At 38.8% G+C, this 115343-nt stretch carries 105 protein-coding genes and 1 pseudogene (1 of these 106 running past the window's edge); 72 read left to right on the top strand and 34 right to left on the bottom strand.

Features of this window, described 5'->3' with window-relative positions; genetic code table 11:
- From D5281_RS08230 to D5281_RS08215, 4 genes are all read left to right on the top strand, one after another.
- Nucleotides 1-1307, top strand: partial view of a hypothetical protein gene (locus D5281_RS08230; protein ID WP_160559684.1) — the 3' portion only. The gene continues 643 nt to the left of window position 1, outside the view; 1307 of the gene's 1950 nt are visible here — the last part of the coding sequence; the start codon falls outside the window, past its left edge; the stop codon is at nucleotides 1305-1307.
- 97 nt (nucleotides 1308-1404) lie between these two features.
- Nucleotides 1405-2322 (top strand): basic amino acid ABC transporter substrate-binding protein, encoded by a 918-nt coding sequence (locus D5281_RS08225; RefSeq protein WP_160559683.1) that lies wholly within the window; start codon nucleotides 1405-1407, stop codon nucleotides 2320-2322.
- 156 nt (nucleotides 2323-2478) lie between these two features.
- Nucleotides 2479-3180, top strand: a complete 702-nt coding sequence (locus D5281_RS08220) for an amino acid ABC transporter permease (protein WP_160559682.1) — start codon at nucleotides 2479-2481, stop codon at nucleotides 3178-3180.
- Nucleotides 3167-3889: an amino acid ABC transporter ATP-binding protein gene (locus D5281_RS08215; RefSeq protein ID WP_330584889.1), complete on the top strand. Its 723-nt coding sequence runs from the start codon at nucleotides 3167-3169 to the stop codon at nucleotides 3887-3889. Before D5281_RS08220 ends, D5281_RS08215 begins: the two co-directional genes overlap by 14 nt.
- A gap of 26 nt (nucleotides 3890-3915) precedes the next feature.
- Here the strand turns inward: D5281_RS08215 and D5281_RS08210 are convergent, their stop codons facing one another.
- The gene (locus D5281_RS08210) at nucleotides 3916-5763 is read right to left on the bottom strand and encodes a DUF6020 family protein (RefSeq protein ID WP_160559681.1); all 1848 of its coding nucleotides are present in this window, start codon (nucleotides 5761-5763) and stop codon (nucleotides 3916-3918) included.
- 179 nt (nucleotides 5764-5942) lie between these two features.
- Between D5281_RS08210 and D5281_RS08205 the strand changes: the two genes are divergently transcribed.
- The 6 genes from D5281_RS08205 (at nucleotide 5943) to D5281_RS08180 (ending at nucleotide 12955) form a co-directional block, all read left to right on the top strand.
- Nucleotides 5943-6956, top strand: coding sequence for a glycosyltransferase (locus D5281_RS08205; protein WP_330584888.1), 1014 nt, complete (start codon nucleotides 5943-5945; stop codon nucleotides 6954-6956).
- Nucleotides 6957-7125: 169 nt separating this feature from the next.
- Nucleotides 7126-8178, top strand: a complete 1053-nt coding sequence (hisC, locus tag D5281_RS08200; RefSeq protein ID WP_160559679.1) for a histidinol-phosphate transaminase — start codon at nucleotides 7126-7128, stop codon at nucleotides 8176-8178.
- Nucleotides 8179-8315: 137 nt separating this feature from the next.
- On the top strand, nucleotides 8316-9161 hold the full coding sequence (locus D5281_RS08195) for a DUF368 domain-containing protein (protein WP_160559678.1): 846 nt from the start codon (nucleotides 8316-8318) through the stop codon (nucleotides 9159-9161).
- Between the two features lie 82 nt (nucleotides 9162-9243).
- The gene (locus D5281_RS08190; RefSeq protein WP_330584887.1) at nucleotides 9244-10125 is read left to right on the top strand and encodes a class I SAM-dependent DNA methyltransferase; all 882 of its coding nucleotides are present in this window, start codon (nucleotides 9244-9246) and stop codon (nucleotides 10123-10125) included.
- Between the two features lie 14 nt (nucleotides 10126-10139).
- A complete protein-coding gene (hslO, locus tag D5281_RS08185) occupies nucleotides 10140-11018 on the top strand; it encodes an Hsp33 family molecular chaperone HslO (RefSeq protein ID WP_160559677.1) in 879 nt (292 codons plus the stop codon).
- Between the two features lie 26 nt (nucleotides 11019-11044).
- Nucleotides 11045-12955, top strand: coding sequence for an NAD(+) synthase (locus D5281_RS08180; RefSeq protein WP_160559676.1), 1911 nt, complete (start codon nucleotides 11045-11047; stop codon nucleotides 12953-12955).
- A gap of 172 nt (nucleotides 12956-13127) precedes the next feature.
- Here the strand turns inward: D5281_RS08180 and D5281_RS08175 are convergent, their stop codons facing one another.
- Nucleotides 13128-13610 (bottom strand): hypothetical protein, encoded by a 483-nt coding sequence (locus D5281_RS08175; RefSeq protein WP_160559675.1) that lies wholly within the window; start codon nucleotides 13608-13610, stop codon nucleotides 13128-13130.
- 213 nt (nucleotides 13611-13823) lie between these two features.
- On the opposite strand from D5281_RS08175, the gene D5281_RS08170 reads away from it, so the two are divergent.
- From D5281_RS08170 to D5281_RS08090, 18 genes and pseudogenes are all read left to right on the top strand, one after another.
- Entirely contained in the window at nucleotides 13824-15320 is a 1497-nt protein-coding gene (locus D5281_RS08170) for a hypothetical protein (RefSeq protein ID WP_160559674.1), read from the top strand.
- A 5-nt stretch (nucleotides 15321-15325) separates the two neighbouring features.
- The gene (locus tag D5281_RS08165) at nucleotides 15326-16216 is read left to right on the top strand and encodes a hypothetical protein (RefSeq protein WP_160559673.1); all 891 of its coding nucleotides are present in this window, start codon (nucleotides 15326-15328) and stop codon (nucleotides 16214-16216) included.
- Nucleotides 16188-16889: a hypothetical protein gene (locus D5281_RS08160; protein ID WP_160559672.1), complete on the top strand. Its 702-nt coding sequence runs from the start codon at nucleotides 16188-16190 to the stop codon at nucleotides 16887-16889. Before D5281_RS08165 ends, D5281_RS08160 begins: the two co-directional genes overlap by 29 nt.
- 88 nt (nucleotides 16890-16977) lie before the next feature.
- A complete protein-coding gene (locus D5281_RS08155) occupies nucleotides 16978-17241 on the top strand; it encodes a helix-turn-helix domain-containing protein (RefSeq protein ID WP_160559671.1) in 264 nt (87 codons plus the stop codon).
- Nucleotides 17242-17534: 293 nt separating this feature from the next.
- Nucleotides 17535-18869, top strand: a complete 1335-nt coding sequence (glnA, locus tag D5281_RS08150) for a type I glutamate--ammonia ligase (protein WP_160559670.1) — start codon at nucleotides 17535-17537, stop codon at nucleotides 18867-18869.
- A 37-nt stretch (nucleotides 18870-18906) separates the two neighbouring features.
- On the top strand, nucleotides 18907-19455 hold the full coding sequence (locus tag D5281_RS08145; RefSeq protein WP_160559669.1) for an ANTAR domain-containing response regulator: 549 nt from the start codon (nucleotides 18907-18909) through the stop codon (nucleotides 19453-19455).
- Nucleotides 19456-19624: 169 nt separating this feature from the next.
- Nucleotides 19625-20656, top strand: coding sequence for a zinc-dependent alcohol dehydrogenase family protein (locus D5281_RS08140; protein ID WP_160559668.1), 1032 nt, complete (start codon nucleotides 19625-19627; stop codon nucleotides 20654-20656).
- A 47-nt stretch (nucleotides 20657-20703) separates the two neighbouring features.
- Complete coding sequence (locus D5281_RS08135; RefSeq protein WP_160559667.1) at nucleotides 20704-23115, top strand: glycoside hydrolase family 3 protein; 2412 nt, start codon at nucleotides 20704-20706, stop codon at nucleotides 23113-23115.
- A 235-nt stretch (nucleotides 23116-23350) separates the two neighbouring features.
- Nucleotides 23351-23596 (top strand): DUF3791 domain-containing protein, encoded by a 246-nt coding sequence (locus tag D5281_RS08130; protein ID WP_160559666.1) that lies wholly within the window; start codon nucleotides 23351-23353, stop codon nucleotides 23594-23596.
- Nucleotides 23597-23665: 69 nt separating this feature from the next.
- Nucleotides 23666-24038 (top strand): annotated as a pseudogene (locus D5281_RS08125) (DUF3990 domain-containing protein).
- The gene (locus D5281_RS08120) at nucleotides 24035-24271 is read left to right on the top strand and encodes a DUF3791 domain-containing protein (protein ID WP_160559665.1); all 237 of its coding nucleotides are present in this window, start codon (nucleotides 24035-24037) and stop codon (nucleotides 24269-24271) included. The pseudogene D5281_RS08125 and the gene D5281_RS08120 overlap by 4 nt, the downstream one beginning before the upstream one ends.
- A gap of 95 nt (nucleotides 24272-24366) precedes the next feature.
- Nucleotides 24367-25035 (top strand): response regulator transcription factor, encoded by a 669-nt coding sequence (locus D5281_RS08115; protein WP_160559664.1) that lies wholly within the window; start codon nucleotides 24367-24369, stop codon nucleotides 25033-25035.
- Nucleotides 25032-26003 (top strand): sensor histidine kinase, encoded by a 972-nt coding sequence (locus tag D5281_RS08110; RefSeq protein WP_160559663.1) that lies wholly within the window; start codon nucleotides 25032-25034, stop codon nucleotides 26001-26003. The genes D5281_RS08115 and D5281_RS08110 overlap by 4 nt, the downstream gene beginning before the upstream one ends.
- Nucleotides 26004-26447: 444 nt before the next feature.
- Nucleotides 26448-26843 (top strand): hypothetical protein, encoded by a 396-nt coding sequence (locus tag D5281_RS25525; RefSeq protein WP_277935241.1) that lies wholly within the window; start codon nucleotides 26448-26450, stop codon nucleotides 26841-26843.
- A gap of 1 nt (nucleotide 26844) precedes the next feature.
- Nucleotides 26845-27114 (top strand): hypothetical protein, encoded by a 270-nt coding sequence (locus tag D5281_RS25520; RefSeq protein ID WP_277935240.1) that lies wholly within the window; start codon nucleotides 26845-26847, stop codon nucleotides 27112-27114.
- A 373-nt stretch (nucleotides 27115-27487) separates the two neighbouring features.
- Nucleotides 27488-28252 (top strand): ABC transporter ATP-binding protein, encoded by a 765-nt coding sequence (locus tag D5281_RS08100; protein WP_160559662.1) that lies wholly within the window; start codon nucleotides 27488-27490, stop codon nucleotides 28250-28252.
- Complete coding sequence (locus tag D5281_RS08095; protein ID WP_160559661.1) at nucleotides 28243-30183, top strand: FtsX-like permease family protein; 1941 nt, start codon at nucleotides 28243-28245, stop codon at nucleotides 30181-30183. The genes D5281_RS08100 and D5281_RS08095 overlap by 10 nt, the downstream gene beginning before the upstream one ends.
- 46 nt (nucleotides 30184-30229) lie before the next feature.
- Complete coding sequence (locus D5281_RS08090) at nucleotides 30230-31111, top strand: SPL family radical SAM protein (protein WP_330584886.1); 882 nt, start codon at nucleotides 30230-30232, stop codon at nucleotides 31109-31111.
- A gap of 102 nt (nucleotides 31112-31213) precedes the next feature.
- Here D5281_RS08090 and D5281_RS08085 read toward each other — a convergent pair whose 3' ends face one another.
- Nucleotides 31214-31387: a hypothetical protein gene (locus D5281_RS08085; protein WP_160559660.1), complete on the bottom strand. Its 174-nt coding sequence runs from the start codon at nucleotides 31385-31387 to the stop codon at nucleotides 31214-31216.
- A gap of 234 nt (nucleotides 31388-31621) precedes the next feature.
- On the opposite strand from D5281_RS08085, the gene D5281_RS08080 reads away from it, so the two are divergent.
- Nucleotides 31622-32455 (top strand): alpha/beta hydrolase, encoded by an 834-nt coding sequence (locus tag D5281_RS08080; protein WP_160559659.1) that lies wholly within the window; start codon nucleotides 31622-31624, stop codon nucleotides 32453-32455.
- A 195-nt stretch (nucleotides 32456-32650) separates the two neighbouring features.
- On the opposite strand, the gene upp is transcribed toward D5281_RS08080, so the two are convergent.
- Entirely contained in the window at nucleotides 32651-33280 is a 630-nt protein-coding gene (gene upp, locus D5281_RS08075) for a uracil phosphoribosyltransferase (protein WP_160559705.1), read from the bottom strand.
- A 387-nt stretch (nucleotides 33281-33667) separates the two neighbouring features.
- Between upp and D5281_RS08070 the strand changes: the two genes are divergently transcribed.
- From D5281_RS08070 to D5281_RS07970, 21 genes are all read left to right on the top strand, one after another.
- Nucleotides 33668-35050 carry a uracil-xanthine permease family protein gene (locus D5281_RS08070; RefSeq protein ID WP_160559658.1) on the top strand — a complete coding sequence of 461 codons (1383 nt, stop codon included), beginning with the start codon at nucleotides 33668-33670 and terminating at the stop codon, nucleotides 35048-35050.
- A 193-nt stretch (nucleotides 35051-35243) separates the two neighbouring features.
- Entirely contained in the window at nucleotides 35244-35522 is a 279-nt protein-coding gene (locus D5281_RS08065; protein ID WP_160559657.1) for a flagellar biosynthesis anti-sigma factor FlgM, read from the top strand.
- A 5-nt stretch (nucleotides 35523-35527) separates the two neighbouring features.
- Nucleotides 35528-36046 carry a flagellar protein FlgN gene (locus D5281_RS08060; protein WP_330584884.1) on the top strand — a complete coding sequence of 173 codons (519 nt, stop codon included), beginning with the start codon at nucleotides 35528-35530 and terminating at the stop codon, nucleotides 36044-36046.
- Between the two features lie 81 nt (nucleotides 36047-36127).
- Nucleotides 36128-37750 carry a flagellar hook-associated protein FlgK gene (gene flgK, locus D5281_RS08055; RefSeq protein ID WP_160559656.1) on the top strand — a complete coding sequence of 541 codons (1623 nt, stop codon included), beginning with the start codon at nucleotides 36128-36130 and terminating at the stop codon, nucleotides 37748-37750.
- A 17-nt stretch (nucleotides 37751-37767) separates the two neighbouring features.
- Nucleotides 37768-39594 (top strand): flagellar hook-associated protein FlgK, encoded by a 1827-nt coding sequence (flgK, locus tag D5281_RS08050; protein ID WP_160559655.1) that lies wholly within the window; start codon nucleotides 37768-37770, stop codon nucleotides 39592-39594.
- 81 nt (nucleotides 39595-39675) lie between these two features.
- Nucleotides 39676-41538, top strand: coding sequence for a flagellin N-terminal helical domain-containing protein (locus D5281_RS08045; protein ID WP_160559654.1), 1863 nt, complete (start codon nucleotides 39676-39678; stop codon nucleotides 41536-41538).
- Nucleotides 41539-41609: 71 nt separating this feature from the next.
- Complete coding sequence (fliW, locus tag D5281_RS08040; RefSeq protein WP_160559653.1) at nucleotides 41610-42065, top strand: flagellar assembly protein FliW; 456 nt, start codon at nucleotides 41610-41612, stop codon at nucleotides 42063-42065.
- Nucleotides 42066-42284, top strand: coding sequence for a carbon storage regulator CsrA (csrA, locus tag D5281_RS08035; protein WP_160559652.1), 219 nt, complete (start codon nucleotides 42066-42068; stop codon nucleotides 42282-42284). It begins immediately after the preceding gene.
- A gap of 181 nt (nucleotides 42285-42465) precedes the next feature.
- Nucleotides 42466-42921: a flagellar protein FlaG gene (locus tag D5281_RS08030; protein WP_160559651.1), complete on the top strand. Its 456-nt coding sequence runs from the start codon at nucleotides 42466-42468 to the stop codon at nucleotides 42919-42921.
- Between the two features lie 12 nt (nucleotides 42922-42933).
- Entirely contained in the window at nucleotides 42934-44439 is a 1506-nt protein-coding gene (gene fliD, locus D5281_RS08025; RefSeq protein ID WP_160559650.1) for a flagellar filament capping protein FliD, read from the top strand.
- A 4-nt stretch (nucleotides 44440-44443) separates the two neighbouring features.
- The gene (fliS, locus tag D5281_RS08020; RefSeq protein ID WP_160559649.1) at nucleotides 44444-44830 is read left to right on the top strand and encodes a flagellar export chaperone FliS; all 387 of its coding nucleotides are present in this window, start codon (nucleotides 44444-44446) and stop codon (nucleotides 44828-44830) included.
- Between the two features lie 71 nt (nucleotides 44831-44901).
- The gene (flgN, locus tag D5281_RS08015) at nucleotides 44902-45378 is read left to right on the top strand and encodes a flagellar export chaperone FlgN (RefSeq protein ID WP_160559648.1); all 477 of its coding nucleotides are present in this window, start codon (nucleotides 44902-44904) and stop codon (nucleotides 45376-45378) included.
- A 416-nt stretch (nucleotides 45379-45794) separates the two neighbouring features.
- Nucleotides 45795-46607, top strand: coding sequence for a flagellin N-terminal helical domain-containing protein (locus tag D5281_RS08010; protein WP_160559647.1), 813 nt, complete (start codon nucleotides 45795-45797; stop codon nucleotides 46605-46607).
- Nucleotides 46608-46753: 146 nt separating this feature from the next.
- Complete coding sequence (locus D5281_RS08005; protein ID WP_160559646.1) at nucleotides 46754-47758, top strand: LicD family protein; 1005 nt, start codon at nucleotides 46754-46756, stop codon at nucleotides 47756-47758.
- Complete coding sequence (locus D5281_RS08000; RefSeq protein WP_160559645.1) at nucleotides 47758-48711, top strand: LicD family protein; 954 nt, start codon at nucleotides 47758-47760, stop codon at nucleotides 48709-48711. The genes D5281_RS08005 and D5281_RS08000 overlap by 1 nt, the downstream gene beginning before the upstream one ends.
- 25 nt (nucleotides 48712-48736) lie before the next feature.
- Entirely contained in the window at nucleotides 48737-49693 is a 957-nt protein-coding gene (locus D5281_RS07995) for a LicD family protein (RefSeq protein ID WP_160559644.1), read from the top strand.
- Nucleotides 49693-50718 (top strand): LicD family protein, encoded by a 1026-nt coding sequence (locus D5281_RS07990; protein ID WP_160559643.1) that lies wholly within the window; start codon nucleotides 49693-49695, stop codon nucleotides 50716-50718. Before D5281_RS07995 ends, D5281_RS07990 begins: the two co-directional genes overlap by 1 nt.
- Before the next feature lie 132 nt (nucleotides 50719-50850).
- A complete protein-coding gene (locus D5281_RS07985; RefSeq protein WP_160559642.1) occupies nucleotides 50851-51537 on the top strand; it encodes a ribulose-phosphate 3-epimerase in 687 nt (228 codons plus the stop codon).
- A gap of 68 nt (nucleotides 51538-51605) precedes the next feature.
- Nucleotides 51606-52790, top strand: coding sequence for a glycosyltransferase family protein (locus D5281_RS07980; protein ID WP_160559641.1), 1185 nt, complete (start codon nucleotides 51606-51608; stop codon nucleotides 52788-52790).
- Nucleotides 52787-53482 (top strand): IspD/TarI family cytidylyltransferase, encoded by a 696-nt coding sequence (locus D5281_RS07975; RefSeq protein WP_160559640.1) that lies wholly within the window; start codon nucleotides 52787-52789, stop codon nucleotides 53480-53482. The genes D5281_RS07980 and D5281_RS07975 overlap by 4 nt, the downstream gene beginning before the upstream one ends.
- 32 nt (nucleotides 53483-53514) lie before the next feature.
- Entirely contained in the window at nucleotides 53515-54579 is a 1065-nt protein-coding gene (locus D5281_RS07970; RefSeq protein ID WP_160559639.1) for a galactitol-1-phosphate 5-dehydrogenase, read from the top strand.
- A 15-nt stretch (nucleotides 54580-54594) separates the two neighbouring features.
- Here the strand turns inward: D5281_RS07970 and D5281_RS07965 are convergent, their stop codons facing one another.
- The 27 genes from D5281_RS07965 to D5281_RS07835 form a co-directional block, all read right to left on the bottom strand.
- Nucleotides 54595-55767: a CgeB family protein gene (locus tag D5281_RS07965; RefSeq protein ID WP_160559638.1), complete on the bottom strand. Its 1173-nt coding sequence runs from the start codon at nucleotides 55765-55767 to the stop codon at nucleotides 54595-54597.
- 108 nt (nucleotides 55768-55875) lie between these two features.
- Nucleotides 55876-56487 (bottom strand): recombinase family protein, encoded by a 612-nt coding sequence (locus D5281_RS07960; protein WP_160559637.1) that lies wholly within the window; start codon nucleotides 56485-56487, stop codon nucleotides 55876-55878.
- A 379-nt stretch (nucleotides 56488-56866) separates the two neighbouring features.
- Nucleotides 56867-57976 (bottom strand): radical SAM protein, encoded by a 1110-nt coding sequence (locus D5281_RS07955; protein ID WP_160559636.1) that lies wholly within the window; start codon nucleotides 57974-57976, stop codon nucleotides 56867-56869.
- Nucleotides 57977-58000: 24 nt separating this feature from the next.
- Nucleotides 58001-58777: a glucose-1-phosphate cytidylyltransferase gene (gene rfbF / locus D5281_RS07950; RefSeq protein WP_160559635.1), complete on the bottom strand. Its 777-nt coding sequence runs from the start codon at nucleotides 58775-58777 to the stop codon at nucleotides 58001-58003.
- A 142-nt stretch (nucleotides 58778-58919) separates the two neighbouring features.
- On the bottom strand, nucleotides 58920-60665 hold the full coding sequence (locus D5281_RS07945) for a thiamine pyrophosphate-binding protein (protein WP_160559634.1): 1746 nt from the start codon (nucleotides 60663-60665) through the stop codon (nucleotides 58920-58922).
- Nucleotides 60640-61677 carry an NAD-dependent epimerase/dehydratase family protein gene (locus tag D5281_RS07940; protein WP_160559633.1) on the bottom strand — a complete coding sequence of 346 codons (1038 nt, stop codon included), beginning with the start codon at nucleotides 61675-61677 and terminating at the stop codon, nucleotides 60640-60642. Before D5281_RS07940 ends, D5281_RS07945 begins: the two co-directional genes overlap by 26 nt.
- 14 nt (nucleotides 61678-61691) lie before the next feature.
- Complete coding sequence (locus D5281_RS07935) at nucleotides 61692-62885, bottom strand: FkbM family methyltransferase (protein ID WP_160559632.1); 1194 nt, start codon at nucleotides 62883-62885, stop codon at nucleotides 61692-61694.
- Nucleotides 62878-63819 (bottom strand): NAD-dependent epimerase/dehydratase family protein, encoded by a 942-nt coding sequence (locus tag D5281_RS07930; protein ID WP_160559631.1) that lies wholly within the window; start codon nucleotides 63817-63819, stop codon nucleotides 62878-62880. Before D5281_RS07930 ends, D5281_RS07935 begins: the two co-directional genes overlap by 8 nt.
- The gene (locus tag D5281_RS07925; protein ID WP_160559630.1) at nucleotides 63816-64868 is read right to left on the bottom strand and encodes an alpha-ketoacid dehydrogenase subunit beta; all 1053 of its coding nucleotides are present in this window, start codon (nucleotides 64866-64868) and stop codon (nucleotides 63816-63818) included. Before D5281_RS07925 ends, D5281_RS07930 begins: the two co-directional genes overlap by 4 nt.
- A 4-nt stretch (nucleotides 64869-64872) precedes the next feature.
- Entirely contained in the window at nucleotides 64873-65829 is a 957-nt protein-coding gene (locus tag D5281_RS07920; protein ID WP_160559629.1) for a thiamine pyrophosphate-dependent dehydrogenase E1 component subunit alpha, read from the bottom strand.
- Between the two features lie 59 nt (nucleotides 65830-65888).
- On the bottom strand, nucleotides 65889-66971 hold the full coding sequence (rfbG, locus tag D5281_RS07915; protein WP_160559628.1) for a CDP-glucose 4,6-dehydratase: 1083 nt from the start codon (nucleotides 66969-66971) through the stop codon (nucleotides 65889-65891).
- 4 nt (nucleotides 66972-66975) lie between these two features.
- Nucleotides 66976-67947 carry a radical SAM/SPASM domain-containing protein gene (locus D5281_RS07910; RefSeq protein WP_160559627.1) on the bottom strand — a complete coding sequence of 324 codons (972 nt, stop codon included), beginning with the start codon at nucleotides 67945-67947 and terminating at the stop codon, nucleotides 66976-66978.
- Between the two features lie 2 nt (nucleotides 67948-67949).
- Complete coding sequence (gene rfbH, locus D5281_RS07905; RefSeq protein ID WP_160559626.1) at nucleotides 67950-69299, bottom strand: lipopolysaccharide biosynthesis protein RfbH; 1350 nt, start codon at nucleotides 69297-69299, stop codon at nucleotides 67950-67952.
- 67 nt (nucleotides 69300-69366) lie between these two features.
- On the bottom strand, nucleotides 69367-70410 hold the full coding sequence (locus tag D5281_RS07900) for a hypothetical protein (protein WP_160559625.1): 1044 nt from the start codon (nucleotides 70408-70410) through the stop codon (nucleotides 69367-69369).
- A 12-nt stretch (nucleotides 70411-70422) separates the two neighbouring features.
- Nucleotides 70423-71610 (bottom strand): radical SAM protein, encoded by a 1188-nt coding sequence (locus tag D5281_RS07895; RefSeq protein ID WP_160559624.1) that lies wholly within the window; start codon nucleotides 71608-71610, stop codon nucleotides 70423-70425.
- Nucleotides 71611-71644: 34 nt separating this feature from the next.
- Complete coding sequence (locus D5281_RS07890) at nucleotides 71645-73021, bottom strand: hypothetical protein (protein ID WP_160559623.1); 1377 nt, start codon at nucleotides 73019-73021, stop codon at nucleotides 71645-71647.
- Between the two features lie 15 nt (nucleotides 73022-73036).
- The gene (locus tag D5281_RS07885; protein WP_160559622.1) at nucleotides 73037-73801 is read right to left on the bottom strand and encodes an acylneuraminate cytidylyltransferase family protein; all 765 of its coding nucleotides are present in this window, start codon (nucleotides 73799-73801) and stop codon (nucleotides 73037-73039) included.
- Nucleotides 73798-74718, bottom strand: a complete 921-nt coding sequence (locus tag D5281_RS07880; RefSeq protein ID WP_160559621.1) for a Gfo/Idh/MocA family protein — start codon at nucleotides 74716-74718, stop codon at nucleotides 73798-73800. The genes D5281_RS07885 and D5281_RS07880 overlap by 4 nt, the downstream gene beginning before the upstream one ends.
- Nucleotides 74715-75695: a Gfo/Idh/MocA family protein gene (locus D5281_RS07875; RefSeq protein WP_160559620.1), complete on the bottom strand. Its 981-nt coding sequence runs from the start codon at nucleotides 75693-75695 to the stop codon at nucleotides 74715-74717. Before D5281_RS07875 ends, D5281_RS07880 begins: the two co-directional genes overlap by 4 nt.
- Entirely contained in the window at nucleotides 75692-76507 is an 816-nt protein-coding gene (locus D5281_RS07870) for a class I SAM-dependent methyltransferase (RefSeq protein ID WP_160559619.1), read from the bottom strand. The genes D5281_RS07875 and D5281_RS07870 overlap by 4 nt, the downstream gene beginning before the upstream one ends.
- Nucleotides 76507-77664 (bottom strand): UDP-N-acetylglucosamine 2-epimerase, encoded by a 1158-nt coding sequence (gene neuC / locus D5281_RS07865; RefSeq protein WP_160559618.1) that lies wholly within the window; start codon nucleotides 77662-77664, stop codon nucleotides 76507-76509. Before neuC ends, D5281_RS07870 begins: the two co-directional genes overlap by 1 nt.
- On the bottom strand, nucleotides 77661-78656 hold the full coding sequence (neuB, locus tag D5281_RS07860; protein WP_160559617.1) for an N-acetylneuraminate synthase: 996 nt from the start codon (nucleotides 78654-78656) through the stop codon (nucleotides 77661-77663). Before neuB ends, neuC begins: the two co-directional genes overlap by 4 nt.
- Before the next feature lie 3 nt (nucleotides 78657-78659).
- Nucleotides 78660-79283: an acetyltransferase gene (locus D5281_RS07855; protein ID WP_160559616.1), complete on the bottom strand. Its 624-nt coding sequence runs from the start codon at nucleotides 79281-79283 to the stop codon at nucleotides 78660-78662.
- Nucleotides 79284-79380: 97 nt separating this feature from the next.
- Nucleotides 79381-80724, bottom strand: coding sequence for a hypothetical protein (locus D5281_RS07850; RefSeq protein WP_160559615.1), 1344 nt, complete (start codon nucleotides 80722-80724; stop codon nucleotides 79381-79383).
- 13 nt (nucleotides 80725-80737) lie between these two features.
- Nucleotides 80738-81820, bottom strand: coding sequence for a nucleotidyltransferase family protein (locus tag D5281_RS07845; RefSeq protein ID WP_277935239.1), 1083 nt, complete (start codon nucleotides 81818-81820; stop codon nucleotides 80738-80740).
- A gap of 4 nt (nucleotides 81821-81824) precedes the next feature.
- Nucleotides 81825-83045, bottom strand: coding sequence for a polysaccharide biosynthesis protein (locus tag D5281_RS07840; RefSeq protein WP_160559614.1), 1221 nt, complete (start codon nucleotides 83043-83045; stop codon nucleotides 81825-81827).
- Between the two features lie 20 nt (nucleotides 83046-83065).
- On the bottom strand, nucleotides 83066-84217 hold the full coding sequence (locus D5281_RS07835) for a glycosyltransferase family 2 protein (protein WP_160559613.1): 1152 nt from the start codon (nucleotides 84215-84217) through the stop codon (nucleotides 83066-83068).
- Between the two features lie 775 nt (nucleotides 84218-84992).
- Between D5281_RS07835 and D5281_RS07830 the strand changes: the two genes are divergently transcribed.
- The 3 genes from D5281_RS07830 (at nucleotide 84993) to D5281_RS07820 (ending at nucleotide 89317) form a co-directional block, all read left to right on the top strand.
- Complete coding sequence (locus tag D5281_RS07830; RefSeq protein ID WP_160559612.1) at nucleotides 84993-86702, top strand: AAA family ATPase; 1710 nt, start codon at nucleotides 84993-84995, stop codon at nucleotides 86700-86702.
- 215 nt (nucleotides 86703-86917) lie between these two features.
- Nucleotides 86918-88066 carry a flagellin N-terminal helical domain-containing protein gene (locus D5281_RS07825; RefSeq protein ID WP_330584883.1) on the top strand — a complete coding sequence of 383 codons (1149 nt, stop codon included), beginning with the start codon at nucleotides 86918-86920 and terminating at the stop codon, nucleotides 88064-88066.
- A 669-nt stretch (nucleotides 88067-88735) separates the two neighbouring features.
- Nucleotides 88736-89317, top strand: a complete 582-nt coding sequence (locus tag D5281_RS07820; protein ID WP_160559611.1) for an O-fucosyltransferase family protein — start codon at nucleotides 88736-88738, stop codon at nucleotides 89315-89317.
- Nucleotides 89318-89873: 556 nt separating this feature from the next.
- Here the strand turns inward: D5281_RS07820 and D5281_RS07815 are convergent.
- Genes D5281_RS07815 through D5281_RS07805 form a run of 3 tightly spaced genes read right to left on the bottom strand, consistent with a single transcriptional unit; the run spans nucleotide 89874 to nucleotide 91404 of the window.
- Nucleotides 89874-90467: an LbetaH domain-containing protein gene (locus D5281_RS07815; protein WP_160559610.1), complete on the bottom strand. Its 594-nt coding sequence runs from the start codon at nucleotides 90465-90467 to the stop codon at nucleotides 89874-89876.
- Entirely contained in the window at nucleotides 90460-91047 is a 588-nt protein-coding gene (locus D5281_RS07810; protein WP_330584890.1) for a hypothetical protein, read from the bottom strand. The genes D5281_RS07815 and D5281_RS07810 overlap by 8 nt, the downstream gene beginning before the upstream one ends.
- Nucleotides 91048-91104: 57 nt before the next feature.
- A complete protein-coding gene (locus D5281_RS07805; RefSeq protein ID WP_160559608.1) occupies nucleotides 91105-91404 on the bottom strand; it encodes a hypothetical protein in 300 nt (99 codons plus the stop codon).
- 562 nt (nucleotides 91405-91966) lie between these two features.
- On the opposite strand from D5281_RS07805, the gene D5281_RS07800 reads away from it, so the two are divergent.
- The 19 genes from D5281_RS07800 (at nucleotide 91967) to D5281_RS07710 (ending at nucleotide 115260) form a co-directional block, all read left to right on the top strand.
- Complete coding sequence (locus D5281_RS07800) at nucleotides 91967-92941, top strand: methyltransferase domain-containing protein (protein WP_277935242.1); 975 nt, start codon at nucleotides 91967-91969, stop codon at nucleotides 92939-92941.
- A 132-nt stretch (nucleotides 92942-93073) separates the two neighbouring features.
- Nucleotides 93074-94612, top strand: coding sequence for a glycosyltransferase family 4 protein (locus tag D5281_RS07795; protein ID WP_160559606.1), 1539 nt, complete (start codon nucleotides 93074-93076; stop codon nucleotides 94610-94612).
- On the top strand, nucleotides 94602-95699 hold the full coding sequence (locus D5281_RS07790) for a DUF4422 domain-containing protein (RefSeq protein WP_160559605.1): 1098 nt from the start codon (nucleotides 94602-94604) through the stop codon (nucleotides 95697-95699). Before D5281_RS07795 ends, D5281_RS07790 begins: the two co-directional genes overlap by 11 nt.
- 74 nt (nucleotides 95700-95773) lie before the next feature.
- Nucleotides 95774-96883, top strand: coding sequence for a radical SAM protein (locus tag D5281_RS07785; protein ID WP_160559604.1), 1110 nt, complete (start codon nucleotides 95774-95776; stop codon nucleotides 96881-96883).
- Entirely contained in the window at nucleotides 96880-97674 is a 795-nt protein-coding gene (gene rfbF, locus D5281_RS07780) for a glucose-1-phosphate cytidylyltransferase (protein WP_160559603.1), read from the top strand. The genes D5281_RS07785 and rfbF (D5281_RS07780) overlap by 4 nt, the downstream gene beginning before the upstream one ends.
- Nucleotides 97671-98732 carry a CDP-glucose 4,6-dehydratase gene (gene rfbG / locus D5281_RS07775; protein ID WP_160559602.1) on the top strand — a complete coding sequence of 354 codons (1062 nt, stop codon included), beginning with the start codon at nucleotides 97671-97673 and terminating at the stop codon, nucleotides 98730-98732. The genes rfbF (D5281_RS07780) and rfbG (D5281_RS07775) overlap by 4 nt, the downstream gene beginning before the upstream one ends.
- On the top strand, nucleotides 98725-99549 hold the full coding sequence (locus tag D5281_RS07770; RefSeq protein WP_160559601.1) for a transketolase: 825 nt from the start codon (nucleotides 98725-98727) through the stop codon (nucleotides 99547-99549). The genes rfbG (D5281_RS07775) and D5281_RS07770 overlap by 8 nt, the downstream gene beginning before the upstream one ends.
- Nucleotides 99546-100472 (top strand): transketolase family protein, encoded by a 927-nt coding sequence (locus D5281_RS07765; RefSeq protein ID WP_160559600.1) that lies wholly within the window; start codon nucleotides 99546-99548, stop codon nucleotides 100470-100472. The genes D5281_RS07770 and D5281_RS07765 overlap by 4 nt, the downstream gene beginning before the upstream one ends.
- A 53-nt stretch (nucleotides 100473-100525) precedes the next feature.
- Nucleotides 100526-101719 (top strand): FkbM family methyltransferase, encoded by a 1194-nt coding sequence (locus D5281_RS07760; protein ID WP_160559599.1) that lies wholly within the window; start codon nucleotides 100526-100528, stop codon nucleotides 101717-101719.
- A 23-nt stretch (nucleotides 101720-101742) separates the two neighbouring features.
- A complete protein-coding gene (locus D5281_RS07755) occupies nucleotides 101743-102660 on the top strand; it encodes an NAD-dependent epimerase/dehydratase family protein (RefSeq protein ID WP_160559598.1) in 918 nt (305 codons plus the stop codon).
- A gap of 52 nt (nucleotides 102661-102712) precedes the next feature.
- Entirely contained in the window at nucleotides 102713-104248 is a 1536-nt protein-coding gene (locus tag D5281_RS07750; protein ID WP_160559597.1) for a glycosyltransferase family 2 protein, read from the top strand.
- A gap of 16 nt (nucleotides 104249-104264) precedes the next feature.
- Complete coding sequence (locus D5281_RS07745) at nucleotides 104265-106010, top strand: thiamine pyrophosphate-binding protein (protein WP_160559596.1); 1746 nt, start codon at nucleotides 104265-104267, stop codon at nucleotides 106008-106010.
- On the top strand, nucleotides 106000-107088 hold the full coding sequence (locus D5281_RS07740) for an FkbM family methyltransferase (RefSeq protein ID WP_160559595.1): 1089 nt from the start codon (nucleotides 106000-106002) through the stop codon (nucleotides 107086-107088). The genes D5281_RS07745 and D5281_RS07740 overlap by 11 nt, the downstream gene beginning before the upstream one ends.
- A 23-nt stretch (nucleotides 107089-107111) precedes the next feature.
- Nucleotides 107112-108239, top strand: coding sequence for a radical SAM protein (locus tag D5281_RS07735; RefSeq protein WP_160559594.1), 1128 nt, complete (start codon nucleotides 107112-107114; stop codon nucleotides 108237-108239).
- 14 nt (nucleotides 108240-108253) lie between these two features.
- A complete protein-coding gene (locus D5281_RS07730) occupies nucleotides 108254-110419 on the top strand; it encodes a hypothetical protein (protein WP_160559593.1) in 2166 nt (721 codons plus the stop codon).
- A 17-nt stretch (nucleotides 110420-110436) separates the two neighbouring features.
- The gene (locus D5281_RS07725) at nucleotides 110437-111399 is read left to right on the top strand and encodes an aldo/keto reductase (protein WP_160559592.1); all 963 of its coding nucleotides are present in this window, start codon (nucleotides 110437-110439) and stop codon (nucleotides 111397-111399) included.
- A 4-nt stretch (nucleotides 111400-111403) separates the two neighbouring features.
- Nucleotides 111404-112699 (top strand): protoporphyrinogen/coproporphyrinogen oxidase, encoded by a 1296-nt coding sequence (locus tag D5281_RS07720; protein ID WP_160559591.1) that lies wholly within the window; start codon nucleotides 111404-111406, stop codon nucleotides 112697-112699.
- Between the two features lie 58 nt (nucleotides 112700-112757).
- Nucleotides 112758-114200: a hypothetical protein gene (locus tag D5281_RS07715; RefSeq protein ID WP_160559590.1), complete on the top strand. Its 1443-nt coding sequence runs from the start codon at nucleotides 112758-112760 to the stop codon at nucleotides 114198-114200.
- Between the two features lie 16 nt (nucleotides 114201-114216).
- Nucleotides 114217-115260, top strand: a complete 1044-nt coding sequence (locus D5281_RS07710) for an FkbM family methyltransferase (protein ID WP_160559589.1) — start codon at nucleotides 114217-114219, stop codon at nucleotides 115258-115260.
- Nucleotides 115261-115343: the final 83 nt, after the last annotated feature.

Raw genomic sequence — 115343 nt, 5'->3', positions numbered from 1 at the left:
GCTGTGATGCGGGAACGGAAAATACAATTATCAGATATTGTCAGCAGTGCGGATTCATGGCACCTATGATGCATGATTATCAGGTGGTGATCTGCGGTAAGGATGAAGATACGGTAGAAAGCTATAAAATTGGCTGTGGAAAAGAAGATACGGATGTTGAACGCTACGAGCCGGATTGTGGTTACGGGAAGGATGAAATAGAGTTCTATGAGACAGAATGCGGAACAGATGTTGATGGCTATGGGCTTGACTGTGGCCTTAAGGAGGATGTGCCGTGCGGGCGCTTGATTGTAACCAACGAAACCCTGAGCACAGCAGAGGAGGTTACTTTGCATGTGAGACTGGAGGATTTGACAGGAGGGAAGCTAGAGCTTGACAGCGATCCTTATGTCTGGTGGGATGAAAACGGAAACCAGGCAGGCAGTGGTGATCAAATTCAGGTAAAACAAAATGGCGATTATTCGGTCCGGTTAAGACTGAAAAATAAGGACGTGGATGAGAGTGGACTGACCGGTAAAATTCAGGTAGATAATATATTGAAAGCGGCTACAAGGCCTGTGCCATCAGCCACCCCTTCGAAAAGCCCTGCGATATCTGAAAAACCTGCATCAGAGCCTAATCCTGCTCCCACAGATATACCGGATGAGGAACGGGATGGGAGGCCATCTGAAGATGGGGAAAATCCATCGGAGGAAAACAATGAAAATGTGCTGCCGGACCAGAGGGATGAAGTCAGGGAGCGTAAAGATGAGGATGCGTTGGCAGCCTCTGAGCAGGCACAAGAAACCGTAAAGAGGGGAGTAAAAAAAGTGATAGAGGAAAAAGCGCAGGATACCCCTGCTCCTTCCATGACACCCTCCCCTAAGATAGTAAAAGAAACAAAAAGTGCGTCCATACCGGAAAAACAGGCCATGGAAGAAATCCGGTATAAGGTAGGGTTAAGCGAAAGAAATAACAGTATTTTTGCAAATCCTGTGGTCAGAATGCTTACAGTGACAGCAGGCGTGCTGGCGCTGATTGCAGGAATCCTGTTATGGCTGTTTTATTTAAGAAACAGCGTGAAGGTTTATAATGATAATGGAGAAGGCAGGATGCTTTACCTGGGGCGCTGCATGGTCAGGCTGGAGGAGGATACATATACCATAAAGATTACGGAAACTATGGTAGAAAAAGCATATACCAACCGATATTGTATCAAGCCGGGACTTTTCCGTTTGGGGAGAGAAGATGAGGCCCTTGTTGTATACAAAGACTCCCAAAATGCAACTGTATATATAAGGAAGGAAATGATTGCAGTTTTGCATTAAAAAGTAATAAAGGTCTTGATTTTAGACTATGAAAGTGATAGACTCGTAGTGTTTACAAAATTAATGCATAATTATGCATAAAAATGGAGGAGTAGTTATGAAAAAATTTATTGCACTTTTACTGGCAGCAGTTATGACAATGAGTCTGCTCACAGCCTGTGGAGGCGGTAACGCTTCGGAGACAGCATCAGATGCTGCCGGGGAGGAGAACACGGAAAGCGAAGGCGCGCAGGATGAGGCAGAAGCCCCGGAAACAGATGCGCAGTCTGAACCGGAAGCAGAGGCAGAGGATAGTGAGACAGAAGCGGGAGCCGATACAGAGGCTGCGTCAGAAGCATTAGCAGACGGCATCCTTACAGTAGGCACGAACGCAGAGTTCCCGCCCTTTGAGTATGTAGGTGATGACGGTGAACCGGACGGTTTTGATATTGCTCTTATTAAAGCAATTGGCGAGAAGCTGGGCGTAGAGGTTCAGGTTGAAAACATGGAGTTCGATTCCCTTGTGGCTTCTATCGGAAGCAAGGTGGATGTTTCTATTGCAGGGATGACCGTTACGGAGGAGAGACAGCAGTCTGTTGATTTTTCAGATTCCTATTATGAGGCCGTTCAGTATGTAATCCTTCCTGAAGGTTCAGAGATTGCTACGGCAGCAGATCTTGAAGGAAAGGCAATTGGCGTACAGCTCGGTACCACAGGAGATTTCATTGCATCAGATGATATTGCAGATGCCCAGGTTTCCCAGTACAATAAAGGAATGGATGCAGTTAACGATTTAATAAACGGAAAAGTTGACTGTGTTATCATTGATAAGAATCCTGCACTGGTGTTTGCAAGCAAGTTTGAAGGACAGCTTACAGCGGTTGATGGAGCGGAATTTGGTTTTGAGCCTGAGGAGTATGCCATTGCAATCCCGAAAGGTGATGCAGCTTTGGTAGCGCAGATCAATGCGGCTTTGGCAGAAATAAAAACAGATGGAACCTTTGATGAATTAGTTGAGACTTATATCGAAAACTAAAAACGCAAACAGCAGTATACGAAAAATAACGGACGCCACATTTCACAAGACGCCCTCATGTTAACAAACGCAGTCGTGCTTTGCATGTCAGCGTTGATAAAAGAGGATAGCACAATGGTTGCTATCCTTTTTTGAAAAAGGAAAGGAACTTATGATATGCAAGCATGGTTTGAAAAAACAGCCGAAAAGTTTGAGATGGCATTTGTAGCATCTGACAGGTGGAAACTTTACATAGAAGGGCTTGGCGTTACGCTGGAGATCGCTTTCTTTGCAGCGATTCTGGGGCTTTTGATTGGTACGGTGTTAGCCCTTATGAAGCTCTCTACCGGCAGAAATGGGAAAAAGACCATTTGGACAGTAATTGCGAATGTTTATATAGATGTGATTAGAGGAACGCCTTCTGTTTTACAGCTTTTGATCATGTGGTTTATCATTATGAAAAGCTGTAAGAATGGTACTTTAGTTGCCGTGCTTTCATTTGGTATTAACAGCGGCGCTTATGTGGCGGAAATTGTGCGCGCAGGTATTTTGGCTGTGGATAAAGGGCAGACGGAGGCAGGTCGATCCCTTGGACTTTCCAAAGCGCAAACCATGATTTATATCATAATCCCACAGGCAATTAAAAATGTGCTGCCTCCGATTGGAAACGAGTTCATAGTTCTTCTCAAGGAGACGGCTATTGTAGGCTATGTGAGCCTTACAGACCTTACAAGAATGGCCAATCAGATTTCATCAAGGACCTATGAGCCGTTTATGCCGCTGATAGGAGCCGCTGTCATTTATTTTGTCATTATTAAGATACTGACAATTTTGCTGGATATACTGGAGAGGAGGCTGCGTAGAAGTGATAATCGTTAAGGAACTGCACAAAGAATTTGAGGGAAATCATGTATTGCGCGGAGTCAATTATCATGTGCATCAGGGAGAAAAGATTGTGATTGTGGGGCCTTCTGGCTCAGGAAAAAGTACCTTTTTGCGTTGCCTGAATCTTTTAGAGACGCCTACCCGTGGTGAAATTTGGTTTGACGGACAGCTCATTACAGACCCGAAAGTAAATATTGATAAAATCAGGGAGCACATGGGAATGGTGTTCCAGAATTTTAATCTGTTTCATAACCTTTCCATTATAGATAATATTACGCTGGCTCCCGTAAAGCTGAAGCTTATGGGAAAAGAAGAAGCAAAAGAAAATGCATTAAAGCTTCTTGCAAGAGTAGGACTTAAGGAAAAGGCGGATGCCTATCCCAGCCAGCTTTCCGGCGGTCAAAAGCAGAGGATTGCCATTGTGAGATCCCTGGCCATGAATCCAAGAGTGATGCTTTTTGATGAACCTACATCAGCCCTTGACCCGGAAATGGTAGGCGAGGTTTTGGATGTTATGAAAGAGCTTGCGGAATCAGGCATGACGATGGTGGTAGTGACACATGAGATGGGATTTGCGCGGGAAGTGGGAACAAAGGTGCTGTTTATGGATGAGGGAAATATTATGGAGGAAAATACCCCTGCTGAATTTTTCAATCATCCGAAATGTGAGAGACTGCAGGATTTCCTCTCTAAGGTTTTGTAAAAATTGGAGCTGGCCCAAGGGCCAGCTTATTTTTCTTCCGTATTATGACGCAGCATCAGCATAGAGGTAATGATATAAAATGGCAGAGAGAAAACCATAAAATAGACATAGCGGAACTCTGAGGCAACCGGGGTTGCAATCAAAACAGTGAACAGCACAGCCACACTTGGCAAATAGAAAATTAATTTTGAGGTTTCCGATCGTACAAAGGCATTGCCGATACAGAAAATCAGTATCCAGCAAATGACACCCATACTCCAAAGAGGGCCGTACAGGGGAAGCATACCGCCAAGCTTAATGGAAATTTCTTTTATTTTAATGACCAAAGGACCACCAATGAGAGGAGTGTGTGAGACACCTAAGTCGGTGGCGCTGACACCTTCAACATCAGCCACCGGATAAAAGGAATCCGGATACCAGTAACCGTAGGTCTGATGAATATAGGCTGTTATATAATCGCCAGGGTAACGTAATCCCAGTTTCGCCCACAGCTTAAAAAATTCCCATTTATGGTCTGACAGATAATCTTGATTTCCGGCTCTGACTAACTCTTTGATATTGTCAGCGTAAGAAGGATCATACAATTTTTTAATATAGGTTAAATCTACCACATTTTCAATGAAATCCCTTTCCGCATCTGTGAGAACACGATCCTTACAGATAACGGCGGTAATCTGCTGGGCTGGAATGGCAAGAGACTCAATTAAGTCTGGCTGTGTAACCTCAAATGCCTGCATAACCGGATATTTTATGATAGCCGCACACAGAAAAATCCCCAGAAGGACAGGAACCATCACCCAAGCTTTTTTTCTGAAATAAATCAGTAAAAAGGGAAGGCAAAGTATAAAGGCATACCAGCCATTAGAGCGCAGCAGACACATTGCAAGTCCTGAAATTGCAAAAATGCACAGGTGGGGGATGCTTGTCTTTCTAAGCAGACATAAGGAGGAACAGCCAAGGCTGAGCATAGCGGCAGCAAAAAGAACATCCTTCCATATGGTAACAGAGTGGACGGCATGGTAAGGAATTAGTGCATAAAACAGAGTTACCAAGAGACAGATGCGGGTTCTCACACAGTATTTTTTCATGGTGAGGATGAAATAACTTACACTTAAGGCAAGGACGCACATCTGAAAAAAGGTATAAAAGGAAAGTGCAACCACCATACTACCGGTGAGCTTGTAACCAATAGAGTAAAGCAGCTTAATGATAAGAGTGTGCACCCAGGGATGATGATTGCTGTACGGGATAACTTTTACCACCTGCTCAAACTGATTGATGCTGTCCGGGGTCATGATACCCGGATATTGATACAGAAAATAGGGAAACCAGAAAATAAAGCAAAGCAGGAAAGCACAAAGTGCCGTGTGCTTTATGTAAAAGGAGCGCAAAAAGGTTAAAGCTTTAGAAAGCCATGGAAAACGACACCGGACGGCGGAAATCGGCTGCACAGGGTCATAGGGGTCCGTGAAAAGTACGCTGCGAAGGCGCACTTTATCTCCGGTGCAGGAAAAGAGAAAAATAAGTATATGATAAAAAAGGAATCCAAAGCCTAGAAATGTGGAGCAAATGATACCCATTCGGAACAAAGGGTTGGTAAGCGTGTCTATATATCTGGGGTAATCCACAGCCATATAAAAAACCGTGAAAAGAATGGAAATGACCACGGAGGTTACCGTTGTCTTTCGGTTTTTTCCAAGATGAGACCGATATAGGTGCTCATCCACATAGCAATAAAAGAAAAAGCTAAAGAGAAAGAAGACAAGGGTTAAAATATTTCCTGGTTCCATGCGGCTTGCTTTCATAAGTGCCCATGTAGTAAAAAAGCTCTGGGTCGCTTTTATGGTAAGTCTGGTCCTTAACATGGTTTTCATGGTATTTGCTCCTGTTCCTTAAATATGTCTTATGTTATAATTAGCATATGTGCCAATGTAAGTTTTGTCTACGAAATGGGTTTACATGATTGCGTAAATTCCGGCATTTAGAAACACTATATCGTATAACACTATTGTTGTCAATGAATATACTTAATAAAAAGCAGGAGGATAGAAGCGTGGTCACGATTAGTTTGTGTATGATTGTAAAGAATGAAGAAAAGATTTTAGCAAGATGCCTTGACAGCATCGGGGATCTGGTAGATGAGATTATTATTGTGGACACAGGGTCTGAGGACGGGACAAAGGAGATAGCCGCCAGATATACGGATAAAGTTTATGATTTTAAATGGTCCCAGGATTTTGCAGAGGCAAGAAATTTTTCCTTTTCAAAGGCGAAATGCGATTATATTTATTCTGCTGATGCGGATGAGGTTTTAGATGAAAGCAATCGGGAAAAATTCAGGATTTTAAAGGAAAAGCTCATACCGGAGATCGAGATTGTACAGATGTATTACGCAAACCAGCTATCCTTTGGAACTGTGTACAATTATGATAAGGAGCTCCGCCCCAAGCTGTTTAAGAGACTGCGTACTTTTTGCTGGATTGAGCCGGTGCATGAGACAGTGCGTCTTTCCCCAACTGTGTTTGACAGTGACATAGAAATTACGCATTTACCGGCAGGCAGCCATGCAGGAAGGGATTTGGAGATTTTCCATAAAATAGTCGGGGAGGGCGGAGAGCTGTCAGACCGGCTTAAAAATATGTATGCCAGAGAACTTATGATTTGCGGAACGCCGGAAAATTTTAGAGAAGCGGAAGCGTATTTTACACAAATAGCAGACAGTGGAGAAACAGGACAAGACCAAATGAAAGAGGCAGTGTGCATTGTGGTGAAAGGTGCAAGAATGCGTGGGGATTACCTGAAAATGTATCGCTATGCCATGAAGGATATCGCCAGTGAGGGTGTAAGCGAAGTGTGCTTCGAATTGGGAGAATACTATTTTGAACGGGAAGAATATCAGGAAGCCACCATCTGGTATTATAATGCGGCATATGAGACACAAAGTATCCTAAATATCCATACCGGCGGTGATTTCCCTCTTGCGAGGCTTTCCGACTGCTATGATAAGATGGATCTGCCCAAACAAGCGGAAGAATACAGGCAACTGGCAAAAGAGTGGAGTGTATAAAAGATATTTAAAAGGTATTAAAGAAATGTAAAGATATCCATGAAAGGATGAATTGTGCTTGCGAAGAAGCCCTTATAATGTTACCATAGGGGCTGGCAGATATTGTAAATATATAAAAATGAGAAATGCCCAGATGGATAGCAAATAACCTGGCAGCGAGGAGGATGAAATGAGCTGGGAAAAAAATGTGAGAAGGGTAGAGCCCTATGTGGCCGGAGAGCAGCCTAAAAGGGAGGGAGTCATAAAACTAAATACCAATGAATGCCCCTATCCCCCTTCCCCTGAAGTCGGAAAAATACAGGAAGAAATGGATTACGGGAAGCTTCGTCTTTATCCGGATATGCATGCAGAAAAGCTGGTGCATGCATTGGCAGACTATTATCACGTAAAGCCGGAGCAGGTGTTTGTGGGTGTGGGATCGGATGATGTGCTTGCTATGGCTTTTATGACCTTTTTTTATGGAGACAAGCCAATTTTGTTTCCGGACATTACCTATTCCTTTTATAATGTGTGGGCGGAAGTATTCAGAATTCCTTATAAGGTCTGCGCCCTCGATTCGGATTTCCGCATTAGAAAAGAGGACTATCTGAGATCCAACGGGGGAATTGTAATTCCAAATCCCAACGCGCCTACAGGCGTGCTGGAGGATGTGAGCCTTTTTGAGGAGATAATTGCGGAGAACCCGGATTCCGTGGTGATTGTGGATGAAGCTTATGTGGATTTTGGCGGAACAAGCATGATTCCGCTGATAAATCAATATGACAATCTGATGGTGGTGCAAACCTTTTCAAAATCCCGTGCAATGGCAGGGGCGCGGATTGGCTTTGCCATTGGAAATGAAAAATTGATTCATTATTTAAAGGATGTAAAGTTTTCCTTTAATTCCTACACCATGAACATGCCGGCGATCGAGATGGGGACAGCGGCTGTTTTGGATGATGCCTATTTTAAGGAGATGATAGGAAAAATTGTAAAAACCAGGGAGTGGACAAAGGAGCAGTTAAAAAGGCTTGGATTTTCCTTTGCCGATTCGAAGGCGAATTTCTTATTTGTAAGCCATGAAAAGGTACCTGCAAAGGATATTTTTCTTGCCCTTAAAGCAAATAATATATATGTAAGGCATTGGGATAAGGAAAGGATAAGCAATTATCTGCGCATCACCATTGGAACAGATGAGCAGATGGAGAAGCTGGTTGCGTTTTTAGAAAATTATTTAAAGTAACGCAGGCAAAGCTTGCGATATAGGACAATAAGCTCTGCTTATTGTATGCAGGAGGTGTAAGTTTGGAAGTAAACTTCCAAACTCTTTATTAGTGGCAGTACCACAAGCAAAGCTTGCGGTATGCAGGAGGTGTAAAAATGATTAAGAACATTTTAAAAGGTATTGTAATGGGAACTGCTAATATTATTCCCGGCGTCAGCGGAGGAACTATGGCGGTTTCCATGGGTATTTATGACAAGATGATTCACAGCGTCACCCATTTATTCAAGGAACTGAAAGAGAGCCTAAAATTTTTGATTCCAATTGCGATAGGAATGGGCATTGCACTGGTAGGGCTGTCTTTTGTGATTGAGCCTGCTTTTGAACATTTTCCGCTGCAGACTAACTGCCTGTTTATCGGCTTGATTGTGGGAGGGCTTCCCGCTGTCTGTAAGAAGGTGAAGGGAAAGGGGATTAAAACCAGTTATATTCTTCCTTTTCTGATTTTTTTTGCAGTTGTGGTAGGAATGGCTGCCATAGGGGAAAAGGAAGGCGCTGCTGCCGACCTGTCATTTAGTCTTTGGTCTGTAATGAAACTTTTTGTGGTGGGTGTCATTGCTTCGGCGACTATGGTTATACCTGGGGTTAGCGGTTCGATGATGCTGCTGCTTATGGGATATTATAATCCGATTGTAGCGTCAATTAAAAATTTTGTTACGGCGCTGGCATCTTTCGATGTTGCGGGTATGATACAGGGATGCGGTGTTTTAGTGCCTATGGGAATCGGAATTGTGGCAGGTGTTTTTGCCATTGCAAAGCTGATTGAAGTTATTTTTGAAAAGTTTCCCATTCAGGCATATTGGGCTATCATTGGATTGATTGTGGCTTCTCCTTTTGCGATTTTCCTGTTGGGAGATGTGGGTACAATTACGGTGCCGGGTATTGTGGTCAGTGTGGTGACTTTTGGAATTGGTTTCGTAATTGCTATGAAGCTGGGAGAATAGATTGAAAAATCAGAGATTTTTCAATCAACAAACTTGTGCATGCGCCCAAATTTGAGGGCTGCTGGCAAGAATGGAGAATGCTGTGGAAGCGTATACGGATTTTGCCGGAGTGTATGATATTTTTATGGAAGATACGCCCTATGAGGAGTGGGCGGATTTTTTGGAAGATTTAATAAAAAAATATGGAATTTCAAAGCCCTTGGGCGAGAGGAAAGATTTTTCAAATGGAGAAGGGAATCTGACCTTGGCGGGAACCGCTGGGAGAGAGGATGAAAATCGTATGGTGCAGGAGGAAGCTTTGGAGACAGAGCGGAATCTGGTGCTGGATTTAGGGTGCGGAACAGGTACATTGACAGAGCTTATGTATGCAAAGGGCTACGATATGATTGGCGTAGACAATTCGGAGGCAATGCTGCATGAAGCTTTGGAAAAAAAGGAAAAATCCGGCAGTGAAATTCTCTATCTTTGTCAGGATATACGGGATTTGGATTTGTACAGTACTGTTGGGACAGTGCTGAGTGTGTGCGATTCATTCAATTACCTTTTGGAAGACGATGAGATAGAGGGTGTGTTTTCGCTGGTGAACAATTACCTGTATCCCGGCGGTCTTTTTATCTTTGACTTTAATACGGTTTATAAATATGAAAAGGTGATAGGGGATACAACGATCGCAGAGAACAGGGAAACCTGCAGCTTTATTTGGGAGAATTATTACCATGAGCAGGAGAGGATAAATGAGTATGACCTGACAATCTTTGTAAAAGAGGAAAAAAGCGGGCTGTTTCGGCGATTTACGGAAACCCACCTGCAAAGGGGATATAGGCTTGATGAAATGCTTGGGTTTGTGGAAAAGGCGGGGATGGAAGTGATACTTGTGCTGGATGCGGACACCCATGAAAAGCCGGGTGAGATGAGTGAGAGAATTTATGTGGCAGCCAGAGAGCGTGGAAAGCAAAAAGGCTAAGGAAGGAATAGATTATGTCAGATTATATTGTCAGGGTAACGGCCGCAGGCGCACAGATCAGAGCTTTTGCGGCAACCACCAGAGATCTGGTGGAGGCGGCGAGGAGGGCTCATGATACCAGCCCTGTTGTAAGCGCGGCTTTAGGGCGCCTGATGACAGGCGGTGTTATGATGGGCGCAATGCTAAAAGGAGAAAAGGATTTACTCACCCTGCAGATAAGCGCAGATGGACCGGTAAAGGGGATGACAGTCACCGCTGACGGACAGGGAAACGTAAAGGGTTACGCGATACAGCCCCAGGTAATGCTGCCCCCTAACGCATTAGGCAAGCTGGACGTGGGAGGCGCAGTCGGAAAGGGAATGCTCCGGGTCGTAAAGGATTTAGGGTTAAAAGAGCCTTATGTGGGGCAGACTGCATTGCAGACAGGAGAAATTGCGGAAGACCTCACTTACTATTTTGCCACTTCGGAACAGGTGCGTTCCAGCGTAGGGCTGGGTGTGTTGATGGAAAGAGATAATACAGTCAGGCAGGCCGGGGGATTTATCGTGCAGCTGATGCCCTTTACAGAGGATAAGGTAATTGCCGCCCTGGAAAAGAATCTGACCGAATTTTCCTCTGTGACAAAGGTACTGGATGAAGGAAAAGCCCCTGAGGATATGCTGGGGATTCTCTTAAAAGGACTGGATTTGGAGATCGTGGATACTTTGCCCGCGCAGTTTTACTGCGGATGTGATAAAAAGCGGGTTGAGCGGGCGATTATCAGTATCGGTAAAAAGGAAATCAAAGAAATGATTTCCGAAAATAAGGATATTGAGGTGAACTGCCATTTTTGCAATACCTCTTATCAGTTTTCGGTAAAGGAGCTGAAGGAACTGTTGGACAAAAGTAGATAAGGATGTTTATATGCGGGGGCATAAAGATGAAGCATGGATTTATTAAAGTGGCAGCTGTTACACCAAAGGTGAAGGTTGCGGACACAATTTTTAACAGAGAACAGATTTGCCAGGGAATTGAGAAAGCGATGGGAGAAGGGGCCAAGGTGCTTGTTTTTCCTGAGCTTTGCATAAGCGCTTATACCTGCGAAGATTTGTTTTTACAGGAAAGGCTTCTTTCCTCCTGCAAAGAACAGCTGATCAGGATAGCGGAATTTACGAAGGGGAAGGATGCGCTTGTATTTGTGGGGCTGCCCTTTGAGAGAGAGGGAAAGCTTTACAATGTGGCGGCGGCTGTCTGCGATGGAGAAGTGCTTTGTATGATTCCAAAGACCTTTATCCCGTCTTATGGAGAGTTTTATGAGACACGGCATTTCAGAGCAGGAAATAAAAAGGCTGTTTGGGTGAACTTTAACGGAAAAGAGATTCCTTTTGGCACCAATATTCTGCTAAAGGGCGAAGGGATGGAAGAACTTTTGATTGGCTGTGAAATCTGTGAGGATATTTGGGCGCCGGATGCGCCGGGGATTTCTCATGCCATGGCGGGAGCAACCTTATTGGTGAACCTTTCCGCCTCCAATGAGACAGTAAATAAGGATACTTATCGGGAGATGCTGGTCAGATCTGCAAGCGCCAAGCTGATTGCGGGGTATATATATTGCAGCAGCGGGGAGGGAGAATCCACCCAGGATTTGGTTTTTGGCGGCCATAATATGATTGTAGAAAACGGCAGTGTGCTTGCGAAGGGGGAGCGGTTCGAAAATCAGACGATTATCGGGGATATTGATATAAATAAGCTGCGGATGGAACGGAGGAGGATGAATACCTTTGCATGTGGTGATTGCCCGGATTATCAGATAGTTCCCTTTACTCTTAAAAAAGAGGAAACGAAGCTATCGCGAACCTTTTCCGGGATGCCCTTTGTGCCTGAAAACAAGGATGAGAAGGAAAAGCGCTGTGATGAAATTTTGTCGATCCAGTCCATGGGGCTTAAGAAACGACTGGAGCATACGGGATGTAAAAAAGTGGTAATTGGCGTATCAGGGGGACTTGATTCTACGTTGGCGCTGCTGGTAAGCGCAAGAACCCTTGATATGCTGGAAATCCACAGGGAAAATATCATTGCTGTCACGATGCCTTGCTTTGGAACCACGGACAGGACCTATGAGAATGCTTGCAAGCTCACAGAGATTTTGGGAGCCGCCTTAAAAGAGGTGGATATCAGGGAGGCAGTGAGCGTTCATTTCAGGGATATCGGCCAGAGTATGGATAACCATGACGTAACCTACGAAAACAGCCAGGCAAGGGAGAGAACCCAAATTTTAATGGATATAGCCAACCAGGAAAACGGCATGGTAATTGGTACCGGGGATATGTCGGAGCTGGCTTTAGGGTGGGCCACCTACAATGGAGACCATATGTCCATGTACGGGGTAAATGCAGGCGTTCCTAAAACCCTGGTGCGCCATCTGGTGCGCTACTATGCGGACACCTGTGGAAATGATAAGCTTAAGGGAATTTTACTGGATGTACTGGATACGCCGGTGAGCCCGGAGCTGCTTCCGCCGGTAGATGGTGTGATTTCCCAGAAAACGGAGGATTTGGTGGGACCTTATGAGCTCCATGACTACTTCCTTTATTATATGCTGCGTTGCGGCTTTGAGCCGGAAAAAATTTTTCGGATTGCAAGGCTTTCCTTTGCAGGGCAGTATGAGGATGGGGTTATTTTAAAATGGATGAAAACTTTTTATAAAAGATTTTTTTCCCAGCAGTTTAAACGCTCCTGTCTGCCGGACGGCCCTAAGGTGGGCAGTGTGGCGGTGTCCCCCAGGGGAGATTTGCGGATGCCTTCCGATGCATGCGTAAGGGTGTGGATGGAGCAGCTGGAAGGACTTTAGAATTACCCTGCAGCACACTGCATTGTAGGCTTGATATTTTGTATCCTGCAATACAGTGGACTGCGGGGTTTTTGATTACAATAAGCCAGCTTGAAAAGCGTGGCATCCGTAGCTTTAACAGCAATGCTTCGCGTTTTATGCCTAATTATGCCAGGTAAGCGCATCAGCACTCTTATGTAGGCGAGGGCGAAGCGGAGGGGTCTGCAGAGGGTGAAGGCGATGCGGCCTTGCTAAGTGAGGATTTAATGGCATTTAATAAAACCATAGAGGTATATTTGTTGTCGTCCGCATAGGTGATATTATCCAGCGACTGGTTTTTCAGGATCTGATTTGCCAGGTCGTCAAAGGAGGGCTCAAGGAGCGGAAACATGGTTGTTACGGCTTCATCCAGATTAACAATACGGATATCGTTGATGTTGGTTTCATCTACGGTGACCTCCACATCTACCGCGTTGTCGTTTAAAACCAGGGATGTAGTGTAAATGCCTGGGACATAGACAGCAGAAGGTGTTTCTATAGTGGTTTCCTGCTTTTTATCCTTTGGTACAAACATGATAATGAGGAGAATGATAAATAATATTCCCAGCAGTGCAAACAGGCCGGTATATATTAATTCTTTCAGATGAAGTACAACAATTTTGGTTTTGGAGCTCATAGGCTATCCCCGTTACATTCTTTTTATCATATTATTATTTATGGCGGGGATTTATGCCTTGTTGCTTTAGAAACTTTATAGCTAAGAAGTTTTTTCGGAATAAGAGGGCGGCCGCGTTCGGATTGTGAAAGATTCCATTGAGAACATGGTTGAAACATATTATCATATATGATAATATGTTTCATATATAAATAATATGGAGGTACCGGGATTGTGTATCAATTTCTAAAGAACCCACAAATAGAAAATATATATGATCTATTTGCATATTGTTGCATGTTCCTTTTAGAAGCAGCAGATAAAAGAAACTTTGCTCCATCTGAAAATGGCAGCGAAAAATATAATGATATTGCAAATGCGGTTGATACCTATATAGTAAATCGGGAGATAGAGGGAAAGAGAAATTCACTGCTTATGTTACTGGAACAGTTACATATGATTTGTGGATTTGAATGTACACCCGAGCAGGCATTTGACATAGCCAGAACAATTGATGATTACATAGACTTAGAAGAACCTGTACCGGACAGTACGAATTCTAATGCTTATTTTGTCAGATATTCAGCATTAAATATACATTTTACGAGTGATATTAGGATTTTGCCGGTTTTGGACAATACATTTATGACAAGAAGTCAAGCCAATTTTTCTAATGATGGCTATCCTATGCTGAGGAACACTAAGGCATCTAATAGCTCTATGCTGGGCAGCTATTTTAAAAATTATATTATTATGGAAAAGGGGACGATTGAGGAATTTCCGGTAAATGTTTCCAGGGTGCGTGGAGATAGTGGGTTAGGAAAATATTATGAAGGTAAAAATAATATAAAGCTGACGTTAATACCATTTACACAGGTTGATTTGGATGAGATTCAAAATATTAGATATGAAGGCAGGTATTTTTCTTGTGAAGGAATGAAATCAGGACAAGAAGAAAGACTACTCAGTAAGCAAAAACGATTATTCGAGCTCTTAGCGCAAGAAAATGCGACAGATTTTATCATATTTCCTGAAATGCTGTTTACAGAAAATATGACACAGTGTAGCATAGGGCGGAATGAAAGGCCTGAGATGGTGGTAAATGGCAGCGTATGGGAGGATGGATATAATTATAGTACAATATGTTTATGTGGCAATGAAGTGTATAAACATTATAAACGTTGTCCATATATAGCCAAAAGACATGAAGGTGGGGAAAGTGGGAAGGAGAGGGAATATCAGGAAAAATTAAATCCTCTTGGTAAGAGCAATAAGACCTATAATATTATAGAGGCCGGAAGCTTTGGACGAATAGCCATTGGAATATGTAAAGACATAGATGACCCAAGTATGTTATTACTGTGGCGGATGCTCCGAGTGAATTTACTTCTAGTGCCGGCCTTTTCATCATCTGCTGACCTGGAAAGTACCGCTGAATCGTTAGCGTCCCTCTATAATATCATTGTTGTACTTTGTAATGCTTGTTCGGCTGTTGGAGGTTTGAAGGAAGAACAGCAGGCAGCATTGCCATCTAAGGCAATTGGATTTATTGCATTGCCGGCGAGGAAAGGGAAAAAGAGGACATCCGTTCTGGAATATTATTATAAAAAGGATACCTGTAGTAGTTGTGTAGATGTGTGTATGGGACATAAAGCCATTATCAAATTTGATGGAAAGCGTATAGTGCCAGGAACTGATATCAAAACTTTTGACTTTGAATGGATTGGGTGATGGATATGAAAGATATGAAAACAAATGAGGGCTTTTTTGAATATTTTGCTTATGAAAAGGGAGAAAGAAATGCAAAACAGGAAAGGTGTCTGGAAGATGTATTTCAGGCAATTCGGGTGTATTTCCAAAGCGGAATCGAAAATTTTTGTCTCCAGGAGCTGGTGAAGAGTGAAATTAGTATCAATGAAAGCTATGCGGCCTTGTTGAAAGTTTTCTCAAAAGTTTGCGAAAATAGTGAAGAATCGTCAATTGTGATTATAGAAACACTTAATGACGTAGTATATTTGTCTCAGCTCAAACGGGTGTTGTCGGAATATTATAAAGAAAGAAAGCGGAGAGAGGAAAAAGAACAATTTAAAAGGGCACAGCAAAAATATCAGGAACTCTACAAAATTACGGATATAGCATCAAAGGGAAGTGTAGAATTAAAAGTTGTTGTTGAAACGGTACCGATAAAACAAAGAAGATTGAAAAATATAATCAATGCAAATGCAACTTTATTTACTATGAGAGAACAAAAGAAGGAAATGTTTCTTTCTCTGACTCCAACGGGAAAGCGATTTCATAATGTAGTAAAACTGCCAGATGCAATAGAAATGCAAGAGTGCCAGAAAATGATTTACAAAGAATGCAGCGATGTTCTAAAAAACATTACGTATTATATTGAAAGTGAAAAAATAGAGTCTAGAATTCCTCAATGGTCCGGATTAACAATGCAACAGAATAAGGCTCTTGAACAGAGATACAATATGGTACTAAAAAGCATTAATGCTTGTAAGAGTAAATCACGTACTACTTTTAACATTGGGTTAAAAGATAATTTTGATAGTTATAATAAAATTTTAGAAGCGAATTATGGAGATGGAAATGGAAAGAAACGGATTATTAGCAAATAATAAGATTAGCGAAAGAGAATTGGAAATAGTAAAAACTTTTGAAAAAAATTTTTGGGAAATTTTGCGAATGTCTGATTATAAGGCTAACCAGTATGTTAAGGATGAACAGCTCATTATTGATAATAATGAAATAGGCAACCTTGCGACAGATATGCTGGATAATATTGTCATAGTATCTCTAAACGCGGACTTAGAAGGTTTCCTGGAAAAATTAGAGGAAGAACCATATTTTAAAGATAATAATTTGTTCATCCAATGGATAAGAGTATGCAAGGAAGAAAGAGAGTATGCCTCTGAAGATATAAAGTTTTTTAAGAATATAGAATGGGATACATTAAGAACGACAATTAAGCATTGTTTTGAATATTATGTCCTGACTACGAATCCTTATGAAAAAGAATTTGAAGGTGTTTCGAAAGAGCAGTTAGAGATAATTGCGAAAGTTGCATTTACGTTAATCGAAATGATAGTTGTATATAATTATAGTTATGATGCATCAAAAAAAAGAAGCTGGCAAATGTTTGTATGGGAAGAAAAAGTTTTTGAAGTATATTGGGAATTAATTGAAAAGAATAGAGATAAGCTTTGGAAGAATGCAGTGATGCAGAGAATATTAAATTTGGATAAAAAAGTAAATGCAATTTCAAATAAAATCATAAAATTTGACGAATAGGAAAAGTTTGGAAGTAAACTTCCAAGCTCTTTATCGGTGGCAGTACCACAAGCTATGCCTGCTGTACTGCAGGGAGTATAAGAACGGAATGAATGATAAAAATGAAAGAGAGCAACACGTTGTAATTGAAGCTATCCAGAAGGATGTGCGAAAAAAAACTGTTGAAAGGTTACTATCAATACGAAAGAGTCTTAATATGACACAAACCGATGTTGCAGAGATAACGGGTTTGAGTTGTTCAAACATCTGCAGATTGGAAAAGGGGAAATGCAATTTTTCTCTGGATATGCTGGTTTTAATTGCAAATGCAATGGATTGTGATATTGATATTCAATTTATCAAAAGAAAATAAATAATGTCACTATGCATTCGTTTGCTGGCTGCCGTGTGAAAGTAACGTTTGCTGTGAAGGTTTAGTGGGTATTGACAAAAGTACAAAAGGCCTGCTATCATAATACGGAACAAAGGCGTTCTTATAGCAGTGGAGTGAGCCGCTGCTATACGGACGTCTTTTATCGTTAATAAGCTGACTTGCGAAGCATGACAGCGTTTGATACCTTACAGTGTGCGCTTAGCGGCGCTGCAAGATTGATGCCCCGCCTTGTGCAGTGGAGGCATTGACTGAAAGAAAGGAATGGATAAGTTATGAGGAAGAATTTTTCAAAGGAAGATATTATGGCGCTGGTAAGTGATGAGGACGTGGAGTTTATCAGACTGCAGTTTACGGATATGTTCGGTTGTCTTAAAAACGTGGCGATTACAGCCAGCCAGCTTGAAAAGGCGTTAGATAATAAGTGCATGTTTGACGGATCCTCCATAGAAGGCTTTGCCCGAATCGAGGAATCGGATATGTATTTATACCCGGATTTAAGCACATTAGAAATTTTCCCATGGAGACCCCAGCAGGGCAAGGTAGCCAGATTGATTTGTGATGTATACCGTCCGAATGGAGAGCCATTTGAGGGAGACCCAAGGTATATTTTAAAATGCGCCGTAAAAGAGGCGGAGCGTATGGGATATAAGTTTGAGGTGGGGCCGGAATGCGAGTTTTTCCTGTTCCATACGGATGAAAACGGTATGCCTACAACGCTGACCCATGAGAAGGCAGGATACTTTGATTTAGGGCCTTTGGATTTAGGAGAAAATGCAAGAAGGGATATGGTGCTGACCCTGGAAGATATGGGGTTTGTGGTTGAAGCCTCCCACCATGAGGTAGCCCCTGCCCAGCATGAGATTGATTTTAAATATGACGAAGCATTGGCAACCGCTGACAATATTATGACCTTTAAGCTGGCGGTCAAGACCATTGCCAAGCGGCACGGACTGCATGCCACCTTTATGCCCAAGCCTAAATATGGTGTAAACGGCTCCGGTATGCACATCAATATGTCCCTGTCAAAGGATGGGAAAAATATCTTTGACGATCCATCTGACGAACTTGGCTTAAGCAAAGAAGCTTACTATTTTATCGGCGGCATTATGAAGCACATGAAGGGAATGACGGCCATTACAAATCCCCTTGTAAATTCATACAAAAGACTGGTGCCCGGTTATGAAGCGCCGGTTTATATTGCATGGAGCGCCACAAATAGAAGCCCGCTGATCCGTATTCCGGCTGTAAGGGGCGAGGGTACAAGGATTGAGCTGCGCTGCCCGGATCCTGCCGCCAATCCTTATCTGGCATTGGCCGTGTGTCTGCGGGCCGGACTGGATGGCATTGCCAATAAAGTTACCCCGCCGGCAAGCGTAGACCGCAATATCTTTACAATGTCAAAGGAGGAAAAGAAAAAGCTTGGCATTGAGGCCATACCGGGCACATTGATAGAGGCAGTTTACGCTCTTGAGGAAGATGAATTTGTCCAGGAGACTTTAGGCAGGCATGTGTCGGAAAAATATATTGAGGCAAAGAAGGCGGAATGGGCGGACTACCGCGCACAGGTTACGGATTGGGAAATCAATCAATACCTGAACCAATTCTAAGACAACAGGCGGGTTTGAAAAGCAAGGAGGTGTACACATGACCAGTGTGATTGTAGCCCTCCCTAAGATAGAGGATGCTAAAAATATGAAAAATGTTCTGGTCAGAAACGGCATTTCGGTGGTCGGAGCATGTACAACAGGGGCACAGGTGCTTGCGCTTGCTGACAGTTTAAACGATGGTATCGTTATTTGCGGGTACAAAATGGCGGATATGATGTATACCCAGCTGCAGGAATATCTCCCGTCTAGCTTTGAAATACTTTTGCTGGCCTCAAAGCAGGTAATCGGCGCAGGCATGGTGGAAAGCGATGTTATGTGCCTGGCCATGCCGGTTAAAATACATGAACTGATTCATATGGCTGATAGGATGATACAGGCCATAGAATTAAAGCGGCGCAGACGGAAGGCAAAGCCCAGAGAGAGAAACGCAAAGGAGGCGGACCTGATCAAAGAGGCAAAGGAAGTTTTGATGAAGTGCAATCATATGACAGAGGAAGAAGCCCACAGATACATACAAAAGTGCAGTATGGACAGCGGCACCAATATGGTAGAGACAGCGCAGATGGTGCTACAGATGATGAAGTGATTCCCCCAGCCGCAGACGATTTGGAATGGGTAGATTTCGCAACAGCAAAGCCACGGGCTGAACGGTTAAATTTGATATTGAAAGAACCCTTATGTTGCTTGAAGATAGGACTTTGGTATGGTATGATTTTAAAAGATAATACAGCATACAAAGTCTGAAAGGAGACAATATGAAAGGTTCATTTTTTTTAGGGGCGGATGCAAGTCCTAAGTTTGAAGTTCGGGATATGAACATAGGCGAGCTGGGGGACGAGGACGTTTTGGTGCGCAGCAAAACGTGCGGCATTTGCGGAACGGATGTACATATTTACCGTGGGGAGCCGGGGTCGGCGGATGCGGTGCCGCCGGTGGTGTTAGGACACGAGTTCGCCGGCGTTGTGGAGAAGGTTGGCCCTAAGGTGACCAAAGTTAAAGTGGGCGACCATGTGACCTTAGACCCCAATATATATTGTGGCAAATGTATGCCCTGCCGTATGGGACATAAGCAGAACTGCGAGCATCTTTTTGCCCTGGGCGTTAACACCAACGGAGGATTTGCGGAGTATGCGGTGTGTCCGCAGTCCCAATGTTTTCAGGTAAATAAAGATATTGACTTTGATGTGGCGGCAATGGCAGAGCCTCTTGCCTGTGTGATTCACGGTATAGATTTGGCCCAAATTAAGCCGGGACAGAATGTATGTGTAATCGGCGGAGGCACTATCGGGCTTTTGATGGTTCAGATGGCCAGAATCTGTGGCGCAGGATGTGTTATTTTGAGCGAGCCTGTGGAGGGAAGGCGTAGAATTGGGTTGGAGGTAGGTGCTGATGCGGCAATCGATCCCATTCATGAAGATTTGCAGGGAAGAATAAAAGAAGTACTTGGGGAAGGCATTGTAGATGTAGTGATTGAATGTGCAGGTAATCCGATTACGGCAAAACAGGCCCTTGCAGTAGCAGGGCTAGGGGCAACTATTTTGTTTTTCAGTGTGCCCGGCGTGGATTCTACCGTGCAGCTGCCTTTATTTGACGTATTTAAAAAGGAGCTGAAAATAGTAGGTTCCATCATTAACCCGGATACGCACCAGAGAGCGGTGAATTTGATCAATGCCGGAAGGCTGGAAATCAAAAAACTGATTACCCACAGCTACGATTTGGAACATTTAGAGGATGGCATCAAAATGCAGATGAGCAGCGAGTCCATCAAGGTGGTAGTCCATCCCTGATTGTTGTAAACAATTTTAGAATTTTTATAAGAGAAGGGAGAATTCAAATGGAAAAATGGGTAAGGAGCCGTTTTCAGCCGGGAGTTGGACTGGGCGAAAACGGGGCAAGAGTAACGGCGTCAAAAGAGCACATTGACCTGTCCAAAAGAGCGGCTAAGGAAGGTATGGTTCTGTTAAAGAACGAACAGGGGGTTTTACCTTTAGCCAGAGGCAGCAGAGTGGCCCTTTTTGGCAAAGGCGCTTTTGATTATGTGAAAGGCGGGGGCGGCAGCGGAGACGTGACCGTTTCTTACATTCGGAATTTTTATGAGGGCCTTTCCCTGCAGAAGGATTTGGTGGAGATTTTTGATAAGACGGCGGATTTCTACAATAAAGAAGTGGAAAAGCAGTACGCTGAGGGGATGGAGCCCGGCCTTACGGTAGAGCCGCAGCTGAGCGATGAGCTTGTAGCACAGGCTGCCCGGTTTACGGACACGGCTATTATTTCTATCAGCCGTTTCTCAGGAGAGGGATGGGACAGAAAAGCATATAAGGGCCAGAAGCTGGACATTTCCGGGGAAGGCGAGGACATGGTTCAAAAATCCGAAAAGGTTTTTGAGGACGGAGACTTTTACCTGACAGGGGCTGAAAAAGCTATGGTGGAAAAGGTAAAAGGCGCATTTTCCAAGGTAATCGTAGTGATGAATGTGGGGGGCATGGTAGATACGGAATGGTTCCACGAAGAAGACAAGATTCAGTCTGTCCTGATGGCCTGGCAGGGCGGCATAGAAGGGGGCCTGGCAGCGGCCGAGCTGATTGTGGGTAAAGGAAACCCCTCCGGTAAGCTTTCGGACACCTTTGCCAAGGAGCTTTCAGACTACCCTTCAACGGAAACCTTTCACGAATCCCAGGATTATGTGGATTATATAGAAGATATTTATGTAGGATACCGCTATTTTGAAACAATACCGGGTAAAAAGGAAAGGGTAAATTATCCCTTTGGTTTTGGCTTATCCTACACGAGCTTTGCTCTTTCAAAGCCTGTGGTGAGGCTGGATGGAGGATGCATTACGGCCCAGACCACAGTCTGTAATACAGGCAAGAAAGAGGGCAGGGAAGTGGTACAGGTTTATTACAGTGCGCCGCAGGGCAAGCTGGGCAAACCGGCCAGAGTATTAGCAGGCTACCAGAAGACAAGACTGCTTAAACCAGGGGAGAGCCAGAGTATTTTCATTTCCTTTCAGGTAAATGACATGGCAAGCTATGATGACCTTGGAAAAGTGGCTAAGTCAGCCTGGGTGTTAGAAAAAGGCCAGTACCATTTTTATGTAGGAACTTCTGTGAGAGATACCGAGAAAGCAGATTATGTGTATGATTTGGACAAAGATACGGTTACAAGACAGCTTTCGGAAAAAATGGCGCCTACTTCTTTAAAGAAGCGTATGCTTGCGGACGGCAGTTTTGAGGAACTTCCTATTATAACGCCTAATGATCCGGATGACAGCATTTTTGAAAAGCATAAAGAGGGTTCCGCAACCTATATTGTGCCTGCAGAAAAGGCAAGAGAGCCTTATTTCAGGAGAGAAGAGGATGAAAAATTTCAGCTATTGGATGTCTTCAAAGGGAAGATGACCTTAGACGCCTTTGTAAAAGCCCTTCCGGATAAAGAGCTGGCGGAGCTTTTAGGAGGCCAGCCGAACTTAGGCGTGGCAAACACCTTTGGGTTTGGCAATCTGGGCGAATACGGCGTTCCCAATATTATGACGGCGGACGGCCCTGCAGGACTCCGTATTCTTGCCGATTGCGGCGTCTGCACAACTGCATGGCCCTGCGCCACCCTTCTCGCCTGCACTTGGGACAGCCAGGTGACAGAGCAGATTGGTATTGCGGCCGGGAAGGAAGTAAAGGAAAACAACATAGCCGTTTGGCTTGCGCCTGCTATTAACATTCACAGGAGTCCCCTGTGCGGCAGAAATTTTGAGTATTATTCAGAGGATCCCTTCCTTACGGCAAAACAGGCGGCAGCTTTAGTTAAGGGAGTTCAGTCCAACAGGATTGGTACCAGCGTGAAGCACTTTGCGCTGAACAATAAGGAGACCAACCGGAAGGATTCCGATTCAAGGGCTTCTGAGCGCGCAATCCGTGAAATATATATCAAAGCCTTTGAGATGATTGTGAAAGAGGCGCAGCCATGGACCATTATGTCCTCCTACAACATTATCAACGGCCACAGGGCAAGCGAAAACAAAGACCTGCTTACCGGAATCCTCCGGGATGAATGGGGCTTTGAGGGTATGGTTACTACAGACTGGTGGACCTATGGAGAACATTATAAGGAAGTGAAGGCCGGCAATGATGTGAAAATGGCCTGCGGATACCCTGATAAGCTGCTTGAAGCCAAAGAAAAGGGCGTTCTTTCAAGAGAGGAAATGGAAATCTGTGGAAAGAGGATTCTGGAATTGATTCTGAAAGTAGATTAAGGGAAATAGATGTGGTTTTTAAGTATGAGACCGGCAGAGTTTGATTCTGCCGGTTTTATTACGATAAGCTGTATCGCGATGTATGGCGGTGCTTGTCCATAAGTTATAGTTGGAATTTTATATATGGTTTGATACAATGAAGTTGCACAAAATGAACTTATGATTCCTAGGTTTCCATTTTTATGATATTGATATGAGGTGTTAACTATATTTTCTTACTTAGCAAGGAGGAGACATGGCTAATCTAGAACAACAGCCAATTTGTAATGTGGATGAACTTCCTTTTGCCATTTTCTGCATCGAAAATGTGGCAATTCATCTTGGGGTAAGTGCAGAAAAGGTATATGATGCATTAACTGAAAAAAGTGATATTTTGAACCATTATATTATACCTTGCTATGACGCGCTGCATTCGCAGAGCAAAGCATACATTGTGGATGATATTATTTCATATATGAAGGAAAAAGAGGTTAAAATTTAAAGCTTTTTTTAAACTATTTTATTGGTGCGGTATTGTAAGCACGGCTTGCAGCATGCAGGGGGTATAAATATGATTTTATATCATGGTTCTGACTTAGAGATTCTAAAGCCGGATGTAATTCATTCACGAAAAAATCTTGATTTTGGCTGCGGTTTTTATACAACGCCATTATATGAACAGGCTCAAAAATGGTGCGAGAAGTTTACTGGATTTTATTACAAAATGCAGGATGGGAGAAGACACCTTAGAATATGATGTGGTAATTGGCGGTATAGCAAATGATAAAGTTTTTAATACCTGTGAATTATATTTTAAAGGTTATATAGATAAAGATGCGGCTTTGGACAGACTGCGGTTTGAAAAACCTAATTGTCAGATTGGTTTCAAAAAGCAGGATATAATAAATCAATATTTACGTTTTGAGAGGAGCGAAAAACTATGAATGCCGACCCGCAAATTTTACAGATGAAGTATACAGATGTTGTGAAGAATTTTGCAGAGCGGATGCGTCTTACTTTGGATGAGGCTCTGAAATTTTTTTATCATTCGGAAGTTTACCAGCTTATGAAGGATGGCATTTCCGACATGCACTGTATGAGTGTGGCTTATTTGGTGGAGGATTTAAAAACGGAGTATCAGGAAAAGCTGCAAACGATTGGGAGCATGGAAGATTAGCGTCTGCGTGTTGATTCAACTGCCTATGTGTGAAAGCAGTGCAGATTTGTGCTTGCGCCCAAATTGCGGGTTGCTGGCAAGAATGGGGGACTAAAATGAAAATCATGCTTGTGGAGGATGATGAAGGGTTAGCGGGAGAAATCAGCTCCTTTTTGACAAAATGGGGATATGACACAGATATTGCAAAAAGGTATGATGATATCCTGCAAGATTTTGCGGAATGTAAGCCGCATTTGGTACTTATGGATATTAACCTTCCATACTATGACGGCTTTTACTGGTGCAGACAAATCAGGCAGATTTCTGCGGTGCCGATTCTCTATATCAGTAGCCGCAATGATGATAAAGATAAGATTATGGCAATGGCTCAGGGCGGAGACGATTATGTGGAAAAGCCTTTCCGGCTGGATTTGCTGCGGGCGAAAATAGAAGCAATGTTAAGAAGAACTTATGAGTATAAGGTAAAGGAGCAGCTTTTAATAAAACCAGGTCTTTGTTTTGAACCGGTTTCTCATATTTTAGTTTATGAAGGAAAGGAAGTAGAACTGACCAGATCGGAGAGAAGGATATTGGCCAGATTGACAGAGTGTAGACCGGATGTGGTAACCAGAGAAGATTTGATGATGGAACTTTGGAACACGGATGAGTATGTTTCAGATGGGACGCTCACAACCGTAATCAGCAGACTGCGGGCAAAGGTGAAAGCAGCCTGTGGTGAGGACATAGTAGGAACGAAGAAAGGGCAGGGATATTTTATAGTATGAGTCATCTTAGAAGATGCCGGAAATATTATTTCTTTTGCCTGGCGATATTTTCCTTTTCCAACTTGTATTTTCTGCTTCTGATGCAGGAGAAACAGACAGAGTATCTGCTGTATTTCGACCTTCTTTTCGTAGTTGCCTTTTTGATTTTTGCGGGGAGTGATTTTATGCATTACAGGAAAGAAAGGATGCGGAAAGAATGGCTTTTACAGCAGGATGATGTGATTTGTGATATACTTCCGACTTTAGAGGTCTTTGAAAACAGGGACATTGCAGAGCATGATGTGGGGATACTGCTGGAAAGAATACAGGAGCAATTTCAGGAAAGCTGCGAGCTGCAGGATTATGTGGCAAAGTGGTGCCACGAATTTAAAATTCCTCTTTCCACCTGCCTTTTGATGGAGGAGAAGATTGAGGACGGGAAGTTAAGAAGGGATATGAGGGAGCCGCTAGAGAGGATGAACCAGCAGATTAATTCTATGATGCTGGGCTGTAAGCTGCAAAGTCCTTTGTTTGATTTGCAGGTAAAGAAAACTCTCTTGCCGGAATGCGTGAAAACATCTGTGAGAAATAATCAGTTTTTCCTGATCCGAAAAAAATTTGCATTAACCGTGCAGGTGGAGGATTTATATGTTTACACAGACCCTGCATGGCTTGTCTATATTTTAGACCAGCTCATTAACAATGCCCTTAAATATTCCGGCAAGGAACCAGAACTTCACATTTGGGCCGAGAGACAGGGAGAAAAAACCGTACTTTTTGTGGAGGATAATGGAGAAGGCATCAAAGACAGCGATTTAAAAAGAATTTTTGAAAAAGGGTTTACGGGAAATAACTACCATAATGGAAAATACAAGTCAACAGGAATGGGACTTTATATGGTGTCTAAAATCGCGGAGAAACTGGAGCATGAAATAAGCGTGGAAAGTGAATACGGCGTTTATACCAGATTTACGATAGCGATTTCTTGAAATTGACTTAATAGGCTATCCGGAAAAGTGTAGTTCATGCGTAATCCTGACCCATGAAAAGGAATCCTATGTTATCGTGAATGAAATATTTATAAGTGAGTTGTATAAAAATAAATTTCATTATGCTATACTTTATTCAAAGCAAATGATTTCTTTAAGCGAAAGCTTATATAACAGCAATGCTGTGTCTTAGAATAATCTATTCTTAATCAATAATCTGATATGTGAAGTGGGGCAGTGTTTGCTCAACAAGCTGACCCGCGAAGCGTAGCAGTGTTTGATATTCTCGAAATCCTGCTTTTAAAAATCCAACAATTTAAATAGAGCAGGAAATATGTAAGAATGATGGAAGGGATGCAAGGGTATTTTTGAGCTGTATTTTAGCTATTGATATATCTTCTTGGTTTTACTAAATGACATTTTCCTGCGGAAGGAGGAAAATGTATGGTAAAAAATGTAGTTACAAAATTGGAGAAATTAAATCTGGTAGACAGGTTTTTATTTGATGAGACAATGGAGGATAAGGAGGCTTATCAGGCAGCAGTTAGTATTTTGTTAGAAAGTGAGATTTACTTAATCGATAATCCGGAAACAGAAAAAGAGATACAGGTATCGCCAGAGCTACGGCAAATCAGGCTGGATGTAGTAAGCATGGATAAAAAAAGAATACTCTACTACACTGAAATGCAGAAAGTAGATACTGGTAATTTGAAAAAAAGAAGCCGTTATTATCAGGCGCAGCTTGATGTGTCATTGCTGGAACCGGGGAGTAAGGATTTTAATATGATTAATGACAGTTGTTTTATTCTGATAGCGCCTTTTGACTTATTTAGGGGATGAAATGGCAGACAGAACAAAAAGCAGCAGGATAAGGCTTATTCACAATCGGGTAAAGAAAATAAGAAAGTCGGAAAAGATGGGAGTGAAATATATGCAGTTTTGGGAAGAAAAGGCGTATGCCAGGGATGAAGGACATGCAGCGGGGATGGAAGAAGGAATTATAAAAGGGGAGAATAAGAAGCTGATTCAGATTGTGTGCAGGATGCTGCGAAAAAATAATACCCCGGAGGAAATTGCCACTGACCTTGAGGAAAATATCGATATATATTAAAAAAACTATCAGGTTGCAGAAGAATGTGCTTATGATTTTGATAAAGTATACGCAGTTTTAGCCGAGGGATTAATTTTCAGGTGCGCTGCATGGAGATTGCTTTTAAACTTGCGGAAGATATCATGCTTTCTAACAAAAATTGTAAGCTTTAGGGCCGCTTTGTAATGGGTTTGTAAGGATTTTTTATACTGGTTATTTTATAATGGCAGCATCGGAACAAACGCTGTCACGCTCTGCGAGTCGGCATTATAATAAATACGGAAGGTATGGACAGGGTTTGCTCCGATGTAGAAGATTAAAAAAATGGGCGATAACCAATCATAAGTTTAGTGCTGTCTCATTTATGGGTTGTCGCAGCATGGAGGATGCCAATATGAATAACAAAGTAGTAGAAGTGAAAAATCTGGTAAAAAATTACGGTGCAAAGGATTTCCAGACGAAGGCGTTAAAGGGAATTGAGCTGACCATTTATCAAAATGATTTTATTGCAATTATGGGGCCGTCAGGCTCAGGAAAAACCACGCTTTTAAACATCCTTTCCACCATTGACAAGCCGTCCCTGGGGGCGGTCATTTTGGACAACATGGATATCACCAGAATATCCAACAGGGAATTGTCAAAGCTGCGGAGGGATAAGATAGGCTTTATTTTCCAGGACTATAATCTGCTTGACACTATGACGCTGCAGGATAATATTGCATTGCCCTTATCTCTTAGCGGTGTTTCGCCTAAAGCGTGTATCAAAAGGACGCAGGAGCTTAGCGGCATGTTTGGCCTTACGGAGCATTTGAAAAAATATCCTTATCAGCTTTCCGGGGGACAGAAGCAAAGAGGGGCGGCCTGCCGCGCGCTTATTACCAACCCGGAAATCATATTTGCAGACGAGCCCACCGGGGCGCTGGACTCTAAGTCCGGCAGAGAGCTTTTGGAATGCTTAAAAAAGATAAATGAGGAAGGGCGAGCTACCATTCTTATGGTGACCCATGACCCCTTTTGCGCTTCTTATGCGAAGGATGTTTATATATTAAGCGATGGTATGATCAAATGCAGGGTAAGTAAAGGAGGAGAGCGAAAAGAATTTTACGACAGAATTATGGATGTGCAGACTTCCATGGGAGGTGATTTTTTATGCGAATGACGAAATTGGCACTTCTGAATTTTAAAAACAGCTTTGGAAATTATCTGTCCCTGGTGGTTTCAATGGCCTTTACCATACTGATTTTCTTTCATTTTCAAAACATTGTTTATTCTGACAGCCTGGCGGTCCTGGGAGACAAAAATAAAAATTACACGGATATTGTCGTACATGTAACTTCCTTTGTGCTGGTGTGTTTCATGTTTTTCTTCATCTGGTACGCAACAAATGTATTTTTGACAAAACGGAAGAAGGAAATAGGAACCTATGTGTTTATGGGATTGTCCAATCAAAAAATCGGTAAGCTGTATGCCATTGAGACAGCCTTGATAGGCGCATCCGCACTGGTATTTGGAATACTTTCCGGAATGCTCACTGCAGGACTGTTCCAGATGATTTTACTGGCTCTTTCGGATATTGCGGTGGAAATCGATTTTCATTTTGGCTTGCGGCCGGTTTTGATCACAACAGGAATGTATCTGACGGTGTATCTGGTTTTTGTCCTGAAAGGCTATGTGAATATTGTAAGAAGCAGCGTGCTGAGCATGCTTTCGGGGGCAAAGCAAAACGAATACGTGAAACAAAAAACAAGGGTTCTTTTTTTGAAAGCAATCGCAGGAACGGGCGTTTTGGGAACAGGATTTTATCTGGCGGTCAGGGAAAGCGATGATGGCTTTAATGTGTTTGGAAATCTTTTTTTGGCGGTGGTTTTAGTAGTCATAGGAGTTTACCTGCTTTTTGGCGGCCTGATTCCTTTTATCTTCCAGGGGCTTGCAGGGAATAAGCGGTTCCTTTATGGAAAAGGACGGTGCCTTTGGATTAACAGTGTAGTGTTTCGGTTGAAAAAGAATTACCGTACCTATGCCATGGTGTGTATTTTGACCTTGTGCTCTGTCACTGCGCTTGCAACAGGCTTTTCCATGAAACAAAGATATGACAATATCAGAATTTTTGAGAGCGTGTATACTTTTCAGGTACTAAGCCACCAGCGGGGGTTAGATGAAAAGATAAGAGGAATCATTGAGGAAGATACGAAAATCGCATATAGCTCGGAAATACCGATTATAGCCCTTAGAGGGGATACGGTTGTGGCAAACGAAAACTATGGCACATATGCGCTGGCCGCATATTCGGATTTGAAAAAGCTGGCTGGGGATGTAGGGCTTGCATTTACCCTGAAGGAGCCCCAAAGTGGCCAGGTGGTCAGAGCTTCTCACCTGTCTCTATTTACATTGATTACGGACCGTTCCCACATCAGTGTGACAATAGGCGGCAAGGCTTATCAGCAGATTGAGGAGACAAACATTCCTTATATGGGGTACTTACAGGATAAGATTAGCTTCTATGTTGTAAAGGATGAGGAATTTGAAGAACTGGCGTCCATTGGGGAGAAAGTGTACACTTATAATTACAGGATTGAAGATCTGAGCGCTTTTGGGGCGGTGAAGGAATCCCTGCGGGAGCTTATGGCGGATAGCGGCGATGCTTTTATTGGCACAGTTTCCATGGATCCATCTAAGGATACGATGGAATGGATCAAAATATCGTATTCTCTTTGCATCTTTATGTTCATGGTCTTTATTCTTGCAAGCGGGAGCATTATGTTTATGAAGCTGTACAATGATTCCTTCGAGGAACAGGAGCGTTATCTGGTTTTAAGAAAAATGGGAATGAGCGATAAAGTGCTGCAAAAATCTATTGCAAATGAGCTGGGGGTGGCTTATGCTCTGCCCTTTGTGGTCATGGGAATTTCTTCTTACTTCTCTGTCCATGCTCTGGAGCTTATGATGCAGGCGGACTTGCGTATTATCAACGTAGTGAGTGTGCTTGCGGTACTTGCGATATTCCTGCTGTGCTATTTTTTGTCTGTTTCGGTTTATCGGAAAAATGTGGGAGTGTGGGAGGACCGCAGACTGAACTGTTATCATAAATAGACCTACAACTTTCAAATCCGCGCCAGGGAAGATGGAGGAATAAACGGTGCATTTTGTAGACGCAAAGGGAATTTTATCACCTCAAAATGGCATGAATCTGTACCGGGGCTGCACCCACGGCTGTATTTACTGTGACAGCCGCAGCAAGTGCTACCAGATGAAGCATGATTTTGAGGATATAGAAGTAAAGCGCAATGGGCCGCAGCTGCTTGAAAAGGCCCTGCGGGCGAAACAAAAAAGATCTGCAAAGGGCTGCATGATTAGTACAGGAGCCATGTGCGATCCTTATATGCATTGCGAGGAACAGCTGCAGCTTACAAGAAGCTGCCTGGAAATAATAGACCGGTACGGGTTCGGCCTAGCCATACTGACCAAGTCTGACAGGATTTTGCGGGATTTAGAGCTTTTAAAAAGTATCAACCAAAAGGCAAAATGTGTAGTGCAGATGACCCTTACCACTTATGACGAAAAGCTGTGCCGGATATTGGAACCAAATGTCTGTACCACAAAAAGACGTTTTGAGGTGTTACAGATTATGCGGGAAATCGGAATCCCTACCGTTGTATGGATGAGTCCTCTTTTACCCTTCATCAATGACACAAGGGAAAATGTGGAGGGGATTTTGGATTACTGCGTGAAGGCGGGCGTTTACGGTATTGTCTGCTTTGGCATTGGGGTGACGCTTCGGGAAGGGGACAGGGAGTATTTTTATGAGGCTTTGCACAAAAATTTTCCGGGGTTAAGAGAGAAATATCATCAAAAATACGGCTATGCCTATGAGGTTGTAAGCGACCGCAACAGAGAACTTATGAAACTGTTTTATGATGTATGCAAAAAGTATAATATGGTAAGTAATATGGAAGAAGTGTTTGCTTACCTAAAGCGGTTCCCTGAGGATGAGGCATATGAACAAATGAGTCTGTTTTAAGTGTGCGAAAGTGCTTATTGTAATAAAAATGGTCATGTATTTATAAAGAAACATGACCATTTTTTTATTTTCATTATTTTGTTGTCCGTACAATCCGGTTACTTACTCATGGAAGAGCTTGTAAAGAGAATAAGCATTGGTTGAACCATTCAGTAAGAGTAATCCGCAAATAATGTTTATCTGGTTTTCCTTGTATGCTTTCAGGAACTTTTCGGTGAATGATTCTTTCCTGCCTGTGGTAGGGTAGGTGTCTTTATGCAATGCAACTGTTGACATAATTCGGATCTCCTTTCTGTTTGAAATGTTTGCTTACCATTGGCATTATACAGGTATAAGAGGAATAAAACCAGTAATGTAATTGACTTCTTTTAAGGCAATATTAATATGGTCTCTACCATAAATCATCCATTTGTGATATGATAAACATAACGAAACAGTATAACAGGAAGGAAAACTTTCCTGTTATTCTGTCTGCAAAACTTAGTCCAAGCTTTAGAATGGAGGAAAAATATGGCACTGATACAAGTTAATTTTATGTCAAAATCATTGATGCGAACGGTTCCAATGCAGGTAATTTTGCCGGTGGATAAGCTCACTTTCCCAGGAATGCCAAAGAAGAAAGAGAGCAAGTTTAAGACCTTATATCTGCTGCACGGCGTATTTGGAAATTATACGGACTGGCTCTCAGGCACTTGCATCCAGCGCTGGGCGGAGAAAAAAGATCTGGCGGTGGTGATGCCCTCCGGCGACAATATGTTCTATGTAGACCAGAGCGGTGTAAATAATATGTATGGAGAATTTGTTGGAAAGGAATTGGTAGAAATAACCAGGAAGATGTTCCCGCTTTCCGACAAAAGAGAAGATACCTGCATCGGCGGCTTGTCTATGGGAGGTTACGGTGCAATCCGCAATGGATTAAAGTACCATGAAACATTTGGACATATAGCGGCGCTCTCCTCGGCGCTTATCATTGACGGAATTGAAAACAGAACCAATGACACCCCTGCTTTTATAGAAAGCAGGGCGTATGCGGAAGGTGTTTTTGGAGATCTGGCCAAGGCGAAGGACAGCGACAAAGACCCTAAGTGGCTTGCCGCAAAATTAGTAGAAAAGAAGGTGGAGATTCCACGTATCTTTATGGCCTGCGGGCTGGAAGATACCCTCCTTGGCCCAAACAGAGACTTTAAGGAATATCTGGAGGGCTTGGGGATCAAGGTGGATTATGAGGAAGGACCTGGCGCCCATGAATGGGATTTCTGGAACCGGTATATCAAGAAAGTGGTGGACTGGCTGCCTTTAGAAAATAATGCGGCGGGTATCAATAGTGGGAATGTGGGAATATGAATGTGCTCAGATTCATCTATAAGGGAATAACCCCTTCGCAGCAGCTGATTTCACTGGCAGCTTGATACAACGAATATTTTCTTTCGTGAGCAATTTGGAGATTGATACTGAATATGGAACAGGGACGGCAACGCCGTCCCTGTATTTTTAAACCTGATAAATTAACGCACACGCAAAGTCTGGCAGCGGATGATGTTATCTTGTCCCAAAAATCCTGTCGCCTGCATCGCCAAGGCCTGGACAAATGTAAGCGTGCTCATTTAAGCATCTGTCAAGGTGCCCCACATAAATCTGAATGTCAGGGTGGGCCTCCCGCAGCCTCTTAAGGCCCTCCGGAGCAGCGATGATACACATAAACTTAATATGCCTTCCGCCGTGCTGCTTGATAAAGTTTACTGCTTCGGCGCCCGAACCGCCGGTAGCCAGCATAGGGTCTACCACCACAATGGTTCTTAAGTCAATGGGTTCAGGAAGCTTGCAGTAATATTCATGAGGTTCATGGGTCTTGGGGTCCCTGTATAAACCAATGTGTCCCACCTTGGCGGAAGGAACAAGGGCAAGGATGCCGTTTACCATGCCAAGCCCGGCCCGGAGGATAGGAACAATGGCCATTTTCTTCCCGGAAATAAAAGGCGTCATGCAGGTTTCAATTGGAGTTTTAACCTCCACATCCTCTAAAGGAAGATCGCGCAGGGCTTCATAGCCCATCAACATGGCAATTTCTTCGATTAAGTTGCGAAATTCGTTTGTGCCGGTTTTCTCGTCGCGAAGACGGGATATTTTGTGCTGAATCAACGGGTGGTCCAGTATAAATACGTTATCCATGTTTTTCAAATGTTCCATAGCAATCCTCCTGTGAATTTGGCTTGTTAACTTGTGTATTATGTAAAATTTTAGTGCAACTTGAACGGTTCGTCAACTCATTGTGTGCATTTATCTTCTTTATTTTAATAACAATTCGGTTTTCGGCCAGCCGATTCCCTTTTTTACAAAGTTTTCCTTGTAATATGTAAGAATACCCCTTATACTTTACAGGATACCAAAATTTCATCAATTTGCTTAGAAAATGGGTGATACGTGGGCGGGGCAGTGTTTGACAGTATTGTTTCCCGTAGAGCATAAGACCTTTCGTGGAATATATGGTCAGATACTCAGCCTAATTATGGGTTTTGCGATTGCCTGTTGGGAATGAACAGTGAGGAGGGAATCATTATGCCTAAGCAGCAGGAAGCGATTCGCGATGCAAGGGCTCTTGGGATACCCAAGATGCTTATCCTTGGATTGCAGCACATGTTCGCCATGTTTGGCGCAACAATTTTAGTACCAATTTTGGTAAATGTTTATTTTGAGGGAGAAGGACTTTCAATTCAGGTAACCTTAATCTGTGCGGGACTGGGAACTTTGTTTTTCCATCTTTGTTCCAAGCGAAAGGTACCTGCATTTTTAGGTTCTTCTTTCGCATTTTTAGGAGGATTCCAGACAGTAGCACAGCTGAATACAGGCATTTTTGCAGGTATGAGTATGGGAGAAAAGCTGCCTTATGCCTGCGGCGGTATTGTGATAGCAGGCCTTTTGTATCTGGCGCTTGCGCTGGTCATCAAATTGATTGGTGTAAAAAAAGTAATGCGGTTTCTCCCGCCGGTGGTAACAGGCCCGATTATCATTTGTATCGGACTGAGCCTTGCACCTTCCGCAGTTTCCAATGCTTCTACCAACTGGCTGCTTGCCATAATTGCGCTCGGAACCATCATTATCTTTAATATTTGGGGAAAAGGCATGTTTAAGATTATTCCTATTCTTATGGGCGTGCTTATCTCCTATGCAGCGGCGCTTATCTTTCATGCAGTTGGGTTTACAAATCCTGATGGCAGCGCCGTTTTAAATTTTGCAGGGGTTAATTCCGCCGGCTGGATAGGACTGCCTCCTTTTCAGATTTGCAAATTTGATATAACGGCTATTTTGGTGATGGCGCCCATTGCGTTGGCAACCATGATGGAACATATCGGCGATATGTCGGCGATTTCCGCAACAGTCGGCGAGAATTTTATTGAGGAACCGGGGCTTCACAGGACTTTAGTGGGAGATGGCCTTGCAACCGCTTTATCCGCACTTTTAGGAGGTCCTGCCAACACTACCTATGGGGAAAATACGGGCGTGCTTGAGCTGAGTAAGGTTTATGACCCCAAGGTGATCCGCCTTGCCGCAATTTACGCGGTGGTATTGAGCTTCATCCCCAAGATGGCGGAAATTATCGGCTCTATTCCCTCTGCAATCATCGGAGGGGTAAGCTTTATGCTTTACGGTATGATTTCCGCAATCGGTGTCAGAAATATCGTAGAAAATAAAGTGGATTTCACAAAGTCAAGAAATTTGATTATAGCAGCGGTGATATTGGTAAGCGGCCTGGGCTTTAGCAGTGGCCTGACCTTTACCATAGGGGAAACTGCTATTACTCTGACCGGCCTTGCAATCGCAGCGCTGGCAGGAATTATCCTGAATGCAATCCTGCCTGGCAATGACTATGTATTTGGTGAAAATCCCCAGGGGGACAGAACCCGGGGTGTGGCAATCCGTCCTGACGTAAAAGAAAAATAAGCTTTTAAAGACACAAAAGGTAAACCGGGATAACAAAATTTTCCCAACCCTCTAAAGTCTTTTTAAAATTATCCGATACAAATAGTGTAAAACAAATTAAATTTTATGAGATTGATGTATGGAAAATCCGTGCAGCGCGTTGAACTGGCATATTTGTCCAGGGTGCTGCAAATCCATGGAAGGAGGAATACGGATGCGTATAGAAGCATATACACAGGTTCAGCAGTTGTATAATACGAAGAAGGTTTCAAAGGCTCAGTCCAAAAGCGGCGCAGGACGCTCTGCTGACGAACTGCAGATTTCCGACTTTGGCCGGGACATCCAGATTGCAAAGCAGGCCGTGGCAGCCAGTCAGGATGTGAGGGAAGATGTGACAGCCTCCATTAAGTCACAGATCCAGGTCGGCACATATGATGTGGGCATAGAGAGCTTTGCAGATAAATTAATGAAAAGATATGAAGAAATGAGGTAATCCAAGTGGCAAGTTTAATGGAAAACTTGATTGAAGCTTTAGAACTGGAAAGCCAGGAATACGAAAACTTGCTGGGATTATCAATGAAAAAAACGCCGGCTGTTATAGCCGGTGAACTTGAAGAATTAGCCAAAATCACGGATGAAGAACAAATCGTTGTCGGTAGGATTAACCGTCTGGAATCAAAAAGACAAGAGGTTTTTGCTGATATCGCCAATGTAATGAACAAGGATGTTGAAACATTGCTCCTTACGGATCTGATTGAAATGCTTAAGACAAGACCCGAGGAGCAGCAGAAACTGGCTAGGGTGCATGACAGATTACGCACTGCTGTTTATGAAGTAAAAAAAGTAAACGGCCAGAACGCAATTTTAATACAAAACGCGTTGGAAATGGTGGAATTTGACATGAACATGCTGCAGTCCATAAACACAGCGCCGGAAACGGCCAATTATAATAAGGGAGCTTACAACACGGGAACCCATATAGGAATGGACGGGAGCGGCTTCGATGCAAAACAATAATCCTTGCATGAATGAAGCGATGCAATGAAACAAATTTGCGCTAATCTCCTAAGGATGGAGATAGCATCAGGAGGAAATAATATGTCTTTAATGGGAGGCTTATATGTGGGCTTAAGCGGCTTGCAGATGGGACAGAATGCACTTAATACTACCGCGCACAATATGGCAAATGTCGATACGACTGGGTATACCCGGCAGCAGGTGCAGCAGGGTACCCGGATCTATAATACTATTTCTACTAGCGCGTCTGCTGTTGCTTATCAGCAGATCGGTCTGGGTGTCAATTATTCTCAAGTAAAACAAGTCAGAGATGTTTTCCTGGATAGAGCATATAGAAGAGAATCGGGAAGAAGCGGATTTTACGATACCTTTGCGGCGGCTGTTGAGGAAGTGGAAGATATTTTTCAGGAGCTTCAGGGGGCGTCTTTTGCCAAAACCATTGAAAATTTATGGGATTCCGTTGAGGAATTGGCAAAGGATCCGGCAAACTCTGTAAACCAGAGTGTTTTCGTACAGCGCTGTAATGAATTTTTAACGCGCTCCCAGGCGGTATATCAAGGACTTAGCGAGTATCAGGACAATTTAAATAACAAAATTATACGGCAAGTAGATACCATAAACGCTTATGGCAAGCGGATAGCGGAACTGAATTTGGAAATTCAGAAGATTGAATCCGGCCAGGTTGAAAAAGCAAACGATTTAAGGGATGAAAGAAACCAGTTGATAGATGAGCTGTCAACCATGGCATATATAGACTGTAAGACAGACGCCTCCGGAAATATTTTGATTCAACTGGAAGGAAAAGATTTTGTCAGATCAGAATCGGCCAATGAGATTGGACTTGATTATGATGAGAACGGTTTTGCAACGCCTTATTGGACACAGCTTGCTAAGACGAAGATGGTAAATGGCGTGAAGACTGTAACCTCTATTGAAGGGGCGGAAGTATTTAACATGAACAGGGTCATTTCCAGCAGCGCCAACACGGATATCGGTTCGCTAAAAGCCATGATGTATGCAAGAGGAGACCACCGGGCAACCTTCCGGGATATGGACAATGCCGGCACTTATAACAGAAGCATTTCCCAGTCTGTGATCATGAATGTGCAGGCGGAATTTGATAATCTTGTACATCTGATTACCACAGGCATTAATGATATTTTTAAAACGGCAGCTGAGAATGCCAGCAAAGATAATCCGGACAGCGATTATATGAGGGATCCCGATACGAAAGAACCCTACACCATATTTAATGTAAGATCTGAGGTATATGGCACAGACAAGGATTTTACAACACAAAATATTATTATAAACGGAGTGATCAAGCAGGCTCCTACATTACTTGGCTTTAAGAAAGATGATGGGAAGGTTGATCAGGAAACGGCCGATGCCCTTAAAGATCTTTTTATGAATGAGGAATACAATGTAAATCCCAATATAAAAACGAAAACCAATTTTATCCATTACTATGACGATATGGTTTCGCTGGTTGCCAATGATGGTTATGTTCTGCGGGGAATCAGTGAAAACCAACAGATAACGGTGGACAAAGTGGCCGCAGCCAGAGAACAGATTTTGGGAGTCAGCTCAGATGAGGAAATGAGCAATATGGTCATGTTCCAAAATGCATACAATGCAGCCAGCCGTTACATCAATACGGTTAGTGAAATGTTAGAGCACCTTATTAGCGCTTTAGGCAGATAGGAAAGGAAGTGGAATAGATGCCATCACAATTTTTAGGATTATATATCGCAGGCTCAGGACTTAGGGCATCCAATGCATCATTAAACACAACGGCTAATAACATTGCCAATGCACAGACGGTTGGTTACAGCAGACAGCAGGCTACGACCCAGGCAAGCGAGGCTCTGCGTGTTCACACTACATATGGGTGTGTGGGCACCGGCGTAAATACGATTGCAATTGAGCGTATTAGAGATAGCTTTTATGATGTGAAATATTGGGAGAATAACTGTAAATATGGAGAATATTCTGTTAAGCAGTATTATATGCAGATGATAGAGGATTATTTTGACGATGATAATACCAGCGGGTTCAGAAGCATTTTTAACAAATTCAGCGCCAGCCTGCAGTCTATCACTACAAATGCAAGCAGTGACGAATCCAAAGCCCAGTTTATAGCATCCGCCAAGGCTTTAACAGACTATTTCAATAACATGTACGGCAACCTGCAGGAGTTACAAAAGGATATTAATCTGGAAATCAAGCAGTGTGTGGATGAAATTAATGCTCTTGCTGAAAAGATTGCCAACTTAAACAGGCAGATTAATATGATAGAGTTGTCCGGTCCAAAGGCCAATGAACTCAGAGATCAAAGGGAATTGCTGGTGGACCAATTGTCAGAACTAGTGGATGTTGAAGTGCGTGAGACACCCCTCTATGATGCCAGCAAAGGCGAAACAGGGGCAAACAGATATATGGTTTGTATTGCAGGAGGACAGCCGCTTGTTGATGGTGTCAGCTTTAAAAACTTAAAATATGAAGCGAGAGATGAAAATGAAAAGGTTAACCAGACAGATGCGGATGGCCTATATGATATAAAGTGGGAAAATGGAAATGCTTTCAGGCTTACCAATTCAGCTATGGAAGGGAGGCTGAAAGGGCTTGTGGAGTTGCGGGATGGTAATAACAGCAGTAATTTCACAGGGACAATACCAACCGGAGGTATTAACGGAGGCGCAGGCAGCGGAAATCCGCTTACCGTGGATGTTGTGGTGAGCGCTGATTATCTGAAAAAAATGCAGGAATGCATGCTTTCCGACACAGGCGGTGTGATTCATATTGGTAATACTGCCTGCTATTACAGCAAATGGGAGTTCGACCCTGATACAAACACTTATACATTTACAATAGATGAAGATAAATCTCCTAAGATTGGTAAGGAGAAAGAGGGCAAAGAAGCAAAAACAGAAGTTCCGATTAAGTATCAGGGCATTCCATATTATATGGAGCAGATGAACGCATGGATACGCGGCTTTGCCGACAAGGTAAATGAAATATTTACCAAAGGATATGACGTAAACGGCAACCAGGGAGATATTCTCTTTACGGGAAGCATTGAGACCGGCGGAACCTATACGCAGGACGACTTTAGTGGAATAAAAGGATATTATGAGCTGACAGCAGGGAACTTTACCATCAATCCGGCTTTGATTTTAGATTCATCCCTTTTAGGAACAAGGAGCAGCAAAGAGGTTGGTGTGGAAGAATGCGGACAGATTGAAGAAGTGATAGCCCTTTTGGCCAGCAAAGAAAAATTTAATTTCCGTAATGGAACTGCCGGGCAGATGCTGGAAAGAATCTTGTCAGACGTGGCATTAAATGCCAGCGATGCAAATACATTCTGCGACACATATGCAGCGCTCAGAAACAGCATTGATAACCAGAGAAGCTCTATTTCCAGTGTGGATGAAGACGAAGAAGCTGTGAATTTGGTTAAGTTCCAAAATGCATATACCCTGGCATCCAAGATGGTTCAAACATTAACAGAGATTTATGATCAGCTGATTCTGCGCACAGGCGTTTAATGTGAAAAACATTCAGTAACGCTAAGACGTCAAAAATGACAATGAAAAATTGTATGACATAATAAAAAGGAGACGACAGGCATGAGAATGACAAATAAAATTATGCAGAATAACTCTCTGTATAATATTAATAATAATAAGCTACTAGAGGATAAATTGAGCACAATGATGTCAACCCATAAAAAGATCACAAGACCTTCCGATGATCCGGTTATTGCCATTCGTGCACTGCGCCTTCGCACCAGTGTGGCGGAGCTGACCCAATATTATGAGAAAAATGCGCCGGATGCGGAGAGCTGGCTTGAGGTCACCGAAGGAGCCCTTAAGACGGTTACAGACGTTCTCACTGAAATGAGCAAGCAGGCCAATAAAGCAGCAAATAAGGATCTTGAGCCTTCCGAACTGGAGATTATAATCGGACAGCTGAAAGCCCTTCGGGATGAGGTTTATTCCACAGGAAATACGGATTATGCGGGAAGATATATCTTCACTGGCTACAGAACGGATACGACTTTGAGTTTTGAAGATGATGTAAATGACCAGCCGAAAGGATACCCAAGGTATGAGATTACGGAACAGGTCAAAATAGAAGATTTTGATACGATTAATTATACGGACAGAGATGTTCTGAATGGAATTACAAAAGATAATTATAAGGATTCTGCGTATAACGGGGCCATAGAACAGGGAATCCTTAATGATGAAAACAGCAATATTCACAGGCTGCGTCTTTCCTATGACGGAATTTCCGCTGACGGTGTAATGGAAAAATCAAAAATAACGCTGCCGGCTGGTACACAGATTAAGCATGGAGACGGGAAGGTTGAAACATTAAGTGCGAATACGGATGTTACGCTCATTGCAGGCACTAAGGCGGAGCTAAATAATGGAACACTTACACTGTCAGAGGGCACATCTATCACATTGGATGACGGCAGTACTGTGACGCTGGAAGCGGCTGCAAACGTGACAATGCCTGCGGGAGCGGAAATAGTAAATGCCAACGGAGAACCTGAGATAGCAACCAATACGACAACTGGAACGGTGACTCTCACAGGTTTTACCCAGACCCAGCAATTTATGGGAGAAACGGTTAATACGGTAAGTGTAACGAATGATCCGGATCCTTATAAGCAAATATATGAGGCAAATAAAAAAGGTGATAACTTAGTGATAATGATACCGGAGACCGGGGAAATTCTTTTCAGCAACGAAGCGTACAAAGAAATAGAAAAGAAGGCACAGACCCAGCCGGAAATGGCTATAACCTATAGAAAAGACAGCTGGGAGAAGGGAGATTTGCGCCCGGAACATTATTTCGCCTGCACCGGAACAACAAAAAGTAAGGACGGCACTGATAAGACAATCAATTATAATCAGGAATATTTAAGGGGCGAAGGCAAAAAGCAAGTGATAGAATATGATGTGGGTTACAATCAGAAAATACAGATAAACACCACGGCGGATGAAGTGTTTGGCCATGCCATCGACAGAGATATTGATGATTTGGAAAATGCACTTGAAGAATTAAAAGAAATAGAAGCTATAAGAAATGAATTGGACGGCGTTTTAAAAGGCTTAGATGAAGAAAAGGATGCCGACTATGAGGTGGCGTTAAAGAGATACGAAGCGGCGGATAAAGCATATAGCTATATACGTGAAAATATACACAATATGTTTGGAAAAACTATAACCAAAATGCAGGAACACCTGGATGACACCAATGTGGCGTTAACGGACAATGGAACCAGAAACCAGCGGCTGGACTTAATCAGCAACCGGCTTATGGATCAGCGCACCACTTTCAAAACCCTTCAGTCAGAAAATGAAGATATAGACATTGCCGAGGTTGTTGTCAAGCTTACCAGTGCGGAACTCACTTATAATTCGGCGCTTATGGCAACAGGCAAGATCATGCAGACATCCCTTATGAATTACATCTAAGCGTGTGGCGCGCAGAAGGAGTATTAACGCAGTACCGCAAGCATAGCTTGCGATATGCAGGAGGTATCAATATGAGAATCGAAACGAAGGTTTTTGGGAAAATTGAAATAGCAGAAGACAAAATCATAAGCTTTCCTTCCGGGATTATCGGGTTTCCGGAACTGACAGAATTTATCTTGGTTCATGATGCGGATAAAGGGATTGGGGCTATCCATTGGCTGCAGTCCATTCAAGAACCGGCGTTTGCAATGCCGATGATGGATCCGCTCATTGTGGAACCGGCGTATAACCCGGCGGTGGAGGATGAGTTGCTCAAACCCTTAGGAGAGCTGAAACCGGAGGAAATGCTGGTGATGGTCACCGTGACAATCCCCAATGATCTTAAGAAAATGACAGTAAATCTGAAAGGCCCCATTATCATCAATGCGGCAAACCGGACAGCCTGTCAGGTGATTGTGGATGGAGAGGAATATCAGGTAAAATTCCCGATTTATGACAGATTGAATGCAAAGAAAGCAGGTGAATAAATGTTAGCTTTATCCAGAAAGAAAAATGAAGCCCTTATTATTAATAATAATATTGAAGTTTCCATACTGGAGATCAAAGGGGAGCAGGTAAAGCTGGGCATCAGCGCACCGAAGGAGGTTCCTATTTACCGTAAAGAAGTATATTTGCAGATACAGGAGGCAAATCAGGAATCGGTCAGCATGGATGGGCTTGAAGCTTTAAAAAATCTATTGGGATGAATAACAGAGCGTGATTAAAAACGGGGAATTTCCCCGTTTTTCTGTTAATTTTAAGTTTTTTGCTTTCGAGAGTTAATTTTTTTGTTCACAATCCGATATATACTTAGAAGACAGAAGAATTCTATAGTTTTGCGTTATTTTAGTACCATATTAAAATTCATATCACATGGAGGTGATTACAATGGCAATTGAACCATTAGGCAGTGCTATGACTTATCAGGCACAGACAACACAGCAGGCGAAACAACAGGCAAAGCCTGCACAAAAAGTGGTAGAGAACATGGATGTTGCTACACAGGAGCAGAATAATATATATGATTCCACTACTGTGCGTGTAGCTGAAACGGAGAAAAGCAATGCTCATGAGAACGATCAGAACGGCGAAGGGAACAACGCTGGTAAAGAACGGCAGCAGAGCAGCTCGGAGCAGCTTAAAAAAGCCGTTGAACAGCTAAACAAAAATATGTCCAGCTCGGAGGCAGTATTTGGAATTCATGAAGGAACCAATCGTCTGACAATTAAAATCATAGACAAAGACAGCAAAGAAGTGTTAAAAGAACTTCCGCCTGAAAAGATTCTGGACATGATAGCAAAGGCATGGGAACTTGCAGGCGTTATGGTAGATGAAAAAGGATAGGAGGAATTAAAAATGGCAATACGTATGACCGGCATGATGTCCGGGCTTGACACAGAGAGCATTATCCAGGAGATGGTTGCAGCAAAACGGACGAAAGTAGATAAGGAAAAAAAGGCACAGACGAAGCTGGAGTGGAAACAGGACGCATGGAAAGAATTGAATACCAAGCTTAAAAATTTCCAGCAGAAATATTTATCCAATATGCGTTTTTCCGATGCTTACACGAAGAAAACCACTAAGGTTTCAAACAGCAATGCAGTCAGTGTTATTACAGGTGCCAATGCGGTAAACGGCGTACAGAATCTGGAAGTTGTGCAGCTTGCAAGGAATGCCTATTTGACAGGAGAATCTATTAAAGACAGCAATGGAGAGAGCATGAACCTAACAGCTCTGTCTAAGCTCAGTGATATTGACAGTTCCATAACCGCAGGCGGAAAACTCAAATTTACGGCGAATGGAGAGACCAAGGAAATTGCCGTGGATGAGAATACAACAATTTCTGATGTTCTCAATAAATTAAAAGAGGCAGGTTTGAATGCCAGCTTTGATGAAAAATGGCAGAGACTCACCATTAGCTCCAAGGAATCCGGGGAGAAAAACGGTTTTACAGTAGAAGCGGAGGGCAGCAGCGGACTTGCTGCGCTTAAGGCGCTTGGCTTAGGTACCACCAATAAAATTGATGTTAAAGGCCAGGATGCTATCATTAAGTTAAACGGATCGGAATATCAAAACAGTAAGAACAGCTTTGAAATTAATGGATTGACAATTACGGCGCTGGCTGCAAATCCGGGAGAGGAAATAACCATTACCACGGAGCAGGATACGGACGGCATTTATGATATGGTCAAAAATTTCCTGAAGGAATATAATGAGCTGATCATTGAAATGTCAAAGCTGTATAATGCTGATTCCACCAAAGGATATGAACCGCTGACAGAGGATGAAAAAGCATCCATGACGGATAGCGAAATAGAAAAATGGGAGTCCAAAATCAAGGATTCTATTTTGCGCCGTGATGAAAATCTGTCTGATGTTACCTCCGGACTTGCGGGAATTATGTCTGCAGGTGTAACTGTAAATGGTAAGACAATGCATTTGTTTGATTTTGGTATTGATGTGCTGAGCTATTTTGAAGCATCAGAAAACGAAAGATATGCTTACCATATTGACGGGGATCCAGATGACGGATATACTATGAATAATGATGATAAGCTGAAATCCATGATTGCAAACGATCCGGAAACAGTTATTTCTTTCTTTACGGGACTGTCCAAAAATCTGTATGCAAAGATGACAGACATGTCCAAGTCAGTAAATGGATATCGTTCTTTTGGCAGTTTCTATGACGATAAAAAGATGAAATCTGATTATGACGATTATACGACTAAGATCAGAGAATTGGAAACGAAACTAAATGCTTATGAGGATAAGTGGTATAAGAAATTCAGTAAGATGGAAACTGCGCTTGCGAAACTACAGTCGAATGCCAGTGCGGTGACAGGTTTATTAGGAGGCTGATGATATGGCGTTGCCCAATGCTTTTGCACAATATAATAATAATAAGGTGATGACCGCTTCGCCGGCGGAGTTGACCTTAATGCTTTATGACGGAGCTATCAAATTTTGCAATATTGCAATTGATGCTGTCGAGAATAAAAATGCTCCCAAAGCGCATGCCAATATTGTTAAGGTTGAAAATATTGTAGCATACCTCAGGAATACCCTGAATATGGATTACCCGGTAGCCAAGGAATATGACAAAATGTATGATTATATCCAAAGGCGGTTAGTTGAGGCTAATTTGAAGAAGAATGTGGAAATGCTGAAGGAAGTAAACGGTCATTTGCACACGATTCGTGATACCTGGAAAGAAGTAATGCGTATTAATCGCGCAAAAGGGAATCTGTAAGCTTTAAAGTCCTTTCTGGGGTTTTGTGGTACGGTATTTTAGATAGCCGGTATAAGTAAAGAGGTATTATTATGATTGAAAACTACTTGGGAATATTAGAAAGCAGCCTTGAAAAAAAAATAATAGTGCTTAATGAAATTGAGAACTATAATAATGAGCAGGAACAGCTTTTAAAACAGGAAAAGGTGTCTATGGAGGAAGTAGATACGAATATGGAAAAAAAAGACGGACTGATTCAAAAGCTGACTGAGTTAGACGAAGGCTTTGAAACTTTGTATGAGAGAATCAGAGAACAGCTTCTTACAAACAAAGATGCTTATAAAGAGCAGATTAAGCGGATTCAGGGATTGATTTCGCAGGTGACGGACAAAAGCGTATCCATTCAGGCTCAGGAAAGCCGGAATAAGAAGTTGATTGAGGATTATTTCATAAAAGAAAGAAATCAAATCCGTCAGGGAAGGAAGGCATCGAAGTCTGTTTACAGTTATTACAAGAGCATGAGCAATGTGGATGATACATCACTTTCTATTTTAGACCAAAAGAAATAAAAAATGGCTGGTTTGGACTTTGAAGTCCGAACCAGCTTTTAAATTTTTTTATAAAAAATTTTATTCGGATATAAAGTATTTCAATTTTCGCCCGATATAAAATACAGTAATGAAACGATGTGTATGAATTAACTATGAATAGCAAGATATTTAGAAATAGTGCATTACACAGCGTTTTCGGAAATAATTTGTTTCTTTTATAAAAAAATGAAAAAAGGTATTAAGTATCTGAAAAAGTATCCGATATATAATACGAGTAAAACGAAGTGATATATGAAGTATAGAGCTTCGGGAGACAAAGAGTTTCCAGTTTTACATCAGTAATGAATCTTGGAAGCACGTACGACTTGCAGGAATCATTACACAAAACAAATTGGCCGCATGGAAGCGGCGTTAAATTCAAGGAGGAATATATTATGGTAGTACAACACAATCTTACAGCAATGAATTCTAACAGAATGTTAGGACTGACAACTAAGACACAGGCTAAGTCAACAGAGAAGTTATCTTCTGGTTACAAAGTAAACCGTGCAGCAGATGATGCAGCTGGTTTGGCAATGTCCGAGAAGATGAGACGTCAGGTAAGAGGTCTTACACAGGCTTCTTTGAATGCACAGGATGGTATCTCCATGGTGCAGACAGCAGAAGGTGCTTTGAACGAAGTACATGATATGTTACAGCGTCTGAATGAGTTGGCAGTTAAGGGTGCTAACGGTACTCTTCAGTCAGAAGACCGTTCCTACATTGATCTGGAAGTACAGCAGCTCATGAGTGAAATTAACCGTGTAGCTTCTACCACAACATTTAATGAGAGAAATCTCTTGAATGGTAGCTGCTCTAAGGGTATCAAACTTCAGGTAGGTGCTGAAGCATCACAGTTTATCACACTGAGCATCACAGCAATGAGCTGTAAGTCTCTTAGCCTTAGCGGTAACGCTAAAACTCAGAGTGCATCTGGCGCACTGAATAAGAGCGTAAAGAAAGCTATTAAGAACCTGAATAAGCAGAGAGCTAAATTGGGTGCTGTTCAGAACAGACTTGAGCACACAATTAACAACTTGGATAACGTTGTTGAGAATACCACAAGCGCTGAGTCCTCTATCCGTGATACAGATATGGCTACAGAAATGGTTAAGTACTCCAACAACCAGATCCTTGCTCAGGCAGGTCAGGCAATGTTGGCACAGGCTAACCAGACCAATCAGGGTGTATTGTCTCTTCTGGGTTAATCATTGCAAATTAATTAAAACTACCATAGGAGCTGACGAAAGTCAGCTCCTAATTTTTTAAGGAGATACTGTGAAAAATAAATTTTTCACAGACAAATTTGTGCTGGCGCCCAAATTTGCAGGCGTTGGCAGCATGGAGGGTTATTATGTTAGATTTTCCACAGGAATTTTTTTTAGAGGAGACGAGAGAAGGATTTACGATTGACACTACCATGAAAACATTTTGGGCGGCTGAGATGGAGGTACTGCGTGAAATTGCAGAGATATGTGAGCGTCATGGCCTACAGTGGTATGCGGCGTATGGAACATTACTGGGGGCTATTCGCCATGAAGGCTATGTTCCATGGGACGATGATGTTGATATTTGGATGAAACGGGAAGATTATAATAAATTTATGGAGATAGCGCCGAAAGAACTTCCTGCCGGTTATATTGTGGAGAGTCCATTAACCGATAGAGGGTATAAGGAATTTCACTCCTGTGTTTTCAACTCAAATTCTATTAGTGTGAATGAAGAACGGCTTCGGAATTTCCATGGCTGCCCATTCCTGGTAGGAGTGGATATTTTTCCACTGGACTATCTGCCGGATAATGAGGAAGACAGAGAAGGACAGAAGGCTATTTTTTTCGTTCTTGGTTTAACAGCATCACTGTTAAAGCAGGAAGAAAGAGATGAGGAAGAAGAAGCAGATCTTCAGGAAGCTTTGGATACCATAGAGGAGGTATGTGGGGTAGATCTTGACAGGGAAAACAAGAAGGGATTGGAGCTGGCTTCGGCCATTTATAAAGTGGCGAACCAGCTATGCCAAAGCTTTCACGAGGAAGACGGCGATCATCTTGTGATGTATATGGATTATGCCAACTGGCCTCACAAAATATATAAAAAAGAGTGGTTTGATGAAGTGATACAACAGCCCTTTGAAGGTTTTCTGATACCTGTACCGGCAGGTTACGATGAGATTTTAAAACGGATTTATGGGGATTACAGTATACGCATAAATTCCGGAGCAATGCATGAATATCCTCTCTACAATAAGCAGCTTAAGCATATGCGGGATGTTATAGGGGATTTAGAAGAAAAATATGCAAGGCTTGAGGAGTTGATTGCAGAGGCCAAAAGAAAACGCATGGAAGAACTAAAGGAGCAGTGATGTTAGATTTTCCAAAGGAATTTTTTGAATCACAGGAAATAGAAGGATTTCTGGTGGATGCTACCATGAAAACAGTATGGGCAGCGGAACTGGAAGTTCTTCGGGAGATTGCGGAGGTGTGTGAGCGCCACGGTTTGCAATGGTATGCAGCTTACGGAACACTGCTTGGGGCAATCCGTCACGAGGGCTTTGTCCCTTGGGATGACGATATGGATATCTGGATGAAACGGGATGACTATATGCGGTTCCTGGAGGTGGCGCCGAAAGAGCTGCCTGAGGGCTATCTTGTTCACAGCCCACTGACTGAGCTGGGATACCTTCAATTTCATTCCTGTGTGTTAAATGCCCGTTCAGTCAGTATAGAACCAAAAAGGTTACAGAATTTTCATGGTTGTCCCTTTGTAGTGGGGGTGGATATTTTTCCGCTGGATTATCTTCCTGAGGATAAAAAAGAGCAGGAGAAAGAACGGGAATTGTTTGATGTAATAAGCACCACTGCCACTATGGTAAATAAAGAAGAAAGAACACCTGAAAATTTTGTCAGATTAAAAAAAGCGCTTGCAATGCTGGAAAATGAGTGCGCTATATCATTTGAATCCGACCTTCTCAAACCGGAAAAAAAAGATGCGCTTGTTTCAAAGCTATATTGGCTGGGGAATCAAGTGGTTATGCGGTTCGGGCAGAAAGCAAGTGATGTTCTTGTGATGTATATGGATTATATCAACTGGAATCATAAGATTTATCAAAGAGAATGGTTTGAAAATGTGCAATATGCGGCTTTTGAGGGATTTGGAGTGCCGGTGCCTGCAGAATATGATTCCGTTTTAAAAACAATTTATGGCGATTATCATCAGATGATTAGAAATACAACCATGCATGGATATCCTATGTATCAGAAACAGTTAGAGCAGATGCGTGAGATGATTCGCAAATTAGAGGAAAATATTGTATGAAAAATTTTAGAAAAATGGTAGAAAAATGCTAAGCTTTGAAGAAAATTTTTTTCAGGCGGAATTAAGAGAAGGCTTTCAGGTAGATACCACCATGAAGACGGTGTGGGCGGCGGAACTGGAAGTTTTAAGTGAAATTGCAAAAGTGTGTGAGAGGCATGGGCTGACCTGGTATATGGCCTTTGGCTCTCTGCTTGGCGTAATCAGGCACCAAGGGTTTATTCCGTGGGATGATGACATGGATATCTGGCTCAAACGGGAGGACTATATGCAGCTTCTCACGTATCTTCCGGAAGAACTTCCAAAGGGGTATATGGTAAGAAGTCCGCTTCTGGAAAGCTGGTATCCTGAATATCATTCCAGTGTTGTCAACAGTGATTCTATCAGCATTGAACCGGAGCATTTGAAACAATTTCACGGTTGTCCGTTTATGGTAGGAATTGATGTATTCCCATTGGATTTTTTGGAAGAAGGCGAGGAGGATTCCTTGCGGATTCATTTATTTCAAGTGGCAAGACAGGCGGCTTTAATGGTAAAAAATGGCGAGCACAATGAGAAATTGCATGAGATGCTGAATATTCTGGAAAAACAGTGCAACGTGACGATTGACAGGAGCGGTATGTGTGCAGTTCTTTCTGATGATGCACGGAATGAGCTGACTGCAGGGCTTTGGGGATTAGCCAATGAAATTGTTATGTGGGGCAGTGGGAAAAAGACAAACAAGCTATCCATGTATTTGGATTATCTGAAGTTTGGAAAATGCTATGAGGCGGAATGGTTTGAGCGTATGGAATGGATGCCCTTTGAGGGATTTATGGTGCCCGTACCAGGGGAATATGATAAGATACTGCGTGTCATTTACGGTGATTATTCGGTATGTGTCAGAAATACTACGCTGCACGATTATCCATTTTATAATAAACAGTTGGAACAGTTGCGAAAACATGTGGCAGAGGTAGAAGCAGCAAGAAAGAGGGAAGGTTAATGCTACAATTTCCGGTAGATTATTTTCAGGATGAAGTAAGAGAAGGTTTTTTGGTAGATGCCACCATGAAGACAGTGTGGGCCGCGGAATTAGAGGTACTGAATGAAATAGCGGTTATTTGCGCCAGACATGGACTTGAATGGTTTGTTGCGTATGGCACACTGCTGGGAGTCGTGCGGCATCAGGGATTTATTCCCTGGGATGATGACATAGATATCTGGATGAAGCGTGAGGATTACCGGAAAATTTTGGAGCTGCTGCCGAAAGAATTGCCGGAAGGATATGTGGTCAGGGCGCCTTATGCAAGGGAAGGATATCCGGAATACCAGGTGTATGTTAACAACAGCGATTCTATCAGCATCGAACCGGAGCATTTGCTCAAATTTCACGGCTGTCCTTTTTATGTGGGAATTGATATCTTCCCATTGGATATGATTCCTGACAATAAAAAAATGGCTGATATGCAGAGAAGCGTTTTTGCAAGCGCACTTATGCTGCAACAGCTGGAATTCCAGGCAAAAACGGCCGGTGCGGTGTATCAGGAGAATGGACAGGCAGATATAGAAAAGGCAATGTCGCAAATTGGTAAACTGCTTGAAATATTAAAGGAGCAATATGGGATTATGATTGGGCGGAATCTGCTGCATAAAAAGCATAGAACAGCACTGCTTGAAGAATTGTGGCGGGCCGCCGAGAAACTTTCGTATGGTCAAGTAACAGACAATCACGGAATAGAGAGAATAGAGAATATGGGTGGCAGTCACCAGATTGCGATGTATTTGGATTATCTAAAATTTGGAAAACTATACGAAGCAGCTTGGTTTGAGAAAACAGAATATCTTCCCTTTGAGGGATTTGACGTTCCGGTTCCCGGGAATTATAATGAAGTATTAAAGGCTATATATGGAGATTACAGGAAACCTGTGCGCAGTGAAGGAATGCATGATTATCCTTGTTATAAAAGACAGCTTGAGGAGCTTAGAAGGAAAGTGGCAGAAACTGAAAATGTAAAAAATGATACTTAAATACTGCTGCTGGTTAAAAGATAAATCTAAAATAAGAAAAAGAAATTTGTGCTGGAACGCTTTATACAACAAAAGGTTTACGCTTTTCGTTGTCAAGAGCCAGCACACCTAGAAGGGAGCATGATCATAAAAATGAATTTTGAACTGAATGCATCTATGATGTGTGTAAATTACGGAAATTTGGAGAAGGAGGTCCTGGAATTGAGTTCAGGCGGAATTGATTCTTTCCATATTGATATTATGGACGGACGATATGTGCCTAACTTTGCCATGTCCTTAAACGATATGGCCTATATAGCATCTGCCACTTCAAAGCCAATGGACGTGCATCTGATGATAGAGCATCCAAATAACAATATTCATTTGTTTATAAATAAGCTGCGCAAAGGAGATACCGTATACATTCATCCGGAGGCCGAATATCACCCATCCACTACGCTGCAGAAGATAATAAATGCAAATCTGATTCCAGGTATCGCGATTAATCCCGGAACCAGCGTGGAAACCGTAATTGAAATGCTGCGTATAGTGGATAAGGTTCTGGTAATGACGGTAAATCCAGGAAATGCCGGACAGATGTATATGCCTTATGTGGGGGAAAAAATTGAAAAATTATTGCGGCTGAAGGATAAAATGCATTTTAAGTTATACTGGGATGGAGCCTGCAGCAAAGAGAAAATCATAGAATTTGCTCCAAAAGGTATGGACGGCTTTGTGCTTGGCACCACATTATTGTTTGGCAAGAAAAAACCTTACGGAGAAATCTTACAGGATATCAGAGAATTAAAATTTGAGGATGATTCTAAAGAAAATGCCTGAAAATGTCTTAAAATCGGGCATTTTTCATCCGAATTTGAGTTGATGCAAGCAACAACATGGAGGTTAAAATGAAAATAGGCATGCTTACATGGGATTGCTTTGGCAAGGAGGATATGTCAGAGGCGTTTAAAAGATTAGGGCACGATGTGGTAGAGTGTCCTTTTTTAGACAATGCAGAACCTGAGGATAAGGGTGCTGTAGAAGGATTGGAGAGGCAGATTAGGGAGAGTGATCCTGATCTTTTATTTTCATTTAATTATTTTCCAATTGTGGCGATGGTATGCAAAAATTTGGGAATACCGTATATGTCCTGGGTCTATGACAGTCCTCATGTTAGAATGTATCATTATACCATAGCCTATCCTACTAATTATGTGTTTGTTTTTGACAGCGCTGTTTACGAGGAATTTCACAAAGGCGGTGTTCCTACGGTCCATTATCTGCCTATGGCTGCAAATACGGATCGCTTAAGGGAAATGAATCATTTCAGAGAATTTGGGAAAACCCCATGGAAACCACAGCACGAGGTTGCGTTTGTGGGCGCATTGTACCGGGAAAAACATCAGTTTTATCGAAGATTAACGGGTATAACCGATTATACCCGGGGGTATTTGGAGGGATTGATAGGAGCACAGAAGCTGGTGTATGGGTATAATTTTGTACAGGAGGCATTACCTGATAAAATTATAAAGGACATGCAAAAGTCGCTGCCTATGCAGGTAAGGGCCGGAGAAGTGGAAAGTATTGAGTATTTGTTTGCGCAGTACGTGATCAATCGGCAAATTACGGCATTGGAGAGGTTTGAACTGCTGGCTGCGGCTGCAGAGAAGTATGGTCTGGACTTGTATACGCCTGATCAAACCGTGCAGATTCCGGGATGCAGCAATCATGGTTCCCTGGATGCCTATGCATGGGCGCCGTATGTTTATAAAATGTCTTCTGTCAACTTAAACATCACTTTAAGGAGCATTTTAAAAGGTATACCGCTACGGGCTTTTGAAATTATGGGGGCAGGAGGATTCTTGCTGACCAATTATCAGGAAGATTTCCTTTCTTATTTTACACCGGATGAAGATTTTGTGTATTTTGAGAGCAGGGAAGATATGCTTTCTAAAATTGCATACTATTTAAAAAATGACGATGAGAGAAAGCAAATTGCCCGGAATGGATTTGAAAAAATTGCCTCCAGGCATACTTATGTACATAGAGCGGAGGAAATGCTTAGTTATTGGAAACATGGAGAAGTTAGATGAATATTGCATTGATATTAGCCGGAGGATGCGGCAGTAGATTCGGGGGAGAGATTCCCAAACAGTATATAAAAGTGGCAGGAAAGCCGGTGATTGCATATTGCCTTAAAACCTTTGGAGAGCATGAAGAAATTGATGGAATCCAGATTGTGGCGGACGAGGAATGGCGCCCTTTTATACAGGAATGCGCAACTGTGGAAGGCTGTGGAAAACTGCGGGGCTTTTCCATGCCTGGGAAAAACAGACAGTTGTCTATTTGGAACGGGTTGAAAGACATACTACAATATGGCTGCGAGGAAGATGTGGTGATTGTACATGATGCGGCAAGACCGCTGGTGTCCGCAAGGATTATTTCGGATTGTATGAAAACCTGTAAAGAACACGATGGGGCGTTGACAACAATTCCTGTAAAGGACACGGTTTATTATGGGAGAGATGGTAAGATAGAGTCCCTGCTGGAAAGAGAGAGGTTAATGGCAGGACAGGCACCGGAGGCCTTTCGGGCAGGACCATATTACCGCGCTAACGAAATGCTTTTGCCGGATAAGATTTTACAGATAAACGGTTCCACTGAACCGGCTGTCCTTGCAGGGCTTAATATAGGATGTGTGGCCGGGGAAGAACGGAATTTCAAGGTCACAACCAGAGAAGATTTAGAGCGTTTAGAGCAGATTTTGCAGGCTAGGGAGCAATAGAAAGGTGCAGTGAAAAGGAAAGGGAAAAAAGGATGAAGGCATACGTATTACATGGAGTTGGAGATTTCCGATATGAGGAGGTGGAAAAGCCTGTGCCGGCTGCTGGCACTGCATTGGTGCATGTGCAGGCGGTGGGTATCTGCGGTTCTGATATTCCAAGAATTTACCGGACCGGCGCTTATTCACACCCATTGATACCTGGTCATGAGTTTGCAGGAGAAGTAGTAGAAGTGGGAGAGGGGATGAGCAGCAGCTGGAGTGGCAAACGAGTGGGCGTTTTTCCTTTGATTCCCTGTATGAATTGTCCCCAGTGCCAAAAGAAACAATATGAAATGTGCGGTAAATACAGTTATTTAGGCTCCAGGACAAATGGGGGATTTGCGGAATATGTGCAGGTGCCGGAATGGAATCTGATTGCATTGCCGGATGCAGTTACCATGGAGCAGGCGGCAATGTTAGAGCCAATGGCGGTGGCGGTACATGCCATACGTAGAATCAAGCCGTCTAAAGCCGACAAAATCGCGGTATGCGGGCTTGGAACGATTGGTTTTTGTGTGCTTATGTTCCTACAGGAGATGGGATGCCAGGATATATATGTGGCGGGAAATAAGGATTTCCAGATGGAGATGGCGGCCAGTATCGGTATGAAAGAAGAAAATTTCTGTGATGTAAGACAGGAAGACTTTACGGAATGGCTTATGGATAAAACCGGCGGTCTGGGCGTAAACATATTTTTTGACTGTGTGGGGAAAAATGATGTTTTGGAGCAGGGCATAAAAAGCCTGGCACCAGGAGGGAAAATGATGCTTGTGGGTAATCCGGCATCGGATATTGCCATGGAAAAAAGCCTGTATTGGAAAATCCTTCGCAGCCAGTTGCAATTGATAGGAACCTGGAACTCCTCTTTTACGCATGATGAGACGGATGATTGGAACTATGTTTTAAGGCGCCTGGAAAGCAAAAGCGTGAAACCGGAAAAAATCATCACACACCGGATGGCGCCAGAAGCGTTTATGAATGGATTTAAGGTTATGCGCGATAAGAGCGAGGATTATGTTAAAATTATGATGATAAACAGTGAACATCATATTCTATAAGAATTACCGCGGCGGTTAAACAATGGATGCAATCATTGCGCGGATGCGGTGCGGATAGGTATGCATGGAGCAGACTTTCTGATATCCATTTTGCGCAATCTGCGCCCGCTGCTGCTCGTGAGAGAGATAATATGCACATTTTTCTACTAATTCTTCCATAGAGGAGTAAGTCTCCAAATCCACGCCAATGTCAAAATAATCCTGCAGCTCGCTCTGATAGTTGGTCATAAGAAAACCACCGCATCCGAGAATGTCGAAAATGCGCAGAGGCAGACCGGTTTGGATAGGCTTGATGGTCATATTTAAATTGATTTTGCTTAGATGAAATATTTTAGGCATTTCGGTTAATGTATGGACACCCCCATGGCTCCGTACATTTTTTAATGGGGAGGTATCGCTTCGGGTAAAAAGGTCTACGGAAAAAAAGGAAGCTAATTGATTTAAAGTGCGGACACGCTCTGTCTGAGCAATTTCCATGCCAATGTAACTGTGGGCAGCCACATAACGGTCAAAATTGGCTACGGACTTCTTGAGAGAAAAAAATCCGGAATCGTTTTTTTTAATATCGGCTATTACTTCGTCAGTTAAAGCATCCTCCACAGGATTGTAGCCGTAAATTTTTAAAGATGCCTCCACAAGCGCCTGTATATATCCTTGCGAATATTCAGATAATCCTGAAAGCGTGCGGAGCGGGTTTTTTTCATGATAGAGAGAACCGACAAAGGAAATATCACAGCGAAAAGAAGCGCGGTCCGCATCAGAAATAGAACTGGTGACACGGTCGAAGCGTTCTGTGCAGGATGCCAGGGGAAGGTGATAAATATGATCCGGATTATAGGGGGAAAAGGTTTGATACTGTGCCTGGTCAAATAAAAATATCCGGTTTGTATCATGGCGGATTGAGGCCGAGAACAGTTCGGGAACAGGACAGTCAACCGTCCAACACAAATAAGGTGTTTGATATATATGGCAAATATCGGAGATAATAGGGTAAAAATTGATACTGAATACAAAGAGGGGATGTTTCTCATTGATTATTTGCTCTACAGACAGGAGACGGTCTGCGTCTGAAATGGATTTTTTGGTTATTTCAGTGGTATCCTCTAAAACCGTCAGACCTGTCTGACGAAAGGCATGAATGATATCTGGTTCACATACACTTCCATAGCGGTAAAATAATATTTCCATAATAACTCCTTAGCTTGTTAGATATATTATATTTTACCAAAACAGTAGCGTAAAAGCCAGATTAAAATTGCAGGTTATTTGCTTATGGGCAGTTAACGATATAAGAAATTATGGTTGGATTAGACTATCCGGCACAGCTTTTACCTTCCGGTAAAAAGTGGTTCTTGAGAAATCACAAAGCTTTGCGGCTTCCTGCGCATTTATTTCTTTTTCGAGCCATTGGTTATAAATTTGTATGAAATTATCAGGAAAAGCTTTTGGAGGCCTGCCAAATTTTATCCCTTTTAATTTAGCGGCCTCAATCCCTTCCTTTTGGCGCTGCCTGATTGTACATCGTTCATTTTCGCTTACATAGCTGAGAAGACTTAAAACAAGGTCTGCAATGAGCGTTCCAAGTAAATCTTTTCCCTTTCGGGTATCTAATAGGGGCATATCTAAAACAACAATATCTACACCTTTTTGTTTCGTTAATATCTGCCACTGGGCTAATATTTCTTCATAATTTCTGCCAAGCCGGTCGATACTTTTGATGTAAAGGACATCGTTTGGTTTTAATTTTTTCAGGAGCTTTTGGTAGATCGGACGGTTGAAATCTTTGCCTGACTGCTTTTCCACATAGATGTTTTTGTCCGGTATCTGTACCTGATTCATGGCGATCATCTGCCGGTCTTCATTTTGTTGTAGTGTGCTGACACGCACGTACGCATACACATTGCTCATACTTTTTCCTCTCACCTTTCATAGTTTAGTTATCCATATTCGGTAGTTTGATTATACTATAGGCGAATGGGAAATTCCTGTTATAATGAACAATAGGTATAGAATGGTACACTGTTGGGAAAACATCTGGATTTCACATGAAAAATACTATAAAGCGCCACCTTGGCTGCAACATCTGGCATTCTGCCAAGTCAGGTTTAATAACTTCCCGCCGACCAGGCGTTCCGGAAACTTTACTTGCCGAATACCGAAACCGTATAATCTCCTTTTTTCGGTTTAATGATCTAGTAGTAAAAGTAGAGGAGTTAATATCCTGCTTCGGGCCCCACTGATAATCGTAAAGCCCGCTTTGGGACATTTAATAATCAGCTTGACCTATTTAGGTTTCCTTATTCCACTCCGGTGAAAAATTTTCGCCCACTTGAATAAAAGATTCTTTTCTATTCCAGTTGCAATGTGAGGATTGATAGCAACGCTTACAAGGAATATCCATTTGAGATTGATCATTAACGGTTTCTCTGTATTTCTGATATTCTGGTGCATTCCACATTTCCATAAAATTCTTATTCATTTCATATTGGAAGAACTTTACGGGAGTAGACATACATGGACGTACATTTCCATCTGAACCCAAGAAAAAATCTCTCCATGTTACAAAGCAGTCCTTATGAAATTTATTTCCCGCTTCATCCTCTCCTATATAATGTGGCAATTTTAATAAAATCCCTAATTCATTCCCAACTTTAATTGCTTCCTCAAAAACCTCTTTTACCAGAGTTCCACATTCCCACAATGATTCATTCATCAAATCATCGCCAAAAACTGTAAGGTAGACAACTTTTACTTCTTCAATTCCTATTTCAGCAGCAAGCCTTACTAATTCCGGTAGCTCTCTTATGTTAGATTTCATTGCACAAAATACAAAATTTATCCATGGATATTTTAAATTTCTTTCCTTCTTGATGCGGACTATTTCTTTTAAATCTTCAACTATCTGATTGATTTTAGAGCCTCGGCGAATACGGCTGTTTGTCTCGTCTGTTGCCCCATCCAGGCTGACTCCAAAAACATCCACATTATAATCAAAAATTGCATTTTGAATTTTTTTCAGATTCATTCCATTGGTACAGAAATATTTTCTAGCACTGTGATTATTAATGATTTCCAGCATTTCAATAAAGTTTGGATGAATTGTCGGTTCCCCCCATCCCATAAGAGTAACTTCTTCCACATCATCCATTATGGGCTCAAAACTGCGAAAAATATCCATATTAAATATGGTTGGTTTAAAGTCTGCCGCATTTCTACCACACATAACACAATTTAAATTACAGGCATTTGTGAGCTCAAAAACTAATCTTCTGGGGTAGGACTTTAAAATTGTGGAACCTGATTCTATTTCTAAAAGATTTTTTTGGCTGTTTTCTTTTTGTCTTTCAGTTAAATTTCGGCCTTCAAATAAAAGTTTTGTTTTTGCTCTTAATATCATAATCTTTATCTCCTTTACGTCTTATTACTGCCAAAGTTTCCATGGGGCGCTGCCTTTATTCCAATATTCTTCTAATATAGCCCTATCATTTACAGTATCCATGGCATGCCAAAACCCAGCGTGCTTATAGGCATCTATTTGTCTGGCGGCCACTAGTCTATCATATGGTTCCCGTTCAAGCTGTTCGTCCTCATTTATTAAATAATCAAATATAGCCTGTTCAAAAACAGCAAATCCAGAATTTACCCATGCTTCGTCAGTTTTATTCTTTTCTTGAAACGTTTCGACAATACCGTTACTGTTTGAAATCTGGATTGTTCCCCATCTCCCTGCTGGTTTGGCCGCTGTAATGGTTGCGATTCTATTATGTTTTTTATGGAATTTAAGTACTTCTCCAATATTTACATTTGAAACACCATCTCCATAAGTAAGCATAAAGGGCTCGTCCTCAAGATATTTCCTTACCTTCATAATTCTGCCTGCAGTATTGGTGTTAAGTCCGGTATCAACAAGAGTAACCTTCCATGGCTCAGATACATTTTCGTGTATTTTTACAGAATTATTACTAAGATTAATTGTTATATCCGAAGCCCGCATATAATAATCTGTAAAATATTCTTTTATCATATCCCCTTTATAACCGCAACATATGACAAAATCATTAAATCCATAGTATGAATACATCTTCATAATATGCCAAAGAATTGGTTCTGTGCCAATCTCTACCATTGGCTTAGGTTTTAAATGTGTCTCCTCACTTAGCCGTGAACCTCTTCCCCCGGCCAGTATTACTACTTTCATATTTATACCTCCTGCATATCGCAAGCTTTGCTTGCGATACTGCCACCAATCAAGAGTTTGGAAGTTTACTTCCAAACTTGTTCCTATTTGTGTGCTTTCACACGTATATGAACTCAAAGGAATAAAAATATTTTTATCCTAATTACTCTTGTTGTTCTAAAAATGGATACAGATCTTCAAATTCAGCTGCTTTTAGAGAACCATCTGGCATCACTCTTGATGCAATCCTTGGTACAATCGGTGCGAATTCTTGACAGATTATTTCGCATACTACAGTTTCCTGCAAATCCAGTACATATTTAATTTTTTCTTCCAATTCATCAACAGTACTTATCCGTACGGCTTTAATTCCGTATGCCTCTGCTACCTTACAAAAGTCGGGTGTCTGAATTCCACTTTCAGGGTTAACGCCTAAAAATCTGTCGTTCATGTAATTATGTTGATTATGGCGAATCAGCATATATCCATTATTGTTATACACAAACAATTTTAGTGGAATACAGTTATACTTTATAGTTGCGAATTCTTGTATATTCATTTGTGTGCTTCCATCACCAGCTATTGCAATCAGAGCCCTGTTTTCCTGATAGGCGCCTATTGCGGTTGCCCAAAAGCCCATACATGAAAGTCCACCGGATATTAAGTATCTCTGTCCCTTTTTCATTATCCAACTCTGTGAGACTATATTACAAACACTGCCTGTGTCGACAATAATGTTAGCATTTCCGTCTGTCAATTTTGACAGACAGCCTGTAACATAATATTCATTTAATGGCATTTCTTTGCTGTATTCTTTCTGTATAGTAGGATACTTTTCTCTGTTTTTGAGACAATGCTCTATCCATTCTTTATGTAGTAATCTGGAAGTGCCTATTTTATTTACTAAAATTTTTAAAAAATCCAGTACGTTTGCCAAAATCCTATGATCAATTGGAACATCATTTTTGGCCAGTTCTTTTTCATCAATATCAACCATAATTTTTACAGCATTTTTCCCGAAGCGTTCCGGATAATACCCAATAGTAGATATTGACAGTCTGCAGCCTAAAATAAGAAGTAGATCAGCCTCTTGAATAGCAAAATGCGATGCCCTGTCTCCATAACTTCCAGGCCTTCCTACATAATAGAAAGACTCTGATTCTATAATATCAAGACCGCCTCTTGAGGTTACTACAGGTATGCTTAGCATTTCACATATTCGCTTTAATTCTTCAACTGCACCAGCATTGCGAATGCCATTTCCGGCTAATATTAATGGCCTTTCAGATTTTCTTAGTAGCGATAATACTTTTTCAATATCTTCTTGTTTTATCACAGGACACCTAAATATTTGTTTTTGTGCTCTCGAAATACATTTTTCTGATACTTGTCTATTTTGGATATCTACTGGTACATCTATCCATACTGGACCTCTCCGACCTTCCATAGCAGCATAGTATGCGTCCTCCATAATCTGAGGGATATCATCAGGGTCCATAACCTCTGCAAAATACTTTGTAATTGGTTTTACCATAGGGCCTAAATTAATACTCTGACAGCCCTGCTGCCTGATACCTGTTTCCTTCGCATACTTTAGCAGCCTTGAGTTCGCTTGTCCTGACAAAATAAAAAGAGGTGATGAGTCCACATATGCCTGAGCTATACCAGTTATTGCATTTGTTGCACCTGGGCCTATCGTAACTAAGCAAGTACCAGGTATCTCATTTATTCTTCCATATCCATCCGCTGACATAGCTGCCGCTTGCTCATGGTGACAACAAATTGCTGTCAAGTTCTTATTTCGGTAAAGGGCATCTGTAAGCCACATGGCAGAACTTCCCGAAACCATATAGACTGTTTTACAGCCATAACCTGCAATATATTCAAAAATATATTCTGATACTGTCATCTTGTTTTCCTCTCTTAAAATTAATCATTTCTTTAAAGTTTAACAAAGCATCTACATGCTGTTCTTTCCATCCTAGCTGCTTTAATTTCTCTAGATATGGAATCTGTTTATCTAATATTTTTCCATTACTATAACCTTGATTTTTGATTATTATATTCACATTATGATTAGTTTCAGCTGCCGCTTTTTGCAGTAAATATGCCCAGTCTTTTATAGAATAGTTATTAAACTCCGACCCTACATTATAGGCTTCTCCGCAATTTCCTTTATGTAAAATAAACAATAGTGCTCTAACAACATCTGAGATATAACATAGATTTCTTATTTCATTTCCATCTCCATTAATTACAATATCTCTGTCAGAAATTATATCATTGAAAAAATCGCTTAAAAACGTACCATTATTATATTCTTCCCCACGACCATATACATGAAATAATCGTGCGCATTTCGTTGGAATCCCAAACTGCCTGTAATATGCAAAGGACAGCATTTCCCCTATTCGCTTGCTTTCCGGATATACTGTTTCCTCTTTCATACAGTCTAATGGTCCAAAATTGTCTTCCGAAATCATATTAGCCTGAAGCTTTCCATATGTTTGTACGCTGCTTATAAATAAAATTCCTTTAACGTTTTTTTCTTTTGCTAACTCCAAACAGTTATAAATACCAAATATATTGTCATTTAATGTATCCGCTGGATAGTTACGAAAAATTTCTTTTTTTGTGACCGCTGCAGTTGAAATTATATAATCAATTTTTCCAGGTACAATTATCTTCTCTTTATTGTCATTTACTACTAACTGCACATTTTTACTTTTTAACACTTGACCATATTTTTTAACAGCCTTTTCTTGATTCCTTACAGTAAGTATAATCTTGCAGGGAACATCCATATTTTGGTTATATTCAAATAATGCCAATGCAATAGAACTTCCTATAAATCCATTTGCACCTGTAATTAAATATGTCTCTCCCTCTTTAATGAGAGTTTCCATGCCTTCCAATGTCATTTATTCTCCACTCCTCAAAAAGCATAATAAGTAAATGCCACATTCCGCATATAGGATCTTAATCTTAGATGATAATCACTAAAATATTCTTTTATCAACAGAGGAACTTCCCAAAAATCACTGGTTTTATGATACCCCATAATTGCCAGTCTGGGATGATAACTACTGATTGTATGCTTTGCGCCTTTAAGTGCTGACATCTCAGAACCTTCAATATTCATTTTAATATAAGTTGCATTTCTACCATGTAATATATCATCTATTTTTAACGTCTTAATTTGCTCAGGTCCATTATCCGCCTGAAAAGAACCAGGTCCATTCAAAATGAAAAAGTTAGTTCCTTTGTCATCATCAAATGCTGCTGCGTTATAAAGCATCATTTTGTTCTGCTCATCTATTGATAGTTCGGAAACATAATTTTGTAATTTCGCAAAATTGGTTTTATCAGGTTCAATTCCATAGTATGATTCAAAAAAATGATGATTAACTTCTAAAAACTCTACAAGACTACTTCCTCCGCAGGCCCCGCAGTCAATAAAAGCTTCATTTGTAATTTTGGGAAATAAATCATATTCAAAATACATGCCCCTTTCAGGATAAGTAGGAATATCTACCTGATCAGTTAGAAGTCTAAATTCCAGCAGTTTTAAAAATACACTTTTGGTTAAATCATCTTCTAATAAATTAAAAACTCTTTCTATCTTCTCCTGATTTTCCAACATTAAATAGACATCCGAACATGCTGGTAAATTATATTTTTCACCACGAAACAACTGATAACATCTTCTAAAATATGTATAATCAATCACATTTAGACATCCGCATTCCCTCAGATGTTTATAAACTCCCTGATGTCCACCGGCAAGTAATTCCTTTTTAAAATCTTTACAATAATTTTTCCCGTCCGTATTAATAGTGACAATTATCAGTGCATCTTTTCCTATCCGCTCAACAATTGTTTCTGGTGAAATAATTTCGAGACCTTCACATATATGCCCATGTTTTTCCCTATCACCGTCCGAAAAGTAACATGGAAATATTTCTGCGTCAATTAAATAATGTAAAAATGCTATGCCTGCGCTTCCTGCGCCATATAATACTATCTTATTTTTATATGGATATAATTCTTTTTTAATCTGCTCTAAAGGAATTTCTATTTTTTCTTGATGTAATCTGTACTCATTAAAAATTTCGCTAACTCTATTCATCTAAAATTCTATTATCCTCTTTTTTAATCCATTCAAATGTTCTTTTAATCCCTGCTTCAAAAGTAACTGCTGGTGTAAAACCGGTATCATTAACTAGTGAACTTATATCAAGCATTTCCCTTGTCATTTCCAAACCATGAAATTCTAATTCTCCTAGCCCAAGCTGCATTTCAGGCGCCACTATATTTCTGATAATTTCAAGATAATCTTTTAAAGGCTTTGCCTTTCCGCTTCCAATAATATATTGTGATTTTTCTATACCCTTTTCGCCAATTAGACAAAAGGCCTTAGCCGCATCCTTTATATGTAAAAAATCATACATCTGGTTCCCATGACTAAATGCCTGATGTCTTCTTTCAAGTAAATTTTTTATCATATTGTTCACTAGCCTCGGTGCAATTTCACCTTCTCCGTAAACATTGATAATGATTGGCCATAAAAATTGTATTCCCAACTCCTTTGCAACTGCTCGTCCCATGGTTTCACTTGCCAGCTGTGCTACCCGATAATATTTATGCCTATCTTCTGTAAAAAAACGTCCTTTTTGATATAATAGTTCCATTTGAGTATAACTTCCGGCCCCGATGTACTTTTTGCAATTTAGAGCTGCTGCTGCTTCAATGGATTTCATTGTCCATGTGATATTATCTATCTGGGTTTTATAATTCAATAAAGCTTCTTTACTTAAGCCATCCCATGCAAATTGATAAAATACATCGTAATTCCGACCATCAATTAACCTAGGAAGTTTTTCCATTTCTTTTAAATCGCACTCTATCACAGGAATATTTAATCCATTTAATCGAAATGCATCTTCACTCATTGTAGTTTCCGGTTTAACTACTGCTACAACAGAAACCCCTTGCGATATCAATTGCCGAACAACTGCATTTCCAATAAATCCTGCCGCGCCACTGATAATTACATTTCTCATATTTTGTTTTTCTCCAATAATCTATTTGCTGCCTCTACAATATCCTTCCTTGTTTTATAATATGCATTTTCTAATGTATATGCTGCCGGTGTTGGTAAATCTGGTAAAGCTATTCTTTCAATTGGAGCTTTTAAATCCTTAAAAGCTTTTTCATAAACAACAGTCGCTATTTCTGCTGCTACTCCCCCCGTTTTCCATCCGGTATCCGCTATTATCAAATGCCTGGTCTTTTTAACTGAATCCAAAATAATATCTATGTCATACGGCTTAATTGTCCTTAAATCTATGATTTCTGCTGAAATATTTGTTTTTTCTAATTCCTCTGCAGCTTTTAATGTCTCTATCAGCATTGCCGAAATTCCTAAAATTGTAATATCCTTACCGGCTCTCCTGATTATTCCTTTCCCAAACGGAATTTTATACATCTTTTCGGGTACATTTCCACGTTGATTATAAACGTTTCTGTGATCTAAAAATAAAATGGGATTATTATCCGCTATTGCTTGCAGCATAAGACCTTTAGCATCGTAAGGTGTTGTAGGCATAACTATCTTTAGCCCTGGAATATGCATGAATAAACCATGCAGTGCCTGGGAATGCTGCGCAGCTGAGCCCCATCCTTGCCCAGTTACTGCCCAGATGACAAGGGGGACCGGACACTCGCCGCCAGACATATAATTATACTTAGTGGCATGATTAACGATTTGATCCATAGACAACATAAGGAAATCCGGCCTATTATGACAATATACTGGTCTCATTCCACTTATAGCAGCCCCCACAGCCACGCCTGTCAACCCTGTTTCTGCCAAAGGGGTGTCAAAAACTCTCTTCTCACCAAATTTCTTATATAAATCGGTAGTCGCACCAAACATACCTACTTTATCATTAATTCCTTGTCCCATTAAAAAAACATGATGATCTAATGCCATTGCCTGCGACAGGGCTTCCCTTATAGCTTCAGCATATGATAACTTTCTTATATGTTCATCACTGTGTCCATAGTCGCAATTTATTTCATCTTCTTTATTTATCACCGTCCAAGGCATTTATCTATCCCCACAATCCGTTAAATAATTCATCTGCATCTGGACAGGCGCTTTCTCGCGCATATACAAATGCCGCTTCTATTTCTTGTGCTATTTTCTTATCTTCTTCTTCTAATTGCTTTTCATCTACTAGATCTTCCAATATCAGTTTCCTTTTTAGCTTCTTAATCGGACAATTATTTTCCCAATTTTTAAGCTCTTGCTCCGTTCTAAATCGTCCATCTATACCATTTCCAATATTATGGTGATCTCGCAAACGATAAGTCATGCATTCCAGTAGCCTTGGGCCTTCCCCTTTTCTTGCAGCATTCACAGCAGTCTGCGAAGCCTCATATACATCTATTACATCATTGCCGTTTACCTTTTGAATTGGAAGAACCGTCTGAAACTTAGAAGAAATATCCTCATTCGGCTCTCTTCGATCCATTGGTGTTGCTATAGAGTATAAATTATTTTCACATACAAAGACTATCGGTAGTTTCTTTAGTTGAGCAAAACAAATACTTTCATAAACTGAGCCTTCTTCTGAAGCACCATCCCCAAAGAACACAACAACTACGGTATTTCTATTTTTCATTTGTTCAGCCAGTGCATATCCAGTTCCAATAGAAACATTGCCTGCTACGATCGATGAAGTCAGGGCAACTCCACAGTTCTTATCCATTAAGTGCATGGAAGCTCCACGGCCCTTACAACATCCCGTTTTCTTATTGTGCAGTTCTGCCATCATTTTATTTAGGTTTCCTCCCTTAGCCAAATAATGGCCATGACTTCTATGGTTGCTAAAAACAAAGTCCTCTTTAATAAGGTTTGAACATACACCTACTGCTACAGCTTCCTGGCCATCATACAAGTGAATAGGAGTATGCATTTCTCTGATCTCATTATTATAATTATCAGCAATTGCAGCCTCAACCATCCTTATACGTTTCATTGCTGTGTATAAACTTAAAATATCCATCTTATACTATCTCCTAAATATCGTAAGTTCTTATTTGAACACATTACCATTTTACGCATCTATAATATTTCTAAATATTGCCTAATACTATCTCTACATAACTCAGCTGTATTTTCACCCCTTTTTTCTTTTATTACAAAATTGCATGTAAACTCTATCGTTTCTTCCAAAGTCCGCTTTGGTTTCCATCCCAACATATCTTTCGCTTTTGTACTATCTAATTTAAGCACCTTGGCTTCATTTCGAATATGATCTTTACCTTTTATTACGCTATATGATGCATTCTCAAAATACCTTGCTGCCATTGCTGCTATGTGCCCAACTTGAACAAATCCATCTTTATTTGGTCCAAAATTATAGGCACCGTTATATTTCATTGTTACTCCGGCAGACTCATATAAATTTTTGGCCAAAAGTAAATATCCATATAAGACATCAAGTACATGCTGCCATGGTCTCACGGCATAGGGATTTCTTATCTTTGCTATTCTTTCATTCGCAAAACTATCTAACAAATATGGCATTAACCTTGATATGTTATTATCTCCAGGTCCAATTACATTACTTGCACGTGCAGTAGCAATACCTATCAGGCGTCCTTCTTCTCTGAAGAAAGTATCCATATAGCAACTTGTTAGTAATTCCTGACACACTTTACTTGTAGAATAGGGATCCTTTGCACCAAGTATGGAATCCTCTTTATAAAGTTCATCAGTCTCTAGATTCTGATAACATTTATCACTGGTTACTACCACTACTGATTTAATACTTTCTATTTGCCGTACAGTTTCCAATATATTTACCGTTCCCATGAGATTTGTACGCAATATAAAATCTGGTATTTTCATGCTGCCATCTAATGACGAATGTGATGCAAAATGAAATATAATTTCTGGTTGAAATGAACCTGCTATAAATGAAACTTTATCTTCATCTGCAATATCACCTTCTACGTGATATTGCAGATGAGGAGAAACCTTATGGTAAAAAGAATATGTATTAAGCGGTAATGAATAACCACATACCTTTGCACCAAGGAGTTCAAGTATTACACTCATCCACGTGCCTTTAAAACCTGTATGACCGGTCAGTAGGACCTTTTTCCCTTTGTAAAATTCCATTACATGATCTATATTATTCATTTATTCAATTTTCACCATATGTCCATCCATAAATGTCATAGCAATCTTTACATAACTCTAACTTTTCATATTCACATCTTGCCAATATCTCCCTATATCTATTTTCTATTGGCGAATTCCAGCAATCTAAAATACTATTTTCTAAAATATTTCCTAATGTCATTACACCATCCAAATCAGCGCAACAAGCCGTGATATCTCCATTCCATCTTACGGCTATCGTGTCAAAAATCTGTGGACAACATGTATATCTTTTCTTTATATTGTTTTGTTTTTCCTGAATACATTTAAAAGCATTTCTTGTATTTTCATTTTTTATTTTTTCTAATTCAATAAATTCTAAAGTAGTGATTCCAATTTCAACCTTGTCACAAATTTTGCTGCACAAATGACGAAAATTTTTTATGTCTTCTTCTTTTTCATTGGTAACAGATGTTCCAATCGTTATATATGGGAACTCATTATCTCCCCTAAGCCTGAAAAGCATTTTAATTCTATCCAAAAGATCCTCAAAAGCATCTTTTTGCCTTAATGTTTTATAGCCTTCTGCATCTATTCCCTGAAAAGAAAACTTAAGAGAATCTAACTTGACCTCAATTAACTCTTTTATCATATTTTCTTCTAGCAAACTACCGTTCGTAGTTAAATGAACTATAATTCCGTTTTCTTTTGATTTTTTAATAAAATCAATGCATTTAGGGTGCAACAATGGTTCACCTTGTCCGACAAATTTCAGAGCAATTGGATAGTGGTTAATTTCGTCAATCACCTTTTCAAATATTTCATCTGACATGTATCCCCGTTCTCTAGTACTTGTACCAACACCTGTTTTACACATAAGGCATTGGAAATTACAGTGATTGGTTAATTCGAACTCAATAATTTTGGGAAATTTAGGAAGATTTTGTATCTTATGCTCTGCTGTCCCATTATCTATTGTCTGGTATATTTGTTTTAATCTGTTAACCCTTTGCATTTTTATGCCTCCTGATATTTATATGTATTAACATATTCCTTTATTGTTTTGACCATATACTCCAGTTTTTTTTGATTCATTCCAGGATAAACTCCAATCCATAAAGACTGATTCATAATAATATCTGTATTACTTAAATCCCCTACTACTCTATAGCCTATCCTTGTTTTCCTCATTTCATCAAAGCATGGATGTTTTATGAAATTGCCTGAAAAAAGATTTCTTGTCTGAATATTTTTTCCTTCCAAATATTGGGCTAATTGACTACGTGTAAAACCAGCGTTTTTCTTTACTGTCATTAAAAACCCAAACCAGCTTGGAGCTGAATTGGGAGTGGGTTCCGGAAGAATAAGAAAATCTTCAACACATTTCAAATTTTCTTTTAAATATTTCCAGTTTCGTTTCCTAGCCGCAACAAATTTAGGAAGTTTTTTAAGCTGTGCACAGCCCACTGCCGCCTGTAGATCCATTGGTTTCAAATTATATCCAAAGTGAGAATAAACATATTTATGGTCATATCCTAACGGCAATTCACCGAATTGCTGTGTATACCTATGTTTACAAGTATCATCTACACCTGAAGCACACCAGCAGTCACGTCCCCAATCCCTAAAGGAATTTACAAGGCGAAATAACTGTGTGTTATTTGTACACACCGCCCCTCCTTCACCCAAAGTAATATGATGAGGCGGATAAAAACTATAAGTAGATAAGTCTCCTATTGTCCCTGTTTTTCGCCATTCACCGTTATAAAAATACTCTGTTCCTAATGCATCACAATTGTCTTCTATCAGCCATAAATTATACTTATCGCAAAAATCTTTGATATATTGAAGGTTAAATGGATTACCGAGTGTATGTGCAATAAATACGGCCTTTGTTTTTTTACTTCTTGCTTCTTCTAACCTATTAATATCTATGTTATAGTCAGGGATTGTAACATCAAGGAATACAGGTATAGCTCCATACTGAATAATTGGGGTAACTGTAGTTGGAAATGCTGCTGCCACGGTAATCACTTCATCTCCCTTATTAATTCTTCTGTCTCCCAATTTAGATGATGTCAATGCCATAAATGCACATAAGTTAGCAGATGAACCAGAATTTACTAAAGTGCAATGCTTAATATTTAAAAACTCTGCAAGTCCCATTTCAAACTCTTCCACATAGTGTCCAGCGGTAAGCCAAAATTCCAAAGCGGCATCTACTAAATTTACCATTTCATCAGAATCATAAATACGTCCCGAATATTGTATTCTGTCACCTTCCATATATTCTTTTTTATCTACATGATATTCTTCATAGTATTTAATGACTAATTCCCTAATATTGTCTCTTATTTCATTTTTCATTACTTATCCCCCATTGGAATTTAATAACCTTATATGCAGTGTCTTGATATACTAAAGCATAAAACAATTATTTTCTTATGATATATTGGTCTTTAAATCCAGAACTCATAATATAAGCCGCTTCCACTCCACAATTGATAGCACTAATTAGATAGTCACTTTTAGATAAAATATACATTTCTTTAATATAATCAAGTTCGTAATTATCTATGTTACTTGTAGAATTGTAAAACTTATCACCACTTTTAAAAGACTTTATTTTCTTTAGTTCTTTCATCGAAAACCTGTACCTATCTAAAAACAGAACATTTTCTTTTGAAAATATTTCTTGAAATTTGCTTATTGTTTCTGGTGCTTCGCAACTTAAATAAATATAACTACAATTCCATTTTTTGAAACATCTTTTACATATTCTTATTATCTCATTTAAACTAGGCTGACGCTGTTCTCCGGCCCTTTTTCTTGTCTTTTCATCTAATGACATTTTGCCTTCTCGGACGGCAACTGCCAAGATATCTTTTTTCCCCTGTATTACTGTCCCATATGCATTATCTAGTTCCTCTTGTATATCTTTTTTAAATCGTAGATTATTATGGGCAAATTCTCTCCAATATGCTAATTCCTTTTCATCAACATCAAAAAAATTCTTAAGCCGGATTTTATATGATTCATCCATTTTATTTGTGACTCTCATCATATTAATTCTTCTAGCAGTATTGCAAAACATAACATTCTGAGATTTTAAAACTTCAGAAACTGGTATATCATTTTGAATGTCAAATATATCATTAATAAAATTTCCACCCTTTTTACCCTTTATAGCTAATCTACGTAAAAGTCCTGGAGTATCATCTATTATAGGGATCCAATTCATTGCTTTTGCATATGATAAATCATTTAAAATAACTAAATATATTGCAAAGGTTCCGGCTCTCTTTGAAGTCACATCCGTAATAAAATAAATTATCTTATCTTGATTTAATGTTCCAAAACGCCATAGCTTTAGCGGGTAAACAAATCCTTCCACTTTCAGCATATAGGGATTGGTCCAATTTTTACGCTCTACATGCAAATTATCAATAATGGCTTTGCACACTTTTTTTACTTTCATCAAACACATCTCCTATTGTTTTCTAAACTGTTCTGCCGCCGGAATTGGATAGTTTACCGCATCTCCACCATTGCAATGATTACACATATCCAAATATCCTTTGTCAGAATATCCTACTTGAAATTCCAATATTATCTTTTTATCACGCTCATCTATATCGTTTAAATCTAAATAATCATCTTTTCCTACACCAAATTTTAAATTTGTCGAGATGCTTCGTGCCATAACACAATAGTAATATTTGTTTCCTCGTATTTCTCTGCAAAGAGTTCTACAATTATCAAATACCTGTATCAGTTCATCGCTGTTCCATTTTCTATCAACTGTCCTAAATCCGTAGTCTACCCATTTCCATTCTTTATCTCCAAGAATATAGGAAACGTACGCCTTCTCAAGTTGGTTTATCAACTGTTGATATTTCATTTCTAAACTCTTTATTGCTTGAGAGTAATTAGAAATACGTATCAAGATTTCATATTTACTGCACAATTTAAGAATATTTGTTTTTGGTATGATCGTCCCATTCGTTGTAATGGAAAAAATATTTATTCTGTCACGATACTTTTTGCCTATATATTCAATTATTTTCGAAAGATTAGCATATAGAAATGGCTCTCCTCCAATTAACACAAATTCCCTTACATAATCGACCTTAGAGAAAAAAACATCTGCACTTTCTTTTGCCATCTCAATACTCATATCTTGGCTATGAGTATCTACCGCAAAACATCCGTGTGCACAATCTTTACATTTAAGACTACATCTCTCTGTGACGCAGATTTGTGCTGTATCCACATATAAAAGATCAAATTCATAGAGAGATAAGATAGGAAAAATATATCCTATAAATTCTGTATATCTCCAATAATCTTCGCCCCTTATAAGTCCTTTACTGCCTAGCTGTCCTTCTATTGCAGGAATGTTTTTTTCGTTTGCGGCTATTACAATAAAGCCATTCCCACCATTATCTATATATTGTTCAAGTGAAATAACAGTTCTACCATCTATTCCTAAAACCTGTTTACTCAAATCGTTATCAATATAACCAGCAAAACATTTATATTTTTCCAAAGTTTTGACTAATTCTCCCCCTAATAACCCTGCTCCGAAAATATATATTTTTTTCTGTTTTTTTTGGAACATCTGAACCAGCTTTTCACCAAAACCATCTAATTCATGTCCTTTATTCATCCATTTCATCTTTTTACTCCTGTTCCATTAGACTTTTTATCATTTAATGTAGAATTCCATACCTATAAAGAATATCCTTATGTACATCAACATTAAAATCATTGGCAAAGACATGCATACATGTCGTTCCCCAAAGTAAAATAATTTTTTTAAACTCTATACCTGTCCATTTAAGCATCTGCATTGGAAACTGTTTCGAAATAACCTTATACTCCGGCATCAGCGTTGCATAATCTGCATTATCTGATGGATGCGGCTTAATGAATATCCTATCCGAATCATAATTTGACAAAATTTCTTTATATAGCTCTATCTGCTTTTCTACAGAAATTACATTATCTCCATTTACATAAGCATAAGCTTCTGTTAGAAAAATAATATTTTTGCCATTTTGAACTAAATTTAATATTTCACAATATGGAAATGAAAATATATTTGAGATCATTCTTTTTTCTGCTTCACTTTTTAGTTTCCATAATGCTGACGGCACAATACGCTCTGCCTTTGTCTCTAATTCCTTCGGAACATCCATGAGACCTGTGAGGAATACCTTACTCACATTCTTATCGAAACCAAACGGATAATATGTATTTCCATTATCCAAAATATTATGATAGGTCACGGCATGTTTAAAATCATAATTTGCATCGCCATCTTCTATAACGGTAATTGTATTTTCAAAAAAACTCCTTGAAAGGAGCATGTGATCATGGCCATAAATAGGAATATCCTTTTGTCGAGCGTATGCGGCAATCATATAACAAATATCATAAAATTCTCCGGCTTCTTCCTCATAGAGACATAAAATATTATTTGCAGTCATTTGCTCTACAACCTTTGACGGAAAAAATCTCTCAGCCAAAAATAAAGAGTTTTTCCAGTCCGGAAGCACTAAAGTACTTAAAAGCGCTGTATAAGAAGTGCCGACCAAAACAATATTACTTATATTTACTACCTCATTGTTTACCATCTTTTTAACAATTTCTATGGTAGACTGCTGCTTATGTGCAAAATAATCCGTTTTTACTACTTTTAATGAGGCTGTTATTAAATAAGGAGATATTGGCACTGCATTTTCAAATCTTTTAAGAATTCCACTGGAAATATTAGGCCAGTCAGACAATACCATTACCAGTACATTAACTTCTTCATATTTCATAAAAAATGTTTTCAATGCCGTATTATCTATCGAAAAAATTGGAATACCGTCAAAAAATTCCATATCATGTGATCTATCGATAAAGCAAATTATATTGACCCATTCTTTTAGTTCAAAATACATTTCCTTACCAAGGAAATCTAAACCGTAAATAACAACAGGTTCCCCTTTTTGAAAATATTTTGTTATAGAAATCCCTTTTCTTTTTAATCGAAGTAGGTCAAAGGCAATATTTCTTTGATGCTCTGTACTAAATCTCATCGTGAAAGTCTCCTTTTACTTTTCCATTGCGATATCGTAAATCAACTTAAGTCCCTCATCATGCTGACAGTAATATTGATGCAGATATTCCATCATTTTAAAATCGTCTGCCGAATCAATATCTAATACCAAAAAATCCGGCATTATAGCAATTCCGCATCTGTATTCCAAAATTGTTTTTTTTATTTCTGATTCCAAAAATCCTGGTCTGTATGCATATATGCTGGCATTTAATTCATATGTTGCTGATACCTGTTGCCTAGCAATAAAATCGGATTGACATATTTTACCGAAATAATTATTTTTCTTTTTTTCCACCATATTAAAATACGGACTGCGTCTGGATTTAACAACACTGTATACTAAATCGTAATTTTCATTAGCGCTGTAGTTAGCCAATACATTTTCAATATCGCAAATCCGTCTCAGAGGTGAAGTTATATCAAGATCGATTACAACATCAATAACCCTATCTTTTTTCATGGTCAGATATGTATCTTTAATAACATCAATTTTGGCTACCGTATCCCCCGCCAAATTTTCCTTTCGATTCACCAAACTGACAAACGGGAAAATAGTTTGTTTACTTACAATATCCATCAATTCTTTACTGTCAGTATTTAATGCTGCAAAAATACGATCTTCAGGATGAGCGTCCTGATATAAACGGATAGCCGCTAATGTGTAAAAAATCAATGGAACATTATTCATCATTTTCAAATTCTTATTTTTAAATCCTTTTGAACCAGCTCGCCCACATATTGTATATAAAATATTCATATAATTCCTCTTGCAATACGGAGAACTTCACATGCATTTTCCAGATCATTATCGCAGATACATTGGCCCCCCATAATATTGAAAAAATGTTTTAGTTCACGCTTCTGAAATTCGTTACGTTCCTCTTGCAATTCAATCCTTTTTCCCTGTTTAAGCCATTCGATTTGTTGTTTTATAAGATCCACGATTATGGTATCTTCATTAGCAAACAGTTCTATTTTGCGAATGGTTTCTTTGCCAAAATAATCAAGATGTAATTCCACGATTTTATCTTCATATTCAGCAATATAAACAGCAATATCATCTGAATCTATCTCCAGATCGGATTTTCGGCGTATAAAGCATTTCATATCTCTGGGCTTCCCAACTAAATAGTGTAGATAATCCCATTCGTGGATCAAATCAATAGAAACGCCTCCGCCCAGCCTTTTATGTGCACTGTAGGTATCTCTGTAATCAATTCCCGGGCGCCAATCAGGAAGATAACTAGAAGATATGCATCTGATAGAATAAATACTGGAAAAATCAATATTTTTTTTTACATACTGAATTACATTGGTATATCTTAGTGGGCAGGCAACATAATATGTTTTCTCTGATTCTAAAAAGCGCCTAATGTCTTCGGTGCCTGTTTGGAATACAGGCTTTTCGATAAAAAAATGATCGCTTTTGTCTTGGTACCTGCATAACGAATCATAATGCATACTAGTCGGATTCGTAATAAATACAGCATCATACCACGGCTCCAATTCATATATATTATATACAGTTCTATCTATTATCTCGCCCAGTTCTCTAGTCAGTCTTTTTCCTTTACCACTGCGAAATACTGTGATGCAGCCATTAGGACACAATTCTTTTAGATTATTTATATGCTGCCTGGCAATAGAGCCTAGGCCTATGAATAAAAACTTCATTCTATGCGCCCTTCTATTTTATCGATTATCTTTAAAGTATATTTATCATCCTCAAGTGAATACCGTGGCTTAGTATGTTTATATACCATACTTAAAAAATCTCGAATTTCTTCTTCATATCGATTTTCAATAATATTATCTGAGTATCCTTCTTCATGGATAATTGAGTCATATGTTTCTATAGGTTTCATTTTTTTTGTGTCTGACTCATATATAAACAAATCGTCATTATGGCCACCCCAAAAAAGATGAATATCTTCTCCGATAATTTCCAAATGAGTAGTTGCTTTTCTTGAAACGATGTCTACGGCAAATACACCAATATTTCCATTATCATGTTTAAAACTAGCTATAATACTGTCACTAAAATCAATGTCCAAGTCTGTACATTTTTGTGAGATCGAAGATATTGCATTTATTTTTCCAAAAGTATCAATAAGCCATGGCATTTGTATTGCATAAATTTCCCTTACACCGTTTGTTTCTTTTTTTCCAATAAAAAAATCTTTATAGCTTTCCCACGGATGCCAGTCAGGCAGATATTGCCCTACATGATAAATATATGTAACCGGTTTCTTATGCTTTTTTACAATTTTGTCAATAGCCATTATCCTTTTGTCATATAGCATAGTGCTAGACATAAATATAGTTGTTTTATTTTCTTCGGCTTTTGCCATAATAGAATCATAATCTTTATCAACCAGGTTCAACTCCGTAAATACATTTATTCTGGCGTTTACCAATTGCAGTATAATTTCCGCATGATGTCCTGGCGAGGTACATACAAATGCCAAATCCGGCAGATGATCTATAGCCTGCCCTAAATTTTCATGCCCTTGATGACCGGCTTTTCTAGCCTGCTCAAGACGTCTGGGATCTCTATCTACACAAACAAAATGCACATCCCCGATCAATCTCTGCAAAAGGCGTATCCTCCGTTTCCCCATAGAGCCATATCCCACAACTAAGACTTTCACTTTGTGTCTTCTCCATCTATAATTCTATTTTGTACTTTAATTATTTTTTTCTTCCATGTATTTGAATAAGCATCTGAAAATTTTTCAAAATGAATATCCAGATGATTTTTCTTCTCAATCACCAATGCCCATTCATAGAACTTATCAGGCATTAAATCAGTATATTTTGCATTTGCAAAATCACCCCTATAAGTAAAATACCGTTCCTGTTTCAAGTAAGCATATTGTCCAAGTTGAGATACCAAACTTTTTACATTCGTAAAATAATTTGGATGTCCTTTTTTTCTAGCAGCTTCTTCTGCAATGAGTGCCTGTTCATCGTCATCATAATATTCAGTATTTTTACCGGTGACCAAAATACTTCCCCCAACTTTGCTAACCCGGAGCATCTCACTAATCGCATTCTCCTGATAGCAGGCATCAAATACGCCATAACAAATTATTTTATTAAAATAGTTATCCTCAAATGGAAGTCTTTCTCCTTCGGCCACAATAAATTTTTCAGCATCTTCAGGATACCTGCTGATACATTCATCAATCATAGCCTGGGAGATATCTATCCCATAATAATCAGTTATTCTATTAAAGAAAGGATAAAACCTTCCAAAACCACATCCATAATCCAGTAATTTATCTGTTTTTTCGTAGTGTAAACTTTCAAAAAATTCTATTATTATTTTCTCACCAGGAGTTTTATAATCACCTGATGTTGTTTTCTTAATTCTGCTTATAGCTCCTTCACTATTTGCTTCTTCTGTCATCGCTTTCCAGTATGTTGTGTATTCCTTATTCCAATATTCTTTTCTATTCATTACACTATCACTCCACAATCATAAAAATTCTTTTTAAGAGATATTTCTTTTTCAAACAAATATCTCTTGATTATCTCCACTATTTTTTGGGAAGTCTTACCATCGCCATATATGTACATTGGTTTATGCTTCCTTGCTCTAGCTGCATTTATGGCATACACAATGCTTTCATGTGTAGGTTCACAGGTTATCACCGTTTCAGCCATAAATCGCCCTTTTTGTCTGTCACCAATGTTCACTGTCGGGGTTCCAAGCACCGGAGCTTCTATGATTCCGCTGGATGAATTGCCAAGCATAAATGAGGCATACTTAACGGCACTCAAATATTTTTTCATCCCTAAATTAGAAACTAACTTTGTATTTTTTATATGTTTTTTGGCATATTCACTTAGTATCCGGTTTACATCATCACCACCTGAATCAGCATTTGCCATTGTGATCAAATAGAATAATTCATGTTCCTGATGCATTGCCATGCAAAGCTCTTTTGTTTGTTTTTCTGCCATAAAAGTTTCCAATGTTACCGGGTGATATGTCACCACGGCATAGTTCATACTAGCAGGAATTTCCAATATATTTTTGATCTCGCTTTCTGCCATCAAGCTTTCATGTAATATGTTCTCAGCTCCAAGAGCGCCAACATTAAAGACCCTGCTTGGGCTCTCTCCTAACTGGATGACTCTTTTTCTATAAATTTCCGTTGATGTGAAATGTAGAAAACTCATCTTTGTAAGAGAATGTCTGATACAGTCATCAACAGCGCCTTGCGTTACTTCCCCTCCATGGATATGGGCAATTGGGATATGTTCATTCATTGCGGCGGCTGCAACACTTAACATCTCTGTCCTGTCTCCCAGTATCACCAGCATATCTGGTGGATCATTAACAAAACAATGTGCAAAACCTTTCAATGCATTTGCCATTGTTTCTGAAATATCACAGGGTAGATTTCCCTCAGTCATAATAGGAATTTTGTGAGAGATAGGAAATCCATCTTCTTCTATGAAAGAAACAGTATAACCATATTTTTTTGACAGATGTGTTCCTGTCACTATCAATTCAAGTTCTATATCCGAATCTTTTTCAATTGCTCGGATAAGCGGTGTCAATATGCCATATTCAGCTCTTGTAGAAGTTACGACTGCTACCTTTTTCATAATTCAATCAATTCATCTTCTTCGAAGCAGCGTGCTGCTTTCTTTCCCAAAATTTCATTCCACTTCATAGGAGAAATACCAGTCCCAGGTCTTTTTGTTGTAAGGTTTTCTTCTGTAAAAGGCTCTCCATATTTGATAGTTTTTGCAGCGACAATACTCTTTCGGGCAATGTTTTTATTTTTTAATTCTGAGACTGTAGGTTTCTTAATATTTGTACCACGTGCGAGCTCTATATTCCTTATACATTTAATCATGTCCTTTAATTCATCAGGCTCAAGACTTGCCTTATGATCTGGCCCTGGAAGATTTTTATCCAAAGTAAAATGTTTTTCAATGATCTCTGCACCCATAGCAACTGCGGCCAACGCAATTTCTATTCCCTGAGTATGATCCGAATATCCAATTGAACATCCAAACTCTTGTTTCAATGTTTCCATTACATTAAGATTGACTTCTTCTATTGGGGCTGGGTATTCTGTAGTACAATGTAAAAGGGTTATATCTTTTGTTCCATTATTTTTTAGTGTGTTTACCGCATCATAAATTTCACTAAGTTCACTCATACCAGTTGACAATATTACCTTCTTTTTTGTACGGCCTATCTCTACAAGATATGGATAATTAGTAATTTCTCCGGATGGAATTTTCCAGATGTTCTGAAATTTATTTAAAAAATGTACGCTTTCAATATCAAATGGCGTAGAAAGGAACTGTATTCCGGTTTTTATACAGCAGTTAGCTAATTCGTTAAAATCCTCAAATTTAAGAAGAATATTTCTAAGCATTTCTTTCTGTGATTTCTTTTGCCCTGTATTCTTTTGCTGATATTCTGCCATTTGAGCAGATTTCGAAACCAGAGAATCAATGTTTGCAGTTTGAAATTTTACTATATCCGCGCCACAATCTTTTGCTGTCCAAACCAACTCTTTTGCCATAGAAAGGTCGCCGTTATGATTAACCCCCGCTTCTGCAATAATTAATGTCCTACCCATATCTTACTTAACCAATCCCTTTACTAGCTGCTTATTTTCTACATCACATAGTACTGTGCTCCCAGCTCCAATCAGCGAGTGACTTCCTACTTTAATTCCTTGGATGATAGTAGTCCCTGCACCAACCAGTGAATGGTTTCCGATTGATACACCACCACACAATACTGCCCCTACTGCTATATGTGAATATTTACCAATCACGCATTCATGTTCTATAATTGCACCTGTGTTAATAATTGCCATTTCATGGATACGGGCATCTGCATTAACAATTGCATTTTTTCCAATAAATATACCCTTCTCCATGACCGTATATTCTGATACACATGCTGAAGGATCAATTATATTAGGAATAATAAATCCTAAGTCACAGGCTTTACGATGTAAAGATTCTCTTAATTGTGTGTTTTTTATACTTCCAACCGTAATAAAAGCCTCATGAAATCCTGCATTTTTTAATTTGCTTAGCATTTCATCGCCGCCAACAATCCTTATATCCAAAATCTCTCTACAGGAAGGGAAATGCGGATCTGTAACTACAACTTCATCATACAAATGCAACCTTTTCACAGTATCAATTACCGATTTGCAGTGCCCGCCACCACCTATCAGAACCAATTTTCTCATATTAACAGCCATGCCTTTTTCGTAATTTATTCACTTTGTTCTCCCGACATAATACTGCATGTGATAAATTTATTTTTCGCACTACTCCTTGTATTCATTATGCATTATAAACATATTTTTCTTTTATACCATCACGCAGCAAAACCACCCTGGCAATCCCGTAGCCATTATTTGTTGCAATTCCTATCGTATCCACATCATGTAGTGATATCGTATTTGTATCAAACGTATATGTCCATTTTCTTTTTGGAATGGATACATCAAAATTCTCCCAGATATATTTCCCATTTTTTGTCTTTAAGGCAAGAAATGGTTGTGGTCCAAAGATATCATGATCAACCGTAACCACAAGACATTCATAATTGCCATTTATTACAATATCTGCATCAAGACAATAATTGTTATAGGATAAATTCAGTGCTTTCCGCATTGCATCAACTGCGTTACAGTACTCAAACCGAACTTCCGGGATGTCCTTATGCGCTATAACAATCATGTTTCTGATTCGATTAATTTCGAATTCCATATCTTTATAATCGTGATCCGTAAAAGCCAGAATAACATTATTCCCTTCAGATGCAGACTTAAAAGCATTATTTACATGCTGTTGTGTTATTTGCCTGGTTCTTGCATACATATTCAGGCAACGGGTTATCCATCTTCTACAGGCGCCTTTCAACTGATAATCATCGTGAGCCGGATGATATGGGAACCATTCTAGAGGAGCATGTCTCCAATCGCCAAATCTACCATCGGCAAGGTCTGTTTGTCCTGTTTCAGTTATTTCCGTTGACTGATTTCCGTAATCAAATGGTATCCACTGTTCCAGAAACCAATTAGAATCTGGTCTTTCTGTATGAAATCCTGGTCTGAATGCAGTAGGAAACCAACAACGGTCGATAATTTTTCTGGTCAATATTTGATTTAAGTTTTCTCCACCCCAATATGATGTCCCCGAATCATTATAATTTCCTGATATCGGAAGTGGATGATAATGGAATCCAATAAAATCACCAGCTTCTTGTTGGTTTATTAGAGTTAGATACCTATCAAATATTTTATGATATCCGACATCCCTTTTCCTTGGATTTTTCCCTGTAAATCCTACATGATCCATGCAGAACCAGTTATATATCCATCCATTTCCATTAGAATCCTGTAGTTTGTTTCGGTAATCACTAGATGTTACAACATCTAACATTTCATGGATTTCTTCCCAGGAGCCTCTTGTCGTAATTCTATGTATATCTACTATGTTTTTTACGGCATCTTCTTTCCCTTTAAGATCCATTTCACCTTTTTGCAATCGGAGCAGGTTTTCCCTTGAAGGCTCTATCTCAAAACCAAAAATATTTTTTATCTGTTCAAAAGGCACAGTTGAAGCTTCGTATAAAGGTCCTTCTGTATCCACACAATGTACTATGTATACTGTTCCTTTCATATCAACCTCCCTTTCAGCAAGTGAAATTATGATTAATCCTATCCTCCATCTTTTTCATTTCCTCAAATTCGCCCATATCCAGAAAAGAATTTTCGCTGATTGGGAACATTCCCACCTTATGTGAATCTGTTATAAGCTGTTCTGCCAAATCTGTCATATGAAATATTTGCCCTCTGGGAATTTTTTTTAGATGTTCCGGGTTTATTACATACATTCCCGTATTAATAAAATATGACATACTTGGTTTTTCTTCTATTGAAGAGATAATTCCTTGCTCCTGGGAATGTATTACGCCATAAGGGATAATCGTATTTTTCAGAGCTGATACTATGGTTAATGCATTACCGGATTCTTTATGGTACTTTAAAATTTCCTCGTAATCATCCTCAATCAATGTATCACAGTTGCTGACAATAATTGGTGTATTAAATTCCTCTTTTATAAGCTCTATACTTCCTGCTGTTCCCAAAGGAATATTTTCTTCTATATAATGAATTGTATAATCAGGATTAATCTCATTAAAATAAGACTTGATCATTTCTTTCTTATAATTTATTGTAAGATAAAATTCATTTACGCCATACGTTCTGAATTTCCCGATAATTCTTTCCAGTATTGGTATATCGCCTATGGGAATAAGCGGCTTAGGAAGGATTTTGGTATATGGATACAAACGTGTTCCTTTTCCTCCGGCCATGATGATTACTGGTATTTGGGAAAGTGCCATACAATTTTTATTTTTTTTGCCAAGGCTATTATTATAAAATATGATATCTTCAATTATTCGGTTTGAATCTAAAATTGGTACAGAATTAAGGCCTTCGACAGACATGTACTCCTGTGCTTTCTTGCTCTCATGTGCCAATAAATATTTGGTATTGGTATACATAACCTGTTTAGCCTTACCATTTAAATCACCTGTTTTGATGATCCATCTTCTGATATCTCCATCAGTAAGACTGCCAAGCATTCTTTTATCTTTGTCAACGATATATAATATTCCTTTATTATTCCTGTCGATTTTTTGCATTGCTTCAACAATAGTAAGGTCCTCGTTACCCTCATATTGTTTCAGCTTTTCGATATTAGTTCGCAACTTATCACATCTTTCTGTCTAAAGATTTTTCTTTTTCTATATGTTCAAAATCCGGCAAATAGCCACTGAGGATTTTTACAATTTCCTTTTTTGTAGTACTGTTTTTTTCGAAAGCACTGAGCAAATTATTAAAAAGTAGATCGATTTTTTTTCGGTCAGGTATCTCTTTCCCAACAATAACTCCTAGCGAATCAAAACGCGTCATGTCTACCAATTCTGAATCAGTATAAAATTCTTCATAAGCTTTCTCGCCAGACGTATCTGAGACAGAAAAGTGTACCGGATACACCTTACTGCCATTTACTAAATCCTCTGCTTTATTTAAAGCTTCTTCATCAGAACCACACAAAAACACATCATACCCATATGTTTTTAACAATGAGACAGCTATAGAATCAAATGTCATCATTTGTGTTTCCTTAAGCTTGGGAATAAAAATTTCTCTGTTTCCTCCTATCATGCAGGCAAGCAAACATATTTGTCCACTTTCCTTCGGAGATACAAAGTAACGCCTGACATCTAAAGGTGCGCTTATTGGCTGGCATCTTGCTATTCTGTCTAAAAATCCTGCTAGAAGTGAACCGTTAGAAAATGCTACATTAGCAAATCTTGCCGTTTTTACCGGAAACTTATCTGAATAGCTAAAGATAACATCTTCCATCACTCTTTTGCTTGCACCCATGATATTCACTGGATTTGCCGCTTTATCGGTGGAGACACAAAAATACTCTTCAGGCGGATACTGCGTAAGTAATTCCAGTAATTCTTTCGTGTGTAGCACATTATTTTGTATAAGTGCTTCCACGGAATATATATCTTTCTCGGTTCTTACATGCTTATGTGCTGAAAAATTAGCAACTACATCAAAGCCACCTCTATTTATAAACATCTTTTTAAATACCGGAGTTGCATAATCCATTGGATATGTTATATAATCATCAGGTATGTATATTCCCCTAGTATTGCGTAGATTTCTTGTGAGTTCTGCCAAAGCATTTTCATTAATATCAACAACTACTAATGCTTTTGGCCTAAATGGAAGAATGGCTTGAATAAATGATGAGCCTATACTGCCGGCTCCACCAATTATTAAAATGGTTTTATCTTGAATCTTTTTTGACAAATTTTTCTGGTTGCGTACAATATCTGTCCAAAACATACTTTCCTGACGTTTGGTTACATACTTAGATATAAATTCATCAAGATTAAACACATTGTTTGTCATGGTATTCCTTTCTATTAACCTCATTCCTTATACCAAATTATTTTGTGAGCAGATATTCTACGTCCCTTTAGCCACGAAACAATTTCCTCCTTGACTGTCTCGGAGAAGATTGCCACGACTATATAATCAAAATCCAAATCTTCGTTTACTATATCTATACTTTTTACATCACTTTCACTGTATTCCTGATAATTTTTGTCGACCCAGGCAACTATACTACAATAGGAAAGCCGCGCAATTTGTTCATAATATATTTTTCCTACTTTCCCAGCTCCCCAAAGAATAATTTTTGTTCCGGAGGGAACCAGATGAAAGGGGAACATATACTCAGATTGAGAAGTTATATCTCCATAATATTCTTTTCTGGTTTCTGCCAAAGAAATATAAAGATAATCAATCTGCTTCTGCGCATTAGGTATTAGCATTACTGTATTTATTAAATGGTTATACCAAACATACAATTTTTGAAAAAAGTCGTCATTACGTACATATGCTGGTATACTATCTGATGTTTTTCTATAATGATAAGGATTATTTTCTAATATATACATTGAATTGACCCACTGCATAAGTGGATATAAAATCAGGGAATCTTCTGCATAATTCAGTTTCCCTAAACCTCCTGTTAGGCCATAACTTTTAAGCACAAGATCCCTTTTAAAAATTTTGTCGCACAGTGACTGTGTTAAACCTATTCTATTCTTATCAAAATCCCAGATGATTGATGGGTATATCTTCTTTTCAATATCATACCTGTTATATTCGCCGAATCTATAATTTGATTCAGGAAACGTTCTACCCTTATCACCTTTTTCAAGTATCTTTCCAAATACTATGACATCTATCTTTTTCCGCATATACTCATCGGTCAGTTCGTATGTATTTGGATCTATCCAATCATCTGCATCAACAAAAGTAACATATTCACAGTCACATGCTAGCAGTCCATTATGTCTTGCCTTCAATTTTCCCGAATTTTCCTGATGAATTACCATTATCCTTCTATCTTTTTGGGCATATTCATCACATATTAAGCCACTTTTATCTGTTGAACCATCATCAACTAAAACTATTTGCAAATCCGTATATGTTTGTTTACATAAACTCTTTATACATTCTTCCAAATACGCATCCATGTTATAAATAGGAACGATTACCGCTAGTTTTTTCATAAATCCCTCAATTCATTTATCATATACCATTCTCATCACTACCGTTTGATAAACAAAAAGGGCAGACACAGACTATCCGGGCCGCCTGGCGCTTTTGCTTCGGACAAGAAAAGGACTGTTACATTTTCAAATACATTTTATTTACACTATTTTCTCCTTGTACAATGTTATGGCAGAGTATAAATATGCATAAATTACACAGTCCCAAAATGTATACTTTTTGGAATTAAATTAGTGTGCACTAAAAACAAATAAATTTTAGCACATTGTAATCAAAAATTCAAGTTTTTCTGTCTTTTCATCTATGCGAAATAAATGGAAATAGATATTCCCACAAATTATAATAAAAGATTTATGGGCTGAAGAACCGATATTTAATGAAATACAACAAACGCTATTGGTAGCAGCCTTTAAAAATATGATAGAGGCAGATGACGCTGCTCAGGAATACGGTTCCAAGGAGGAGCTTCCAACATTTATTTATAAGAATTGGCAATAAAATATAACAAATTTACTAAAACCACATAATAATCATTATGGAAATTCCTTTCATTTAAACCACTATGCATCATTAACGCTAAAGTTTCCAGTTGAGTATTTATTGTTCCATGGTATACTGTTTATAACAGCTGAAACCTTCACGGCTGCGTGCATTGGGGAGGATACAGTAACAGTAATAAATTTCCAATAACTTCCAGAATTAACCGTCAGTATATTAAGGTGATGTCTGATTTTATGGATCTATAAATCAAAAAATAATTGTGAGGAAATAGATATGGATGGTCGTGGTATTGTTGATTTAGGGATACAAAATTTTGAGCAGCTCCGAGAACGAGATGCTTTTTATGTAGATAAAACGAATTTTATAAAAGACTGGTGGGATAACGGCGCCACCGCCACATTGATTACCCGCCCTCGCCGATTTGGGAAAACTTTAAATTTAAGCATGCTGGAATGTTTCTTCTCTAATAAATATGCAGACAGAGGAGACATGTTTCAGGGACTTTCCATATGGAACGAAAAAAAGTTTAGAAGTCATCAAGGAGCATACCCTGTAATATTTTTAAGTTTTGCAAAAATAAAATCTACAGATTATGCAGGGATGGAGTATGCAATTACAAAGATTATTTTTGATATCTACGAACAAAACCGTTATCTGCTTGAGGGAGATGTGCTTAGTGACAGGGAAAAACAATACTATGAAAGTATCGTACCTGGAATGGAGAAAAAAATAGTGGTAGATGCCATTAATGCGCTGACTAATTTTGTAAGCCGCTATCATAACAATCGAGTCATAATTTTGCTTGACGAATATGATACGCCTATGCAGGAAGCATGGTTGTCAGGTTATTGGAATGAAGCAACCGATTTTTTCAGAGGTTTTTTTAATGCTACATTTAAGTCTAACCCCTATATGCTGAAAGGTTTGATCACCGGAATCACAAGAATTTCTAAAGAGTCTATCTTCTCGGATTTAAATAACCTTGAGGTGCTAACAACTACTTCTAATAAATTTGCACCTTACTTTGGATTTACGGAATCAGAAGTTTTTCAGGCATTGGATGATATGGGATTTTCAGAGGAAAAACAAGGGGTAAAAAAATGGTATGATGGTTTTACATTCGGTAATATAGCAGATGTCTATAATCCATGGTCAATTAGTTCCTTTATTGGAAATGGTGCGGTATACAAATCCTACTGGGCGGATACTAGCTCAAACGGACTTGTAAACAGGCTGATACGGGAGAGCAGTGCAGATATCAAAAAAGACTTTGAATGGCTGCTCAATGGTAAGACTATCATAATTCCAATTGATGAGCAGATGATATATGATCAGCTTGGTAAGGATGAAAATGCCCTTTGGAGCCTTTTGCTGGCAGGCGGTTATCTGAAAGTAGTATCTATCGATAATTCTCATATAGGCGACAGCCTCGAGGATGAAAAGTATGAATTAGCCCTGACCAACCATGAAGTAAGGAGAATGTTTGCAAAGATGATACGTGGATGGTTCAACGGCAGGAGCAAATCAGGCTATAATGAATTCATCAAAGCGCTTTTAGAAGATAACATAAAAAAAATGAATGCTTTCATGAATAGGATTGCACTTGAGACATTCAGCTCCTTTGACAGCGGAAAAAGGCCCTCACAGGATGCTGAACCGGAACGCTTTTATCATGGATTTGTGCTGGGAATGGTTGTTGACCTGTCAGACAGATACAGAATCAGGTCAAACAGAGAAAGCGGTTATGGAAGATACGATGTAATGCTGGAACCATTTGATAAAAAAGACAAGGCATTTATTTTTGAATTTAAGGTTCTTGACAAAGTTGAAAACGAGTTGAGCCTTGAAGAAACGGTTGCAAATGCTCTTGCCCAGATTGAGACGAAAAAGTACGAAGCAGAGTTAGTCGCGGATGGTATTTTACCGGAAAACATCAAAAAATATGGGTTTGCTTTCGAAGGGAAAAAATGTTTGATTGGGTGATGGGATGTAAGAAAAAGATTCTCGCGGGCAATGAACCAAGTGGGGCCTTATCCTTATTCTATGACTACTTATTTTTATGTATAAGAGACGCCCCAAAATAGATACAACACATCCTCTTTTAGCATTAAGAATTAGAATATATAATCCGATATAAATTTAATAAAAATTTATTTTTTATCAAATAATGAAAAATCTATACAGGAGGCGTATACATCGTGGTTATCATTCATAATATGACAGCAATGAATACAAATCGTATGTTTAATTTGACCAACAAGAGTCAGGCAAAATCTACGGAGAAACTATCCTCAGGATATAAAATCAATCGTGCCGCAGATGATGCGGCAGGGTTGGCTATATCGGAAAAAATGCGCCGCCAAGTAAGAGGACTCACCCAGGCTTCCGCCAATTCGGCGGATGGAATTTCCTGCATCCAGACAGCGGAAGGCGCTTTGACGGAAGTTCACGATATGCTGCAGCGTATGAATGAACTGGCCGTCAAAGGCTCCACAGGAACCCTAACTACGGAAGATCGGGTCTATATCACCTTGGAAGTCAGACAGTTAATGAATGAAATTGACCGTGTACATTCTGCCACAAGCTTTAATGACCAGAATCTTCTGGACGGTACTTTCCAAAACAAGCAGTTACAGGTAGGCGCAGAACCCGAACAATATGTATCTATTTCTATTGGCAATTTTTCCAGTAATGATTTGATTGCCAGCGCCCTTGCCAAGGGAATCTGTTATCAAACAAGCGATCACACACCCTCTTGTTTTGTTACGGATGGCCCTGTGGATCCAACAACAGTTCCGGGAGATCATGTTTTCTGGGCTCCTTTGGCCAGCAGCAACACAACATTTGCTAAGTTTGATTATGTAGATGTTAATACAATTAAACCATGGGGTTCACCCGGGCACTGTCATCTTTTAGCCGCTTATGATTTGACCATTTTTCATAGCTTTTCTTATAACGCAATCACAGATGAAAATGTTAAAAACAGACTCACTACCGATATTGATGACAGGACTGCAGTCGGATCAGGCTCCGAAGAAGTTTTAGTTGACAATCCTCCCTGCATGCACCAGTTTGACGCTTTAAATGCTTTCGTTAAAAGCGCGATTTCTGATGTATCCGAGACCCGTGCCAACCTTGGCGCCATACAAAACCGTTTGGAACACACAATCAGAAATTTGGATAATATTGTGGAAAATACTACTGCGGCAGAGTCTTCCATTCGTGATACAGACATGGCTGCAGAAATGGTAAAGTATTCCAACAATCGTATAATCGCCCAGGCAGGGCAGACTTTGCTTGCCCAGGCGAATCAAAGTAAGCAGGGCGTATTGGCTTTATTACAATAGACACGTTCATTTGATGATTGTTGCAAAAATTTTGCAAACCGCTACTGAAGGATGCACTCCTTCAGATTCTTTTCTTAATATAAAGTTAGCTCGCGAAACAGGTTGATTGTTGTTTTGATATCTGACTGCTTATAATGGAACTGTTTTCTGAAGATAATTTGCTTTTATGAAACAGACCTTCGCCACGATTAACTTTGCAGTAACGCCAGGCTGCAGCATTCATAAATGCAGGAAATAATACAATAATAAAATTGGTTGATGGAGTAATATATACGATAAACGAAGAAGATTTATCCCAGGAGATACTAAGAGAGTTTTGTACCAAGGAGCATGAGGATGATGTAATTTGTGTGATTCAAAAATGCGGGAATAAATTATATATTAATGGTGAAGATATAAAAAATCAGCAAATTGATGAAAATTGTTAAGAAATACTTCAAGAGAATGTTTTTTCGCAAATATATACAAATAAACATATTTATGGACCAGTGCCAATTTTAGATCCGGAGGGAAATCCGATTGTATTAGCAAAATATCATGCAACAAGCTATAGCCATCTTTATAATTGTGATATACAGCGAATAGATACATCGGTATTTAATTTATATGAATGCGTATGTCTTTATGGAGTAAATGAATACTCAGTTTTAATGTACCAGTAATGCTTCAATGAATATAGTGGGAAAGTCGTTTTGTTTGGTGATGAGTGGGAAGAATTACTGGCGGGTTAGGGCTGGTATCAATGGCGGGGTATTGCAGCATATTGACGGATACCGAAAACGTGTTTTGAAGGAACCGGAAAAGACACTTGGCGTACTGAACCGTGGAACAGATTATGCTGCATCAAAGCCGCCCGGCCATGCAGTTCAAGCAACACCTGAACAAGTAATTGAGAAAATAAGAGAACTTTCTAAAGGGGAATGGAGCTTTAAAAACATTTTTGTAGCTACGGAGGATGCCCAGGCGCTTGAAAAGATGAAGACAGCATTTGGGAATAGGGTCAAATATGTAGACCAAAAACGATTTGTCTTACAAAAAGGAGAATACATAGCAGGCCAAAAAGAAAAAGATACTTGGAAACCAGGAGATGGCTGGCAATATGGGGCCGATTATTTGTGTGCAATGGTTTTATTGTCAGGGTGTGGTTTTTTTATTGCATCAGGCAGCTGTACAGGCACGGGGTTAATGCAGAAATTAACCCCCAAAGGGCAACAGCAGTCTTATATTTTTGATTTAGGGCTGTACCAATAGATCATCAAAGTTTCCATAGAAACCTTGATATGCGTAAATATAGATTGATGATTTTTCTTATGCGGTATGTACTAAATTATAAGGAGATTTTGCATGCAGGTGTAAGTAAAAGAAGTAACAATATCAAATGGTGTGAATACTTTAAAAAACCATTTTGCCATAAAACACTGGAAGAAAAAGCAGCTGAATTTAAGGGAAAATAAATTTTTGAATATCAGTAGTGAAATAATAGGAATTCCTATTATTAAATATGCATTGCGAAAAGCTTGCATTGCTGGATCTATCTATTCGTGGTTATAAAAAAGCAGATAGACTACCAATTTCTGAAATGATTCATGTATCTAATGCTATTCAGGGCATTTTTGAATATATTTGATATTTGGTAAATAATATTGACAAGAATTTTACAAACTATCCACAAGTATTGTATCTTATATCCAGATATTTGAAAAAGGTGGGTGTACTGGAGTGTTCCGGTGATAAAAATTGTACAGCACTTGAGAAAAGGTAAATTTATAAAGCTTCAAAATAACAGTTCTCCTTTAATTCATGATATTCAATTAAACAAGAAATTGATTTTGGTACTAAAAATAGCTATATTGTCATCTGCCAATTCGGTATAATTAAAAATTTTGTGATTGAAAATACTATTACCAGTATAGTTTTTATCTAAAGAAAACCTTAAAAATCCTTCTATTTTTATATTGTCATATACAGAATTTAATAATATAAATAATCTCCTGCTATATTTACCTGTACCTAAAATATATATTTTCTTTTTCCTGATTTCATCTGTTAGTGCATAAAGGCTTTGAGTAGTTGTTTCCGCCAATATGACTTCAAATCCTTCCTTAAAATCTAAAAAAAGATTTTTAATAGAATTTTTGTGGCACACCATATATATTTTTTCTTGGAAACCGCCAGGTATAATGCAGATTGCATTGTTTTCTTTTAACCAATTTATTTCATGAATCATTATGCCATCACAAATTGTACCCATTTTTAGCTCATCAGAATCGATAAATGCATGGACATCGATTCCCATATGATTAAGTTTTTTCTTCACATTTCTTCCACTTTTTCCTGCCCCATATATAGCTATTTTACTGGCCATAGACACTTGGGGATTCAATTTAAAAATATTACGCACAATAGTTAAACCTCGCTATGATTTCATTATATATGTGTTCTGCAATAATAGCATTTCCTTCTTCATACACATGATATTGGTCCCGAAACAGTCCTTTTTTACCTTTAAAACAATCGCTAATGTCTTTAATAAATTCGATATCATTAATTTGTGATTTTATGTTACATAAAAAATCACGTTCCAATTCAAGGCACTTTAAAATTTCTGTTTCCGCATTTATCAGGTATTTCTCTTCATAATCCATTTCATATTCTTCGCTAATAATAAAGGGCTGTATAAAAGCAAGAAAATCTACTTGATTGAATTTTAATATTTCAAAGATGTATTTCATATTTTTAATCCATAATTCTCTTGGCTCCTTTGAACTTCTTAGACCATATGATAAGGGGAGACAGTATTTATCGATATTATTTACAAAACCTTCGTAGATAGCCTGAGTGTGCGGTGCATAGTAAGGATAGTTATAATTACTATATACAGCATCATTTAAGCCGCTAAAACTAATTACAAAATCCGGTTGTATACCATTAATATTTCTCAAAATTTTGAGAAGCTCCTGATACGAATTGTATCTGGCGATTCCTCCATTTAATATCCTAACATTTTTACCAATATAGCAAAATTTTTATGTTAATATTTATGGCCATGATCTTACTTCCCACATTTCATATGAAGATGTTGTAGATCCACCTAATGTTATTATTGTTATTTCCGCATCATTTTTACCATATTGGTAATATCCATCTTTAAATGAATCGATAGATTTATATGTATATCCAACATTTACATCGATAGCGCGCCAATCAGCAACATTACCATTGTTTTGAAATATAGTATAATTTTGATATTGCAGAAAACCAATATCCGCCAGCAGAGATTCCCATTGAAATTGCTCCTCTTTACTGGAAGGTACTACAAATACAAGAGTGTTTTCCATACCCTCGTAAAGCAACTCATAAATGCCCTTATAATTGATTATATTTTTTTTATTTGAATCTTACATGCTGTTAATATTTTGATAATTACATTAATTTTGTCCTGATTTCCGCACACAATAATTGGCTTATTTAGCTTGCACAACGTATCAAATATATCCATATTATTTATTGTTATCATTTCATCACCTTTTTCAGAGCCTTAAAAATTATAAATAAATGTTGGAAGCTCCTCCTTGGAACTGTATTCCTGAGCAGCGTCATCTGCCTCTATCATATTTTTAAAGGCTGCTACCAATAGCGTTTGTTGTATTTCATTAAATATCGGTTCTTCAGCCCATAAATCTTTTATTATACTTTTTGGAATTGTGTAACTTGTGCATATTTATGCATTGAGAAAAAGCTTAAGAGAAATAGAACGATTAACAGATTAAGCCGTAAGCTGACATTAATATATCGAAAAATGGAATAAAAAAGTATTTTGTAATATTTGGAGGAAAACAAGGATGCATATATCTACTATGTTGCGTATGGAATGGTTTATAACAAATTATATTGGTAGAAATGCGGGGGGGGGAGGGCAAAAGATTACTGGATAAAGGAAGTTATAGCGTGAATGGTGGCTATAAAGATTTATTGGAAGGATGTAATGTAGAATATATAGGTCTCGACATAAAGGCTGGTCCTAATGTTGATGTGGTTCCGGAAAACATTTACTGTTGGGATTGTTTAGAGGATGAAAGTTTTGATTACATAATATCGGGACAAGCGTTTGAACATATAGAATTTCCATGGCTTACAATAAAAGAAATTTATAAAAAATTAAAACCAGGTGGGATTGTATGCATAACAGCGCCAAATGGTGGAGCGGAACATAGATATCCATATGATTGCTATCGCTATTTTGGGAATGGATTCAGGGCACTGGCTAAATTTGCAGGTTTGACGGTGATAGATGTTACTGTGGGCGGAGTACCTGAACATAGTGTTTCCGGGGAGTGGGATTGCGCATTTAATGATGTATATATGATTGCAACGAAGTACCAGGAAGGACAGGATTTAAACTGCTTACCCCAATTTGCATGTGAAAGAAGGCTTAATGAGGCTGAAGATTGGAAACTTAGATATTATTTTTTGACGAGATGGATTGCTGAAGAAGATAGGAAGGGAAAAATAAGAGATTTTTTAAAGAATAGTAAGTGCAATAGAGTTTACATTTATGGTTATGGATATATTGGAAAACTTTTAGCACAGGAAATAAAAAAGATTGAGGATGTTAAATTAGCCATTATGGATAGAACCATTGAAAATGGTGAAATAGATGGAATCCCTTGTAGTTCTTTAAGAAACGGTCTCAAAGAAAATGATATGACAACATGGAGAGAAAAATTGACAAAGCCACAAATAATACCTGAAATAATGGATGCAAACAATACGTTAATGATTATTTCGGTATTAGATTATAACAGAGCTTTACGTTTGTATTTAGATACAATATTTGAGAATATACCCAAATATTATATTGATGAAATTATATAGAAATTTTTAGAAAAAAGAATGGTTTGGGTCATCATAGGGGGTGTTAGGTTCCGTGATGACCTTACTTAGTTTTTGAAGTGGTAATGCGTTAAGCTGAGAACTATAAAGAATATTGGGGAGAAGAGTATATAAATGAAGGAATTAGACCTACTGCAAAAACTTCAAAAAGACAATCATGAAATATTAATATATGGTGCTGGAATGGTAGGCAGCCTTGTCTTTGACCAATTATTGATGGGCGGAATCTTAAAAGAAAGAATTGCTTTTGTGGTATCTCGCAAAGAAAAAGAAGATATGATGTTCCTTGGACAGAAGATATATGAGATTCGAGAATATGCGTCTTCTTGTAAAAACGTACATATTATTGTATCAACTTTGCCGGATGCCCATCAAAACATTATCAATACACTGCATGATAATAATTTTTATGATTTTGATATTGTGGATGATTCCCTGTTTGAAGAAATGGAAAAGTCATATGTAGCCAGATACAATCAGGAACACCCTGTTACAGATGATGCCAGAGATATACTTTTCATGGCTTCAGACAATAATTGTTCTTCAGGGGCCTTTTTATGCATGATAGATTTGAACTGCGAACTTAACAAGCGAGGAATTCCAACGCTTGTAGTTTTACCATCCTATGGGAGCGGCGAAGAACTCTTACGGGCCAATCATATTGATTATACATACATTCTGTCAAAGGATTGGCTGGTAAAGAGTGGAAGTTGTGAAAATAAGGAATTGAGGGAAAACGATAGTGCAATTCATGCAATCCGAGAACTTATTAAAAAATGTAGGATAAAGCTGGTACATAATAACACGACCTACACCTATGTCGGAGCAATTGCAGCAAGAGAGACAAATATACCGGTGGTATGGCATTTAAGGGAGTATATAAAGGAGCAGGGATATTGGTTTTATGACGAGGAAAAAGCTTTTCAACTGCTCAATTGTTCAGATGCAGTAATTGTAGTTTCAGATTATATAGGGGTGGCTTATAAAAATTTGTGCACATCTATTGTGCATAAAATATATGATGGAATAGATATAGAAACATTTTACTGTAAAAATCATGAACTATTGGCAGAAAAAAAAATAAAGATTTTGATGCCTGGGATGATCATACCTTTGAAAGGGCAGAAACAGCTTTTAGAAGCGGTGTTGCTATTGAAGCAGCAGGGGTGTAATGGATTTGAAATTGTATTTGTTGGGAATGAAGAACCTCAATATGCCAATGAATTAAAAATGTATATAGAAGAAAACGGATTAATAGACAATGTGTCTTTTTATGGTCGTAGTAAAGAAATTGCCAAGTGGTATTTATGGGCGGATTTGGTGGTTGTTTGTTCTGGCGCAGAAGCTTTTGGGAGAGTTACGGTGGAAGCACAGCTGGCGGGATGTCTGGTAATAGGGGCAGATAAGGGTGCAACTGTAGAGATTATTGAAGACAAAAGGACAGGCTATTTGTACCAGTATGGGAATGCTGAAGATTTAGCGTTAAAAATAAGAAATGCATTTAATGATAAAAATAGTGCACAGAAAATGGCAGAACTGGGAAGGGAGAAAGTAAGAGGACTGTTTACGAAGGAACGTAATGCGGATGAAATCGTAAAAGTATATGATCAGATTTTGAAAGGCCGGGACAATGGAAGAAAATATGCTTTATAAAGAGGAACTGATAACAGAATTAATAAAAGAAGGTGAAGTGGTCATTTATGGCGCAGGCGTGATGGGCAAAGCGCTTAAAGTATGTCTTAAGGATGCACCTTATAATTTATCAGTTACAAGTTTCCTTGTTAGAAGTATGGAGGGTAATCCTGATGAAATAGAGGGTATTCCGGTATTGGATTTAGAACATGCGGCAGGGTATAAAGAAAAGAAAATATTGGTTGCTCTTCACGAAAAACATATCAAGGAAGCCATGAAAGAGTTGCGGGATAAAGGTTTTTCCCGGTTGATTCCAATATCTTTTGACAGTGATATATGGAGCAATATTCGTGGAAATTGGCTATACAATAATCAAGCAGAAAATGGATTGACATATATTGATTTAAACGAGGCATTGGAAAATGAGCTGCATGTTTATGTGGTTCATAGTATTGCAGATAGGACATTGAAGGAAGAAAGCAAACTGCGGAGTTTTGAAATTCCTATTCAGGTGGGAGCCGCATTGACAGATATAGAGATGTTCCCCGTGCGTGACTGTGTAGGAGAAAATATTTCGGATAAAAATCCTCAATATTGTGAACTCACGGCACTTTACTGGATCTGGAAACATGATAAGTCCAAATATGTTGGTCTAAGTCATTACCGTAGAAAATTTGATATATCCGAGGAACAGGCAAGGAAGTTACTAAATTCTGATATAGATATTGTTGCTACGGTTCCGGTTTTAAACATGGCTGGTATTAGGCAACAATATTGCAGTGATCATGAAGAAAAAGATTGGGATATTATGCTAGAGGCCATAAAAAGCATACATCCAGAGTACATGAGCACCGCTGATAAAGTGCAAAATGGAATCTATTATTATGCTTATAACATGTTTATTACACGTAAAGAAATACTGGATGATTACTGTAAATGGCTTTTCCCGATTCTTTCCTATTGTGAGGAAAAAATAGGGATAAAGACAGACAGCTATCAGAACCGTTACATTGGATTTCTGGCGGAACGTTTACTGACAATATATTTTACCCATAACAGACAATATAAATTAGCGATTGCCTGTAAACACTTTATGGAAAGCATTTGATGTACAGAAAATTTTATGGTTTTAGAATTGATTGTAATAAAAAATATTTAAGAAGTTTTTAAGGAGGCAGGAAAATGATTATTAGGGCTAAAAGAAAAGAATTGTTTTCAGGAAGGAAATTGACAGATATGCAACTGAAAAATTCAGAGTTGAATTTACAGGAAATAGACGAAGGCAAAGAAATCTTATCTTCCTATCCAAGGAGATTGGTATTTGAATTGACAAATGCCTGCAACTTAAATTGTGTAATGTGTGGAAGAAACGCTGCGGACTTCAAACCAACTATGTTCGATATGAAAGTTTTTAAGAGCTTTGAACCACTGATGGATTCAATTGAGGAAGTGACCTTGATGGGATGGGGCGAACCAACGGTTCATCCAAATTTTTGTGAAATGTTAGAAATTATAGATCGTCATAGTGCGAGAAAATATTTTTGTACCAATGGTATGAATTTAGACAAAATAAAAGACAGTATTTTCAAATATAATGTGGATGTATTTGGGGTAAGCGTGGATGGAGCTTCTTTTGAGACGAATGCCAGAATCAGAAGGGGATCTGATTTAAATAAAATTACCCAAAGCTTGAAAGAAATTGTCAAAGAGAAAAAAGAAAGAGGACTAACCTATCCATGGATAAATTTTGTATTCTGTGCAATGGATTCTAATATTCATGAACTTCCAGACTTGGTTCGTCTTGCGGCAGAAATTGGAATTGAGGAAGTGAAAGTGGTATATCTTACAGTATTTAATGAAGAACTTATTCATGAAACTCTTTGGGATAAGTCGGAAAAAGTCAGGGCAGTTTTTGAGGAAGCGGAAAAAGTAGGAGAAGAAAAAAGAATTATTTTAAAACTGCCTCATTTGACAGGAGAAGATATTGCAGGCGAGCAGTATCATAAAGATTGCTATGTAGCATGGAGAGATTTCTTCTTAGGCTCAGATGGCTACGTGCGCCCCTGTATGTCTACTCCAATTCAGTTTTTTAAATATGATATGGAAAAGAATTTTTTTAATATATGGAATGCACCTGAATACCAGCAGTACCGTAGGAATGTAAATAAAATGGAACAGATGGATGAACCATGCAAACGCTGCTATCAATCATCGCATTGCAACTGGAATAGAAAAGAATCTTTTATTCAGATTGGAAGTACTTTCTCACCAGAGTGGAGGAGGGAGGTATGAAGGTAGTTATTCTTGCTGGCGGCATGGGGACGAGGATCAGTGAGGAGTCCCACCTAAGGCCCAAACCAATGATTGAAATAGGTGAGATGCCGATTATTTGGCATATTATGAAAATCTATTCCTATTATGGTTTTTCGGAATTTATTATTTGCTGCGGTTATAAAGGACAGGTAATAAAGGATTATTTCGCTAATTATTTTTTGTATAAATCAGATGTTACTTTTGATCTTGCGAATCAAAATACGATGGATATTCACCATAATGAGATAGAGCCGTGGAAGGTGACATTGGTAGATACAGGAATTAATAACATGACTGGAAGCCGTGTGAAGCAGATTAAGAAATTTATACCGGAAGGTGAGCCATTTTTACTGACCTATGGGGATGGGGTATCGGATGTAGATATACATAAATTATTAGAACATCATAAAAAATGTGGGAAACTGGCAACACTCACTGCGGTACAGCCTCCGGCCAAATTTGGAGTGTTGGATATTGATGAAAACAATACGATTTTAGATTTTCAGGAAAAACCGAAAACAGATGGTGGGTGGATTAATGGCGGTTTCTTTGTGATGGAATATGAAGTCTTTCATTATATCGATGATGAGCCTATGCGAATTTTAGAACGTGAACCATTAGAGGGACTTGCGAATGATAAGCAGCTTGCAGCGTACAAGCATTATGGATTCTGGCAGCCTATGGATACGATGCGGGACAAAGCATTGTTAGAGAGGTTATGGAAAGAACAAAAAGCACCATGGAAGGTATGGGGAGATGAAGTTAGATGAACTTTTGGACAGGCAGGAAAGTGTTTTTAACTGGACACACAGGCTTTAAAGGAACATGGCTTTGTAAGATGTTGGAAATGTTGGGCGCCGAGGTGTATGGATATGCGTTGGAAGAAGATACGGAGTTTTTCACAATGGCACAGCCTAAAATTTCAAAAAGTGTGCTGGGAGACATTGCAGACAAAGAAAAGCTGCTTTTGTCTATGGAAGATGGTCAGCCGGAAATTGTAATCCATTTTGCTTCTCATTCGACCCTAAACAGGAGCTATGAAATTACAGATTACATTTTTAATACGAATGTAATGGGATTGGTAAACTTGCTGGAATGTGTCAGGAAGATAGCTAGCATCAAAGCTGTGCTAGTGGTTACAAGTGATAAATGTTATAAGAATATGGAATCGGAAGAAGGATATCAGGAGGATAGTGTACTTGGAGGAGGAGATCCTTATTCGGCTAGCAAGGCATGTCAGGAGCTTATAGTTGAATGTTATAGGAATTCATTTTTTACTGAAGAAAAGTTAAATATTCCAATTGCTACGGCACGGGCAAGTAATGTAATAGGTGGAGGGGACTATCATTATGATAGGCTCCTTCCAGGTCTGGTTAGGAGTTTTTTATACCAGGAGGATGCAAACGTAAGAAAGCCGGACGCGATCAGGCCATGGCAGAATGTTTTGGATGTACTTGGCGGATATCTTTGCCTGGTACAAAAAATGGTACGGTCAGAAAATGCCGACAGTATTTATAGCGCCGCATTTAACTTTGGACCGGAACCGGATGGGATTATATCGGTTAGAAGGCTTGTGGAAATGATTGCAGAGCATTTTGAAAAAAATTCTTATAACATAAATAATGCATTGAATGTAGACGAGACAAAGGTGTTGAAAATCAATAGTAGTAAGGCAAAAAGTATATTAGAGTGGCAGCGGGTTTATTCAATCGAGGAAACGGTAAAAATGGCAGTTTTGTTTGAACAGAGAAGATTCGCTGGTGAAAGCGTAAAAAAGCTTTGTGAAGAATATGTCAATGATTTCTTTGGGAGAAAAAAGTATGAGTAATAAAGGCTATGCTGATGTGGAAATATTCGCAATTCAAGTAAAAAAAACTGTTGCAAAAATATTGAATCGGACACATGATTCCCATATAGGAGGCGGATATTCGGCTGTGGATATTCTGGCGGTTCTTTATACAAGAATATTGGACATTTCGAAAGAAAAGTTGGAAGATCCAAATCGTAATGTTTTCATTTTGAGTAAAGGACATATTGCTGCCACTATGTATACTGTGTTGGCATATGCAGGAATCATTCCAAAAACAGATTTAGATAAACATACGGTTAATGGAGAAAATTATGCTGGACATACTAGACGTTATGTAGTTCCGGGAATTGAAATGTCAGCCGGTTCTCTGGGACATGGAGCAGGAATAGGATCAGGAATGGCATTTGCAAAACGTTGTCAGGGATTGGATGGTAATGTTTATGTGCTGATGGGTGATGGGGAGTGCAATGAAGGATCTGTCTGGGAAGCTGCAATGTTTGCTGCTAAATTCCAATTATCAAATCTGGTATTGATTGTAGACAGAAATCGCCTGCAGTCGTATGGCAGTGATAAAGAAGTAATGGATATGGGGGATATGGGTGAAAAGTTTCGAGCCTTTGGATGTCAGGTAATAGAAATTGACGGGCATGATTATGCGCAGATATACAGGGCATTGACTACAGGGATATCCAGAAATCCGGCGAAGCCTACGGTGGTGATTGCGAATACTATTAAAGGGAAAGGAATTTCTTTTATGGAAAATAAGCTGGAATGGCATTTTAAGTCACCGAATGACGAGCAGCTGAAGGTCATATTGGAGGAACTGAGTGAATGAGAAGTACTTTTATCAATACGCTGACAGAAATGGCAAGAAAAAATCCTAAAATTATGTGTGTTATCGGGGATACAGGTTTTTCTGTATTCGAAAATTTCGAAAAAGAATTTGGTGAACGCTTCGTGAATGTGGGAATTGCAGAACAAAATTTTGTGAGCTTTGGAGCAGGTTTGGCAGCTATGGGAATGAAACCATATATTTACAATGTGGTTTCTTTTATGACATTGCGGAGTCTTGAACAGATCGAACTGGATATTTGTTATCAGGAGAATCCGGTAGTTATGGTGGGGGTTGGAGGAGGCCATGCTTATGGGCCGGCAGGTCCAACACACCATGCCTATTTTGATATTGGGATAATGCGGATGCTGCCCAATATGACAGTGGTATGCCCTGCCGACCCGGTAGAGATGAGGGCGATTATGCTGGCATCGGAAAATTATAACAAACCACTTTATATACGAATTGGGAGGAGTGTTGACCCTGTTATTCATGAAGATGAAATTGACTTCCAGATTGGAAAGGCATTGAAAATGCATGGGGGAATGGATGGGGTTTTGTTTGCCACTGGGACTATGGTAAAAGATGCTATGCAGGTTTTAAGCTTGTTACAGCAGAAGGGAATTAGTCTCGCGCTATATAGCATGCATACAATTAAACCATTAGATGAAGAATGCGTCAAGATGGCATTAGAGCAATATCCGGCGATTTTTACATTGGAGGAGCATTCCCAAATCGGGGGATTGGGTAGTGCAGTTGAAGCAATATTGGCCAGTCAAATGGCAAATAAAAACTTAAAGTTTAGAAAATTTGGATTTCCGGATATGTTTGCACCTGTTACCGGCTCGAGAGAATATTTAAATATGCTATATGGAATAGATGCGGAAAGTGTTGCGGGACAGATTATGCAAGTCCTTGGGAGTTAGGTTGGTAAAAAAGGATTTTCAATTTCTGGGTAATTGGAAACGTGGAGGATCATATGAATATCATTCAGGATATTTTCAAAGAATTTGATAATAGAAGAGAAGAACTTGAGATTTCTTTAGAAGAGATGCGGCAGGAGATAGCAGTTTATAAGGACAAGCTTCTTTTGTATGGAGCGGGGAGCGCCGGGATTGCTTTTTTATATTTTTTGCGTCGAATTGGTTTGGAACCTAGGTTTTTTTTAGATGCAGATAGGAGTAAAGAAGGAAAGGAATGTGAAGGAGTAAAAATTATAACCCCTGATAGGGTAGTGGAAATAGCAGGGGAAGATGCCCTTGTGATTGTTTGCATCAATACGGATGGGAAACGATACTGTAAGAGTTTTGACGAGGCCTTGCGTATTGGAGGACATCATGCAGTGTATGATAAGCTGCGGGAGGCAGGGTGTAAAAATATTATTGATTATACTTTTTTTAGACGATGTCATGAATTTTTTCAAAAGGAAAAATATAATGCGCCATCGTGCTCGGATGTTGGGCTGATGATAAAACATAAGAATGAGATTGCAGATGTATATGAGTGGCTTTCAGATGAACAATCCAAGGATGTTTTTGAAAAAATATTGAGGTTTCGGCTTCTGGACGATACGCTTGAGATACCAACCATGACACAGGAACAACAATACTTTGAATATGGGTTTTACGAAAGAAGAACTGACGATATTTTTGTAGATTGTGGTGCTTTTAACGGAATCAGCTTTAAAACTTTTTTGTCAGAAAATAATAACCAATTTGAAAAGTATTATGGTTTGGAACCCGATTGTGTAAATTGGAATAAGTTCATGAAGTATAAGGAGCAGCTTCCGGAAGAAATTCAAAAGAAAATGTATTGTATTCGAAAAGCAGCGTGGGAGAATAACGAGGGAATCAGGTTCTATTCTCTCCATGGCCCAGGCAGCTTTGCAGCGGATATAGGAAAAGAAAATGTAGAGACAATTTCGATAGATGCTATGTTAAATGGACAAAGGGCATCTTATATCAAAATGAATATAGAAGGCAGCGAAAAGCAGGCGCTGAAAGGGGCAGAAGAAACCGTTAGAAAATATAAACCCAGGCTGGCTGTGGCAGGATATCACCGGACAGAAGATTTTTGGAAGATACCGTTAATGATGAAAACGTATCGGGAGGATTATAAAATTTATTTGAGATCCTATATGAATCACATTTCTTTTGTTTATTACGGAGTATAATTCAGAGAGTGGGGGACTTATGGATGAAGAAAAATCTTGTGATAGCTGGAGGAACAAGTTTTATTGCAAGAAATTTAATGAAAGAACTTGATTTGGAAAGATATGAAATCACGTCATTCGTACGAGAGAAAGTATCTTCGCAAGAGAAGGGTGAAATTAGATACATCCCATTAAAAATGGAGGAATACAACAATATTGCCAACTATATTTCTAAGTGTGACTGTTACATTCCTTTTACTTGGAACGGGACAAAGAGAAGAGATAGAAATAATCGAAGAAAAAACGAGGAAAGTTATCAGCATATTTTAAGCAGCATAAGAATTATGATTGAAAAATGTGGCTGTTCAAAGGTTTTATTACCAGGTACTTTTTCGGAATATAAAAATTTGTACGTCCCGATTAACGAGAGTACAGCCTGCGATAGTAACTCGGAATATGGGAAATTTAAACATAAATTATATGAAGACGCATATGAAATGTGCATGATAAAAGGAGTAAAACTTATAGAAGTAAGGTTGTTCAGTATTTATGGGGAAGATGATAGTGTGGAAAAGATGTTAAATCAAATTCTGATTAAGATGTTAAAAAATGAAGAAATATTTTTAACCCTAGGAGAGCAGATTTGGGATTTTCTCTATGTGAGTGATGTGGTCAGCGCTTTTAGAAAATTGATAGATGCCGATGTGGAGAGTGGCTGTTATAATGTTGCAACGAATGAGCATAGGACTTTAAAAAGCTATATAGAAGAAATGAAAGCGGTTACTGAAAGTACAAGTAAATTGCATTTTGGGGCAATTCCCTATGAGACAGATGCTATACCTCATATGATATGTGTCACAGATAAGATTAGCAAGGCTATTGATTGGAAACCGGAAATAGAATTTTCAGACGGAATTAAAAAAATGCAACATTATTATCAGGAAAAATTAAGTATATGTTAACAGATTCTTGAATCAATTATGTTATGGATTGTAGAGATAGAAGGATATTAAAATGAGAAATGAAATCATTATTGTCAACACGGATGGATGCGAACGCCCAAGCTCACATATGGATTATGAAATGGTAAAGGACGTTTTGTATGAGAAATCAAAGTGTGAAGAAATCAGCATTATTGTGCAGGCGTATGGTAGAGTGGATAAGACAAGATTATGTGTTGATCATATTTTAAGGTTTACCCAGGATATTCCATTCAGACTCATTTTGTTAGATAATGGATCGGAAGAAAAGGCTGTAATGGATTATTTTGAAAGTGTAGAATATGCTGATAAAACAATTATAAGAATGACGAAAAATATAACTGCTGTTTATGGGCTAGATAAAGTGATGCATATGGTAGACACCAAATATGTGGTAATAGTCAATAATGATGTGTTAGTAACGCCCAGTTGGTTACATAATTTGCTAAAGTGCGCGAACAGTGATCCCAAAATTGGAATGGTATGTCCTGTATCTACTAACGTAGGATGTGGCCAAGAGATAGATTTGGGGGGATTTGGCACAATAAATGAGATGATAAAAAAAGCGGAGCATTATAATATTAGTGATCCTGCAAAGTGGGAAGAAAGACTTCGCATGATTCCAACAGTTGTTTTGTACAGGCGTGAAATATTTGAAGTGGTAGGTGTGTACGATACTGGATATATACATGATTGGGGAGATGATGATTATAGTTTTAGGATTAGACATGCTGGTTACAGGTTAATGCTTTGTAAAGATACTTTCGTCCATCATAATCACAATATTCGTGCGCATGAGGAAAAGGATCCGAAAGATGCATATAATCTTTATAAAATGGGAAGAACCACTTTCCAAAAACGACATTATGGGATTGATTCATGGGATGATACAAACGATACAATTGCTTCTGTATTAAGGAAAGTTGATATAAATCATCACTATGATGGATATGTAGAATCTTTGAGTATTGACTGTAAATGTGGAGCTATGATTTTAGATGTGCGCAATTTCTATAGAAGAAAAGAGATATACGATATTCATACAACCGCATTAGTGAAAGATATAAAGTATTATCATGAACTGCAATGTGTTGCGGATAGGGTGATATGGGGGGATTTAAGGGAGATAGAAGAAAAGCCAATATATGATTTTATCACAATAGGAAAACCTATAAATCAATATGTAAATCCGATGGAAATATTGGAGAAAGTTTATAGAATGTTAACGGAAAATGGACTTGTATTATTTGGTCTGATAAATAGCGCAGATTACCGTCAATTTCTATACTGTCTCGGGATAACTGATGTGAGAGATAAAGAAATGTCTCGATGCATATACAAGGAGGAAATAATTGATTTAATGTTATGGATGGGCGGAAAAATAGAAAGCGTTATGCAACAAGAGCATCATGTTGATGATGAGATAAAAGCAACTATTAAAGCCGTTTGGCAGAATATAACACAGGAAATAGGCGGATCCAATGATAATAAGCTAATATCTAATTTGCTAGTGAAGCAATATTGGTTTGTAGTAAAAAAACCCAATATGGCGGAAATAGAAGAAAATTAAGGGAAGGGTGAATTGAATGACAGTTTCTGAATATATTTTTGATTTTTTAGAAAAACGGGGATGCAAGCAGGTTTTTATGGTTTCGGGCAGTTCAGCTATGTGGCTAACAGATGCTTTGAAAAGGAATGAGAAATTAGAGGCGATTTGTTGCCAACATGAGCAGGTAGCGGCAATGGCGGCAGATGGTTGCGGCAGAGTGTCAAAAGTTCCAGGTGTGTGTCTTGTTACAATTGGTCCGGGAGCAACGAACGCTATTACTGGTGTGGCAGGAGCATATTTAGATTCATCGCCGATGTTTGTTCTCTCAGGTCAGGCAAATTCGCGTATTTTGGAATACCAAATAAGGACAGGAATCAGGCAAAAAGGAACCCAAAGTCTGAATTTGGAATCTATGGTAAAAGATATTACAAAATATTTTGCAGTAGTGATGGATGAGAGAGACATTCGCTATCATATGGAAGCGGCGTATGAAGCGGCTACATGTGGGAGAAAGGGACCAGTTTGGCTAGATATACCAATTGACATTCAAAATAAAAAAGTTCCAGAGAAAATGAAAGGATATGAAAGCTGTAATAAAAATCTTAAAGAAATAGATCAAATGACACTAATGGATATAGTGCGTAAGTTTGAAATATCGGAAAAACCACTGATTCTAGCGGGGAATGGAGTACTAGGGGCCAATGCAAGAGAAGAAGTATTAAGTTTTGCAAGAAAGCACCAAATTCCAATTGTAACTTCAAGAAATGGCATTGGAGTCATTGGATCTGATGATCCGCTTTTTATAGGAAGGCCGGGGAGCTATGGGGACAGAGCATCCCATTTTGCTGTGCAAGAGAGTGATTTTATATTGATACTAGGGAGCAGGCTTTCGGTATCAACGATTGGATATTACCCACAGAGATTTGGGGCTTGCGCATATAAGGTAATGGTAGATATTGATGAAAAGGAACTAGATAAAGAAGATGTTCCGATAGATGTAAAAATACTGGCAGATATTAAAAAATTTATACAGATATTATCGAGATGTGAAATAAGACATAGACCTCATGAAAAGTGGATAACATGTTGTCAGGAAAATAAAAGAGCATATCCAAATGTGCGAGCAGAGTACAGGGATGAAATTCCTTTGAATAGTTATTATTTTACGGAAGAACTATCCCAATTAGTGCCGGATGAGGTTAGTATAGTTGTTGATACAGGAAGTGTTTGCAACATTGTTTCCCAATCCTGGTTTTTGAAGAAAAATCAGAATTATGTCATTTCGGGAGGCTTATCGTGTATGGGATTTTGGGCCAGTGCGATAGGGATTGCTGCGAGTGGAAAAAATGTAGTTGCTTTATCGGGAGATGGAAGCACACAAATGAATATTCAGGATTTTGCTACAATGGCATATTATAAGCTTCCGTTAAAATTGTTTGTTTATAATAATAAAGGCTATATGTTGATTAGACACAATCAACATAATTATATGAATGATCGCTTTTTAGGAGTAGGTCCGGATAGTGGTGTTCCATCTGTAGATTTTGTGCGATTGGCGAAAGCATATGATTTGAAATCCGTAAAGATAGAAAGAAAGGAGGAGATTAGGGAAAAGGTACAAGAAGTCTTGGAAGTTGATGGACCGGTGGTGTGTGAAGTAATGGTGCAGGAATTTGGAATAATTGCGCCACGAATTGCCTCCAAAGTCATGCCAGACGGTTCGTTGAAAGCGGCAGAATTTGATGATTTGTGGCCTTTTCTGGGAGAAAAAAATGTTAACTGAAATTCTACAGGATAAAAAGATTATTTTGTATGGGGCAGGATGTTGTGGCGCGATAGTGGCCGAATTATTCAATAAACAGGGCAAGGAGATTTATTGCTTCTTTGACGCCAATCAGAAAAAGAAGGGAACTTCAGTTATGGGAATTAGGGTTGAGCAGCCACATTGGATAGAAGAACCAGAACAATATTGCATCATAGTCTGCTTGCTGAAAAGGGGAGTAATTTATACAAATATTTTAAAAAATATGCAGCAGCTTGGTTATCCTAATATTAGCCATATTTATGATTGGAAGAACTATAGAGAGCTATTTCAGGATCAAGCGTTAATCATTAGCCCAGATGTAAAAAAAATAAAAAGAAACTGGCAAAGTTATGAATGGTTGAATGGGAAATTGGCCGATCAGGAATCGAAAGAAACATTGAAAGCAGTGCTAGAATTTATGCTGGACCTGGATGAATTTGGGATAGATCATTATCCGTTGGAAGAACAATATTTTGCATATGATATTTATCATAAAATTGAGGATGAATATGTGATTGACTGTGGGGCATTTAAGGGAGAAGTTATGGATATCTTCATAAAAAAGAATGCTAAATATGCGCATTATATGGCAATTGAGCCTGACAAAGCCTATGTAAAGGAATTAGAGAGAAAGAGAGAGGAAAAGGGGAAAAGTAAGATAACGGTGGTTTCAATGGCTTTAAGCGATTGCAGGGAAACACTCTGCTTAAGCAATTACGGAAATGAAAATTCTATAATAAGAGAAGATGGAACTGAAAGGGTCGAGGCAACGAAGTTGGATGAATTTGCCAAAGAGTATCCTTGTACATTTCTTAAAATTGATGTGGAGGGATATGAGAAAAAAGTTTTAAAGGGAGCTGAAAAAGTTATTAGAAAATGGCAGCCGATCATTGCTGTTGCTGCATATCATCATGAAGAAGATTTTTATGAGTTATACAAGATAATTGAGGAGATGACCTCTGGGTATTCTTTCTACTTAAGAAGTTATATGAATTTGCATGAAACTATATTATATGCTATTCCAGAGCATAGAAGATCAAAACAGGAAATTAATTAAGGGCATCATATGGGAGTAATAAGATGGACAAAAAAGAGATATATGATATATGGAAAAATTATAAGACCATTTCTATTTTTGGATTAGGACATGTATGTAAAAACAGTATAGAACAGGTTAAAATATTTAGTGACATAAACTATATATTGGATAATAATTCGAAACTAGATGGAGAATTTTATAAGGGAATTGGAGTAAAAAAATTTTTACCTACAGAAGAGTGCTTAAGAGAAAAGATTTTGATTTCGACACATTATAAAGAGATAAAGAAAGAATTGCTGGAGTTAGGATTATTGGAGAATGTCGATTTTTGCTCCATTGAAAAATACATTATCATCATGAAATGGTACTCGTTAAGTAAAGTTTACGTTAATGAAGTACATATGTCAGTTACAACCAAATGCACTTTGAATTGTCACAAATGTAATATGTTTATGCCTGAATATCAAAAGCCTTTTCATCTAAATCTGGAAACGCTGATTTCAGATCTGGATACATTATTTAATAAAGTTGATGAGGTAAGCACATTAGCGTTACTTGGAGGAGAACCACTTTTATACCCACATTTGATGGAGCTTATCACATATTTGGACAATAGATATAATGATAGAATAGGAATTATTGAACTTGTTACAAATGGAACGATTATTCCGACTGACGATATGCTTAAAGGCTTTAAGAAATGTAAAATATTCTTTCGAATCAGCGACTATTCAAAGACAGTTCCTTATCAAGACAGGTTAGAAAAGCTAAGAAATACGCTAGAACAATATCATATTCCTTATTATGTAAATTCTTCTCTCAATTGGCTGGATTTTGGTTTCCCAGAGCAACCAGTCTGCATACCTGACCAGGAAATATATCAACATATGCTAGACTGCGCTCCTGTGTTTAAGGGATTAAATGATAAAAAGTTATATTATTGTCATATAGTATGGAGCGCTGATAAGTGTGGTATTTATAAAGAGAGGGAGACGGACTATATTGATTTGCAAGAAGATTCGAGAGCTAAGATAGTAGAATATTTATTGGGTATTATGAAGGAGCCTGTGTCCTTATGCAAATATTGTGCAGGATGTTCAAGTGATAATGAAAATGTAATACCAGTCGGAATTCAAAGAAAGCGTCAAAAAGATTATCTGGTAGATTGAAAGGCGTTAAAATAATGGATGTGGTTTGCAGCGAGTTTGTTTTACAATTTAAAAAGAACTTTTCACATTTAAAAGATAAAAGAATCGTTCTTTATGGAATTGGATATCGTACAGGAGCTTTGATTGAATGTTTAAAAGATGAATATAATTTTATTGGATTAATGGATAAAGAAGAAAGCAATATTGGTAAAATTATGTTCGACCGTCAGATTCTGGATATAGAAACTGTAATTAAACATGCAGATTGTATTATCATTATTTCAGTGTCTTTTTATGATGTTATATTTAATAGGATTTCTTATCTGAACTTGGAACATGGAATAGATATTTATTTTCCGAATGGGGAAAAAGCAGGTTTATCAGAAAAAGAATATGAAGAATTTGATATTGAGTATAAAAAGCTTAATACGGAACGCGTTAAAGAAATAATACAAGAAAATGATGTAATTTCTTTTGATCTTTTTGATACATTGCTGATACGAAAGGTACTTGACCCGGACGTAGTATTTGAAGTGATAGATTTCAGATTGCAAAAGAGAGGACTCTCTTTTTTTAATAACAGAAAAGAGGCATATTTAGATGCGTGTAAAGATGGAATTCCATCTTTGGATAGTATCTATTGCAAATTTCAACTATTAACCGGTATGACGGAAGATGAATTGAACAAAGTAAAAAATATAGAGATAGAGACGGAAAAGAAGTTATTAACAATAAGGAAAGAAGTAGTAGAACTTTATCAATTTGCGAAAGAAATAGGAAAAGAAGTGTATATTATCACAGATATGTATTTGCCTTCAGAAATACTATCTAGTATTTTAGCAGAGCACAATATATTTTGTGATAAAGAAAAAATGTTGGTATCCTGTGAATATCAGATGGATAAAGAATCCGGTAATTTGTGGGAGGTGTTTAAAGAAAAAATAAGCAGTGAGAAAAGTATCCTGCATATAGGAGACAACCTCCAATATGATATTATTGGGGCAAAGAAGTATGGCATACATGCATTACAAATTTTATCTGCCAAAGATATGATGAGACATACTGTGTTTAATAAAATGCTAAAATTAGACCTTTCCCTTTGGAATAAGTTGACATTAGGTCTTGTTGCAGAAAAACTATTTAATAGTCCGTTTGTTGAGAATAGAATTGATGAAAAATCGAGAGTTGTTTTAGAAAAAGAACAGGAAGTAGGATATGTAGGATATGGCTGCCTGATCAGAGCCTATTTAGGTTATATAATTCAACATGCATATGAGATGCATATTGAAAAACTTGCTTTTTGTGCAAGGGACGGTTATTTATTAAAAAAAGATTTTGATGAATTAATGAAAATGGCAGAAAGTAAAAGCATTGAATCAAGGTATTTAAAAATTTCCAGGCAAATTGTACGCAGGGCAGCATTGTTTGATGTGGAAGCAATTCTTGATTTTGCATCTTTACCATATCGCGGGAGTGTTAAGGATTATTATAAACAACGATTTGGATTGGATTTAGAAAGTGGCAAAGATAAATCAGAACTAGAAATACCAAGAGATAGTTATTTAACAGAAAGCCTGCTACATCAACATGAAGCTGCGATATTGGAGAAATCGGCAGATCTTCGCAGAGATTATAGTAATTATTTGAATAAGGAAATTGGTGAGTGGAATAGAACCGCCTTAGTTGACTTTGGCTTTAGTGGTTCTACACAATATTATTTATCGCAAATATTACAGAAACCTTTAACAGGATTTTATCTGCTTGCAGATATGAATGATGATAATCAATACAATACAAGACAGGAAAAATTATCATATATTTATAATCAAGACGATCCAGGGGGAGGAAATTCCCTGATGGGGAAAATGTTTTTGGTAATAGAAAGTGTGTTTACAGCACCATATGGTACATATTTATCTTGCGATGACAAAGGCAATTTTGAAACAGCAGAAAAGACAAGTAATAATATAATGTTCTTGGTGAAAGAAAAGATAAATGATGGCATTTTGGAGTTCTTCCGTGATTGCCAGGATCTGTTAGGCGATGATATTGCAGAATTAGATTTTCGCGATGAAATTGGAGTGGAATTATTGGCATTGGTCTTTAAGCAAGAAGGAGTAAAAATCACAAAGAATATATTAGACACTTTTTATAGCGATGATGTTTTACGCTATAAGACGGATAGAAAAATTTTTGATTAGAAGGAATAAATGTAATAATGAAGTATATAGAAAAATACGGAATGAAACTATCGAAAATTGGATTAGGAACTGGGAGATTTGGTACCCGGATTGAAGAAGAAATTTCTTTTGAAATGTTGGATCGATTTGTGGAAAATGGAGGAAATGTAATTGATACTGCACGAAATTATTATGAGTGGGTAGAAAATGGACGTGGAATCAGTGAAAAAACAATAGGAAAATGGATGGCGAAAAGATGTAGAAGAAGCGATGTATATATTTCAACAAAAGGTGGGGTACGTAATGAAAATATAAATTTTTTTGTGAATCTTTCCTACAATAATTTATTAGATGAAATAGAACAAAGCAGGGAGGCATTACAAACCGATAATATTGATATATATTTGTTACACCGGGATGAACAGGAAAGGCATGTCGAAGAAATTGTAGAGAATCTCCAAAAAATCCAGGAGAAGATTAAAGCCAAAGCAATAGGAGTATGCAATTGGAAAGCGGAACGTGTAATGAAGGCCAATAAATATGCAAAATTGCATGGATTGATACCAATACAAATTATACAAACATGGTGGTCAATTGCTGCATATACTCCTGATATGTGGAATGATCCGACTACAACATATATGGATCAGAACATGTATGAATATTTGAAGAAGCATAATATGCTGGGCATGGCCTATACATCTCAGGCTAAAGGATTCTTCCAGAAAGCAATTAGTGAGGGGGTGGATAATTTAGACCCTTTTTTAAAAAAAAGAATTGCAACACCTGAAAATTTGGAACGCCTCGAACGTATAAGAGAATATTCTAATAAAAATGGAATATCACCAACAGCAGTAGTTAATGGTTATATTACAGATAATGAGGTGGATGGAATTGCATTGGTAAGCTGTTCAAAATTAGAGCAGCTGTATGATATACTGGAAAATTGTGATGTCATTATTAATGAGGATTGGCTAAAAGAAATGGCTGTGGAGAAATGAATATATGAGCGGGTATGAAAAGAAAGAAAACATAATATTAGGTGGTGGAATTGCAGGTGTTACGGCAGGACATACTTTGAAGCAGTATGGAAAAGAAGTTATGGTGTATGATAGAAATCAAAGTGCAGGTGGTTTATGCCGAAGCTTCTGTATAGATGGATTTACATTTGACACTTTTGCACATGTTAATTTCTCTAAAGACAAATATGTGATGTCAATGCTGGAAGAAAAGACTCCTTTTTATACGTATGTGCCTGAAGCAGTTAATTATTATAAGGGGAAATGGATACGTAATCCGGCGCAGAATAATCTGATAGATCTGGAAATTGAAGAAAGAATTAAAATTATAAAGGATTTTATAAATAAAAAGGAAATACCTGTAAATAATTATGATGACTGGCTTAGATATCAATACGGAAACTATTTCACAGATAATTTCCCGACCCGATATACCAGAAAATACTGGACGGTAGAACCAAATAAACTGGGAACCAGATGGGTGGAAGGGAGAATGTATCAGCCAACTATTGATGAAGTACTTCGCGGAGCCATGACAAAAGCAACACCCAATGTTCACTATACAAAGGAAATCCATTATCCAGTGAAAGGCGGTTATCAGGCTTTTATGAACCCTTTCACAGAAGAATTGCCAATAAGCTTAAATAGAACAGTAATTGGTGTAAATACAGAGCAAAAGATAGTGGAATTCCAGACAGGAGTGAAAGTAAAGTATAGAAATTTGATTTCTACGATTCCCTTAAATGAATTGATTGCATGCATGGAAGATGTTCCAAAGGAGATAAAGAAGGCTGCAGATGAACTGGATTATACTTCAGGTGTGCTGGTTTCAATCGGCCTGAGACGGGAAAACGTTGCACCGGCATTATGGTTTTATATTTATGATGAAGATATCTGGCCGGCAAGGGTATATGCACCTAATATAAAATCGCCTCAAAATGTTCCTTCCGGATGTTGTGCACTCCAAGCAGAAATTTATTTTTCAAAGTATCGACCATGTAAGAAAAATTTGGAGGAACTTAAGGAAGAAACGATTACACAACTGGTAAATATGGGGTTATTTTTGAGAGAAGATATTGTGGTGTCAGATGTGCGGGCTGAACCATATGCAAATATTATGTTTACTCCGAAAGTCTATTCTGCAAGAGATAAGATTCATAAGTATTTGAAGGAGAAAGAAATAGTATGTGCTGGACGGTTCGGAGAATGGGATTATTTGTGGACGGGGCAGGCTATAATGAGCGGAAAGAAAGCAGCAGAAAAACTTATAAGAGTAGGATAAAAAACAATGATCTTGAGCTTTTGGACCGTGAGTTATAAGAAAGGTATATTATTAAATTATGATAACAGTACATAAGAAATTAGATGAAAGAGAAGATGTTGAATTAATTTTGAGACATAGCGATGATGTATTTGATGTGGCAAGAACAATATTCTTTGAAAATGAGCATATTAAGAAAAAATCAATTGCTGTTACAAATGATAAAAAAGAAATAATTTATTTTTTAAAATATGAGCAAAATCAGGTTAACGTAGAAGATTATGTGGATGATTTTTGGAATTATAATATTTATGATAAGAATATAGATTATGAATTACTTGACAGAGGACAAGTTTATATTTTTTTGGAGCTTGAGGAATATACATTTCAAATTGCAAAGATAATTCAAATGCATTATAAAGATAAAAAAATTTTTTTTGTAGATGACAGGGCGGCCTTTTTCTTTAAAGAGGGGGAGAACCTTCATATAGTCCCATCGATAAAAGAGATATATAATAATTACAAAGAAAGCATTTCGAAGTCAATTATTACAATTGATTCTAAAAAAGAATTTTTACATAATCAAATGCGATTTATTATTAAGCGATATCGTTCTCTTAGCGTAATGACAAGTTTATTTTGGAAATGTAATCCAGCCTGCTTTGGAGATGAAAATTCTAATAGAACGTTTTATTTGATAAAAAATACATTAGACAATGGCGGGATGGCAGATCTTATAAAGTTTACACTTTATAGAGTGGTAATGGTAATAGAAAAAAATGAAAATATTATTCCGATAATAGATTTAAGCGTTGAAGGAGATAACAATCAGTTCAATAACGGAGATGGGACAAATGTTTGGACGATGTTTTTTGAACAGATAACGGATGTACCTTTAGAGGCGGTATATAGAAGTAAAAATGTTATTATATCAAAAGATAAATTAGATTTTTTTAACCCCTATATTTTAGAAAAAAATTATTTTTCAGATTGGAAACTAATGTTTCAAAAATATTTAAAATTTAATAAAAGAACAAATCAATATGTTGAAGAACTGTATTCGAAAACAATTCCTGATAAAGAGGCTAGAGTATTGGGAGTTATAGGAAGGGGAACCGACTATTTTGCAGAAAAGGGGAGATGGGTTCCGGAACCCCTAGCAGCAAAACCATTTTTAGATGAGGTAATGAATTCCATGAAAGAATGGAAGTGTGAATATATATTTTTGGCAACTGAAGATCAGAAGATCTATGAGGTTTTTATGAAAAGTGAAGTGAAAGAACAAATATTTTCGGTTGACCAAGAAAGGATAAATTATGATGATGAGAAAAATAAAAATTTGTTTTTATCAGAGATTAAGGTCAGGGATAAAATAAATGGTTACAACGATAATTTAAGATATTTAGGTATTTTGTGGATATTATCAAAATGTACGTCATTAATTTCAACATGTGGCTGCGGAGCTTTCCAGTGTGCGGTGGCTTTTAATAATGAAAAATATGAAAATATAAAAACTTTTTAAAGGGAGGATGTAGAAGATGCAAAAAATTCTAAAGGTTGTCTTGTGGGGAGTGGGATGGCAACTCCAAAACACGCTAAATACAATAATTCATATATTACCCGCCAATTTAAAAATAGTTGGATTTGTAGATAATAATCCTTCTAAATGGGAAGGGGCATGCTATTCACCAGGAGAAATATTGAAGAAAGATTTTGATAAAATAATTATTATGTCAGATGATTATTATGATGAAATAAGAAAAGATATGTTATATTGGTTTCACATTGATGAAAGCAAAATTGAGAGAAAAAGATATTTACTCAAATTATTATTAAGCGATAAATACAAAGATACAATGGATAGCGAGATTAAAGCTATCTTAGAGTATTGGAAATCAAATGATATTAGTTTTTATAATCATAGGGTGAAAGAAGGTGGCGAAAAATATATAGTTCAGTGGGATTGCATGGAGAACATGCCTTATATTATATTTGAAGATAAAAAAATGTATTTTCCATCTAATTATAAATTTAAAGAAATAGACGGACAAAAAGTTGTTATGGATTTATTATCAGAACAACAAGAAACTTCACCTCATCGTTATATAAAGGATGATATAGCGGTGTGTAGTGGTGATATAATTGCAGATGCAGGAGTTCAGGAAGGAAATTTCGCACTACGGTATATCGAGAAAGTCTCTAAGGCGTATTTATTTGAATGCGATCCTATGTGGATTAAGCCTTTAAAGAAAAGTTTCGAAAAATTTAAGGATAAAGTAGTATTATATGAAAAAGCGTTAAGTAGATATTATGCGGGTAGTATTATTAACCTAGATTCGGCAATAAAAGGAAGGTTAGATTTTTTAAAAATGGATATTGAAGGCGCTGAAATTGCTGCATTACTGGGAGGGGAGCACACGCTTAAGAATAATGATGTGAAATGTGCAATTTGCGCTTATCATAAGCTAGGGGATGAACAAAATATATGTGAAATCCTAAATAGATATGGTTATAACCCGGATTCTCGAAAACGTGACGATGAATTTTCGCCACACTTAGCCGAATTCCCTGAATTTTATTGATAAAACCACCATTTTGCACTTGATTAACTCATCGTCATGTTTTATGATGGAGGTATAAACATGACGAGGTGATTGTATGTCGA

The sequence above is a fragment of the Parablautia muri genome (assembly GCF_009917485.1).
In the GTDB taxonomy this organism is placed as follows: Bacteria; Bacillota; Clostridia; order Lachnospirales; family Lachnospiraceae; genus Suilimivivens; species Suilimivivens muri.
This window is presented reverse-complemented; position numbering and strand designations above follow the sequence as displayed.

What these genes read in the sequence shown, in the direction of transcription:
- rfbG (WP_160559628.1), bottom strand. Translation starts at nt 66,971, where the DNA reads ATGAATAATATAGATCATGTAATGGAATTTTACAAAGGGAAAAAGGTC.
- neuC (WP_160559618.1), bottom strand. Translation starts at nt 77,664, where the DNA reads ATGAAAAAGGTAGCAGTCGTAACTTCTACAAGAGCTGAATATGGCATA.
- fliD (WP_160559650.1), top strand. Translation starts at nt 42,934, where the DNA reads ATGGCAATACGTATGACCGGCATGATGTCCGGGCTTGACACAGAGAGC.
- D5281_RS07840 (WP_160559614.1), bottom strand. Translation starts at nt 83,045, where the DNA reads ATGACAAACAATGTGTTTAATCTTGATGAATTTATATCTAAGTATGTA.
- D5281_RS08135 (WP_160559667.1), top strand. Translation starts at nt 20,704, where the DNA reads ATGGAAAAATGGGTAAGGAGCCGTTTTCAGCCGGGAGTTGGACTGGGC.
- D5281_RS07890 (WP_160559623.1), bottom strand. Translation starts at nt 73,021, where the DNA reads ATGAGATTTAGTACAGAGCATCAAAGAAATATTGCCTTTGACCTACTT.
- D5281_RS08095 (WP_160559661.1), top strand. Translation starts at nt 28,243, where the DNA reads ATGCGAATGACGAAATTGGCACTTCTGAATTTTAAAAACAGCTTTGGA.
- D5281_RS07805 (WP_160559608.1), bottom strand. Translation starts at nt 91,404, where the DNA reads ATGGAAAACACTCTTGTATTTGTAGTACCTTCCAGTAAAGAGGAGCAA.
- D5281_RS07855 (WP_160559616.1), bottom strand. Translation starts at nt 79,283, where the DNA reads ATGAGAAAATTGGTTCTGATAGGTGGTGGCGGGCACTGCAAATCGGTA.
- D5281_RS07715 (WP_160559590.1), top strand. Translation starts at nt 112,758, where the DNA reads ATGATAACAGTACATAAGAAATTAGATGAAAGAGAAGATGTTGAATTA.
- D5281_RS08005 (WP_160559646.1), top strand. Translation starts at nt 46,754, where the DNA reads ATGTTAGATTTTCCACAGGAATTTTTTTTAGAGGAGACGAGAGAAGGA.
- csrA (WP_160559652.1), top strand. Translation starts at nt 42,066, where the DNA reads ATGTTAGCTTTATCCAGAAAGAAAAATGAAGCCCTTATTATTAATAAT.
- fliS (WP_160559649.1), top strand. Translation starts at nt 44,444, where the DNA reads ATGGCGTTGCCCAATGCTTTTGCACAATATAATAATAATAAGGTGATG.
- D5281_RS07720 (WP_160559591.1), top strand. Translation starts at nt 111,404, where the DNA reads ATGAGCGGGTATGAAAAGAAAGAAAACATAATATTAGGTGGTGGAATT.
- D5281_RS08225 (WP_160559683.1), top strand. Translation starts at nt 1,405, where the DNA reads ATGAAAAAATTTATTGCACTTTTACTGGCAGCAGTTATGACAATGAGT.
- D5281_RS08145 (WP_160559669.1), top strand. Translation starts at nt 18,907, where the DNA reads ATGACCAGTGTGATTGTAGCCCTCCCTAAGATAGAGGATGCTAAAAAT.
- D5281_RS08080 (WP_160559659.1), top strand. Translation starts at nt 31,622, where the DNA reads ATGGCACTGATACAAGTTAATTTTATGTCAAAATCATTGATGCGAACG.
- D5281_RS07895 (WP_160559624.1), bottom strand. Translation starts at nt 71,610, where the DNA reads ATGAAATGGATGAATAAAGGACATGAATTAGATGGTTTTGGTGAAAAG.
- D5281_RS07880 (WP_160559621.1), bottom strand. Translation starts at nt 74,718, where the DNA reads ATGAAGTTTTTATTCATAGGCCTAGGCTCTATTGCCAGGCAGCATATA.
- D5281_RS08030 (WP_160559651.1), top strand. Translation starts at nt 42,466, where the DNA reads ATGGCAATTGAACCATTAGGCAGTGCTATGACTTATCAGGCACAGACA.
- D5281_RS25520 (WP_277935240.1), top strand. Translation starts at nt 26,845, where the DNA reads ATGGCAGACAGAACAAAAAGCAGCAGGATAAGGCTTATTCACAATCGG.
- flgK (WP_160559656.1), top strand. Translation starts at nt 36,128, where the DNA reads ATGTCTTTAATGGGAGGCTTATATGTGGGCTTAAGCGGCTTGCAGATG.
- D5281_RS07940 (WP_160559633.1), bottom strand. Translation starts at nt 61,677, where the DNA reads ATGACATTGGAAGGCATGGAAACTCTCATTAAAGAGGGAGAGACATAT.
- D5281_RS07970 (WP_160559639.1), top strand. Translation starts at nt 53,515, where the DNA reads ATGAAGGCATACGTATTACATGGAGTTGGAGATTTCCGATATGAGGAG.
- D5281_RS08180 (WP_160559676.1), top strand. Translation starts at nt 11,045, where the DNA reads ATGAAGCATGGATTTATTAAAGTGGCAGCTGTTACACCAAAGGTGAAG.
- D5281_RS08160 (WP_160559672.1), top strand. Translation starts at nt 16,188, where the DNA reads ATGGAAAGAAACGGATTATTAGCAAATAATAAGATTAGCGAAAGAGAA.
- rfbG (WP_160559602.1), top strand. Translation starts at nt 97,671, where the DNA reads ATGAACTTTTGGACAGGCAGGAAAGTGTTTTTAACTGGACACACAGGC.
- D5281_RS07795 (WP_160559606.1), top strand. Translation starts at nt 93,074, where the DNA reads ATGAAGGAATTAGACCTACTGCAAAAACTTCAAAAAGACAATCATGAA.
- D5281_RS08115 (WP_160559664.1), top strand. Translation starts at nt 24,367, where the DNA reads ATGAAAATCATGCTTGTGGAGGATGATGAAGGGTTAGCGGGAGAAATC.
- D5281_RS07830 (WP_160559612.1), top strand. Translation starts at nt 84,993, where the DNA reads ATGGATGGTCGTGGTATTGTTGATTTAGGGATACAAAATTTTGAGCAG.
- D5281_RS07765 (WP_160559600.1), top strand. Translation starts at nt 99,546, where the DNA reads ATGAGAAGTACTTTTATCAATACGCTGACAGAAATGGCAAGAAAAAAT.
- upp (WP_160559705.1), bottom strand. Translation starts at nt 33,280, where the DNA reads ATGGATAACGTATTTATACTGGACCACCCGTTGATTCAGCACAAAATA.
- D5281_RS07740 (WP_160559595.1), top strand. Translation starts at nt 106,000, where the DNA reads ATGTTAACTGAAATTCTACAGGATAAAAAGATTATTTTGTATGGGGCA.
- rfbH (WP_160559626.1), bottom strand. Translation starts at nt 69,299, where the DNA reads ATGAAAAATGAAATAAGAGACAATATTAGGGAATTAGTCATTAAATAC.
- D5281_RS07710 (WP_160559589.1), top strand. Translation starts at nt 114,217, where the DNA reads ATGCAAAAAATTCTAAAGGTTGTCTTGTGGGGAGTGGGATGGCAACTC.
- hisC (WP_160559679.1), top strand. Translation starts at nt 7,126, where the DNA reads ATGAGCTGGGAAAAAAATGTGAGAAGGGTAGAGCCCTATGTGGCCGGA.
- D5281_RS07820 (WP_160559611.1), top strand. Translation starts at nt 88,736, where the DNA reads ATGAATATAGTGGGAAAGTCGTTTTGTTTGGTGATGAGTGGGAAGAAT.
- D5281_RS07790 (WP_160559605.1), top strand. Translation starts at nt 94,602, where the DNA reads ATGCTTTATAAAGAGGAACTGATAACAGAATTAATAAAAGAAGGTGAA.
- D5281_RS08220 (WP_160559682.1), top strand. Translation starts at nt 2,479, where the DNA reads ATGCAAGCATGGTTTGAAAAAACAGCCGAAAAGTTTGAGATGGCATTT.
- hslO (WP_160559677.1), top strand. Translation starts at nt 10,140, where the DNA reads ATGTCAGATTATATTGTCAGGGTAACGGCCGCAGGCGCACAGATCAGA.
- D5281_RS07750 (WP_160559597.1), top strand. Translation starts at nt 102,713, where the DNA reads ATGAGAAATGAAATCATTATTGTCAACACGGATGGATGCGAACGCCCA.
- D5281_RS08070 (WP_160559658.1), top strand. Translation starts at nt 33,668, where the DNA reads ATGCCTAAGCAGCAGGAAGCGATTCGCGATGCAAGGGCTCTTGGGATA.
- D5281_RS08175 (WP_160559675.1), bottom strand. Translation starts at nt 13,610, where the DNA reads ATGAGCTCCAAAACCAAAATTGTTGTACTTCATCTGAAAGAATTAATA.
- rfbF (WP_160559635.1), bottom strand. Translation starts at nt 58,777, where the DNA reads ATGAAAGTAGTAATACTGGCCGGGGGAAGAGGTTCACGGCTAAGTGAG.
- fliW (WP_160559653.1), top strand. Translation starts at nt 41,610, where the DNA reads ATGAGAATCGAAACGAAGGTTTTTGGGAAAATTGAAATAGCAGAAGAC.
- flgK (WP_160559655.1), top strand. Translation starts at nt 37,768, where the DNA reads ATGCCATCACAATTTTTAGGATTATATATCGCAGGCTCAGGACTTAGG.
- flgN (WP_160559648.1), top strand. Translation starts at nt 44,902, where the DNA reads ATGATTGAAAACTACTTGGGAATATTAGAAAGCAGCCTTGAAAAAAAA.
- D5281_RS08065 (WP_160559657.1), top strand. Translation starts at nt 35,244, where the DNA reads ATGCGTATAGAAGCATATACACAGGTTCAGCAGTTGTATAATACGAAG.
- D5281_RS07975 (WP_160559640.1), top strand. Translation starts at nt 52,787, where the DNA reads ATGAATATTGCATTGATATTAGCCGGAGGATGCGGCAGTAGATTCGGG.
- D5281_RS07730 (WP_160559593.1), top strand. Translation starts at nt 108,254, where the DNA reads ATGGATGTGGTTTGCAGCGAGTTTGTTTTACAATTTAAAAAGAACTTT.
- rfbF (WP_160559603.1), top strand. Translation starts at nt 96,880, where the DNA reads ATGAAGGTAGTTATTCTTGCTGGCGGCATGGGGACGAGGATCAGTGAG.
- D5281_RS08045 (WP_160559654.1), top strand. Translation starts at nt 39,676, where the DNA reads ATGAGAATGACAAATAAAATTATGCAGAATAACTCTCTGTATAATATT.
- D5281_RS07985 (WP_160559642.1), top strand. Translation starts at nt 50,851, where the DNA reads ATGAATTTTGAACTGAATGCATCTATGATGTGTGTAAATTACGGAAAT.
- D5281_RS07945 (WP_160559634.1), bottom strand. Translation starts at nt 60,665, where the DNA reads ATGACAGTATCAGAATATATTTTTGAATATATTGCAGGTTATGGCTGT.
- D5281_RS07995 (WP_160559644.1), top strand. Translation starts at nt 48,737, where the DNA reads ATGCTAAGCTTTGAAGAAAATTTTTTTCAGGCGGAATTAAGAGAAGGC.
- glnA (WP_160559670.1), top strand. Translation starts at nt 17,535, where the DNA reads ATGAGGAAGAATTTTTCAAAGGAAGATATTATGGCGCTGGTAAGTGAT.
- D5281_RS08000 (WP_160559645.1), top strand. Translation starts at nt 47,758, where the DNA reads ATGTTAGATTTTCCAAAGGAATTTTTTGAATCACAGGAAATAGAAGGA.
- D5281_RS08010 (WP_160559647.1), top strand. Translation starts at nt 45,795, where the DNA reads ATGGTAGTACAACACAATCTTACAGCAATGAATTCTAACAGAATGTTA.
- D5281_RS08120 (WP_160559665.1), top strand. Translation starts at nt 24,035, where the DNA reads ATGAATGCCGACCCGCAAATTTTACAGATGAAGTATACAGATGTTGTG.
- D5281_RS07990 (WP_160559643.1), top strand. Translation starts at nt 49,693, where the DNA reads ATGCTACAATTTCCGGTAGATTATTTTCAGGATGAAGTAAGAGAAGGT.
- D5281_RS08140 (WP_160559668.1), top strand. Translation starts at nt 19,625, where the DNA reads ATGAAAGGTTCATTTTTTTTAGGGGCGGATGCAAGTCCTAAGTTTGAA.
- D5281_RS07965 (WP_160559638.1), bottom strand. Translation starts at nt 55,767, where the DNA reads ATGGAAATATTATTTTACCGCTATGGAAGTGTATGTGAACCAGATATC.
- D5281_RS07770 (WP_160559601.1), top strand. Translation starts at nt 98,725, where the DNA reads ATGAGTAATAAAGGCTATGCTGATGTGGAAATATTCGCAATTCAAGTA.
- D5281_RS08210 (WP_160559681.1), bottom strand. Translation starts at nt 5,763, where the DNA reads ATGAAAACCATGTTAAGGACCAGACTTACCATAAAAGCGACCCAGAGC.
- D5281_RS07785 (WP_160559604.1), top strand. Translation starts at nt 95,774, where the DNA reads ATGATTATTAGGGCTAAAAGAAAAGAATTGTTTTCAGGAAGGAAATTG.
- D5281_RS08130 (WP_160559666.1), top strand. Translation starts at nt 23,351, where the DNA reads ATGGCTAATCTAGAACAACAGCCAATTTGTAATGTGGATGAACTTCCT.
- D5281_RS07960 (WP_160559637.1), bottom strand. Translation starts at nt 56,487, where the DNA reads ATGAGCAATGTGTATGCGTACGTGCGTGTCAGCACACTACAACAAAAT.
- D5281_RS07725 (WP_160559592.1), top strand. Translation starts at nt 110,437, where the DNA reads ATGAAGTATATAGAAAAATACGGAATGAAACTATCGAAAATTGGATTA.
- D5281_RS07870 (WP_160559619.1), bottom strand. Translation starts at nt 76,507, where the DNA reads ATGAATAGAAAAGAATATTGGAATAAGGAATACACAACATACTGGAAA.
- D5281_RS07920 (WP_160559629.1), bottom strand. Translation starts at nt 65,829, where the DNA reads ATGGATATTTTAAGTTTATACACAGCAATGAAACGTATAAGGATGGTT.
- D5281_RS07900 (WP_160559625.1), bottom strand. Translation starts at nt 70,410, where the DNA reads ATGAAAGTAAAAAAAGTGTGCAAAGCCATTATTGATAATTTGCATGTA.
- D5281_RS07745 (WP_160559596.1), top strand. Translation starts at nt 104,265, where the DNA reads ATGACAGTTTCTGAATATATTTTTGATTTTTTAGAAAAACGGGGATGC.
- D5281_RS07955 (WP_160559636.1), bottom strand. Translation starts at nt 57,976, where the DNA reads ATGATATTAAGAGCAAAAACAAAACTTTTATTTGAAGGCCGAAATTTA.
- D5281_RS08100 (WP_160559662.1), top strand. Translation starts at nt 27,488, where the DNA reads ATGAATAACAAAGTAGTAGAAGTGAAAAATCTGGTAAAAAATTACGGT.
- D5281_RS08195 (WP_160559678.1), top strand. Translation starts at nt 8,316, where the DNA reads ATGATTAAGAACATTTTAAAAGGTATTGTAATGGGAACTGCTAATATT.
- D5281_RS08155 (WP_160559671.1), top strand. Translation starts at nt 16,978, where the DNA reads ATGAATGATAAAAATGAAAGAGAGCAACACGTTGTAATTGAAGCTATC.
- D5281_RS07755 (WP_160559598.1), top strand. Translation starts at nt 101,743, where the DNA reads ATGAAGAAAAATCTTGTGATAGCTGGAGGAACAAGTTTTATTGCAAGA.
- D5281_RS07935 (WP_160559632.1), bottom strand. Translation starts at nt 62,885, where the DNA reads ATGAATAGAGTTAGCGAAATTTTTAATGAGTACAGATTACATCAAGAA.
- D5281_RS07925 (WP_160559630.1), bottom strand. Translation starts at nt 64,868, where the DNA reads ATGCCTTGGACGGTGATAAATAAAGAAGATGAAATAAATTGCGACTAT.
- D5281_RS07800 (WP_277935242.1), top strand. Translation starts at nt 91,967, where the DNA reads ATGCGGGGGGGGGAGGGCAAAAGATTACTGGATAAAGGAAGTTATAGC.
- D5281_RS07760 (WP_160559599.1), top strand. Translation starts at nt 100,526, where the DNA reads ATGAATATCATTCAGGATATTTTCAAAGAATTTGATAATAGAAGAGAA.
- D5281_RS07930 (WP_160559631.1), bottom strand. Translation starts at nt 63,819, where the DNA reads ATGAGAAATGTAATTATCAGTGGCGCGGCAGGATTTATTGGAAATGCA.
- D5281_RS08165 (WP_160559673.1), top strand. Translation starts at nt 15,326, where the DNA reads ATGAAAGATATGAAAACAAATGAGGGCTTTTTTGAATATTTTGCTTAT.
- neuB (WP_160559617.1), bottom strand. Translation starts at nt 78,656, where the DNA reads ATGGGTAGGACATTAATTATTGCAGAAGCGGGGGTTAATCATAACGGC.
- D5281_RS07980 (WP_160559641.1), top strand. Translation starts at nt 51,606, where the DNA reads ATGAAAATAGGCATGCTTACATGGGATTGCTTTGGCAAGGAGGATATG.
- D5281_RS25525 (WP_277935241.1), top strand. Translation starts at nt 26,448, where the DNA reads ATGGTAAAAAATGTAGTTACAAAATTGGAGAAATTAAATCTGGTAGAC.
- D5281_RS07835 (WP_160559613.1), bottom strand. Translation starts at nt 84,217, where the DNA reads ATGAAAAAACTAGCGGTAATCGTTCCTATTTATAACATGGATGCGTAT.
- D5281_RS07735 (WP_160559594.1), top strand. Translation starts at nt 107,112, where the DNA reads ATGGACAAAAAAGAGATATATGATATATGGAAAAATTATAAGACCATT.
- D5281_RS07910 (WP_160559627.1), bottom strand. Translation starts at nt 67,947, where the DNA reads ATGCAAAGGGTTAACAGATTAAAACAAATATACCAGACAATAGATAAT.
- D5281_RS08110 (WP_160559663.1), top strand. Translation starts at nt 25,032, where the DNA reads ATGAGTCATCTTAGAAGATGCCGGAAATATTATTTCTTTTGCCTGGCG.
- D5281_RS08085 (WP_160559660.1), bottom strand. Translation starts at nt 31,387, where the DNA reads ATGTCAACAGTTGCATTGCATAAAGACACCTACCCTACCACAGGCAGG.
- D5281_RS07885 (WP_160559622.1), bottom strand. Translation starts at nt 73,801, where the DNA reads ATGAATATTTTATATACAATATGTGGGCGAGCTGGTTCAAAAGGATTT.
- D5281_RS07850 (WP_160559615.1), bottom strand. Translation starts at nt 80,724, where the DNA reads ATGAAAGGAACAGTATACATAGTACATTGTGTGGATACAGAAGGACCT.